Raw genomic sequence first — 113,143 nt, forward strand, 5'->3', positions numbered from 1 at the left:
GTAGGTCATCGTCAAGCTCTTATCCTAAAGCCCCGATAGCTAACGCTGTCGGGGCTTTTTCTTGTCTGCGATTAATTAAAAGCCCCGCCAGCTCGCGCTGATGGGGCTTTTTGTGTTGAGTGGTGTGGGAAAATCTGAGCCGAGCTTATTGGAAATGGCCCTCGGCGTTAGAAGTCGCCCCATTGGTATTGCAGCACTGCCAGCGCTGCCAGTGCGGCGGTTTCTGTGCGCAACACTCGTGGGCCTAGCGTCAAACCGTCAAAGCCGTGTTGCTGGCATTGGCGTATCTCTTCTTCGGTAAATCCACCCTCTGGGCCAACCAGTAACGCCAATGAGTTGGGTGCTGTTTGTTCACGGAGGGGCTTTTGATTGTGAGGGTGGAGCACCAGCTTAGATTCAGCTTGGGTTGCTTCTGTCCATTGGCTCAGAGTTTTCGGCGGGTGGATCGTTGGTACTCGACAGCGCCCTGATTGCTCGCATGCTGATTGAGCAACTTTTTGCCAATGCTCGCATTTCTTTTGCAGACGTTCCTGATTCAGTCGCACTTCACAGCGCTGGCTCCATAAGGGCGTAATTTCCGAAATGCCAAGTTCAGTGGCTTTTTGAATGGTGAAGTCCATGCGCTCACCTTTGGAGATTACTTGCCCTAGGTGCAAAGTGAGCGCTGGCTCTGGCTCTTGGCGTACAACACGAGTAATTTCCGCGGTTGCACTTTTTTTGCTGGTGGAGTGCAGCTGAGCTTCATATTCTTGGCCTTGGCCATCAAACAGCAGCAGAGGTGCACCTGGCCCCATACGCAATACCCGCACTAGGTGAGCCACAGCGGACTCGCTCAGTTCAATCATCTTTTGTTTGCCGATTGGCGAGGGGTGAAAAATACGTGGAGTAGCCATAGTGACTCTTGCTTGAACAACAGAACCCCTATGGTAACAAACTTTGAGACTGTGGCTGTGTCAATGCTCAGTGCTGATCTGTGATGACGTGAGATCACTCAGCGTCATCGCGATGCTCCTGATGGCGCGCCTTCAAGTTGCGATTTTGCAGCTGAAATAGATGTTGAATGATGATTTCCTGCTCCGCTTCAGTGAGCCCTTCAAAGTCGACTCGCACACGATATGGACGTTCGTCTTCATCGGACGATTCGATATCTACCACCCGGCCGCTGAGTTCGAGATTGGCATTGGATGGTTTGAGCTGCATGTTCAGCAATAAGTGATGATCCCGCTCCAGCGGTTCGGCAGTATTAAATGCCATACCACAGGCACTGAGGTTGATGCGTGTGCGGGCTTCACTTTGGCTGAGAGAGCGTTGCTTGTTGCTTTGGCCAGCACCCAGTGCCAGCAAGTTAAGTTTTTGATTTAGCAGATCTGCCAGCCGCGACACTTGTGGGCTGTGTGATTTGATCTGATAAATCAGGGTGCCAATTTCCTGTTCGATTTGCTGCAGCTCACTCTTTACCTGGTTGGTATGGTGCACCAGCTCAGATACTTCATCTCGGCTAAGTACTTGGAAATCTAGGATAACCTCGTCATCTAGGCGAAAATAGCGGCGTCTCTCTTCCATTGTTGACTGTCACTCCTTAGCGAGCTGAATTAAAAGATTTCACTGGGTTCGAGCTCAAAGTCCTCTGGCCGAGCGTTTACCGCATCTTCAACGCGCTCATCTTCTGGCTCTATTTCGGGGACATTGTCATCGTCGCCGGGTTTGCTGCGCAAAATAACAATCTCGACTCGACGGTTGCGTGCCCGAGATTCAGCATCCAGGTTTTCAACCAAGGGCTGCTTATCTGCATGGCCAACAATTTGAAAGCGTGAGGCGTCTAGTTCTGGAGCGATAAACAACTCTTCAGCAAAGGCGGCCGCGCGCGCCGTAGATAAGCTCCAGTTGGTTCTGAATGGGCCGCCGCTAATCGGGATGTCGTCGGTATGTCCCTCCACCGAAATGCGGCCTGGCACGGTAACCAGTACCTCGCGGATTTTGTCGATCACAGGTAAAAAGCGGTCCTCAATAAAGTCTGAGCCAGAACGAAACACTCCGCGTTGTTGTATGCGGATGATGATCTTCTTACCTGAGGTCTCAATTTCGACCTGGCCGCGGGCTATTTCACTTTCCAGCTCTTTTGCCATTTGCATGGCTTCTTGTTCGACTTCTTCGTTACTGATTTGCTCTTGCGGTACCACAATTTCACGCGTCATCTCGCCTTGATCACCCTGTCGCTCCTGCTGCTGAGTGATTTCATCTTGGCACAGAACCTCCAATGAGCTTTTGGTGATGTCGCTGGTTTTTTGCCGAATCTCATTGATCGGTGTCGGCTCGGGTATCGAAGGGCTGAAGTGGCGCGCGATCACGCTGGTCCCCTTGGGCGGGTCACTGGCGTTGATGATGGTTTGCACGCCAAACGCATTGCGCAGTTCGCCTGCCAGCCGCTTAAACTTCATCGCTTCCATTTCAGAGAAGGACAGCAGTAACACAAAGAAGCACATCAGCAGCGACATCAGGTCGGCAAAGGTCATGACCCAAGCAGCAACGCTCGGGCATTCCGGGCATTCCTCTTCTTCTTCGGCCATCAGTCATCTCCACCTGTACGTTTGCCTTCCTGAATGTACGCTTGCAGCATGGCTTCAATTACCCGCGGGTTTTGCCCTGCCTGAATGGCCAGCAATGCGTCGATGATCATCGATTTGAGCCGGTCTTCTTCGTCTTTACGCAGCTTGAGTTTATCTGCGACGGGCAGGGCAAACATATTGGCAAGCATGGCGCCATAAAGCGTGGTTAGCAGCGCTACTGCCATGGCTGGGCCAATGGCCTTGGGGTCGTCCATGTTCGCCAACATGGCCACCAGGCCAATCAATGTGCCGATCATGCCCATGGCAGGACCGACATCGCCCATTTGTTTGAAAATAGAAGCCCCCAAATCATGGCGGGCACTGGATAAGCGCACCTCTTTGACCAGCAGGGTTCTCACTACGTCCGGGTCATGGCCGTCGACCAGCAGTTGAATGCCCCGAGCGAGAAAGTCGTCACTGACTTCTTTGCCTTCGAGCGACAGCAAGCCGCCCTTACGCGCTAAGCCGGCGAGTTCGACGACCTCTTCAATGATCTGCTCTGGTTTACTGAGTTTGAACGCAAAAGCCTTGCCAGTGATCTTGATGGCACCAATGAACTGGCCCAGCTCGAACTTCATCATAACGGCAAAAAGTGTGCCGCCGAGCACGATCAAAACCGAAGGCACGTTAAAGAACATGCCGATATCGCCGCCCAGGAACATGGCCATGCCGACGATGGCAAAGGCTCCCACAATGCCAACCAGTGATGCGAGATCCACTAGCGCTCCTTTTGATTTGTGATAAATCTATGAGTTGGAGAGAGTTTAGCCAATCTTGGCGCTTGTATCTGTCTTTCCTGTATTTGCGCAGGAGTGAACAGCCTCATACTACCCTAGCCATTCGAACCTGAGTTGACCCGCCTCAGGCCGACGGTTATGTTGCCGCACCTGACAAAGCTGGCGTGCATCTTAGACGGAAAGCTCTCTTGCTGTCATAAAAGCCAGCGTTGTTCATCGGCCATGAGTAGAAAAATATGAGCGATTCAGCACAACAATTTGAATTTGAGACGGCATTGGAACAGCTAGAGCAGCTGGTGACGCAGATGGAAAGCGGTCAGCTGACGCTGGAGCAATCACTGCAGGCGTTTGAACAGGGCGTTGCCCTAACGCGCCAGTGCCAACATACCTTGTCGCAGGCGGAGCAACGAGTGCGACTATTGGTGGAGCAAAACGGTGTCAGCACAGAACAGCCTTTCCAGTTGGATGATGATGACCAATGACGTTGCAGGACACCTTGATCGAGGTACAACAGCGCTGCCAACAACAGTTGCAACAGGCTCTGACGCAACTTGATATTGGCGATCAGCGCTTAGCCGATGCCATGCACTACGGCCTTCTCAACGGCGGTAAGCGCTTGCGTCCGTTGCTGGTGTATGCCGGTGCGGAGGCTGCTGGTGCTCGCTGGGAAGACGTGGATGCCGCCGCCGTGGCGGTGGAAATGATGCACAGCTACAGCTTGGTGCACGACGACTTACCCGCGATGGATAACGACGATTTGCGCCGTGGCAAGCCCACCTGTCATATCGCTTTTGATGAAGCAGCGGCCATTCTTGCTGGTGATGCGCTGCAAGCGGCTGCCTTTGAGCACTTAGCTCAGGCCCCTGTGTCAGAGACCTTGAAACTGCGCTGGCTACAGTTGCTAGCGCGTGCGGCGGGTGCTGCCGGCATGGTAGCGGGCCAGGCCATTGATCTTGGCCATGTCGGTAAGCTGATGACTTTGGATGAGCTGCAGCGCATGCACGAGTTCAAAACCGGCGCTTTAATCACCGCAGCGTTGGAGATGGGTGCTGCAGCTGGCGATCTGTCTGAGGCGCAGGCCCAAGCGCTGCGTTTATGTGGTGATGCCATTGGCCTGGCGTTTCAAGTTCAGGATGACATTCTCGACATCGAAGGTGATACAGCAACCCTCGGCAAGCAGCAAGGCGCCGATATAGCGCGTGATAAACCCACTTATCCAGCGCTATTGGGCATTGATGGTGCGCGCCAGAAAGCGCGTGAACTGACGAACGTTGCTATTGCACAGTTGCGGCATTTACCCGGCCAGTGTCATACGCTGGAACAATTGGCGCATTACGTGATCAACCGCGATCACTGAACAGCGCTACTCAAGGTCGGGCGGAGCCGGTAGAATGTGCCACCTTTACGCCCTGACCGGCAGATTCACCGACCGGGATCACACCCCTGATGTTTACCGAAATACCTGCACAACGCCCACATACGCCGCTGTTAGACAGCATTGAGCAGCCCGCCGATATGAAATCGCTGTCGCTGCCACAGCTACAGCAGCTGAATGATGAGCTGCGCGAGTTTCTGCTTTATAGCGTTGGCCAGTCCGGCGGTCATTTTGGTGCTGGGCTGGGGGTCGTGGAACTGACCGTGGCCCTGCACTACGTCTTTAATACGCCGGACGATCGTCTGGTATGGGACGTCGGCCATCAAGCGTACCCACATAAAGTGCTGACGGGTCGCCGCGAGCAAATGACGGCCATTCGTACGGCTCAAGGGCCGGCGGCTTTTCCGGTGCGCGAAGAAAGCCCTTACGACACTTTTGGTGTTGGGCACTCCAGCACTTCTATTAGCGCCGCACTGGGTATGGCTTTGGCGTTTCGCCAGCAGCAATTGCCACGTCATGCGGTGGCCATCATTGGCGATGGTGCCATGACGGCTGGTATGGCGTTTGAGGCGCTGAATCATGCTGGCCATGAAAAAGCCGACATGCTGGTCATCCTCAACGACAACGACATGTCGATTTCGAACAATGTCGGTGCGCTTAATAAGTACTTCACCCGTATTTGGTCGAGTCGTACCTATTCCGCCATGCGTGAAGGCAGCAAAAAAGTACTGGAGAAAATCCCCGCAGCCTGGGAGTTCGCCCGCCGCACCGAAGAGCACATGAAAGGCATGGTGGCGCCTGGCACTTTGTTTGAGGAGCTGGGCTTTAACTACTACGGCCCCATTGACGGCCATGACTTAAACGAGCTGGTACTGCAGCTGCAGAACTTAAAAGACTTGCCGGGGCCGAGGTTCCTGCACGTGGTGACGCGCAAAGGCAAAGGCTTTGAGCCGGCCGAGCAAGATCCGATCAAATACCATGCCTTGAAGCCAGCATCCACAAGCGGTGGTGCTAAGCGCCCGACTTACTCCAATATTTTTGGCGATTGGTTGTGCGATCAAGCCGCGCAGGATGAGCAGTTGATGGGCATTACGCCGGCCATGCGTGAAGGCTCTGATCTGATTCGTTTCTCGCAGGAGTATCCTGATCGCTACTTCGATGTTGCCATTGCCGAGCAGCATGCGGTGACGGTGGCGGCGGGCATGGCGTGTGAAGGCAGCAAGCCAGTGGTGGCTATTTACTCGACCTTTTTGCAGCGTGCTTACGATCAGCTGATTCATGATGTCGCGCTACAGAACCTAGATGTGCTGTTTGCCATTGATCGTGCCGGCCTGGTCGGCGAAGACGGCCCCACACACCACGGTGCATTTGATCTGAGCTATTTGCGCTGCATTCCCAACATGGTGGTGATGACGCCATCGGATGAAAACGAATGTCGGCAGATGTTGCATACCGGCTACGTGTATCCAGGGCCTGCGGCAGTGCGCTACCCACGTGGCAGTGGCCCAGACGCTGAGCTGCAAACTGAGATGGCTCCCTTGCCCTTGGGCAAAGGCGTTGTTCGACGTCAGCGCCAAGCGGGTGCAGGTGGCGTTGCGGTATTGGCGTTTGGCGCGCCGCTGTCGTTAGCGTTGGAAGCCGCACGCGAGCATGACATCACAGTGGTGGATATGCGCTTCGTCAAGCCGTTGGATGAAGCTCTGGTACTGCAGATGGCGCAGCAACACGACCGGCTCGTAACGTTGGAAGAGAACGTCATTGCTGGTGGCGCTGGTAGTGCGGTATTGGAGTGTTTAGCCCGTCATGGCAATACGACGCCAGTGACCACCCTAGGCTTGCCTGATCGCTTTATTGAACACGCCAGCGTGGCGCAGCAAAAAGCGGATGCTGGCCTAACCTTGGAGCGCTTGCTGGCGGTGTTGTAAACCAGCATCAGTGGCCATGCCTGATCAGCTATGCTGACAGCAATGTTAATCATCGCTGGAGAAGGCAATGTCGTTGGATGCAAGCGCTGAAAAACAAGGCCATGTATTGATCGTTGATGATGAAGAGGCGGTATGTCAGTCGTTGAAGCGGCTGCTGCGTCGCCACTACGCGGTTAGCACCGCCGCGAGTGGCGCCGAGGCCATTGAGCTGTTGGATGCGGCCTCCTTCGACGTGATTCTCTCAGATATGCGCATGCCAGGCATGAGTGGTGCTGATCTGTTAGCGCACTGTCGCCAGCATTACCCCGATATGATTCGCATTTTGGTGACGGGCTATTCCGACTTGGAATCTGCCGTGCGCGCCATCAACGAAGGGCAAATTTATCGCTACGTTGCCAAGCCATGGGATAACGACGAGCTGCGCCAGCTGGTGGCGGAGGCGGTTGAAATTCGTACCTTGCGCAGTGCCAACCAGTCCCTCAATCAACATATTGTTCATCAAAATGACGAGCTGGCACGTCTGAACCAGCAACTGCAGAACAGCAATGAGCAGCTGGAGGCGAAGGTCGGTGAGCGCGAGCAGCAGCTGTTAGCCTCTAATCGCAAGCTGCGCGAGGATATGCGTTCGGTGCTCCATATGTTGGTGTCGCTGATTGAGCATCGCATTGGCGGCGAGCGCGGTACCAGTGCTAAGGCGGCGCACCTAGCGCGGGAGTTCGCTCGTGATGCTGACATGAGTCGACCGGAGCGGGAGGATCTCTACATTGCTGCCCTGCTGCGTGACATTGGCAAGGTACCCATGTCGGATCAGGTGATGAGTAAGTCGCTGACGCAGATGAGCATCAGTGAGCGTCAGGAGTATGCCCGTTTTCCTGAGTGGGGGCAGTCGATGTTGATGATGTATGAGCCTTTGGCGGGGGCTGCCAATATCATTCGCTCGCATATGGAGCTGTACAGCGGCAAAGGCTTTCCCGACAAGCTCACTGGCGCTGCGATTGCGCGCTCTGCCCGTGTGCTGCGCATTGTCGCCGATTATGTCGATTTGCAGCACACCCATAACTTTCTGGGTGAAACCCTGGAGCCGGCAGAAGCGCAGCAATACCTGTTAAAAATGGCTGGGCAGCGTTACGACCGTGAGTTAGTGGACATTTTTATGGAGGTGCTAGAGCGGGTCGATGGCCGCTTTGCGCCTAAGCAGGTGCGTTTACCGATTGCTGAAGCTCAGGCCGGCATGGTACTGAGTGGACCGCTGGTATCCCCTGCAGGTGTGGTGCTGTTATCTGAGGGCACCTGCCTAACTGAGCACCATATTCGCAAGCTACAGGAGCTGATGGTGCAGTTTGAGGGCCACGATATCGCCATTCATATTCATAATGATGATCCCGCGGCACCGTCGCACAAGGGGGAAAATCAGCCTTCGGGCTCGTCGTCCTGATGGCTGAGCATATGGCCAAGCTTGCTGGCTTTGGTCGCCAGGTAGGCATCGTTATGCGGGTTGCGGCCAACCTCTAGCGCCACGCGTTCGACCACATCCACCCCGGCGGATGACAGTGCTTTAACTTTGCGCGGATTGTTGGTCATCAGTCGAATGGCGTCGATCTGTAAGTGCGACAACATCGGCTGGCACATGCTGTAGTCGCGCATATCGGCGCCAAAGCCCAACTGCTCGTTGGCTTCTACGGTATCGGCGCCCTGATCTTGCAGGTTGTAAGCACGAATCTTGTTTAGCAGGCCGATGCCCCGTCCTTCTTGGCGCAAATATAAGATCACGCCGCGCCCAGCCGCCGACACTGCCTGCAAGGCGGCTTCTAGTTGATAGCCACAATCACAACGCATGCTGTACAGTGCATCGCCAGTCAGGCATTCAGAATGAGCGCGCGCCAATACCGGCTCGCCATTGCCAATATCGCCCATGGTCAGAGCGACGTGTTCTTTGCCGGTGGCGGTTTCTTCAAAGCCGTGCATGGTAAACACACCAAAGGGCGTGGGCAGTTTGGATGAAGCGACGTAGCGGATGTTCAAGGGCGTTTCCCTCAGGGGTCAAACAGGGCGCGTCATATTACCAGCGACGTCGTTGTAATCCTACGTCGAGATTGATTGTTCCGGCATTCAAATCAGACCGTTACCATAGAGGCATGTTCAATAACGGGTGGCAGCGATGATTTGGCTGATTCTTGTGTTGCTGATCTTGGCGCTGCTACTGGGCCCGAGCTGGTGGGTGCGGCGGGTGATGCAACGTCACAGTGGTGAGCGAGCCGATTTTCCGGGCAACGGTGGCGAAATGGCACAGCACCTTATTAACAAGCTGCAGCTAAACGGTGTGGGCCTAGAAGGCACTGAGCACGGCGATCATTACGACCCCAGTGCGCGCATGGTGAGGTTGTCGAAAGATAACTTAAGCGGCAAGTCGCTCACCGCAGTGGCCGTGGCGGCACATGAGGTGGGCCATGCCATGCAACACGCGCAAGGCGAGTCGCTGTTTCGATTGCGTACCTTGCTGGCCCATGTGGCTCTGTGGTCAGAGCGCATCATTCCGGTATTGCTGTTGGCGCTGCCGTTGTTGGCTTGGTGGCAGCCAGGGTTGTCACGCTGGAGTCTTATTTTGGCCATTGCGGCGATGTTGATTTCAACCTTGGTGCATTTGGTGACCCTGCCGGTGGAATGGGATGCCAGCTTTGGCAAAGCGCTGCCTTGGCTGCAACAGGGGGGCTATTTAAGTGAGCAAGATATGCAAGGGGCTAAGCAGATATTGCGTGCTGCAACACTGACGTACGTTGCTGGCTCGTTAATCAGTTTGCTGAACGTCTGGCGCTGGTGGCGCTATTTTAGATAGCGGCCGGTAAAGTCGGCCGCTGTATGGCTGTTTTAAGCGCTGCAGTTTTCTTACAGGTCGTAAAAGCCTTTGATGGTTTTACCGACAATTTTAGCGCCTTTGGTCGCTACATTGGTGGCCACGTCGTATTCGTAAACGTGTGCGCCGTCTGGCGTTTCAATGCTCAGGTAGACCTTGCCGTCGATGACTTCCAATGGCGATGTCCAGCGTTTTTGATGCATCGGCACACCTTCCACGTCGGTGACGGTTTGTTCTTCCAGGTCGATCAGTACCAGCTTCATGGTGTGGAAGTCTTTGCCAAACGCCGACCAAGAAACCTGATCGGCGGCTTCGTTAGCGGTCAGAATGCGTGCTAATACCTTGTTGCCACCGATAGACGAGAACCAGAAGATTCGTCCGCCGTCGGTTTTTTCACTGATATTGAGGAAGTAGTCGGCGTCGAACTCGGTTTCGCCGCTATTAATGCGCAAAATACCGGACGGCGTTTCTGAGTTGCTGCTGAAACCTGCCGCAATGGCGCCCACGCCACCATGAGACATGGTGTAAATGTCGCCGTTTTCCAGGCGAATCATATTGGTGGGGTTGCCGTTAACGCCAATGTGGCCAGTGCGCTCATCGCTGATAATTTTCAGTGGCTCGGCGTTGTCGGTCAGTGGGTAATCGTACACCGCGACAAAAGCGGTATCTTGCTCGTCAGTGCGATAGTTAGTGCCGCCGGCGCTGTCGTCCCATTTATGGAATGCAACAAACAATTTATCGCCTTCGACTGCCAGACCGGAAGCCGCGGCGACGGTGCCTTCACCGCGCACACCGGTGTCTTTATGGTGAATGGTGTAAGACGTTTTTGCGGTTGCCTGACCGGTTTGCGCATCCAGTGTATACAACACGCTGGGAACATGAGCGCCGCTGCGTGGCTGGTCTGTCGCTAGCAATGTCTCGCTGCCAATGTGACCAAAGACTTCCGGCGTTTCGTCAAACAAGAAGGTATTAATTTTTTCCAGATCGCCGCCATCGTTGGCTTGGTAAGCGTTCATTTCCTTATTGCCGTAACCGGAAATAAATAAGGTATCACCAACGGCGTAGTAGAAGTTCCAGCTGGTTTGCTCGTAGCCAGCGCCTTGTGCCGAAATGGCGTCGGTTTTGAGATCTTCTTGTTGAATTAAGTATTCGATCTGGTCAGCAGAGTTAGACGCCGATACTTTAAATGACATGGTAATTGGATCACCGCTGTTGTCGCTACTGCTGCTATCGCTGCCACAGCCTGTCATGGCGGCCAATACGGCCAAGGTTAATGCGCTTCTCTTAAACATGGTTCTTCCTCTTAGTTAGTAGGCAAAACGGACTTTGACGTAATAGGCTCGACCCGGCTTTTGGATTTTGAAGTTGTCATACAGTGCTTCGTCGGTGAGGTTGCTGACGGTGAGCGAGGCGCTCATGTCGATGTTCGACAGCACGTATTCCAGCTCCAGGTCGTAGGAGGTTTGTGATGGGATTTTGTCTTTTTGATCTTTATCGCCATCGCTTTCCCAGCGCAGGTAATATTCATTAACGAAGCGGCTGGTGGCATAAATAGAAATTTTGTCGAAATTATCGCGATGATGCGTCCAACCCAGGCGTGCGTTGGCAAAAAAGTAAGGTGTGTTGGGAATTCGATCACCGCGATGCAAATTCTCCGAGCCGTCGAAATCCTGCGGTGTTTGGTCGGTGATGTCCTGGTAGGTCATATTGACGTGGGCGCTGTAGCTGTCTTGGTAATCGACCGTGGTCGACAGCTCTAAGCCTTTGGCTAGGACTTCGCCTAAGTTTTCGTAGCGGCCGCGAATGACCTCGGACGGGTTGTAATAAATAAAGTGACTGGCGTCGCGATGAAAGGCGTTTATCTCTGCACCTAAATACCAGGCATTGAGCATGGCGCCATAGTTGGCGCTGAGGTTGGTGTTGGTGCTTTGCTCCGGTTCTAACTCAGGGTTTGGCAATACAAACTGACCGTTGCCGAGCATCTCGTTGGGCTCGGCGATGCGGTAGGCTTTTTCACGTGAAAATTTAACCGTGGTGCTGTCCCAGGGTTGATATTGCAACGCTAGGCCGAAGCCGTTGGCACTGCCGGTTTCTTTGCTGGTGACAAAGCGTTGGTTGAAACTTTCTGTGCGTACTGAACTGACTTCTCCTTCATAGACGTAGTGCTTCCAAAACACCGTGCTGCGCAAGCGCTCATCAAAAAATGTCTGGCTGCTATCTAGGGCGAATACGCTCTTGGTGAGCTGATTGGTACCGGCTAATAGGGTGGAGTCGGGTTGCAGTGAGTCATCGCCGGAGCGGTCGGTGCGATTAAACGACAAAGCACTGCCAAGGCTGAACTGATCGGTTAGGTGATAGCGGCCAGAAAAGTTGGCGCGCAGTAAATCGTCGCTGACGGTTAAGCGGCTGCGATTGCCCACTTCGCCCAGTTGCTCACTTCTTGGTGTGTAAGAGCCATCCCACTGATAACGGCGCGACGCGGTATCGACATAGGACTCGTCGACTTGGCCCTTGAGCAAATAGCTGGTGAGGGCAAAGTCATCGCCGCTGAATTTATACACCAGGGTCGACAACCAAGTGCGGTTGGTGCTGTGGTACTGGCCATACACCTGATTCACCGTGGTGGTGGGGTGCTGCAGCTCGTTGCGGTTCACTGCGCTGGTTAGGCCCAGTGATAATTCATCGGCCCAGGTACGATGGCCCAGCCCCAACTTGGCACTGAGCATGTGTGAGCGGTAGGCGTCATGAAAACGGCGCACGCTGCCGCTTTGTTGCACGTTGCCTAGCTCGTCGGTGACCGGTGCATTATCGATTTCGTAGTCATTATCCGAGTGGTTAAAAAAGCCACTGAGGCGTGCAAATGCACCGCTCTTGCTATGACTGTGTTGACTGTTAAAAGAGCTGCGCAAGGTATTAAAGGAGCCGTAGCTGGCGGCGCCGTTAAAGTAATCTTCATTGCCTGCCGGGGTAATAATATTTACCGCACCGCCCAGAGCGTCGGCACTGAGCGAAATGGGTACGACGCCTTTGTACACATCCAAGCGCTCGGCCACGTTAACGGGCAGATCGCCAATGCGCAGCGCGCTGCCGAACGCTTCCATCGGAATGCCATCGAGAAAATAGCGCACTTGGTTGCCCGACAAACCGTTAATCGACAGCTCTGAGTCCGATCCCAGTGCGCCGCGCTGGCGGACAATAATGCCGGGGCTGCTATTGAGAATTTGCTGCAAGTCTTTGCTGAAGTTAAAAAACTCCGCCGTATCGATGGCACTCAGGTTGAACCCGGTGTCTGCCACGTCGATGGAAGTTTCAGGGGCACTGCCTGAAGTGACGGTGACGGTTTCTAAATCAGCATGGCCGGGCTCTTTCGCCGTCACGTGGGTAGCAGCGCCGAGCACGGGCAAGCACAGGCAGGACAGCAGTTGATGTACAGACAGGCGAGAAGATGGCATTGAGCGACAGCCCCAATCAGTCAAATTAGGGCTGAGGAGTTTAATACAAAGACTTATGCAAATGATATAGATTATCGTTTATATTTTGAGCGAAAGAACGCCAAGCTTACGCTTGATCATGTTGCAGTCACAGCGAAGGCCGTTGTGCATTAAAGCCAAGCCTGGGGCACCTCTGATTTAGGCGTAATGAGTGAGGCAAGCGGGTGGCGATAGGGATAAAAAAAGCGCCGGCCACCCTCATAGCCAGCGCAGATCATCAGCACAACTGATACGGCATAGCCTACGTCAGTTGCGCGTGGCAAGCCTGTGACGGGATGTCGCAGCTCTGTGACCGAGCGTATATTTTAGGGCGAATGGAAAGCGCCACTGCAAAGCGTTGTTGGCAGCCGAGATCTTCATAAAGAGCACAGGGTGGTTATTTATTGAACCGCTATGAGCCTTCTGCTACTATCCGCAGCCCTTTATCTGCCGCTGGCTTGCCGGCGGCAGACTCCTTGCCTTACCGGATGGGCCGGAAGGCTATAAACCCATAAGGAGTTGACAATGCGTCACTACGAAATCGTTTTTCTGGTACACCCAGATCAAAGCGAACAAGTACCAGCCATGGTAGAGCGTTACACCAACAGCATCGAAGGTGCTGGCGGTAAAATCCACCGTTTCGAAGACTGGGGTCGTCGTCACCTGGCATACCCAATCAACGACATCCATAAAGCACACTACATTCTGATGAACGTTGAATGTTCACAAGAAGTGCTGGATGAGCTGACTACTAACTTCCGTTACAACGATGCGGTTCTGCGTAACATGGTTATTCGTCGCGATGAAGCTGTGACTGAGCTGTCACCAATCAAAGCGGCTGAAAGCCGTGAAGATCGTCGCCGCGAAGCTCGCAGCGAAGAGCGTGCAGCTGAGCCAAAAGCTGAAGAAGCCGCGGACGCTACTGAAGCGAACGCAGAAGAATCTACTGCTGACGAAAGCGCAGAGTAATAGGAGTTTTAGTCATGGCACGTTTTTTCCGTCGTCGTAAGTTCTGCCGTTTCACCGCTGAAGGTGTTTCTGAGATCGACTACAAAGATCTGGATACTCTGAAAGGCTACATCACTGAAACTGGCAAAATCGTACCAAGCCGTATCACTGGTACCCGTGCTAAGTATCAGCGTCAGCTGTCTACTGCGATCAAGCGCGCGCGCTACATCGCATTGCTGCCGTACACGGATCAGCACGACAAGTAAGTTCTAAGCTGCCTGCGCCGTTCACGGCGTCAGCCGCGTCAACGTAGGCAGCGAATTAGGATTTTAGTGATGAAAGCACTGGCTCAATGGGCCATGTCCGGTCGCACACAGGCAACTGTGGTGGCCGGAGTTGCGTTAGCCGTGCCGCTAGCCTTCTGGGTGGGTGCGGCCATCATTGCGTTGGTGATTCTGCGTCAGGGCCTGAGCGAAGGTAGCCAGGTATTGATGTGGGCTTCGCTACCAGCCATTACTTGGCTGGCCATGGGGGATCCAACCCCCTTGCTGACGGCACTGGGAACAGCGCTGTCGGCCTTGGTTTTGCGCAATGCCATACGCTTAGATTGGGCGATCAGTGCCACCGTGCTGTTTGGTATCGGTGTGTATGTGAGCCTGCCGTTGTTGATGTCAGAGGTAATGCCTCTGGTGGTCAGCAACAGCGAAGCCGCAGTGGCGGAGGCGTTAAAAAGTCAGCCTGAAGCGTTGGCCCAAGTCACGCCCTTCGTAGCCCCCTTGATCAGTGGTGGGCTGGCGGCACTGTTTGTACTGATCATTAACCTGTGTCTGTTATTGGGACGCTACTGGCAGAGTGCCTTATACAACCCAGCTGGGTTTGGCACTGAATTTAAGCAGTTGCGGTTGCCCGCGGCAGTGGCAGTACCAAGTGTGTTGGTGCTGTTGATGGCCGGGCAGTTACAGCCTCAGTTCGCCGGGCTGGTGCCGATTTTAACGGTGCCTTTGTTTCTGGCTGGGCTGGCGCTTATCCATGGCGCGGTCGCGAAAACCGCTGCCAGTCCGATTTGGTTGACGGTCACCTACCTCAGCCTGCTGTTCTTCGGGCCATACATGTACACATTACTAATTTTCGTAGCGTTGCTGGACAGTCTGATGGACATCCGTGCGCGACTAAAAGACACGGCGTCGGATGATTAACCGCGCCCTGTAATGAGGAATTGAAGATGCAAATTATTCTGCTGGAAAAAATCGCCAAGCTGGGCGAACTGGGTGAGCAAGTAACCGTTAAGCCAGGTTACGCGCGCAACTTCCTGTTCCCACAAGGTAAGGCCGTACCTGCCACCAAAACAAACGTTGCTGAGTTTGAAGCACGTCGCGCTGATCTTGAAAAAGCCGCTGCTGAAAAACTGGCAGCTGCTGAGTCACGCAAAGAGAAAATCGAAGAAATCGAATTGTCTGTTGCCGTTAAAGCGGGCGATGAAGGCAAGCTGTTCGGTTCTCTGGGCAACCGTGACATCGCTGAGCTGGCGTCAGAAGCAGGCGTTGAACTGGCGAAAGCCGAAGTTCGTATGCCACAAGGTCCTATTCGCAACGTTGGCGAATACGACATTGCTATCCACCTGCACGCAGAAGTGGAAGCGACTCTGAAGCTGCACGTTGTAGCTGAATAAGTCGTTCTGTCACGGCCATGAGTCGTGACAGATGATGCAGGAAAAGGCACTATTGGGCTGCCCCAATGGTGCTTTTTTTTGCCTTTCATTTTCCCATCACTTGGTGATCGACACGGTTATGAACGACGAGCACGAAAGCGCATCTCTGCGTACCCCACCGCATTCCGTTGAAGCTGAGCAATCTGTGTTAGGCGCATTGATGCTGGACGAACGCGCCTGGGAGGATGTGTCCGAAAGTCTCGACGACAACGATTTTTATCGCCATGACCATCGGCTGATATTCCGCGCCATTACCCATTTGGTGTCGCAAGAACAGCCACTTGATGTGGTCACGGTGGCCGAAGAGCTGGAAGAGCGCTCGCAGCTGGAAAAAGTTGGCGGTGCGGCTTACTTGAGTCAGCTGGTTGATATGACGCCAGCCATCGACAACTGCGCCGCTTACGCCACCATTGTGCGCGAGCGGGCGCAGCAACGGCGCTTGATCGAAGCCGCCAGCGACATGATGCAGCGTGCCTACGAGCCCGACGGTGCCGACTCGCTCACCTTGCTGTCGGATGCGGAAAAGGCGATTGCACAAATTGCCGAAGGCAACCGCAAAGACGGTGGCCCGCAAGTCGTGGGGCCAATCCTTAAGAACACCCTCGATCAGCTCGATGAAATGTTCAACCAGCCCGACGGCCTAACCGGCATCACCACGGGCTTTACCGACATCGATTCGCGCACCTCCGGGCTGCAAAAGGCGGATTTAGTCATTGTCGCCGCGCGTCCATCCATGGGTAAAACCACGTATTCGATGAACCTGGTGGAAAACGCCTTGTTGGCCACCAAGCGCCCATGCTTGGTGTTCAGTATGGAGATGCCGTCGGAATCCATCGTCATGCGGATGCTGTCGTCGCTGGGGCGCATCGACCAGTCCCGTATTCGTAGTGGCAAGCTGATCGAAGAGGATTGGCCCAAGCTGTCGGCGGCGGTCAATATGCTCAAAGATTTACCGCTTTACATCGATGACACACCGGCACTGACGCCGCAAGAGATGCGTGCCCGGGCGCGTAAGGTGTATCGCGAAAACAACAATGACTTGGGCATGATCATGGTCGACTACCTGCAGCTGATGCGGGTGTCAGGGCCATCTGAAGGCCGGACGCAAGAGATCTCAGAAATCTCGCGCACACTGAAAGCCATTGCGAAAGAATTTAACTGCCCGATGGTGGCGCTATCGCAGTTGAACCGATCGCTGGAACAACGGCCTAACAAGCGTCCAGTGATGTCTGACTTGCGTGAATCGGGCGCCATCGAGCAGGACGCCGATATCATTCAGTTCATTTACCGCGATGAAGTGTACAACGAAGATACGCCCGATAAAGGCGTGGCGGAAATCATCACAGGTAAGCACCGTAACGGCCCGATTGGCAGCGATCGACTGGCCTTTATTGGTAAATACACCCGCTTTGAAAATCTGGCGCACGGTTATGGCGGTGACGACGAATATTAATGCGTCGCCGCGGTGCCAGATCAGTCTACCAATAGGAATCGCATGAAGTTTACTCCCGAATTGTCCTTTGCCGGCGGCCGGGTGCGTCCGCTAGAGGCGAGCGACATCGCCGCCATCATTGAGCTGTATCAGCACCCCGAGTTGCCTGGCCAGCGGCCATTGGACCCGCAATCAGAGCAAGCGCAGCAGCAAATCGAACGCATGATCGAGTTGAGCGTGCAAATGGCGGCCACCCAGCGCGGCATGATGTGGGCGCTGGAAATCGACGGCCAGTTGCTGGGTCTGGTCAGTGCTTACGATTGGCAGCCTTCGGCATTGCGCACCATGTTGCGAGTGGATGGCTTACCGGCTTTGCAAGATGAACATCGCGCCGCCGCTTTGCAGGTCTGTATGGACTTCTTGGCCAGCAAGTATCACCTGCGCAACTTTGGCTATCAGTGGGTGGCTGGGCAGGCTGAGGCCATTAAAGCCATGCTGCAGCAGCTCGGTTTTGAGCATACCGCCACCTTGCGCGATGGCTGGCGCTGCAGCGATAATCGCTTTGCCGATGTTGAGCAGTTTCATCTGCTGCGCTCGGAGGCCAAGCCTGTGCCAGGGCGTTTGGGCGAGCAAGATAACCCGGGTCAAAACCTAGAAAAATCTTTCCACGCACCGGGGGAATCATCATGAATTGGAATTTTACCGCGGGCGATTTTCAGCTGCGCTTACCGGTCACGGATGAAGACGGCGATGCCGTCTATGAGCTGCTCAAAGACGCCAGCCGCCGCGCCCATTTGCCGGCCTTGCCCCTCGATGTGAGCGCTCAAGCACTGGATGATTTGCGCCGCTGGGCACTGCGTTTTCAATCGCGTGAAGCCGCCTGCTGGCTAATCGAACAGCAAGGCCAGCTGCGTGGCCGCATTGGCTTGCAGCACATCAACTGGATGACGCTGTCGGCGCAGTTGTGGTGGGAGCTGGATGACGACTTGGCGCTCGCCGATATGCAGCAAGTCGTGCCGGCAGTCGTGGCGTTTTGCCATCGTGAGCTGGGGCTGCACCGCATCGAAGTGCGCCTGCGCCGCGAGGCGACGAGGCATCTAGAGCTGGCCCAGGAACTGGGATTTGTTCATGAAGGCTATTTGCCAGCGCAGCTGGAGTTTGAAGGCGACAGTGTGGATTTGGAGCTGTTCAGTCAATTAGCGGCGCGCGTTTAGCGCTCTGGCTTCGTTCTGTCGCGTGCCAATGGAGCCACCATTACCGGCGAGGCACGCCTCGCCAGAGAACTTGGATGGCCCACTGCAAGCATGTGAACTCCTGACTACTAAGCCTCGTTTTCATCACGCACATTAACCAGGATGTCGCCGTCCCAGTCTTGCTCAACGCTGACCACCATGGGCCGGCAGCATACCTGGCAGTCTTCAATGTACTCTTGCTGCGGCTCGGATGGGTCGACCAAAATGGTCAACGGCTCGCCGCAATAGGGGCAGTGAATCCCATGCTCTTGTTGCTGGTGTAATTCAGGTGGTTGCTCCATCATGTGCTCCGCGATGTGGGGCGTGTTTCAATACGCGCCGTGGGGTTGATGTCTTAAATTGGATAACCCAATCTGGGCCTTCATTCTTATCGCATGGAGGCTCCAATGCGTGCTTTAGTTCCTTTTCTTTGTGCTTGCCTGGCTTGGTCGAACGCCCAGGCTCAACTAGGTTTATCGGTGCAAGTGCTTGATTGCGGCACCTTAGTCAGTCGCAATGTCTCCATGTTTAATAGCAACATAGAAACCGGCACGGAAAAAGTCTTGGCCAACAGCTGCTATCTGGTACGCCACCCAGAGGGCACACTGCTATGGGACACCGGCATGACTGATGAGCTGGCGAAGTTGCCCGATGGCAAAGAGATGTGGGATGGCGCCTTTCACGTGTCGATGACAAAAACCTTATTGGGCCAGCTGCAAGAGCAGGGCGTGAGCCCGGAGCAAATCGACTATTTAGCGCTGTCGCACCTGCACTCGGATCACACGGGCAACGCCAATGCCTTTGCTAAATCCACTTGGTTGGTGCAACGCAGTGAGCACAAGGTGTCGACGGGTAAAAAAGCGCGCCAATACGGTTTTAAGCAAGGCGATTACAACCGTCTGCGCAAGGTGAAAAAACTCAATGGCGATCACGATGTGTTTGGCGACGGCTCGGTGGTGATTGTGCGCACCCCTGGGCATACCCCGGGCCATCAATCGCTGCTGCTGAAGCTAGAACAGCATGGTCCTGTGGTGCTGAGTGGTGATTTGTACCATTTTCAGCGCAATCACGATGAGCGCGCAGTGCCATCTTTTAATGCCGATGCCGGTGATACCCGCGCTTCCTTCGATAAACTCGATGAGCTGATTAAAGAAACCGGAGCCGAGCTGTGGATTCAGCATGACAAGCCCCAGTTTGATCGCTTGATGGCGGGCGGCACCGGCGAGCAGCCCGGGCTGTACTTTTAGCTCTGGAGGTCTAGCTCTGGAGTCTAAAACTGCCACTCGCCTTTCAGCCAAGCGGTGCGGCCCGGTTCATTTACTCGAGTGGTGACGGTGTAGTCGGCAAGCTCAGCGCCGGCCTTGGATAAGTGCTCGCCATAGGCACGGTCAAACAGGTTATCGATGCCAGCGCTTAAGGTAACTGCCGCTAGCGGTTGCCAGCTGGCATTGACGGACAGCACGGCAAAGCCAGGCGTTTTGCCAATGTCCTGACCCACAATATTGCCTTGGCCAATGGCCACGCGATTTTGATCATCCACCAAGCGCAGTAACAGACCGCTGCTCCACTGACGAGCACGGTAGCTGAGTCCGAGGCGAGCTTCTAAAGGGGGTTGCTGCGCCAGTGGTCGGCTATCTGTGTCGTTAACGGCGTGCACCCAAGCCAGGGTGGCCAAGCCATGCCAACGATGGCTGAGCTGATACTGCCAATCACTTTCCAGGCCCCAGCTGCGGGCATCGATAGAGCGTGCGTTAGATGCAGACGCACTGACGTCAGGTAGTTGCTCAATCAGAATGTAATCTTGATGCCAGGCATAAAAAGCCGACACAGAGCCCTTAAGTTCCGCCTGTTGCCAATGGCCGCCTAAGTCAATTTGGGTGAGGTGCTCGCTGTTGACGTCAAAGGTACTGTCATGGTCGGGCTGCCCTGGGCTGCGGGTGCGCTCCCAAAAATCAGCGCTGCGTTGGCTATGGCCGATGCCGGCATAGCTGCTGAGCTGCTCATTCCAAACGCTCTGGTAACGCGCAAAACCACTCACCAGGGTTTGCTGCTGCTGATCGCCGCTGGTGCTTTTGTTGCGGCGCCGATCAAAGGCCTTGTGCTGATCAACACGGAGCCCAGCATAAAGCCCTTGCTCACCGGCTGGCTGGTATTCCAGCCACGCCCCGGCTTGCTCATGATCGATGCTGTGCTGGCGTGCGACTGTGTCTATGTCTGGGGTGTTCATCATGTGCATGGCTTTGCGCAGGCGATGGCTGTCATCCTGCCAGTTAAAGCCAAGGCTCCAGTGCTGCTGCCAATCAAACTCAAGGCGAGCACCGCGGGTCTGGCGGTCTGGGTTGCTGACCATCTTTTTGCCCGTATTCGCGCGCAGCGAAAAGTTATCCATCACATGGTCGATGTAATGGTTGTAGAGGCTCAATTGCCACTGTTGCAGAGGCCCTGATGTCGTTTGCTGTTGCCACAATAGCTGGTGATATTCGCGCTCAAAGGCGGCGCCATCCATACCGCGATCGGCGTAGCGCGCTTCGCCATCGCTGCGACTGGTGGTGAGCTGCAGCAGGCTGTGGGTGGAAGGGGTCCAACCCAGTGTCATATCGCCGCTCCAGCGCTGATAAGCCGAGTGCACCTCATTGCCGTTGCCATCTTGGTAGTTGTTGGCATCGCTGCGGCTGCCGTCCAAGCGTACGTAACCTAACGCCTGTGCACCGCTGAGGCTGACGATTTGGTCGCTGCGATCGGCACTGCCTTGCACGGCGCTGAGGTAACCGTGCAAGCCAGATTCAGGGCGCAGGTCGCGCTCAAAACGCACCACACCGGCGCTATGGCCGCTGCCATGGCGCACACTTTGCGGCCCTTTCATGACCACCACGTCATCGTAGGCGGCGGGGTAGATGTAAGCGGTGGGTGGATCCATGCGGCCGCCACAGCCGCCGAGCAGAGTATCGCCATCCACCAAGATGCCAAGACGCGAGCCGGCCATGCCACGCAATACTGGGTCGCCATCGGCACCCCCTTTGCGAATCACACTAAAGCCAGCAATGGTTTTTAACAGATCGGCACCGTCGTGCGCCGGGATGGGCTGGCGCGCGGCTTTGGGGTCCGTTGACACCTGCAACGCCGTCTCTGAGCTGGGGGCGGTAATCACCACCGGGCTAAGATCGGTGTGTGCCGTGGCCAGCAAAGGAGCAACAATGAGTGGAAAACCAAGCATGAGGGGAAAGCTAAGATAAGTGCCGCGCATAAATAGGATCCGCCAATAAAAACGGCGCCACTATAAAAAAACAGCGCCGAGCTGGCGTGTGACAGGGTGTCGCAGTAAGACGCAGAAGCTTGCGCTAAATCAAGGGTGCTTTACCTGACACGGTCTAATCCCCGACAATGATGGCCTGCTTAATAAGGTGAACAGTATGACCACGCGCATCGCCATCAATGGCTTTGGCCGTATTGGCCGCTGCATTCTTCGCGCCCTCTATGCCAACGGCTATCGCCAGAACCTTCAGGTGGTGGCCATCAACGAGCTGGCGGACATCGACTCCATCAGCTACATGCTGCGCTACGACAGCACCCATGGCCGCTTCCCGGGTACCGTCAGTGTGGCGGATGAACGCCACTTGATGGTCAATGGCGATCGCATTTGCATGCGCCACGAAGCCGACCCGCAGCAACTTGACTGGCAGGCGTTAGATATCGATCTGGTGTTGGAGTGCAGCGGCCAGATCAAATCCCGTGCCGAGGCCGAGGTGCACTTGCAGCGCGGTGCGCGCAAGGTGCTGATTTCTAACCCGGCCGATGCCGATGTGGATAACACCATTATTTATGGCCTTAACCATGACACCCTGACCGAGGAGCAGCGCATCGTTTCTAACGGTTCATGCTCAACCAACTGTTTATTGCCCATTTTGACGGTGTTAGATGAAATCTGGGGCATTGAAGCTGGGGTCACCACCACCATTCATTCGGCCATGAATGATCAACCCGTGATAGATGCTTATCACTCGGATTTGCGTCGTACCCGTGCCGCGGGGCAAAGCATTATTCCCGTCGATACCGGCCTGCCTAAGGGCATCGCGCGCTTACTGCCACATTTGGATGGCCGCATGGAAAGCCTGCATGTGCGGGTGCCGACCATTAATGTGTCGGCGTTGGATTTGAGTTTGCAGCTCAGGCAAGCGGTCACGGTGGAAGCGGTGAATGAGCAGCTAACGCGTGCTGCCGAGCAGCGTTTTCCTGGGGTGTTGGGCATTGCCAACGAAGCTCACGCCTCCATCGACTTTAATCAGGACCCACGCTCGGGGGTGGTGGATGCCACCCAAACTCGGGTCAGCGGCGAGCGTTTGCTGAAGTTGTTGGTGTGGTTTGATAACGAGTGGGGCTTTGCCAATCGCATGTTAGATACCGCCGAGTGCATGACGCGCTGACCGTCTTGCCTGCGTCATTCGCGGCCTCAGTACTGGGGCCGCTCTTGCCTTGCTGCTATACTCCCGCCCCGATTTTGACCATCTGCCAAGCGGCAATTGATGAGGTAGCTATGACTGTTTTGAAAATGACCGACCTCGACTTGAAGGGCAAGCGGGTTCTGATTCGTGAAGATCTGAATGTGCCGGTAAAAGACGGCAAGGTAACGTCCGATGTGCGCATTCGTGCCTCATTGCCGACCATTCAGCACGCGCTGGAGGCCGGTGCCAAAGTCATGGTGATGTCTCACTTGGGCCGCCCGACGGAAGGCGAATACGCCGATGAGTTTTCCATGCAGCCTGTGGCTGAGCATATAGGCGGTTTGCTGGGTCGCAGCGTTAATGTGATTAAAGATTTCTCTGCCGGCATCGACGTGGCCGACGGTGAGTTGGTACTGCTGGAAAACGTACGCTTTAACCCAGGCGAGAAAAAAGACACAGACGAGTTGGCCCAAGCGTATGCGGCTTTGTGTGACGTGTTTGTGATGGACGCCTTTGGCACAGCGCACCGTGCTCAAGCCTCGACGCACGGCGTGGCCAAGTTTGCCCCAGTTGCTTGCGCTGGCCCACTGCTGGCGGCGGAGTTGGATGCCTTGGGCAAAGCGCTGGATAAGCCGGCACGCCCTCTGGTGGCGATTGTTGGTGGCTCTAAGGTATCGACCAAATTGGAAGTGCTGGAAAGCCTGTCTGACATCTGCGATCAAATCATCGTCGGTGGCGGCATTGCTAATACCTTCTTGGCTGCGGCTGGCAAGCCAGTGGGCAAATCTTTGTACGAAGCGGATTTAATTCCGGCGGCAAAAAAACTGATGGAAAAAGTCTCCATTCCTGTGCCGACGGATGTGGTCTGTGGCAAAGAGTTTTCTGAAAGCGCTGAAGCGATGCTGAAGTCGGCTGATGACGTGGCCGAAGACGATATGATTTTTGATATCGGCCCGGATTCTGCCAAGGCACTGGCGGAGCAGTTAAAAGAAGCCAACACCATTATCTGGAACGGTCCGGTGGGCGTATTTGAATTTGACCAGTTTGGCGAAGGCACGAAAGCGCTGTCATTGGCCATTGCTGAGTCGGATGCTTTCTCCATTGCGGGCGGTGGCGATACCTTGGCGGCGGTGGATAAGTATGAAATTGCCGAGCAGGTGTCTTATATTTCAACCGGCGGCGGTGCTTTCTTGGAGTTTGTTGAAGGCAAAACTTTGCCCGCGGTAGCTGTATTGGAGCAGCGTGCTAAAGGCTAAATTTGCGTTACATTATGGTTGAAAAAAGCCGGCGATTTCGCCGGCTTTTTATTGGTTAGAAAGCGCTATTTGCGCCAGCATATCTTCGCCATCGTCATCCATACCGACTTCGATAAAACCAAAGCTGGCGTAAAAATGCTTCGCTACAGGGTTGTTGGGGTTATAGCAGATTTCGATGTAGGAAAGATTGGAATCTTGCTGGATTTCCTGCAAAGCCAATGTCATTGCCTGGCGGCCAATGCCCTGACGCTGATGTGCTTGATCCACCATAAAGCGATAGATGGAGACCTTGTTAGGCGATTCATAAACCCACATAAAAAAACCCACGGCTTCATCGTTTAGATAAATGCCCCGAGTAATGTGGCCATCATTGTAGGCCGCCTCCACCAATGACCACATATTGCAGGCCACAAAGGCTTCCTGCTCGGGAGCGACATCCAGGTCGCAAATCGCTTCATAGTTGTCGGCTGTAACTGGGCGTAAAGACAGTGTCATACGCATTTCCATTAAAAGGGAAAGGACTGTCTGAGGCCGAGACCGCAAAAATTCAAGCCTCAGGAATGCCCGAGGTAGGGATGCAGAAATGCCGCTACCTGATCCGCAGCACAGCCCACTTCAACGCTTATACCGGCATTTTTCAGAATCGTTATGCCGCGGCCGTTATTGCGCGGATCTGGGTCGAGTAGGGCAACCACGACTCGTTGGATGCCGCTGCGCGCCAGCATCTGCGCACAAGAAGGCGTGCGTCCGGCAAAAGAGCAAGGTTCTAGAGTGACATAGGCCGTCACTTCCGACAGCGAGCCTTGGTACTGCTTGATGGCCTGTACTTCGGCATGATTACCACCAATGGCCTGGGTATGGCCCTGTGCCACTGGCTTCCCATCTTTTACCAGTACACAGCCTACTGGAGGGTTGGGTAGGCAAGCAGGCAGTGCTTGCTGTGATAGCGCCAGTGCCTGCTGCATAAACACAGTGTCCATGATTTATTAATAGCCCGTCGATGGTTGACTGAGGGCCGTTTATTCGGCCCTGCTGGGTTAATTATCATTGTCATTGCGCTCAATGGGAAGGTCGGTCAAATACTGTACAAACTCAACCTCATAGCCATCAGGGTCGATAAAGTAGCGGTTTTTACGGTATTTACCATCACCGCCGGACGGCGTGGGTTCAAAGCCCGCTGCCATTAAGCGCGCCGCCAAGGCATCCAGATTGCTAGTCACGAAGGCCAAGTGAGATAAGCCAATGTCGTTGCTTTCGCGGTTTCTGTTGGCGCCGGTGCCGTTATCGTTAAAGGTTAAAAACTGATAGTCGTCGCCAAAGTGCACCCAGCGCCGCTCTGTGCCATACCAATTGCCACGCCCTTCGGTGCGAACGCGCCAGTGCGGAAATGCAGCACGGTAAAAGTTCAGGGTGCGATCGATGTCTTTTACGACGAGGTTGAGGTGTTCAAGTTGAATCATGATCTTGTCCTTTTTTATGTAGATTTAGCAGTCGCTGCGTCCTGACTGCTGACAAGATGGAATGCTAAAACCTCAACAAAGGTTGAGGTAAAGTCTGGATGCATAGTTTGTTTTTATGGCGTTGATAGCAAGCAGGCGCATCGCCGCGCTATACTGCTGAGCTTTCTGTCACCTTGTTATCTTGTGGAGCTTGGCCATGAACTGGGCGGTGCTGGCGGCGTTTATTCCCACCTTTGCGTTAATTTCTCTGACTCCTGGGATGTGCATGGCACTGTCGATGAGCTTGGGCATGACCATTGGTGTGCGTCGCACCATGTGGATGATGGCCGGTGAACTGGTGGGCGTTGCCCTGGTAACGATTTGCGCCGTGTTAGGCGTAGCCGCGCTGATGCTGAAAGCGCCGAGTGTCTTTATTGCCTTTCAGCTACTGGGCGGCGCTTATCTGTTGTGGCTGGGTTGGCAAATGTGGCAATCCAAAGGTTCATTGGCGATACCGGAGCAGCCCGAAGATCGTGACTACAGCCGCTGGGGCTTAATTAGCCAGGGCTTTTTAACGGCCGTCGCTAACCCCAAAGGCTGGGCATTTTTAGTGGTATTTATGCCATCATTTTTGGATTCTGAACGGCCGCTTGTGCCGCAACTCGCGGTATTAATGACGTTTCAGTTATTACTGGAGTGGGGATCGCTAATGCTTTATGCCGGCGGCGGCTCTGGGCTGCGGCGCTGGTTATCTCAGCGCCACTCGGTGCAGCGATTAAATCGAGTGGCCGGCACCTTAATGATGGGTGTGGGTGTGTGGCTGGCCAGTGGGGCGTTTTAATCGGCCGCTTCATCCGCCACAACCCGATCACCATGGCTCGGCGGTGTGGACGTGACCAGAAACACCACATCTTCCTGGCTTAGGTTTTTCATTTGGTGCGCTACTCCGGCGGGCACATGCACGCCCTGCTGCGGTGTTAAGGTTATGGCTTCACCATTCACCTCTAACGTTGCCTCTCCCTCTAACACAAAAAAGAATTGCTCGGCTTTTTGATGGTAGTGGCGTACTTCAGCTTTACCGGCGGGCAATCGTTCTTGAATCACGCTCAAGTTCGGGCTTTTTACCAGGTGCCAGCCATCACAGCCATCGCCCCAATGGTAGTGCTCGGCAGTTTTCCTACAAATCATCGACATAGATTATTCCACTTCTTGTAAGCGCCCGCCGCATTGTTGAAAGCATAGGTTAAAGTCTGTCTGACAGCGGCCGTACTGCGGCGCATGGTAGCATTGATTTCTAGCGCAGTGGGTTTGTGAGCAAGGCTCCCGGCGACACTCGGAGCGATTATCTGAGTATTTAAGGCAGGCGGAGTATTCTGCTTCCGACCTAGCCTGATAATCGCTGGCGACTGTGTTCAAGCACGCACGCAGGGCTGTGCAGAATTATTCAGAAGTGCCTTAATCGTGATCATGCACGAATCATAATGTGGAGCCGATCAGCCCAAGCACTTATTGTATCGACGGATATGATTAACGACCAGCTGGCTTGCGTATCACACGTGTATTGGCCAAACGGTCATGAAAGCCTTGGTGAGTTTTACTAAGAAAAATAGGAATGGCCAGTAGAATATTAAATGAAATGAGAAAGCAGAACAGCACTGAACGCTTCAGCAGTTGCCGTGTTGTGGCTGGTTCTAGAGTATCGGCATCGACAATGACCAGCTTAAACAAACGCTTGCCAATATTGATATTCAAGGCCCAATAAATAAAGAAGCTAATGGGCACCACGGCAAAAATAATCCACTCAATAGGGGGATGTTGCTCCAGCCAGCCATATTGCACCAGGTAGCGTTGAACCAATCCCACCGTTCCCATGATCAGGATAAGGTCGATAATAATGGCTGGAAGGCGCAGTGCTGCCACATCGTCTTTGTGCATGACTCTTCCCTGCTGTTGCTTGCTGTGAGCGTGAAGCATACAAGCCAACGTCCTTGTCGGCTAGATTACCAGAGTGCGATTAACCGATTAACCGATTAACCGTTCTTCACTGACGGCATCTTCATTCAACACCACGGTATGAGCGCGTTTGAAGAAGTTAAAGTCCGTGGCGGTCGCACTGGTGTAGGCGCCCATCATTTTGGCAATCACCAGATCGCCATTTTCCAGCTTGGGCAGCAGGATGTTTTCAGCAATCACATCAATGCTGTCACAGGTTGGGCCAGATAATACACTGGCATACTGCTCACCGTCTTGCTTCAAGGTGTGCAGTGGGTACTTGGCATCGTCAAATATCAAACCACTAAACGAACCATAAATACCGTCATCCAAGTAATACCAGATCTGGCCTTCACGCTCAGCGCTACCCATAATAGATGCGACACTGGTCATGGCAGGGGCAACAATAAAGCGCCCAGGCTCAGCCAATACCTTCACTGTGTCAGGCAGTTCGTTCAAAGCCGCATTAATGGGCTGACAAAACTGCTCGATGCTCATGACGTCGGTGTTGTAACGTACTGGAAAACCACCGCCAATATCCAGTGTACTCAGCGCTGGTAAGCCTGCTTCTACTACCTGTTGCATTAGGCTGGCACAAGCACCGATGGCATCCACATATTTTTGTGGATTGGTGGTTTGTGAACCAACATGGAACGACAAGCCCTTAATGTGAATGTTCCACTCTTTCGCCATGCTGATAATCGCCATGGCTTGCTCTGCATTGCAGCCAAATTTTTTCGATAAATCAGCAAAGGCTTCAGAGTTTCTGAAACTTAAGCGCACCAGCAGCTCAACGTCATCGCTGTAACGACGGAATTTTTCCAGCTCGTTCAGGTTATCGACCACAAATACTCGAGTGCCATAAGCCAGAGCGTCACGAATATCGCTGTCGCGTTTAATCGGGTGGGTGTGAATAGTACGCTCGGGCTCTACACCTTGTTGTTGTACCAGTTCGACTTCGCCTGTCGTCGCCAGGTCAAAGCAAGCACCTTCCGCCATCAAAGTACGCACCACAGCAGGATGCGGTAACGGCTTTAACGCAAAGTGCAGGGTTACGCTGGGCAGTGCTTGTTGCAAAGCACGGTACTGCTGGCGAATAGCGTCGCAGTCGAGCAGCAATAAAGGGGCACCAAACTGCGCAACAGACGACTCAATCAGTTGAACCTGATCCAGCGTTAAGGCATCGGAAGAATATGACTGAAAATCTAATACAGAATGAGCAATAGCCATCGCCTGTCTCCAACCAGTTGAAGCACTTTTCAGTTATTAATAAGAAAAGTGGAGTGTCAAAAAAAGCACGTAAGTGCAGTCAAAGTCACTCTTGGATAGTTGCTCTATCACCTTGCCACAATGGTTGTGATGTACTCGGATTGGCTATCAACAAGAAGTGAGCTGATAGTAGAACCGCAGTGGGTTAGGCGCAATAAAAAACTCAGGGGTGGATGATGATAAATTTTGATCGTCAGGATCAAGGGTGACTATGAATAATTCAATGCCCGCTCTGGCGCTTCTCATAGGGCCGGGCGGCAGGCGTCCATAACGTTGTTGGCGATGGTGAAAACTGCCATCGCCGCCTTGTTCCGATAGCCTGCTGCGCTCGTGCAGAGCTGTGCAACATTATGCAAAGGTGCTCTAAAAAAAGCCCGCCGCAGCGGGCTGAGATAAGGGGCTACTGGATGTTGGACAGCAGCTCTGGGTTAGTGACCAAGTTACGCACGCCGTGAGCGTGATCTTCGTTAAAGACGTTGTTGCCACACCAGCGGCCAACGGATTCGATGTTCACCTTCTTTACTTCAGGTCGCACACTCCAGCTGACCTGAAATGGCGAGCCTTTTTCGTTGTAGCCTGGGCCTGTGGTGGAGCCGGCATACTGCACTGGGATGCCGGTATCACTGGGAATGTTCAGCGCTTGGTGATAGCCATTGCGCTCGCCAATCGCAGTCAGTTCGGTGAAGTCGGCGGCACTGTCGTCGTTAACCAACACATATACTTGAGTTTCGACACGCAATTGCGGGTTTTTAATGGCATCGCTTAAACAGGCACCGAGTGTAGGTCCAGGGCGAACTTGCGCGGTGGAGTGAACATAATGCAACTCAATGGTGTCGCCTGGCACCAGGCCACCGTGAGTGCTTGGACAAACAGGCTGAGTCGTCGGTGCGAGTTCGGCAGCGCTTAGCTGGCCAGTATATTGGTAGCCTGTGCCAAAACCTTGGCCGTCTCCATCACCCGCATACCGAGTAAATTCACCGCCTTTGTGCTCAGCGTTTTTATGGAAATGAATATTGCATAGGTTCATCTGGGTAAAGGCAGGGGCTGGGCCGAACTGAATGGCATTATTGCCTGTGCCGTTATCGATATCACGCGGTGACTGCGGACCAAAGCCCTTACCTTGGGTGTTGGACGCCAACTGCTGGCGCTGTTGATCGGGCGTCTTGGTTTCGGTGGGCGTAGCACTCTGTTGATTGGCCATGCTGGCACAACCTGTAACCAACAGAGCGCTTGTTAACAGAGCGATGGAATTCCGTATCATGCAGTAACCTCGATGGCTGAATAAAAAATAAGTTATCCGGTATTTTTCTATCAGCTACCAGTCAAGCTGCGTAATGTTTTGCTATGAGATGATAAGGAATACTGACTTGGAAGTAAGAAAGACACTGCTGAACGAATGTTAATAGTGCCATTATCCACACAAGAAACAGTGTTAAGTTTTATATTTCGTCTATTTCTCGGAAGTATCATTTTTTACAGTAGGAAGTCACCCACAGTGGAACAACTCATTTGCCAGTACACAGAGAGTCACTATATGCTGGCGGTCCGGATAAGCTAGCGAGTTATTCGAGGTGCCCTAGCGTCGGCTTGAACAGCACTTATAACATGGCCATGAGCCGAGCTTAATCATGGTTTGGTCATTACCAGAAAACTGTGAAAAAGATGCTGGCTCACTGTAAAAACGCCGTTACAGTGAGCCAGGTAAAGCGGCCTTAGCCAGCAGCATCACCACGTAGTAGCGCGCACCTTTGCCAATCAGCACCAAAACAAAAAACAGCCAAAAATTCACCCGCATGATACCGGCTACCAGGGTTAAGGCATCGCCGCCAACGGGCAGCCAGGAAAACAGCAAGCTCCAAACACCATAGCGTTGAAAATAATATTGGCTTTTCTCTAGCCTTTCTTCAGACGCAGGAAACCAGCGTTTATGCTGAAAATGCAGTAAATACCGCCCTAACCACCAGTTCACGCAAGCCCCCAGAGTATTGCCCAAGGTGGCACTGGCCCATAGCAGCCCCTGATGATAACCACCCGTCATCAGAGCGACGAGCACGACTTCGGAATAAAACGGCAGCAAGGTGGCAGCTAAAAAGGCGCTGGCAAATAGCGAAAGATAACTCATAGTCGATACAATACGTTGTCCGTTTTTTTCACGGCATGGCTAAAGGCTGTGAATAGCCGTCTATGCGTGGCTGACCACAGTAAATATTCTGGGTGCCACTGAACGCCCACCTGAAACAGCGCGGAGCGGTTTTCAAACGCTTGAATAAAGCCATCGGCATCCCAGCCGACGGCCGATAGCGGCTCAGCGATGCGATCAATGGCCTGATTGTGCAGGCTGTTTACCTTAATTTGGTTTTGGCCATAAATATCAGCCAGTCGACAGTCGGCCTCAAAATCAACCCATTTAATCGGTAAAATGCTGTTGCGGTTGGGGGTGACGTTGCGCAGTGGGCGAATATCCTGATACAGGTTGCCACCTTGCACAATGTTGAGTAGCTGTGAGCCACGGCAAATCCCCAATACGGGAATGTTGGCCTGCAGCGCTTTGCGAGCGACATCCATTTCTAATTGATCGCGCTCTGGGTCGTAATCGGCACCGGCGTCGCCTGTCATTCCATAATGTTCGGGTTCAATGTCGTTACCGCCGCATAAAATCACACCACGTATATTGCCATCAATATTGGGCTTTTTTGCGGTAACGTAGCGAGCCTTTAAGCCGTGTAAGCGAACCAGCAATGAGGTCGCCCACCAGGCAGTTTTTAAGCGTTTGACCGGGCCTGTGATGGCAACGATGGGAGTTTCTTCTGACATAAAAAAATAGCCGTTTATTGCGTGTCCAAATCCACCAGCCAGTGCTGACATTGTACCGCCCAATCATCATCGATAAATCGTGTTAAGCGCTGTAGCTCTAAACGAAATACCCGGCACACTTTAGCGAGTTTTTCTTGATCCTGGGCTAGGTGCTCCACCTGCAGCCACTCTCGCCAAATACTATCGATGCTCCAGTTGGGGTTATCAATATCACAGTTAGGCAAGCGGTAGTGCAGGGTTGGTCGGGCTGTGACTCGTTGATCGTGAACGACTCGGCGTACCCTTTGCTCGTCCAGGTAGGTAAATAGTGGCAGCATATCCAAACTGCGATTGCGAGTGGGGTTGGCTTCTAAATAGTCATCAATTAATTCACTTAGCGCTGGCTGGTAATTTAAATTGATAACTTTTTCCACATAGGATTGTGGGAAATGGTTGATATAGGGCGTAACGCGCCGCACCAAATCAATATCTTCTTGCAAAGCGATCCAGTCGTAGAGGCAAAAATAAGCACGCATGTAGGCCAAAATGGTTGCGGCTTGTAAATCTGGCAGCTCCATATTTAAATGCACGCCAAAAGCAAAGCGCAGTGACTCGCGCGTGCCCTTGGCACCGCGCTGGCGTAGCTGATGCACCATATCGTCCAGTCGATGCAGCTGTGCAAACTCAAACGGTGCAGTGACAATTTCCCAAGGAACGAACTGCTCAGCGGCTAACGATAAAAGCTCCATTGAGAAATCGTCTAGCAGGCTATCTTCATCGTTTTTTTGTCCTGCTTCATAGGATTGTGCTAATTGCTTAAGTTGCTGTGCATCCAGCTCCAGTGCAAACGTACCCAGCTCACTGTCCGTTAGCTCATGTTCAAAGTGACTGTGTTTTACGACCGTACCTCCAAAACAGCCGTGCATAACATTGAGGATGTCTGCGGCAGGCAAGCCAGCAAACTCGATCTCCACACCAATACGCCTAGGGCGCTCGTCTTGCCCAACAGAGCAGGGCGGAAGTAGCGTGCTTTGTGATGAAGATGCCATGGTGGATGCCCCAGTGTCGCCGAAAACGGTTACCAGCATTGCATATCTGTCTGGCGAAACAAAATGAGTAGCCGCTACTGGTGCGTCACTGGTTGGGTGCAGCGGAAGAAATGGTGGGAGAAAACCAGCGCAAGTGGGTGGGTCATATTGGTAGCGCTTCTCGGCTCAGCCTCTACTATCGGCTTGTTGGTCATGGCAGTTTCTGGTGTAGAAATTGCTGTTGCTTGAGTACCTCTGAATAATACTGCCGCAGCCCTGCGGGGATCGCCAGAGAGCTTCAGCTCTGTGTCACCGATGTTGGCTGTGGCTGGCTGGAGTAAAAAACGGCTTCGTGACCTGAAGCCCTCTGGTGATTCCGAGCGGGCACCGAATTATTCAGAGGTGCCCTTGTTTTTCAGCGGAGAAATAGACATGGCCAACTTTCGTAAAAAGGCAATTCAATACACAGGCACCTTATTGTTTGGCAGTTTGGTAGAAAACATGGGGCGCAAGTATTATCAACAGAATATGCAAGACTGGCAAAAGAAGCGCGATTATCACACTCCATATGGGCAGCAGTATGCTAGTCATATGAATAAAACTATGGATAAGCCCTTTGAAGACAGCTATTTGCAGTCATTTGATGCGCGCAACTGGCAGCTACCGAAACCAGATATGGATATGATGAAAACAGCTCAATATGCTTGGCAAACGGATACCGCTCAAAAGAAGAGAGATGCTACCGCTGCTCTTAAACAAAGTGCCAAACATGCTGCTCAAGAGCTACTAGAAGATCCGCTAAAAAAAGCTCGTGAAACGGCGGCCAAGGTGCAAAAAGTCAAGGGGCAGTACGATGCATTTCAACAGGATGGTGATCAGTTGCAGCAGCATGCTCAGCAAATGACTGCGCAAAAAACTGCAGAAATGGCCCAAAGTTTGGGTCGCAACGCCATGCTCAAAGCGCCCGGTTATTTAATGCCAGGTTTTGTCGGTTTAGCTTACCGCAGCTTCTTTACCGCTAAGATGGTCGGTAACTTTGGCACTCAGTATAACGAGTTGAGCGAGACGCACCGCAAGGCACCAGGTACCTTTAAGCAGCAACGCGATGCGTGGTTAGAATCGACAAATAAAAGCAGCAAATAGGCAGGGTGTGCCCACATGAGTTGGGTATATAGACGAGAGCCAAGTGCCTGCTGCTGTCGAGACTCCCCGTGCGAGGGCGCGCCTAAGCCCTCGGCGCTACCATGGCTAGGTTAGAGATGGCTAAGGCAGAGGCTCTACGGCCTCCCTGCCCCTCCATTCGCCCATGGCCTATGCGTGTTTCGCTAAGGCGGAGAAATCGCTAGAATAGCGCCCATTCTTTCTATCGAACTAAGGTGAATCCCATGGCTTTGATCAGCATGCGTCAAATGCTGGACCACGCCGCCGAGCATGGTTACGGTGTCCCAGCGTTTAACGTTAACAATCTGGAGCAGATGCGTGCCATCATGGAAGCGGCGGACAAAACCGACTCGCCCGTGATCGTGCAGGCCTCTGCCGGTGCGCGCAAATATGCCGGCGCGCCTTTCCTGCGTCACCTGATTCTGGCCGCCATCGAAGAGTTTCCGCACATTCCTGTGTGCATGCACCAGGATCACGGCACCTCACCTGCGGTATGTCAGCGCTCTATTCAGCTGGGCTTTAGCTCAGTGATGATGGACGGCTCATTGGGTGAAGATGGCAAAACGCCAGCCAGCTACGAATACAATGTTGATGTCACCAAGCGCACCGTTGAAATGGCTCACGCCTGCGGTGTGTCTGTAGAGGGTGAACTGGGCTGTTTGGGCTCATTGGAAACCGGCCAAGCCGGTGAAGAGGACGGCATTGGCGCCGAAGGCACCCTGAGCCACGATCAAATGCTGACCGACCCAGAAGAAGCAGCAGACTTTGTTAAGCAAACCAATGTTGATGCCCTAGCCATTGCTTGCGGTACTTCGCACGGTGCTTATAAGTTTACCCGTCCACCAACGGGTGACATTTTGGCCATCGACCGCATTAAAGAAATCCACAAGCGCATTCCTAATACCCACCTGGTCATGCACGGTTCTTCTTCTGTACCGCAAGAGTGGTTGGCGATCATCAACGAGTTTGGCGGTGAGATTCCGGAAACCTACGGTGTGCCGGTTGAGCAAATCGTTGAAGGCATTAAATACGGCGTACGCAAGGTCAACATCGATACCGACCTGCGCTTGGCGTCCACCGGTGCCGTGCGTCGCTTCCTGGCAGAAAACAAAGCCGAGTTTGACCCGCGTAAATATCTGATCGCTTCTATGCAAGCCATGACAGATATTTGTATCGCGCGTTACGAAGCCTTTGGTACCGCAGGCAATGCCTCAAAAATCAAAGCGCAATCGCTGGATACCATGTACGAGCGCTACCTGACCGGAGAGCTGGACGCGAAAATCAACTGATTTAGCGTTTAAGTTAAGTGATTAAAGAAACCCGCAGCATGAAAGTGCAGCGGGTTTTTTATTGTGTTAAATGGTAGACCACGACAGTCGCCGGAGCGCCAACAACCTTCATCTCGCTAGGATTTTGCCGGACACAGCTATTGCTAACCTAAGTGGCTTATTTAGGTACGTAAAAACTGAGCGTTAGGTCGAGGGCTTGGCTAGGAAGTAGGGAGCTTGCAGGTACGCTTTTAGTTGGGGTCAGAGCTTAAGCTCTGACCCCTGTATTTGCGTTTTATTTCTCGCTACATTTAATGCCCTCTTGAGGTAATCCCTCACGCCGGTGGAAGACCGGACTCGCGCACGAGGCGCTTTTTAACGCAGCAGAAACAACGTAGATCGCTATCCGCCTGCTTTGCGCTGCGCAGACCGTTCTTCCTTCGTTGCCAATACTGTGGTCGCCGCATCGCAAAAAGCCTACGTCCTTGTAGGCCTTTTGTTGACGAGCCCCCTGCGGGCACAGCCATTAACCACTCAGTCGGCCTGCTAAGTTACGAGCAGCTTGGGTGCGAGAGCGAGAGTGTAACGACTTACCTACAGGGCTCAGATGAATATCCGGTTTGAGTGTGATGCCTTGAAACCGAGAGCGCGTTTATATGTTTCCGGTTGTTATTCGATCACTGTTGATTGAAACGAGATAGAATTGCTTGGATAGTTCCATCGGATTTCATTTCGTTCAGTGCTGCGTTGAATTTTTTGGTTATTTCAGCACCATCCGGGCGTTTTTTGGTAATGGCGCAAAATAGTTCAAATGACTTAAAAGGTGGGTTGATCAGTTCAAAATTATCTTTTAAACCAGCAAGTTCTGAGCTGTTATTTAGTTGGTAGTAAAATTGTTGACGACCCATAATGATGAGATCGACTCGATCAGCAGCAAGCTTTTTAAGGTTTTGAACATCATCAGTAGTCTCATCAACATCAAATCCCTTGGAGCGGAGTTCTTCTAGCTGAGCCGATCCCCTCATTGCGCCGATTTTATACCTTTTTAATCCTTCCAGTTGATTAAACTCAATTCCCCGCCCAATATTTTGAATGAACACTTCATCGTTAGTGTGAACAATATCACTATAGTAGAAGGTTTTCGCTCGATCTTCGCTGTAGTAAGCACCCAGAAGTCCATCATATTTACCTTTTCTTGCCTCTTCCAAAGCTCTCTTCCAAGGCAGGAAATCGACTACTAATTCATAACCTGCGCGTTTGTATGCTTCTCTCGCGATTGCTGTAAAAAAGCCGTTCTCGGGCAAGTCATCACCATAAAAAGGTTGCCAGTTGACTGTTGCAAGAGAGATCTTTTCGGCAAGTGCCCAGTTAGATGAAAGCACCATTGTCAGTACACATAAAAAGGTTTTAATAATGCTCATGCCAGTATTCCTCACATGGGAAGGTAAAAGAATTTAAACATTAGCCAGCACCAGAAAAATGAAAGTTAAAATAATATGATTAGACCTAACGAGAGATTGCCATAACTGCATTTTATGACAAAAGGTACAATTGTACGGTTATCTCTAATGCCTTTGCTGTAATGGCGAGACATTGAACGGTTGTTGTGAGTCGCAGGGCAACGTCTTGGCATCTTAAGCCTAAGGTGGTTGCTCATTTTGTTGTTGTCCATGCGATACGAGCACTGAGCAATAACCACTCATTTTGTATGGTATTGATCTGTATCAATAGTATGCCGCTACGATTTTTTAGACTGACCTGACGAACAATAACAACGAAAGAGGTCAGTGCATGGAGCAATTTGTCTGGACCGACGATCTGAACTTAGGGATCGATATCATTGATGCCCAGCATCGCCGCATCGTCGATTACATTGCCGAAATTGGCCAAGCCATTGAGCAGCAAGACGCCGCATTGGTGTTTGATGTGATGGAACGGTTGAAAGACTACACCCTTGATCACTTTTCGTTTGAAGAGCAACTGATGCAAAAGGCTGGCTATGTTCTGTGCGAGGCGCACCAGGCCAAGCACCGACGCTTTGAAGATAAGGTCGAGCGGCTGTCAGACTCCTTGCGCCAAGGCGATGATCCCTTTGGCGTGGCTCGGCGTATACGCAATACGCTGATGGCTTGGCTGATTCAGCACATCAAGCATGAAGATATTGACTACGTGCCGGTGGTAAAAAAGGTGCTGGCCAAGGAGCAAAGTTGGATCAGCGGAGCGCTGAATCGCATTTTTAATGGCGGCGTCACTCAAAGCTGAGCGAAGCCCGCTGCTATCAGGCCAAAAAAAACGGCGATGTCGAAACATCGCCGCACACAGGCAATAAAGAGTGGAGAGCTCAGAGTAATTCCCAAGCGTACGAGCCGGAATCAGGCAGGTGCCTGATTCTTGCGCACAACGGTCTGACGGGCTGCTTGCAATAGAGTTCCTAATGCGCAGCGCTGTTGACCAATTCTGACGTAATCCGCCTTCGAAGCGCCCACACTGCTCGCCTTGCCAAACTGGTCAATGCAGCGGTGGTATTTGTGTTTGGCCAATGCGGTGGGCTGGACCTGCCACTCCTTTTCTTTGAGTACCATCGTTTGGTTTGCTGTGACCTCTGCGGACGCTGATCATCACCAAAAAAGACAGCGCCGTTCGTAGATGTGTCGTCGCAGGCCAACTCCAGTCGCGACACTTGGCTGGCTATTGTCAGGAGTTTGTCAATGATGGTGGAATGCCCTCCCGCAGCGCATTACTACAACAATAACTGGGAAGGTAGGCATGAAAGCAACGCTCACCCTGGCTCTGGGCGGCTTGATGGCGATAAGCGCCAGTCAGTCGCAGGCATTTACTCAGCCAACACACAAACGCATTGTGCAAGACGCCATAGCCTATATGGAGCGTCATCCAGAAAGCACCGAATACGCCAAACTGGTAGCGGCCGCACAAGCGGCAGGCTACAGCATGGAGCAGTTTGCTGAAGAGGTTGGTCAAGCCGCCTACGATGTCGACGATTTTGCTGATACCTTCCTGTGCGGTGCCATTACCGGTGATTGTGTCGAAGCGCCGGTATGGGGTGCAGGCTCCTCCATTGTTAAATACACCTCTTATTGGCATTTTCAAAACCACACTCGTGGCGGTGACGCGCACGGCAACGATTTAGGCGGCTACAACTACGACCTGCTGACAGTATGGGGCGCCGTCGATAACATGGCGGCCACCTGGTTACGCGGTGATCACCTAGATGACGGTGAAGGCGGTATGACAGGTTGGTGTTTTTTCTGGTCATGCAACGAGGACTCAGAGTACAACAGCTACGGCATTACCGAAGCTAACTATCGCCAAGGCAGTCACTCGCACAAAGGCATGTACGAAGACTTTGAGAAAATGCCGTTCCAGCCCATCGATAACATGGGCCAGCATTGGTACAACGAGTTTTGGCAGCAGCCCACGGCTCAGACGTTAGGCTTTGTATTACACGCCACCGATTTGCTGCAGCCGCATCACACTTGGACTACATCCGATTTAAATCACTCGGGGTGGGAAAGCTGGGTGGAAGACCACTACGCCAGCTTGCGCCTGAATGACGATGCACTGGTGAGTGACGCCCTGAACAGCTTCACGCCGATTCCGGCCCATCAGCGCGATATTCGCCCGCTACTAACCGAAGGTGGCGCTATTTCTTACAGCCAGGGCGGCATGGTGCTGAGCTCCACTGCGGCGGCGGATCGTGAACAAGTGGCGAAAATCGTTATTCCGCATGCCATCGCCATGACGGTGCATGTGTTAAACCATGCGGCTAATCGCTTCTGATGCGGGCTCTGATCTCTTGGCTAGTGTGGGCTGGGCTGTGTATTAGCCCAGTTCAGGCCGCTATCGACTATCAACTGCAAAGTGATGAACTGATTGCGCAATTGCAAGTCGCCGATCAGCCACAGCTATCACTGAGCAAGACGCTGGTCGACGTATTTGTGCAGCATCAGCAGCAAGCCGCACAACGCCATGGTCAGCCGGTCACGGCTCGGCTGGTTGTGCAACAGTTGTTAGACGATGCCGTATTGGCCGCCCATGCGCAGCAGCGGTACGACGCCGAGCAGTTATGGCCAAAGCAACGTGTGGGTTTCGACTACCAAGTCGATCGCCAGCGCCAGCAAGCGGCCTTGTTACGTGGCTATTACGGCCAAGCCATTGAGCAAGCGATCAAAGCCTTGCCCGATGGCTCGTTAGCCTCTGTGGTGCAATGGCAGTCGGAGCTCGACTTGAAGCCTCTGACTTTGCAGCCTGGCCTGACCATTGACTTGACCCCAGATCAACGCCAGCAAGCTGGGCAGATGATCGTAGTGAGTACCGACTTTAACCAGGATGGCGAACCCGAGCAGCACATCACGGCCTTGGATATTTACCAACGCCAAAACGTGCAAGGTCGGTTAGCGTTGCAACAAGGCGATGTGGATTACCTGAAAGCCCAGGCGCGTCAGCGCGTTGGAGAGTTGTTTATTCAGCATTGGGTGCAGCAGCGTTGGAGCCATGCTGACTGGCAGGCGCTCGAACAGGTGTTAGTGAATCAGCAGCTGGCACAGCGACTACGCCAGCTGGTGGGCGTTTATGCCGATATTCACGATGACAACCCCGCCTTGCGGGCGGCAGCGGAGCAGGTGACAGACAAGCAACTGCAGCAGGCCTACGCGCGCCATCGGGACGATTTTAAAGTGGTGGAGCGGGCCAAGGTACAGCGCATCCAGCTGGCTGACCAGCACAGCGCAGATCGTGTTTATCAAGCGCTGCAGAAGGGCTTGAATTTTGAGCAAGCTGCAACCCGCTATTCACTCACTAACGACACCGAGCTGGGTTGGCTGCAGCGCAGCGATCAGCCGCGCAGCTGGATGCACAGCGTCGCTTTTACCCAGCCTGAAGGGCACATTTCTAAGCCGTTTCGTAGCCCGCAAAACACAGGCCCAGTGGTGTATGAAATTGTGCGCATCGTTGCGCGAGAGGACGGTTTTTTACCGCTGAGCGATGCCGGTGTGCGCTATGAGTTGGCGCGTGAAATTGCCGCGCAGCAGCTGTTACAGAATTATCAGCAGCTGCAGCAGCGCTTGCGCCAGCAGGCAACTATTTCACTTAACCAGCGCTTGGCAGGAGCGTCGTGAAGACTATCGCTGGGCTGCTGCTCGCGCTGGCCGCCGTTGGGTGGTGGTTGCCACCGGTGGCGGTCAAGCGCTTGCCGCAGACCGATGACAGTGTGGCCATCACCTTACCGGCAAAGCGTCAGCCGCTGCTCGCTGAGCAGCACACGGCTGAGCCTGCGCTGGCACCCTCTGGCGCGGCCCATGAAGCTAGCGAGGCAGAGGAGACGCTGGACCCAGCAGCCATTGAAAGCCTGCGTAACGGCCGCCTGCAGGGTGACGCGCGTGCTCCCAAACTGAGCCCCACCATAGTACGCACCGCCCCCACGGCAGCGGAGCTGCAACATCACGATGCGTATTTGGCCTACGAGCAGCGCCAAGATAAACAGCTCAAACGCGCCTATGTTGAAGCCGCTAAGGTAAAGGTCCGCGAGTTACAAAACTGGATCGAAAAAGGCCGGCAACACGGCATTAGCGATGAGCAAATCGCTCAAGCGCAACGCAAGCTCGAAGGCATTGAGGCCATGGCCGCAGAGCTCAAGCAGCAGCACCCTGACTTGCTCAATGACGAGTTTCGACCACAGCAAACGCCTTGGCTGTAAATCGCTGCTATTGCACAGAACGCCGCTCCCCTTGCGTCACATGAGCGACTGACATCCCTAACGCTATGCCGGTATAGTGCAAAAAAACGCTCAAGGAGGATGCCATGCTCGAGCTTGCCGATGATATCTGGGTGGTAGCGGGAGAAACCGTGCCGTTTTTCACGCTTCCATTTTCTACGCGCATGGTGGTGGTGCGCTTAGCCGATGGCGGCTTGTGGATTCATAGCCCGGTGCGTTTGCGGCCGGCCATGCAGCAGCAATTAGATGCGCTCGGTGAGGTACGTTACCTCATTGCCCCTAACGCACTGCATCACTTGTTTTTGGCCGACTGGCAGGAGGCCTACCCTCAGGCGCATAGTTATGGCACTCAAGGCGTCGCTAAAAAACGCCCAGACCTACACTTTGATGGCATCCTCGACGACGCCAACCAATGGCCCTGGCAGCCGTCGCTGCACACGGCTTTCATCACCGGCTCGGCGGTTATGCAAGAAGCGGTGTTTTTTCACCGCCCCAGCCATACTTTGATTGTGACGGACCTGATCGAGAATTTTGCCAAAGATGCGTTACCCATCGGCAAGCGCTGGCTGGCACAGCTGGCCGGGGTGGTGGCCCCCAATGGCAAAACACCGCTGGATTGGCGCTTAACCTTTTATGGTCATAAAAGCGAGATTCGCAGCCACATCGAGCAGTTGTTGAGCTGGCAGCCGCAACGCATAGTGATGGCGCACGGCGTTATCGTGCATGAGCAGGCCGAGGCATTTTTACGCCGATCGTTTGCCTGGACAGGCATTCGAACAGGCATTCAAACAACAACATCAGAGCTGGCCGACAGAACTGAGCCCGTGGAGTGAGCGGGGGGCAAATAACAGAAGGAAAGCGGCCTTGAGCACAAGGCCGCTAACGGGCATTAGGCGTCGCGCTGCGATGCCGCCGCGGTAAAGACCACATCGGTCGAGCTGTTCAGCGCCGTTTCGGCAGAATCCTGCACCACGCTGATAATAAAGCCCACCGACACCACCTGCATGGCAACGCTTTGGTCGATGCCAAACAAGTGACACGCCAGTGGAATCAGCAGTAAAGAACCGCCGGCAACGCCGGATGCGCCACAGGCTGAAACGGCTGCGACCACGCTCAGCAGCAGCGCTGTGCCCATGTCTACCTGAATGCCCAGCGTGTTGGCGGCCGCCAGCGTTAACACGGTCACGGTAATGGCCGCACCGGCCATATTGATGGTCGCGCCCAGCGGGATAGACACGGAATAGACGTTTTTATCCAATTGCATGTCTTTGCACAGCTGCATATTGACCGGAATGTTGGCCGCCGAGCTGCGGGTAAAAAAGGCGGTAACGCCGCTTTCGCGCAAGCAGCGTAGCACCAGTGGGTAAGGGTTAGAGCGCGTCATCAACCATACCAAGGCCGGGTTAATCACCAAGGCGACAAACAACATACTGCCAACAATGACCATCAGTAGCTGACTGTAGCCCGCCATGGCGGCAAAGCCTGTATGTGCCAAGGTGTTGGCCAACAAGCCAAAAATACCGATAGGCGCCAACTGAATGACCCAGCGAATCACTTGTGAGACGGCATCGGATAAGTCACCCAATGCTTGGCGTGTGCTGTCACTGGCGTGGTGCAAACTGATACCCAGCGCCGTAGCCCATACCAAAATGCCCACGTAGTTGGCCTCGGTGATGGCAGTAATTGGGTTAGCGACCATATTGGTCACTAAGGTACCCAGCACCTGCGCTAAGCCCTCTGGCGGGGTAACGCTGACCTCGCTGGACTCCAGCACCAGTTCGGTGGGAAAAGCAAAGCTGGCCACCACGGCGGTTAAGGCCGCGGCCAAAGTGCCGACTAAGTACAGGCCCAAGATCGGACGAATATTCGATTGGGTATCGCGCTGGCGGTTGGCAATGGCTGAGATCACCAAGAAAAATACCAGCACTGGCGCCGTCGCTTTTAAAGCGCTGACAAAAATGGTTCCTAAAATGCCCACTTGCTTAGCGGCTTCTGGGGCGATCAGGACCAAGGCAACGGCCAGTATGATGCCGATAACTATACGGCTCACCAGTGAGGTGGCGTCCATAAAGCGTTTAATTATAGATAGCATATTAAGCTTCCGGGAAATTCAAAAAGCCGCAATAAGCCGGTTTTGTATTTAACAGTCAAGGGAATGGGCGGAATTGTCGCAAACTGGGCGGGAAATCTGCGGTTATTTGATTGTTTTACGTAATAAGCGCTAGGGGGTTTTACCTGTTAAGAGACTTTTGAATAAATGCTGTAGGTCATGCAATGGCGACGTCAGAGGAGCTTGGTCAGCCGCCCATGCCGATGCTGGCCATCACTGCCTTAGGCGTTACGCCGCTGTGGCAGCTTGGCTGCCACAGCGAAAGGCGAGCAGCGCAGCATTACGCCGCTTCTGCGGTCGCGCGGATTGTTTGCACCATAGAGCGCAAGCCGTTGCCGCGGGTTGGGCTTAAGTGTTTGATCAAGTCGATATCAGCAAAAAAGCTTTCGATATCAAACGCCAGCACTTCGGCTGGGGTTTTATAGTTGTAGGCCGTCAGCACTACGGCCAGTAGGCCGCGTACGATGTGGGCATCGGAGTCGGCTTCAAACACCAGTTTGCCATCGTCGCTGTGGTGATCGATCCACACCTGGCTTTGGCAGCCGCGCAGCAAATAGTCGTCGTTCTTTTTGCTGTCATCCATGGCGGGCAGTTGCTTGCCTAGATCAATAATGTATTTATAACGCTCTTCCCAATCGTCGAAAAAGCCCAAGGTGTCGAGAATGTCTTCGGTGGTGATGTCTAGGCCAAATGCTGTGCTTGTCATAACGTTGCTCGTCACTGTTACAAAGTAGAAATAAATTGGCGAATGCGCTGAGCCGCTTCAACACACTCATCCACACTGGCGACCAAGGCCATGCGCACGCGGTTAGCCCCCGGATTCACGCCATCAATGGTACGCGATAAGTACGAGCCCGGTAGCACAGTGACGTGCTGCTCGGCGAATAAGCGTTGGGCGAAGGTTTCGTCGTCGATGGGGGTTTTGGCCCACAAATAAAAGCTCGCATCGCTCTGCTTAACGTCCATGACAGGTTGCAAGATTTCTAATACGGCGCGGAATTTTTGCGTGTATTGGCTGCGATTTTCCTGCACATGGTGCTCATCGCCCCAAGCGGCGATGCTGGCCAGTTGCGTCTGCAACGGCATGGCGCAACCATGGTAGGTGCGATACAGCAAAAATGCTTTGAGAATATCAGCGTCGCCGGCAATAAAGCCGGAGCGTAACCCCGGCAGATTTGAGCGTTTGGACAACGAGTGGAATACCACGCAGCGGCGATAATCGTCCCGGCCTAGGCGGGCACAGGCTTCTAACAGGCCGATGGGGGCAGCTTGGCCATCGATATAGATTTCTGAATAGCACTCATCGCTGGCCACAATAAAGTCGAATTTATCTGCCAGTTCAATTAACTGCTGCAACTGTTGCAGTGACAATACCGCGCCGGTTGGGTTGCCTGGAGAACACAAAAATAGCAGCTGGCAGTCACGCCAGACGTCCTCAGCCACACTGGAAAAATCAGGAATAAAGCCGTGCTCTTCTAAACAGGGCAAAAAATGTGGCTGCGCACCGGCTAAATACGCCGCGCCTTCATAGATTTGATAAAACGGATTCGGGCTGACCACTAAAGGCCGCGCTTGGCTACGATCCACGACTGTTTGGGTAAAGGCAAAAATGGCCTCACGCGTGCCATTAACGGGCAGCACTTGCTCCGTGGTTAACGCATTTAAATCAAAGCGCTGGGTGGCCCAGTCTGCCATTGCTTGATTTAACTCGGGCATGCCCTTAGTGGTGGGGTAGTTTTCAATGCGACCAATATTGTTGACCAGCGCCTGTTGCACCAGATCCGGAGCTGGGTGCTTGGGTTCGCCAATGGACAGTGCGATGTGCTCCAGCTCAGGGTTGGGCGTAACCGCCGCTTTGAGCTGATTGAGCTTTTCGAACGGATAAGGTTGCAGCAACTTCAGATCTGGATTCACTTGGTCACCCCAGTGTTGTAAGCGATGTGGCATTGTAACAGCCTCTGCAGTAGGGCTGCAGCCATGTAGTATGGGATTGCGACTAAGGGTTGACCTCAACTTAGGCTGAGAAGTTAGCGTTTGCGCGTTTTGATCAGAGCTGGCGCAATGGTCTCGGCGCGTCCGCAAAGGATTATCACCGGCGTTTAGGGCTGCATGTTGCTGGCCTTGTTCACCGATTAATTGCACAATGAACTTTAATTGATAGATCTAAAACTAAAATTGACTAGCTCTGGGCCGCAGCAAGTCTCTTTAGCAAGAAATCGGTTTGCTGCTCTAGCCAACTGCAGCCAAGGCGGCGATACAGGGCCAGGGTTCAGAATAGCTGCTCTACTTGCGCAGTAATATCCATGAGATAACCAAGGGTTTTATGTAATGAAAACGCATACGCTACCAATTAATGGAGCCGATATTTTTTATCAAACCGAGGGGGATTCCAATGCACCCTGCTTACTATTGCTGCACGGCGGTTTGGGAAGCCGGCATGATTTCGATGGGGTTCGGCAGCTGCTGTTGCACCACTTCTATGTGGTGCAAATGGATTTCCGTGGCCATGGTTGCTCAACACTGGGCAGCGGCACTATTAGCTATGCGCAGCATCAGCGGGATGTGGTTGCATTATTAGATCACCTAGGAATTAAGCGCTGCTCACTGCTGGGCTTCAGTGACGGCGGCATTGTTGGGTATTGGCTTGCCTCCCAACACCCGCAACGGGTTCAGCAATTGGTGACCGTCGGCGCACAATGGCGGCTGGCGGATGATGATCCGGCACGCAATATTCTAGCCAGTGTGACCGAAAACCTTTGGCGTCAAAACTTTGCTGCAGAGGTCGACATTTACGAGCAAGAAAACCCCGAGCCAGACTTTTCTCGCCTTATTCAACAAGTTCGGGCCATGTGGCTGGAGGCTGCTGGTTATCCTGAACAGCATGTGCGGCGCATTCGCTGTCCTGTATTACTGATGCGTGGTGATGACGACTTTTTATTATCATTAGCAGAAATGTTGGCGCTGCAACAGCAATTAGCCGATGCCAAAATAGCCAATATTCCCATGGCATCACACGCCTTGCTGCAAGAACAACCGGCGGTGGCGGCAGAGCTAATTCGTCAGTTTATAGAAAATAATCAAGCAGATTAACTGCCTGTCTATAGCAGCATTCAGTGATTTTTGTTAAATTCTAAATGCTGCTATAAGGATGTCAGTTTGATAATAAAGCCTGAGCTAGATGTCGATTACGACATGCATATACAAATACAGAATCTTCGCAATCAATGCTTTCCTGATCACGCCGTTCCTCGATCTTACTTTAAACAGTTACCTCGCTATCGGGTGTTGCTATATCGCGAGCACAGGCTTATCGCGACCATGGGGCTGAACTATCGTGTCATGGCGGTAGCAGAAAATGTGCTGAAAATACTCGGTATTATTGACTTATGCGTTGCTGAAGACTGTCGTGCTCAAGGGATTGCTGGGCAAATTCTGGCGCATGTATCTGCTTATGCTGCTGAGCGTGATGTGGACTTTTTATTACTGATGGCCGACCGCCCGGAATACTATGAGAAAAATGGTTTTAAACGAATTGAGTGCGTTGGTGAGTGGCTGAAAATACATGAGCATCAACACTACGGCATCGCACAGGAATTATTAGACGATTTGATGATCAAGCCCATATCTGGAGAGCCTTGGCCAGAAGGAGAGTTAGATTGGCTAGGGTACATGTACTGAGATTTCTATGTTAAATGATATTAAAAATAGCCTGAATGAAGCCCACAACGCCCTCGTTGCATTGCTCGCTAATGAGCAAGCGTTGCAGTCTATTCAGGCTGCAGCGGATCAGTTGATTGCGAGTTTGACTGAAGGTGGGCGGATTTTTTCTTGCGGCAACGGTGGCTCCATGTGTGATGCCATGCACTTTGCAGAAGAGCTCACTGGTCGCTACCGCGACGATAGGCCTGCCTGCGCTGCTACCGCTATTTCAGATGCCAGTCATATGAGTTGTGTCGCCAATGACTATGGCTATGAGTACGTCTTTTCCCGCTATTTGCAGGCCCATGGCCGCCGTGGCGACGTGTTGCTGGCCATCAGTACCAGCGGTAAAAGCCCTTCCATTATTAATGCTGCCGAAGTCGCACAACAGTTGGGCATGACGGTGATCGCCCTGAGCGGCCGATTGCATGAGCCATTACAGCAGCTCAGCGATGTGTATATTTGCACCCCGGCGGGTCAGTATGCCGACCGAGTGCAAGAACTGCATATTAAAGTGCTGCATATCTTTATTGAGCTGATCGAGCGGCATTTTCATCCGGAAAATTATCAGCATCAGGAAACCTAATACGTTAGCCATCACACCCAGGAGAGTGAATGAGCGCCACCGAGTTAACCCGCTACTACGCCCAGCGGGCGCAAGAGTACGATCGCATCTACGACAAGCCAGAACGCCAACAGGATTTGCGGGTATTGGAGCAGCAAACCACCCAGTTTGGTGCTGGCCAAAAACTATTAGAAATTGCTTGTGGTACGGGTTACTGGACTCAGTTTCTCAGCCAGCAAGCAAAGAGCGTAACGGCCATTGATTACAACCAGGAAGTGTTAGATATTGCCTGCCAACGAGATTACGCGAATCGCTCGGTTTATTTTGTTCGCGACGATGCCTACACCCTAAACCAGCTGGATGAGCAGTTCGAAGCAGCGTTTGTTGGCTTTTGGTGGTCCCATGTGCCATTGCAGCGTATTGCAGAGTTTTTGCACGCTTTGCATGCCAAGCTCAAACCGGGAGCGACGGTTTGGATAATGGATAACCGCTACGTCGAAGGCAGCAGTACGCCCATTAGCCATAGTGATGATGCTGGCAATACCTATCAAACAAGGCCGTTAGATGATGGCAGTCAGCACGAAATATTAAAGATTTTTCCATCCTCTGCTGATCTTGAGCAACAGCTGTCTGGTGTCGCCAGTTCGGTAAAGGTAACGGAGCTAACCTACTTTTGGCTGGCAGAATATCAGATCAATCAATGATGACTGTATCGCTTTTACTAGTCTCGCTTTTACTATGAGGAATTTATGATTCGTTTAGCAAGTGACTCTGATTGCAGCAACCTGGCTATCTTGGCGACTTTAGTGTGGATAAACACTTACGCCAAAGAGGGCATTAAGCAAGCGTACTCAGAGTTCGTATTGACTCAATTTACACCTGACTATTTTCGATCTTTGCTGGCGAATGATCGCTACCGCCTGTGGGTATGTGAAGAGGACGACATTCTGCAAGGATTTGCACTGATCAACTTAGATTCAGCCATTCCGACGGCGTGCTTAAGCTCTGATTATGCACACTTGTCTGCAAAGGACTGCGGCTTTGAAGTAGAGAAGCTTTATGTCGACAGCCGCCATCAAGGCAAGGGCATAGGTAAGCGTCTGTTGCAGGCAATTGAACAATCACTAAAGCAGCCATATTGGCTGGATACCTGGGTAGAAAATGACGCCAATGGCTTTTATCAGTACTTGGGTTTGGCATCCGTTGGTATTCGGTCTTTTGACTTTTCAGGTCATCGAATTGATAACAATCTTTATGTACGCTTTGCGGACTAGGGAAACCCTGTCCAACACTGTATGGCCGAATGAGTAGAGAAAGGATGAGCGATTGAATACGGTTTCGATTAAACCCATAACGGAATATGATGCTGACGTTGTGGCAGAGATATTATCGTGTCCTGAGCAGACCCGTTTTCTGCCGAACGAAAGGTCGTACAGTAAAGAGCAGCAGCAAACGTACTTAAGAAACCGTCTCCATCATTGGCAGCAACACGGGTTTGGCAGCTACATCATTGAGTTAAACAGCTCACCCACCTTAAAACTTGGATTTGTTGGCGCAGAATATTCGCCTGACCCAAGTTTTATTGATATACGCTTTGCTCTCGCCAAACAGCATGCGGGCAAGGGCTATATGCTGCAGGCTTGCCAGCTGCTGCTAAGGGAGTTCTTTTCACAGCCTAAGCAAGACATGCTGTACGGCGCCGCCATGAAAGAAAATATGGCATCGCTGGCGGTATTAAAGAAAATCGGCATGCAGCCAGACTCGGGTTTAGATTTTTACCAATGTGATGGCCTGCGGTATTTTTCTCTTTCTCGGCAGCAGTACCATGACTCAGTTGGTTGAACGCGAAAAATCTATCGCTCAGGCGTTGCACTGGCTAACCCAACAGCTAGGGGATACGCCGTATTCCATTTGTGGTGGCTTGGCGGCGATTGCTTACGGCAGTCAGCGGGATTTGAATGACATTGATTTGTTTGTATCTGAGGCAGACTTTGCTCCGCTGGTGAATCAACTGCAGCCATACGTGAGCAAGCCTGCGCAGCGCTATCAGGGCGAGGGCTGGGACTTGGAGTATGTGCAGCTTATTTATGCTGGCATCAAGATTGAGGTGGGTAATCCCAAGGATGCCTTTATATTGAATGCAAGCACTCATAAATGGCAGCCCCTTAATGTGGTTTTCTCTGCATTGAGTAAGGTCTACCTCTATGGGAATGAATTGTCTGTGATGAATAAGCAAGATTTGATTGACTATAAGAATGTATTGCAGCGTGAAGTCGATATCGATGATGTGCGTGCGATCAAGGCAGCAGAGGGAAAGCAATGCCAAACGACTTAGGGTTTAGTTTTAAGAAGCAAGGCGATGACTACTTTATCTATCGTAACGGCAAAAAAGTCACGGTACTGCGGGGAGATCGCGCGAAAGAGTTTCAGCAGGTTGTTGATGTTGGCGACTTTCACGCACAGCAGCAACTGATGGCAAGGTTAACGGGTAACTACAAGCGCGGTAACGAGCGTACCGCCAAGCAGCATCAGCGTAACCACCGAGGGTAGCCAGATTTGAGCCACTCGGCTCCAAGAGGTCTATCGAAGTGATACGTACATGATGTGCTGTGGCCCGGCCTGACCGCCATAATACAACTCTCCACTGTCCATAAAGCCACCTTTTAGATAGCACTGATGGGCGCTGGTATTGCGGCAATTCACCGTTAGCCAAATGCAGGCCATGCTGGGGTAGTGTTGTTGTAGGTAGCTGGGCAACAAGCGTACCGCTTGCCTACCATATCCACGGCCTTGCAGGCTTTGGTCAATTAAGAACGAGCGTAAGCCGGCGTCGTTAATACCAGCAAACGCCATATGCTGGCTGTACCCATGATCGATATTAAACACACCAATGACTTGCTCATCTGCTTCGATGACATGCAGGTGCCAGTCTGGCGGTGGATTGCTCAGTAATTCTTGCGTCGTACCGACATACTGGCATTGCTCTTCGCCGACACCCAGTTGCAGGACTGGGTGTCGATCGGCGTGCTGCAAGGGCCTAATTTTTAGCATATGGGTCTTCGCCTCCGCTGTTGGACATTAGCAATAAATTGTCACTTGTAAGTGATTTTATCATGGCAACTTTTTGACGCTGTCATGTCATGCTAATTATTTCAATATTTTAATCATCGCTCAGCGTTTTCCACGATTTGCACAAGGGTGACGCGTTTATACCTGTGGCGATTTCACCATTCTTGTCCATAGTTGGCTGACAACAAAAACAAGCCATACGGCAAGGACTGATCATGAACATAAACCGCATAATGCATTACTGTTTTGGGCTCGGTGTCGGCTTGCTGCTGACTCAACAGGCCGGTGCATTTTCCCAACCGCCGCCTGCAGAAGTGCCCGTTGAGCAGCGACAAGATGCCGAACAAGCCGTGCATGAACTGGCGCAAGGGTGCTACGCCATACAGTCGCCAGCCAATGGCAAGTTTATCAATCGCTATCACAAAGGCGGTGCTATAGATGATGGCTTAGGTTGGCAGGTCAAGGCGACCAGCTTAGAGCAGGCGGCCAGCTTCTACTTTAAGCCAACCTCCTTCTTTCACTTTATGCTAACGGATAAAGACGGGCGCTATTTAGCCACTCACTTGCCCAATGAGATTTCTGCCGGGCGCTATGCCGGTGAGTTCGCAGAATTTAAGGTGACGGCACACCCGCAAACGGATGGCGGCTTCTTCTACAGCTTTTATGGCCCCAAACTGGCTAAGGTGATTCGTCACAATTATGGCAGTACCGGCCATTATCGAGAGGGGGGTGTGTATGTCATTGATCTGTTGAATCCAAACAATAGTGGCAGTGAAAGTCAGTTTCGACTGGTGCAAAAAAGCGATTGCACGCCTTTTCCCGAAGCACAAGTCAACGTCAGCGGCGACTTGAATGCCTTAAAGGGCGATGTTGAGCTGCCGGTGCGAGGCAGCATCGACCTGCATACGCACATTACATCGTATGAATTTATGGGCGGTAAGTTTTTACACGGCGAGCCGTTTCACCGCTGGGGCATTGAAACTGCGTTACGAGACAGCAAAGAAATTCATGGCCCCAATGGCTCTTTGGATATTATCGGTAACTTGATGGGTTATGACGATGTGAACCATCGCTATGATACGCGCGGCTGGCCCGATTTTCCTTTTTGGCCTAATCGGCAGCAAGTATCTCACATGCAGTATTACTACAAGTGGATTGAACGCGCTCATCGCGGTGGTGTGCGCATGATGGTGACGCACTTGGTTGAAAATGAAGTGCTGTGCAATGTGCAAAAAACCGTGAATCCAGCGAGCTGGATCAACCCCAACAACTGCAACACCATGGCCAGTATTCACTTGCAGATCCGCCGCTTAAAAGAAATGCAGGATTACATCGACGCCCAACAGGGTGGCCCAGGTAAGGGGTTTTTCCGCCTGGTTACTTCACCGCAGCAAGCAAGAGAGGTGATCGCCGATGGCAAAATGGCCATTTTGATGGGCATAGAAGCGTCAGAATTGTTTAACTGTGGCCTCAAGGACAGCTGTAGCAAAGAAAGCATTGAGCGCCAATTGATGGAAGTGTATGACGCGGGCGTGCGTGTGATGTACCCAGTTCATCGATTTGATAATCAACTAGGGGCGGCGCGGCAAGAAGATGGCTTTATTAACGTGGGCCAGTGGCTGTCGAGCGGTCGTTTCTTTGCAACCGAAGAATGCGATGACGAAACTCGCGGGCAGCGCTTTACCAGTGGCTTTCCGCTGTTGAGCGATGTGCCTGTCATTGGTGATATTTTAAAAGGCATTGGTCTTAGTCCGGAATATGACGAAAGCCGGCTACATTGCAACCGCCACGGTTTAACCTCGTTGGGTGAATACTTGGTGGAGCGCATGATGGATTTGGGCATGATCATTGAGCTCGACCACACCTCCACACGTACAGGTCGTGCGATTATGGATTTGCTTGAGGCGCGCCAATACCACGGTGTGGTCAGCGGTCATAGCCATTTAAATCGCAAGCCCGATGGCTCTGCTCATGAGCTGCATCATCGCATTGCACGTGCCGGTGGCATGTTGGCACCTTATAACAGTGCCTCCAGTAATTTGGAGTGGAGCATTGGTGAATTTATCGACTTAAAATCATCCACCGGCCACTGGGTAGGGGTGCCTTTTTCTACCGACATGGGCGGCATTGGCTCCCAAGCTTGGCCGCGTGATGACGTGGATAGCAACCCACTGCAATATCCGTTTATAACAGAGTTTGGTCAAACCATTGAGCGCCAGCAAACGGGTAACCGGGTATTTGATCTTAATCAGGACGGTTTGGCGCACTTTGGTTTGGTCGCCGATCATATCCAGGACATTCGAGAAAATACCAGCACTCGTATTTATGAAGCGGTGATGAATTCGGCCGAGGCTTACCTGCAAATGTGGGAAAACGCCATCGCCAACGGCTCGCCCAAGTATGCTGGTGCTGCCGGAACGTATGTTTCCATTGTCGATCGCAATTCAGGGCGCTGCATGGACATTCCCGGCAACGACGACAACCTCAATAATGGCGTGAGTGTGCAGCTCTGGGATTGCCAGCTGACCTCACAGGATCAAAAGTGGCGTTACGATCGAGAGGCCGGCATGTTTCGCAATAAAGCCAACCCAGAAAAGTGCCTCGATAACCGTGGCCAAGCCCATGATAATGGCGAGATCGTTATTTGGGATTGTATCGATTCGGATAATTTACGCTGGGATTATCAGGGCAATAAACTCGCCAGCCGTCACAACTCGAACATCGTTGCCGATGCCTATGGCACAGCTAACGGCGCAAACGTCGGCCAGTGGACGTACCACGGTGGCAGCAATCAACAGTGGGAGTTGCGCGTCACTGAGCCGCGCAATGCTTGGGTGCAATACCGTAGCGAAGCCACTGGCCAATGCATTACCGCGCAAGGCGATCACGTCGATGCCGTGGTCAGTATGGCGGCTTGTGATGGCAGCGATGCGCAGCAGTGGCGCTTCGACAGTGGTACCGGGCTTATGATTAATGGCCAGGCTGGCGAGCTGTGCCTGAGCATTCCCAATGGCATGATTTACGATCATACGCCGCTGCAACTTGAGCACTGCAACGCCAATGCAGATCATCAACGCTTTAGCTACGCCGGTAATATGTTGCGTGCTCAACTCGATGCCAATCAGGTTCTGGATGTGGCGGGCGGCGGCAGTCAACTGATTATGTTTAGCGCCCATGGCAAGGCCAATCAGCGTTGGCATGGCACCTTGCATTGATGCAGTTGGGTGGAGCTTTGGCTCCACCTTGTCGTTTTTACTGCTGCAATAAAAATCGACGCGCATCCTTGGCGCTTTGCTGTGGCAGTTCTTCCATCGGCAGGTGGCCGCAATCGCTGTAGCGCAGCACCTCGGCTTGCGGCAGAGCGAGTTGAAACTTCGCCACGTGCGATGGCGGTATCCACTCATCTTGCTCGCCCCACATGACGCAGACGGGCGCTGATACCTGTTGGAGTTGCTTGTGATTAAAGCCGCCGCGATTGCGCACAAAAGCCAGTACATTGGCCGCTGCACTGCGATTGCCGCTGCGCATTAATAATTCAAAATAGCGCTCGGCCACGACGTGTTGTAAGCGCTCAGGCTGGGCATAGGTGCTGCGCACAATGGCGCGCACCATCATACGTGGCAGCGCAAGGTGCGAGCTGACCCAGCCCATCAGCGGCAGGCCCATAAAAATAAGAATCGGGGGTGGCACAAAGAAAAAACCAGCGCTATCCAGCAAAATGATCTTATCGACACGCTGTGGAAAGCGCGCGGCAAACTCCCATGCCATCCAGCCTCCCAGTGAGTTGCCCGCCACATGACAGCGTTCAATGTTGAGTGCATCGAGAAACTGGCCAATAAAGTCACTGTATAGGTGCTCGCGCATGCCCTGCGGGTGGGGGCCGGTGAGACCAAAGTTAGGGCAGTCAATACTAATAACGCGAAAGTCTGGTTTCAGCTCATCGCTCCAGCCTTCCCACGTGTGGCAAGAGGAGAAAATACCGTGCAAGCACAGCAACACCGGGCCGCTGCCAACATCACGGTAATGCACCTGCATGCCGTCGATATCCACGTAGCGTGATTCAGGGTATTCATGGCGCTCACGCAGTTGCTGTAGCGGAATAGACCCCGGTTCTTGCCAAAAATCCATCCATTGTGTCCACAGGCTTGACCACATACTCCCTCCGTTTTGCTCATTACTGGCTGCCATGAGTGACCATAGCATGGCAGCGGCGACTGCAAAGGTAGGATTCCGCCAACCTCGGAACCGTCTAGTGCCTGCAGAGCTGTGCAGAATTATCCCAACTTCGTGATAAGCTTTGATCAACCATTTAGAAGGAACCTACGCCCATGGAATCATTGTTGAATCTGATTTTCTCTATCGAGCTGGTGGCTCTGATATTTGTCTTGGTGTTGCTCAAATCCAGCATCAAGTTTGTGCCGCAAAACCGTGCATGGCTGGTGGAGCGTTTTGGTAAGTATCAATCCACCAAAGAAGCGGGCATTAACTTTATTGTGCCCTTTATCGACCGCATTGCCGCCGACCGTAGCCTGAAAGAGCAAGCGGTGGATGTGCCCAGCCAGTCAGCCATTACCAAAGACAACATTACCCTCTCTGTAGACGGCGTGTTGTATTTTCGTGTATTGGACCCCTACAAGGCCACTTACGGTGTCGATGATTATGTTTTCGCCGTTACCCAGCTAGCACAAACCACCATGCGCTCTGAGCTGGGTAAAATGGAGCTGGATAAAACCTTCGAAGAGCGCAACCAGCTGAACGCCAGCATTGTTGCCTCGATCAACGAAGCGGCAGAACCCTGGGGCATTCAGGTATTGCGCTATGAAATTAAAGACATCGTGCCGCCCAAATCGGTGATGGACGCAATGGAAGCACAAATGAAAGCCGAGCGAGTCAAGCGCGCCCAAATTCTGGAATCCGAAGGTGATCGCCAAGCAGCCATCAACGTGGCTGAGGGTAAAAAACAGGCTCAGGTATTAGCCGCTGAAGCCGACCGTGCTGAGCAAATTTTACAAGCAGAGGGTGAGGCCAAAGCGATTATCGCTGTCGCCGAGGCGCAAGCCGACGCCCTGCGCAAAGTCGGTGAAGCCGCCGACACGGAAAAAGGCCAAAAAGCCATTCAGCTCGACTTGGCGACCAAAGCAATCGAAGCCAAAGCGGCCATTGCCCGAGAATCCTCTGTGGTCTTGTTGCCAGAGCAAAGCAACGATGCCAGTCAACTGGTCGCAACGGCCATGAGCATTGTCAATAGAATTAATCATCAGCAGCGGCCTCAAGGAACATCGCCTAACGGAGATAATGCATGATTAACTGGCTATTGCAGCACTTACCGGAAGGCCTAATGGTCCTAGGGCTAGCAGCCTTGATTACTGAAGTAGTGATGTTAGGTTTTGCCACCTTTATATTGCTGTTTTTCGGTTTGTCGTTGCTCATAACCGGTTTTTTAATGCAGTTGGGCGTGCTGCCGGCCGATTGGGTCACCGCGCTGTGGAGTAACGTCTTGCTCACCTCACTGCTGGGGGTGGCGTTATGGAAACCGCTACGGCGGCTACAGAATAAAACGGATACTAAGCCGGTTCGCAACGACTTTGCCGAGCAAAGTTTTATTCTGGAACAAGACGTAGACCAGCGTGGACTGACTACACATAAGTACTCCGGTGTGAAATGGAAATTAAAAAGCCAGCAGCCCATCGCAGCCGGAACCTTGGTAAAAGTGGTGCGCACAGAAGTGGGGGTGCTTTGGGTTGAAGTTTGCGAGAACTGAATAGTCTTTGAATTATCATGCGCCTTTCCATCGCCTTGCTGCGCCTTTTCATCGCCTTGCTGTGATGGGGACCTTAATGTGGATCGGCGCTCCCATCTTTTATTGCTGAGCTTGTCATGCAATTAGATTTTCGGGTTTTCGAACCCCAATCACTGGTCGACTTTTTGGCCCCGAGGCTACCGCGCGACAGCGAGCCGCTGACCACACTCTTGACTCAAGGTCGAGTTCACATAAACCAACACCGAGCACAGTGCATAAGAACCAGTGTCTACCCCAGTGATACCGTATGGCTGGATCTGCCTGATCATTGGGAGGCCGAAGTCGACTGTAACTGGCGCATAGTTTGGCAAAATCACGAATTTCTCGTGGTGGATAAACCGCCAGGTTTGCCCGTAAGCCGAACCACGCGCAATCTATTTTATACCCTGGTTTCTCTAGTGCGCCGACAAAGCCCGTGGCACGAGGCGCATTTAATGCACCGGCTGGATGCCGAAACCAGCGGTTTAATACTGCTGGCAAAAAACAGTCACGTCGATAAAAAATGGAAAAAGAAAGCCAGCCGCTTAATGGCAGAAAAAGAATACCTAGCCTGGGTATTTGGCCAGCCCAGCTGGCAGTATTATGACTTAGAGTGCACCATCAGCGAGCGCAGTGACAGTGCCATTCGCAATCGCATGTATGTGTGCGAATCAGACACCCTCGCATACACCAAGCCACAGCTAAGCCGAACTGAATTTACTCTGGTTAAAACACAGGGTGAATACAGTTTAATGCGCTGTCGGCTACACAGCGGACGCAAACATCAAATTCGCTGTCATTTGGCGCACCTTGGCCACCCGATAGTGGGTGACAAAATTTACGCATTTGACGGCGAGTATTATCTAAAGCGTCTACAACAGCCATTAACAGCAAAAGACTATCAAATATTGGGCGCTGAATTTCAACAGCTGCAAGCCGTGCGTTTAATGCTGCAGATGTATGGCAAGAGCTTTGAGGTCGAGCTGCCTGTTGAGGCGTGACAGAAATGCGCCATGCATCAGTTGATATTGAGGAATACTGATGCTTCAATCCGCAGCCATCTTTTTAAGAGGACGAAAAGGATGACCAAAGTTCTGCATCGCTCAAAAGCCCTGTTCATTGTCATGGCTTTATTCCTGGCCAGTAGCCTGATCAATGCCGCTGGAGATCCAGCACTGGCTGGGTTATATGAATTTCCGCAAGCTGAATCCAGCTGGGGCGCCAAGCTGAATCCCAATAATGATTTCCCTGATGATGGCTATATGGGTTATTTCTTTAATACGAATAGCCCAGAGATCTTAGTGCATAAGGAGCTATCCAGCTCGTTGGGGATTAACTACGCTTGGAGTGATTTCCATAATATCAAGTCTGAAGACTTTGGAGCCTATTGGGCTGGCAGCATAGTGATGCCAGAGGCAGGTGAAAGGGTCGTTTCTGCCAGTCTTAGCTGGGCCAAAATACGCATCATCATTGATGATCATTTGATTTACGAAGGTGACAGCGATACTGAAATAAAGCTACAGCTGGATAAAGGCCGCCATACGATAGAGGTTGAGTACATTAATAACTGGCATACCACAGATGTGATGGTGCGTGTGCAGGAGCCAGTACAACTGCTGACTCGCAGCCAAGTAAAAGCAGAACTAGAGCGTACCAGCGAGCCTCATCAGCTTTATTATGTTGGTGCCTATGAAAGCGATGCGCAAGATGGTGTTGTACAGCTTAACCTACGCCCAGCCAAGCAACCGATGGTGCTCTTCTTGGGTTCTTACAACCCAATCCAGTGGCACATCAATAATCCCCACAATAATGCTATTAAAGCGATTGTGTATTCGTCCTATAAGCCTGGCGCAGTGGTGACGGGAGACATAGATACTAATACCCGCCTAATGGCACTCGACGATGGCTTTCGCGCTCATGAATTGGTTAAAAAGTGTTCGTGTAGTGGTAGCCACTTTCACTGCAGTGGTAAAGACTTCGGTCGTACACTTAAACAGTTAGAGAACATAGGCGGTGGAAAGCTAGTGGGCTTTTCAGGTGACTACAGCCCTATAGCTTTGCCTGTGCCGCAGACCTTAATGAATGATGCTACGCGAAACATGATGGCTGCCAATCGCCGGGAAGTGAATGAGCAGCGTAAACGCTGTAGTAAGAATATAAATCCCGACTTTGATAGTATGTTTGACTAACACTTAACCCGGAGCTGAGCTCCGGTAAAAGGCAGATTATGGAAGCTATCAATACCAAGCTGATCAACTATTATCCTCATTTAAAGCAGCTTAAGCTGACCAAGCCCAATACCCTTAGCCATTTGATAGTTTTCGCTATATTGATGCTTCTCACGGCTGTTCTAGCTGGCTTGGTGGTTTACTGGAATGGTTACTTATTCAGTGGGCTAGGGGTTTCGATATTCATTTTGGTGCTGTCTTTTCGTTACCTAATGTCGGCATTTCGTGTCAAACATACTTTTTTTGATTTTGGTTTAGGTAAGCTGGTTATTACCGATTTAATAGGACGTAGATCTGTCTATAAGCTAAAGAAGAGACAGGTATCGGCGAAAATGCTTGAAAGAACTATCCATGATCGTTGTTTTGTTTATGTCGTCTTGGATATGGATGGTGATAGTTTCGTTATTCTAGAGACCGTTAAAGGAGGGGAGGATGGCTTCGAAAGAGTCGTCGAGCTAATTAATAGCTCAGCGGGAGAAAACGAAAAGCCAACACCGGCTGAAGCACTTGAGAGGGATTACGATCTTGTGTAGATAATGCTGCGTATGGGTTTGCATGAATAGCCGCTGACATTCTATCTAAGCACCCGTATCATAGCGGCTTTTTGTGTGAGCAGTATCCTATGAGTCTGAGTCAGCGCTTTAATCATATTATTGATGCCGTTTGCGATGGCAATAAGGCGCAGTTTGCCCGCTTAACGGGTAAGTCTCCCAGTCATGTTTATAAGATTTGCCGTGGCCAGTCGCGTCCTTCTATGCAGTATTTGCAAACAATCTACGAGCAATTGAATGTTGATATAACTTGGTTGCTTACCGGCGATCAGGCGGATCGCATACAGAAACTGGCTCCAGCGGACAGTGCCAATGACTTGGTGTATGCGCCGGTGCTGGATGTGCAGGCCAGTGCGGGCTTTGGCGCCAGCGGTTTTAGTGAAGAGCTGGAGCAGCAGTTTGTGCTCGATCGCCAATGGCTGAACCAAACATTGCGTGTTTCAAGCGATCGACTGTTTTTTATTTATGTCAGTGGCGACTCTATGTTACCAACGCTGGAAGATGGCGACATGATTTTGGTGGACCCGGCTCAGCAGCAATTCCAAAATAACGGCATTTATGCACTGAGCCATGCCGATGGTTTGATGACCAAGCGGCTGCAGCGCCAAGGTTCAGCGATTCAGGTGATAAGCGATAACGCCAGTTACCCCAGCTGGACGCTGAATACCGAAGATGAACAGGTGCAAATCGTGGGTCGAGTTGTCTGGTGCAGTCGGCGGGTAAGGTGATTGGGGCACCTCTGAATAATTTTGCACAGCTCTGCGTGAGTGCAGCAGGCGTTCAGAACAAGGCGGAGATGGCAGGAAATGGCCAGTCCTTTACCACATCGCCAACGACGTTATGCAAGCCTGCCTTCCGCGCCCTGCGGGCATGGCCAGAGAACTCCAGCTCTGTGTCGCCGATTTTTGCTTTAGCTGGCTAGAGCGGCAAACCGCCTTCGTGATCTGAAGCCCTTGGCGATCCAGAGCAGACACCGAATTATTCAGAGTTGCCTTAGATTATTGTAACCCGTGGTCTAGGCCGCTGGTTTTGTCAGTCATGTTTATACCTGCATAACGGGCTAAAAGGTGAAACCGATGGCCATAGAACGAGCCATCGGCCTTTAATTTATAAAGCGCTCACGCCTTACGCACTTTAATTCGTCGTCCTTTGATACGGTTTTCTTGTAACTGCTTTAACGCTGTTTTGGCATGTTCACGCTCAATGGCAACATAAGCGGTCCAATCGAGTACGTCGATTTTGCCGACTGCAGAGCCAGGCACACTGCCGTCTTTGGTGAGGGCGCCAAGAATATCGCCAGGGCGCAGTTTGTCTTTGCGGCCGGCGGCAAGGTTTAAGGTGACGTAAGGAGGGAGGTCAATGTCCAGTGCTGCGGTGCTCAGTTGTTCCAACACTTCGTCGTCCGGTGCATGGCCGGTGTGCTGGCGAATGCGATCGAGCAAGTGCTGTTCATTATTGCTGACAATATTAAATGCTTGGCCTTGTTTACCGGCGCGTCCGGTGCGGCCAATGCGGTGCACATACACTTCTGGATCGCGCGGCAGGTCGAAATTAATCACGGTATCTAGGTCGTCCACATCGAGGCCACGCGCGGCGACATCGGTGGCAACCAAAAAGTTCACGCTGTGGTGTTTAAAGCGGGTCAATAAACGGTCGCGGTCTTTTTGCTCCAAATCGCCGTGCAAAGCCACGGCGCTGGTGCGTAGCTCCTGTAAATACTGCGCCACTTCCATGGTGGTTTGACGGGTATTGCAAAAAATCACGGCCTGGCGCACCGGATGGTGGGCCAAAGTACGTTGCAGTGCTTCTAGACGTTGGTGCTTATCGCAGCGAATGTTGAGCTGACTAATGGTGGCCACGCTGTGCTGGCTGGTGATGCGCACTATGGTGGGCTGCTGCTGAAAATCGCGGCTTAACAGCTCGATGTTATCTGGGTAAGTGGCGGAGAACAGCAGGGTTTGGCGCTGCTCTGGTGTGTGGGCGGCAATAAAATGCATGTCCTCACTAAAGCCCATATCTAACATGCGATCGGCCTCGTCCAGCACTAGGGTTTTTAACTGCTCAATCGCCAAGGTGCCTTTGCGCAAATGGTCACACACCCGGCCAGGGGTACCGACAATAATATGAGCACCGTGCGACAGTGAGCCGATTTGCGGCCCGATGGCTTGGCCGCCACACAAAAGCACCACTTTAATGTTGGCCATGTAGCGTGCCAGCTTACGGATTTCATCGGCTACTTGGGTGGCGAGCTCTCGGGTTGGGCATAGCACCAGACCCTGGGCACCAAAAAAGCGCGGATTCAATTGCGCCAAAATGCCCAAGGCGAAGGTGGCGGTTTTGCCACTGCCGGTTTTGGCCTGTGCTAATACATCTTGGCCGGCTAACACCGCTGGCAGCGCCTGTTGCTGTATGGCGGTCATGTGCTGGTAACCCAGTTGTTGCAGGTTGTCGAGTTGCTCAACGGGCAGCGGTAGAGTGGCGAAGGAATCCGACATGGGGTGGCTCAAATCAAGAAAAGAAGCGCCATTATACGCGCATCGGTCAAGGGGGCTAACGGGGAGTGATGCCTACACTTTGGTGTGTAGGCATCCAAGGCCATCAGGCGCTGTTCGCAGGCAATGTCGAGCCAGGACATTAGGCCGGCGAGGAGTCTGCGCTAAAGCCTTCATGGCGCTGAGGTTGGCGTTCGCTGTTGGCTTGCATACGAGCCAGCAAGGCCGCGGCAAATGCCAGCATGGCGGCCATGGCCAAAAGGCCTATGTGCACTCCTACCGTCAGCAGCGGCGCATGCCACAGCCAGCGGCCATTGATGATGCCATCGCCCAGCAAGGTCAACAGCAGCAATGCACTGGCACCATTGAGGTGTAGGCTGAGTTGGCGGCGCAGTGTTAGCGGACTAAAAGCCAATGCCAGCGCCAGCACCCATACCAACCAGAAGGTGCCTTCTTCTAACGCGGCTTGCTGTGCCATGCCTTGCAGCCAGGTACTGGCACATATTAGTGCTGCACAGGCGCTGACCAGACCGGCACATATACCTAGAGTGAAGCGTGCCAGTGGGTGAGGTTTGGCGCGCGCAGCTTTATGAGGGGCGTCGAGTTTGGCCAGCCAAATCATATTGCCCGTCACTATCATCAAGCTTAAGGCTAGAGTCGACAGGGCATAAAAGGCTTTCAGCATAATGTCGCCAAACATCACAAAATGCAGCGGTGTCACGGCGGCAAAAATGCGCTGGAAAGGGCCGCGCTCAGCAGCATCAGACTGATGCACCAGTTCGCCGTTGGTGAGTTGCAGGGTGACGTTTTGCAAGTTGCTGAGCTTTTCGACATGGTTGCCAGAGAACTTCACCAAGCCATTAGCATCGCCATCGGCAGTGACATGAATAAAGTGCACATCCAGTTCCGGCTGAATGCTTAGCGCCTGCTGTTGCAGTGCATCTAGGCTTAGGCGGGAAGCAGCAGTGCCACTGACTTCGGCTTGTGGCCCCACCACGGCGGCCACGGCTTTATCGACATCGCCGTCGAACTTGGCCACGGCTAATAGCGGCGATACCAAGCCTAATAACCCTAAAATCGTGCCACTAAAGGCCAAAATAAATGCGAAGGGCAAGGTCCATAAGCCGAGCAGTTTGTGGTGGTCGGTGAGCAGTAAGCGCCAGCTGCGTTTGGGGCGCAACATAACAAACTCTTTGCGCCATTTAACGTGAATTAAAATACCGGCGATGATGGACAACAGCATGGCCATGCCGGCCAAGCCGACCACATAGCGCCCCACTGGGCTGGGTAGATGCAAGTCTGTGTGTAGGTGCTCTAGAACGTGGGCCATGTCTGAGTGGCCAATCTCCAGCGGCTGCTGGGTGCTGGCGTCGTAATAGCGAATATCAGGTTCTTGGCCTTCTTCAAAGTGCACCAGCTGCACAAAACCACGCTCTAGTTCCGGCACAATAAAATAATCGGCATAGTCAAAGCCGTTGGCTTTGGCATCAGCCACCACGCTGTCGAGTTGGGTGCTATCCACACTGTGAAGCTGGCTAAGAGTGGGCGATTGCCACACTTCTAACTCGTGGGCAAACATCGCTGGCAGGCCAGAAAACGTGACGACAAACAATAAAATGCCGCACCAGATGCCAATCCAGCTATGAGTGTTGTACAGGGTTTTATGGGTTGCTTGCTGCATTTTCAGCCTCCAACAAAATGCACGGCGTTAATGAGAGTCAGCGAAGCCATAAGCAGTAACATGCGCCGCCAAGCTTGTAGACCGCCCTTTGCCAACAAGGCCCAATAGAAAAAGCCAGCCCAAAACACAAAAAAGAACACGCCGCCGGCAAAAATTTGCTCGACCGCATCGCCAAACGGCCACCACAGGGTGATGCACAAGGTCAGCAAAACGGTGGCGATCAGTGCCCCCAGTAGCGCTGCCAAGACCCGGCTGAGGGTGGAATTTAAGCGTGGCCAGTTGCCTTGGCCGTCAGACCAAACCGACATAGGCGCCCCCTGCAGCACTGATTAACGTGATGGCGATGACACTGCGCGGCCACCAGATGCGCAGCTGTACAAATATGGCGGCGCATGCCACCAAGCTGAACAGCCAATAAAAGCTGCCTTGCTCCCAGCCAAAGGGGTGACCCATCCAGGCCAGGCTAAACAGCAGAAAAATCAAACCAGCCAGTTTGCGCGAACGCGCAATGCGCTGACTGCGATGCTCACTGACGCCGTACATCAAATGCAAAGCTGGCCAGATCATAAAGACTCCCAAGGGCATAGTGCGCTACCTGTCCAATGGTTGTGGAAATATGTGCCTTGAGAGTGCACCGAGCTAAAGTGGGCGTGTAACACTCCTTGTTCTGAGTAGGTGTTTTGGAGACACCCTAAAAGCTGTGCAGTCATTAAGGCTCATACGCCAACCTCGAGGTCGGCACAAAGTGCAAGGATGGTAAAGAAAAAGAGTTTTAATGCAAACGATTTGTATCTGTATTTTCTTTGTTTTAGCGCTCCAGTGGCATGGCATGGTTTGCCAAACCCTCGTCCAGGCGGCGTACCATAATGGCCTGTTGCGGTGTAACGCGAGCCCTTGACTACAGACGCAGCATGGCAGACTGGCTGAGTGAGGATGGCGTTGCCCGGCTTCTGCTATGGCGGCGCTGCGAGCTGGGTGAAAGGGCACAAACTGCGCTGGATGTCTGCGCTCAGCCTGACGCAACATCGTTACATGCGGAAATAACGCCAACTGCTCCTGGTCCGGCAGGGGGCAACACAAGAACCCATTGATAGGTACGGCAGAGCGGTTGGCGAGCTATCGCTTGGCACACCAGCACTCAATTTCATCTGTGTCTTGTTCAAACTCAGCGGCGTGCTCAACTTCGGCCGGAACGTGATACCAGTCTCCGACAGTAAAGTGCTGACGACGGCCCTGCACGGTTAGGGTCAGCTCGCCACGAATGATTGCGCCGTCGTTGTCGGTCGCGTGCGATGTGACTACCCACTGGGTAGGAGGCGAGCAACACCTCAGCTTGCTCAGCGCTTAGCCGGTAAGCATCAAAAGCGGGCAATGAGCGAAATATCCCTGTCATGGTGTCTTTCCTGTACCAATGCCTGAGCTCACTTTAGTGGGGGGGACGGCATGTTTCGTAACAGTCTTAGCTCGTTGAGCCAGCACAGTGAGTGGCTTTTCATTAAAACCGAAAAGCTACTGCGATAATTACCGGTTTTGCTTATTTCGGGTGGGAATATACTTATTCCTAATTGCAATTAGAGCCTGATTTATGACCCTGCTTTTACTCCTTGCGATCGCTGGTCTAGCACAAACATTGGGCCAGTGGCTGCCGCTAGAAGCTTGGGGTATCAGCAGTCTGACGTTGGCGCTGCTGTTGGCCCTGTGCGTGCCTGCACGTCCATCGATGCGTTTACAGCGTTGGCAGCCACGGTGGCTGAAAACCGGCATTGTGTTGTTTGCCGCACAGTGGGCGGCGCCACCCTCATGGGGGCTGTTGCTGCAATTATTGCTGTGGGTCACTCTGGTTTTATTGTCGACCCTGATACTGGGGGGCTGGCTGGCAGCTCGATTAAGAGTGCCAAGGCCGCAAACGGCATTATTGAGTATTGGTTTTGCTGTGTGTGGTGGCAGTGCGATTGCTGCCGCTGCACCGATCACAAGTCGGCATCCGCATTATGGCGCTGCCGATATCGCACGAGCCTTAGTGCTGGTGGCATTGCTGGGCATGGTCAACTTGCTTATTTACCCTTGGCTGATGCAGTGGTTAGGGCAGCCTGTGGCTGCCTTGGTGGCTGGCTTGCCTGCACCAGAGCTGGCACAGGTGGTGATTGCGGGCAGTGCCATGCCCGCCGAAGCGGCGGCGACTGCGCTCACGGTAAAGCTGCTCAGAATAGGGCTGTTGGGGCTGGGGCTGGCGCTGCTCAAATACTATTTGCAAAGCTCGGCGCTAGCAGCGCCGCAGTGCGTTTCATCACTGTCGTTGGCGGACAAGGCTCGGCGGTGGCTGTGCCGCTATGGTTTTCTTCCGGCTTTTATCCTTTTAGCTGTACTGCATTGGCAGCCTTGGTGGCCTTCTTTCTTGAATGATGTTTTAACGTCGTTGGGGCATGTCTTGATGCTGCTGGCGGTCACGGCGCTGGGGCTGCAGTTGCGTTTGGCCGATGCCGCTCAATTACCTGTCAAGGTCATCTTATTAGCCATGAGCATTTGGGCCGTAAACCTCTCCCTAGCCGTGGTGGTGGGTTTGTGGCTGTCGCACTAAAGGATTGCTCGGCGCTGCCAGCTCAGTGTCCTGTACGCGCCATGACGGAAGCTTGAGCTCGCCCATGATGCAGTATCAGCGAGTCTGAGTTAGTGGTAATGGCGCAGACCCGCTATGGTTAAAGGTTTTGCTGGCTCTGTTCATAAGGCTTGTACTTTACGGTGCGCTCTTATTCTGAGTGCCCTATTATTGAGCGGTTTGGTTGATTAGTAACCAGGTGTTACGGTCGAACTTGTATGAGAAGGGTGTTTTTGCTGATAGAACAAATACTTACGGTTCGAAAAGCAACAGCTACGAGCGGTTACACATGCACCATTGTGTTACCTATCGAATCGCTTCTGCTCTAGTGTGGTGCAATTATTTAAATTATCAAAAGAAATTGGTATGCAATACGCATGTATCCTATTGGGCCATTGGTATTTATACGAAAGCAGTCTATCGCGGCCTAGGCCTTATAATTTCCGTACCTTTTATTATTTTGATGCTTATTTCCCGCCGACATCATGGAACTCAATGGCTGATTTTCTGTCAGCGTGAGCAAATTGGCCCATCTCCTGCAAAGACAAGTCTGGAGTCCTAGAGTTTCAGATCCCTCAGGAGAATTAGAATGAAAAAAACATTGCTTTCGAGTGCGGTGGCCGGTGTGTTCGGCACTACTGCTCTGATGGCCTTGCCGATCAGCGCGATTGCCAACGAGCAAGCTGCACAAGAAACCATTGAGGAAGTGTTGGTTACCGGTTCCAGCATTCAACGCAAAGACTTGGAAGGTTCATTGCCGGTTCAGCAGTTTGATGCTGCACAGTTGGAGGCCACAGGCGCACTGGATGCCGCTGAGCTGATGACTAAGCTGCCAGCGATGCAGAACTTCGTTTCACCTGGCGAGAGTGTGGGCGGCTCAGGTGGTGGCTTGGCAACGGCTAACATTCACGGCCTTGGCTCATCGTACACCTTGGTATTGATTAATGGCCGCCGTGTGGCACCTTCGACGTCGGATGGCACGGTTGACATCAGTCACATTCCAACCGCCATGATTGAACGGGTGGAGATCCTGACCGATGGCGCCAGTGCGCTTTATGGCTCTGATGCCATTGCTGGCGTGGTGAACTTCATTCTCAAAAAAGGTGTTGATAAAACCACAGTTTCTGCACGCGTTGATCGCCCTACCAATGGCGGTGGCGAAAGCCAGCGCTTCGATCTGACCACAGGTTTTGGCAACTTGTTTGAAGATGGCTACGAGGTGGTTCTGGGTGCTAGTCGTGTTGAAAAAGATCAGCTCGCGGCAGTGGATCGTGATTTCTCAAAAACAGGTTTTATTACCTTTCAACCACGCGGCCACGACCGCAAAGCTTTCTTCTTTAATGGTTCATCTAATGCGATTCCAGGTAATGCTTATCTCATTACGCCAGAGGGTAAAACTGAGCGTGTTTTAAACCCTTATCGTGAGTCCAATGGTGCCTGTGCTGAAAATAACACACCGTCTGGCTCTAGCTGTCAGTTTGACTACACATCGACTTTAGAGGCGATGCCAGAGAAGAAAACAGACTCTGTTTTTGCTGGGTTGAACTTCCAGATCACCGATGGCATTACAGCCTTTACGGACGTTACTTGGTCGAACCGAGAAATGACGTCTCGTATTGCACCTTATCCAACCGGAGCGGTGCCCATTGCCCTAGACTCTGCGGCGTATAACGATTCACTCAAGCCGGTGCTCACGGATGAGGAAATCGCGAAAATTGAGGCCGGCGAGCTGGCGCCATTTGGTGCTTGGCGCTCACTGCCTGCAGGTAACCGTACCACTGAGTGGAAGTCTGAATCGCTGAACTTTACCCTTGGAGCAGAGGGCTACATTGGTAGTGTCGACTTCAACACTGCGTTTGTTTATTCAAAAGTTGAGCAGGAAGAGTATTACCCAACGGGTTGGCTGCTGGCCGATGAGTTTACTGAAGCGGTTGCTCGCGGTGACTTCAATATTTTTGTACCGCCTTCAGAGTTCTCTGAAGCGGATCAAGAAGCCTTAAGCAAGACGATTTATAAAGGCACTTGGGGCGAAACCGACACTGAAATGATGGGCTTTAACGCCAACGTGGCGATGCCATTGTTTACCATGGGCGGTGGTGATGCTCAGATCGCGGCGGGTGTTGATTACTACAGCAATAGCTATGAAGACATGCCATCGCAGGACAATAAGGACGCAGTCATTCTGTTCCTGTCTTCAGAGAGTGAGTTTGACCTGGAGCGTGATCAATACGGTGCCTTTACCGAGTTGTTGTTGCCAGTCGTTGATGGTGCTGAAGTTACTTTGTCAGCGCGTTATGACGTAATTGGCGGCGTTAAGAGCGAAGGTAAAAAAATCAGTGATGAGCTAACCGATCTGACTTATAAGCTCAGCGGTAAGTATGACCTGACTGATAGCTTTACCGTTCGTGCGGCCTATGGCACTGGCTTTAAAGCACCAGGCTTATTATCAATTGGCATTCCGGTGCGCGAGTTTGGTGTAACGTCAGGCAACTTTGACTGCCCATTTGAAGACTCTGATCCTCGTACGGCTTGGTGTATTCAGCAATCGGCTGGCCCTGCTCAGGCACACGTATTCCAAGGTGGTAATACCGATCTGGAGCCAGAAAAATCGACTCAGTGGACAGCTGGTTTTGTCTTCCGTACCGACACGGACACCAGTGCTACGATTGACTACTGGAATGTGAAAATTGAAGATCAGATCGACACGCTGACTGAAAATCAAATTTTCGACAACCCAGAAAAATACAGCGGCAACTTCACCACCAAGAAGAACTTGGCCACTGGCTTTGATGAGCTCGCGATTCTGCAGGAGTTCGTGAACATTGCTGAATCACAAAGTGCGGGTATCGATTACCGCATTGAGCAAGGCCTCTACCCTGACTTTGGTTCTGTGACTCTGGCGCTGAGCGGTACGCACATGATCAAGTCTTGGAGCTCTTCTTATGGTTCAAACCTGGATGAGTTTGGCTCTGATGATCAGGTCACCTTTAGCAACAAGCTGAAGCTTGAAACGTCTGTGATGGTTGGCCAGTTTAATCATCATGTGACGCTGAACTACCAAGGCGGCTACCGTGATCAAACTCAAGAAGTTGAGTATGTGAACAATGATGGTACGTTGAGCGGTGAGTTCTTCGACTACACAGGTCGTGTGCCAGCCCATCAAACCATCGATTATCAGGGTCAATTCCTAGCAATGGAAGATGCGCTGAAGCTGACCTTCGGTATCAACAACATTACGGATAAAGAACCACCACTGTCACTGCGCACCAGCGGTGCTGGTCACCAGGTTGGTTTCGATCCACGTTACTTTGATGTTGCTGGCCGCACTTGGTATGCCGGTGTTGCTTATAGCTTCTAACATCATTAGTTAGCGATCGCTACGAAAAAGCCACCTGCATTGCAGGTGGCTTTTTTATTACGGCAGTTAAAAAACTGGCTTGTTTAAAAGGACGCGAGCTATGTGATTTTATAGCAAAAGCTGTCGCCGCAATGGTGCATCTTTGCCCAGAATTTCTTGACGCAATCTTTGCGCCCTAGGCGTGGTGCTCGTCGATATAGCCATTACAATGCTCGTCGATCCCTCTCGTACTTGTAGTGCGAATGACCTCACAACGACATCTTCCTGCCCCTGAGTGTGTATCGGTTTATATACCAAGGATCACTTATGTCTGTTTTTTCTCACACCGTTCTTTCTTTTTGGCAACAGCGTTTTTTGCCCGGCAATATGCTGCATTCAAGCTCGCAGCAATCCGTGGTGGTGAATGAGCACTCGGCCTACCCTTTGATGCAGCTGGTGCGCAGTGATGAGCAACACTGGCTGTGCATGACACCTAAGGTGGCCGATTTATTACAGCTGGATCAAAGTTGGCCCTTACCTTTAGAAAAGTTGCAGCAGGCGTTGGCACAGCATGGGTTGGAGTTTTACGGTGAAGATAATCTGTATTATTTTTCTGCTAGCCAACGAGCCGCCATTTTAAGCCGGGACGCGGCTCCTCATGTGCGTCGTTTAACGGCTGAAGATGCTGAGCTATTTAAAGCATTTGAAGCGTCGGCCACCGAGCAAGATCTAGACGATGCTTATGTCGAGCTAGATCACTGGCGCGTTTTTGGTGCCTTGGTCGAAGGTAAGCTCGTGGCCGCTGCGAGTATGTACCCTTGGGACAATTCAAAAATTGCCGATATGGGGGTTCTAACGCTACCCGAATATCGTGGTCAGGGTCATGGCAAAGCCGTGGTACAAGCGTTGGCAAAACACGCCTATGAGTTGGGTTACGAGCCCCAATATCGCCATCAGTCGCATAATTTATCGTCGAAAGGCCTGGCACTGGGGTGTGGTTTTGAATTTTTCGGTCAGCGTGATGTGGTGTTATTGCCAGAATAAATGCAGCGCCCATGTGCTCGTTATTGAATCGATTTTCTGAGCCGTTACTCAGCCTGGTTGAGTAATCGGTTCTGTCGCTTGTGGCGCGCTATTTCCGCTTCTATATCCACCGTGGCATGGTACTCCTTTAATGTCTCTAGCCAGGGGGTTGCGTAGTTAGCGTAGCCATCGGTATTTTTACCAAAAACGTGATATGCGGGCGTTTCTCGGGGTATGGTTAGAATACTTTTAAACTGTGTTTTGGTCAGTTCTGAGCCGTCGGTTAGGTGTTGGTCGATGATGTCTCTGATCAGGCCTGCTTGCAAAAATAGGTAGTCTAGGCGCCTCGAGCTCACCATTCTCAGAGATTGGGCGTGGCTGTTGGTTGCTGTAACACGATTGGCGGGTAGGCTATTTATATGCTGGTCAATCATACCGCCAAAGGTATCGCCGCGAACGATGGCAAGGCGAAAGGGGCGTAGGTCAGCCAGTGAACTGATGTTCTGTAACGCACTATTGTTGGCGGCTGCGTAGGCGTGTACTTCCCGTTTGTTGATAAACGCTGGTATTTCTAGGTAGTCAAATACTTGCTCACGCTCTGGCGTTTTATTGGCTCCGAGTATCATGGTGACCTTGCCGGTAGCGACCTCAAGTTGGCAGCGCTTCCAGTTGGCAATAATACTGGCGTTCACTTCTATGTCTGGGTTGTTTTGCTTGAATAGCTTCAACTGATCGATAAGGATGCCCGCATAGTCACTCTCTTCACCACCTTCTACGCCGCCTTCTACGGGGTAGATCCACGGCGCCCAGTCGTAATAGGCACACCAGGTGAGCGTAGAGGCCGAGCTGATCGAGGCCAAGGGTAGCCATAGCGCAAACGCTAGTAGGAACTTGTTCATGGTGTGGGTCTAAGTAGCCAGTCCGTGTTTATCTTAGTGTGGATTAGGCGTATCAGAACTCAAGTGGCTGTTATGGCCTTTAAGGGTGCTGCCTATTGCTGTGCAGCACCTATAGCTGTTTAAAGGCCTTAAAGCTGGCCACGCTATCGGCGCGCTTGCGTGCCGTTACCCGGGTTTTAGGAAAGCTGGCTTTGTCGGCAAACTGACTACGCAACTGTTGATGGACGTGTTGATCTTCGGTATTGACATAGTTGCCCGGAAATAAATTACCCGATTGATACTGCTCATCTTTATAGCGTTTCATCACCAGTGGGCTGCTATTGTTTTGTCCGGTTTGTGCCACCTTTTGCCTGGCTCTTTCGGTGACTTCACACATTGCACAGGGCGGTTTGGTTCCGGCAACGACCATGTCCAGGTGGCTAGGCTCTGGCAGTGTAGAAAATACAGTAAACCCTCGGGCCATTTTAGTTCTTTCAACTTCTTGGTCATGCTTGCCAATAACATCTTCGATAATACGTTGTTCAGCATGTTTGCCTTGGGTGTTGCTGGCCATGCTGATACTGCCTTGGTCGCGCAAACTGGAGCGCAGGTTGCGTAGCATAGCCGAGTGGCTTTGCTGGCGGCTTTTCAGGCCGTTCATATAGTTGCTGGCTGACATGTTTGTATTGGCGTTTTCTTGCACGTAGCGATCTTCAATTTCCTGGCGGGTGGTGTGCGAAAAAGCATTAAAGACGCCATCATCTGCGACAAACTGATGCAGTTGCGACAAGTGTCGTGATTGCTGACTGTTAATGCGCATTTGCTCGCGAATTTTGGTGCGTTCGGTGTCTGAGCCAGCAAACAGCAACTGGTGAGTCAACCCCTCGTTTTGATCTTCGAAATTTTGCACGACGCTTTTTACTTTATTCGCGTCCGACAGCAGTGCTTGAAGGTGTCCTGGAATATGGCTGTCATCTTCGGCATTGGTTCCGATCATTAAGCGGCCACCTATCACGGTGGACTGCGCTTCAGGGGTTCGTGCCTGTTGTGCGCGTTGCTTAGTGGTCGTGGATTTCTCAGAAAACAGGTCGTTGGCAATCAGTGCTGCAGTGCTGGTCCAGCGCAGCACTTGAGCTACCCGGGCGCGGCCTGAAAACTCTGTTTGTTGATCCAGCAAGTGAGATTGCTGATTGCTGGCTTTTTCATTAAAGGTTTTAGGGCTGTGCTGCCCGTGCTTGTTTTCCACGCCGATGTGCTTATCGCTGTTCGACGTCGAGAGTGATTTTGGTAATTGACGCGTTGTCGATCGGGCACGGTTGGTTTGCATGGCTATCTCGCTCGCTGCGTTTTGTATTCGCTGAGCAAGACCTGTTCCAGCTATATGGGCCAAATTGGCTGTTTAGGTCTCTGTAACTGAGGTGATTTAGACCCAGTTGGGTCTTTTTTCCTCGCAACGTTGATATGGGGATGAAGGGATGCTTTGATTGACGCCATGTTGTCATGGAGTTAGTCTTCGCGCGCCAATTGGAATAGTGATGCTCTCATTTGTCTCATCTGATTGGTTATTATATAGCGGCATCACTCAGTGAGTCGCCTTGATCAAATATTGCACAGGTATGTGGACAATGAATAATCGCTTTTCTTCTTCGCTTTTGCTGACATCGGCCATCATTGCACTGTCTGGCTGTGGCGGTTCATCCGGCGGTGGTTCCTCCTCGGGTAATTCTCTTGACAGCGGTAAGGCGTTGTTTGAGCAGTTCAAGAAAATTGAAGAAGCATCAAAGAAATCAGAGTTTGAAACCCAAGCGGAGTATGAAGAAAGAGTTTCTAAGTTTTTTAATAACCTTCCGGACTTTACTCTGGTTGATCGAGTCAGTAAGGACAGTTATTACCTATTTACAGGCTTGCATGCAATCGGTTATGACGCAGAAATGCAGGAGTTGCGAATAACTCAGCCGGATGATGACTTTTCGCATGACTTAGAAGGGGTTACATATACAACCACTACGATTATTGGTGACGTTGAACTGGATGTTGCTAGCGTTGAACTTGAACTGGAAGGGCTAGACTCATTAGGCAAAACCTATGCTACCCGCGAAAACATATGGCTTTTCGGTGATGAATATCGAGACTATGATTTCTATGCAGCAATTCCAATGGCTCCTGATGTAGCTGAACGTATGATGGATGCTTACCAGTATGAATATGTGATTCGTTTTAGCCAGGATTACATAGATGATAATGGCATGTATTGTCAGAACTATGTTGAGAACTGCGAGGCTCGATTAAAGGCCAATGTAACCAGTGTAGTACTAAAGAACACCGAAACTGGTGAGGTGTATTAATCTAATATCAAACCCCGATAAATGAGTGATTTATCGGGGTTTTCGAAACATCGATCTATGGATTCAGACCCAACTCCTCGACACTAATCTCGCGCATTTTAAACTTCTGGATTTTTCCGGTCACCGTCATCGGAAATTCATCGGTAAAGCGAAAATAGCGCGGGATTTTATAGTGGGCGATTTGATCTTGGCAGAATTCACGTAACTCTGCCTTTGAAACATCTTCGCCCGGCTTTAAAATCACCCAAGCCACTAGCTCTTCACCGTATTTTTTATCCGGTACGCCCGTCACTTGCACGTCGGCTACGGCCGGGTGGGTGTACAAAAACTCTTCGATTTCACGTGGGTAGATATTTTCACCGCCTCGAATGACCATATCTTTGCTGCGCCCGACAATGCTGATGTAGCCGTCGTCATCCATGCAGGCCAAATCGCCGGTATGCATCCAGCCGTCGCTGTCGATGGCTTGCTGTGTGGCCTCGTCGTTGTTCCAGTAACCCAGCATCACGCTATAGCCTTTGGTACACAGTTCGCCAATTTGACCTCTGGTCACTAGGTCACCGCTTGGGTCAACGATTTTGCTTTCCAAGTGAGGGTGAGTGCGGCCAACGGTACTGACGCGCTTTTCCACAGGGTCGTCAGCCTGTGTTTGTGTACTGACCGGGCTGGTTTCTGTCATGCCGTAAGCAATTTGCACCTGCTGCATGTGCATTTTTTCCATTACCTGCTTCATAACTTCTACCGGACAGCTGGCACCTGCCATAATCCCAGTACGCAGTGAGCTGAGATTAAAATCACTAAAACTTGGCTCTGCTAATGTGGCAATAAACATGGTAGGCACACCGTACAGTGCGGTGGCTTTTTCTTCCTGCACCGTTTGTAGCACTGCGCGTGGATCAAATGCATCACTAGGATAGATCATCGCGGCGCCGTGGCTGATACAGCCAAGGTTGCCCATAACCATGCCGAAGCAGTGGTACAAAGGCACCGGTATTACCAGTTTATCTTGCTCACTAAAGCCTAAGTTTTCTGTCACCATAAAGCCATTGTTTAAAATATTGTGGTGACTGAGCGTCGCGCCTTTAGGAAAGCCGGTGGTACCACTGGTGTATTGAATATTGATGGCTTGCTGGCAGTTTAGGCTGGCCTGGCGTTTGGCCAGAATCGTTGGTGATACCTCGTCGGCTAGCTCTTGCAATTGCTTCCAGCTCATAAAACCAGGGTGGTCAGGTTCATCGCTTAGACTAACAAGAATACGCAGGTGAGGAAGCTTTGACTGACATGGGTTGTCATCATTATCAGCTACGAGTTGCTGCAGCATGGCGCTGTAGTTGGAGCCTTTAAAACGATCTGCAGCAATCACCAACGAGCATTGTGATTGTTGCAGTGCATACTCGACTTCATGCAAGCGATAGGCTGGGTTGAGTGTAACCAGAATGGCGCCGACTTTTGCGGTAGCCAGCTGGGTAATGCACCATTCAGCATTGTTGGGTGACCAGATGCCGATTCGGTCACCGACCTCTACGCCCAGCGCCAGTAACGCTCGGGCGCAGTTATTCACACGCTGCTGTAACTGGCGATAGCTCCAGCGAATATGTTGCTGACGGCTTACCAAGGCCAAGTTGTCGGGCCAGCGTTGCACGCTTTGGTCAAAACACTCGCCGATGGTCAGTTCCAGCAGAGGGAGTGTTTGTGGGCCACGACAGTAGCTAGCTTGTGGATCATAGCTAGGGGTCATAGTGATCTCCTTGTAGTGAAATTCCATAGGGAGCCTGTGAACAGCCCTGCAGGCATGCAGCCGGCGCTCAGAATAAGGCGCAGCGGCAGATCAGCCCCTTGCTACATTGTCAACGACGTTCGAAGAGGCTGCCGCTGCGTCCGGCGCGAGCGCCAGAAAGCTCTAGCCCCAAGCTCCGCGAAAACGCTTGCGTTCACAACACTACTAATGGATAAGTCAATAGGGGACAGGTCGATGGCTGTTACTTTCGCAGCAAGCACCGAGGGCAGGTGCAAGCATGACCAGCCATTCGTAGCGCCAGGTCATGCTTATGACCGAGATAGATTGCATTAACGCGGTCTGAGTTATAGTGTCGGCTCATGATTCATAGCTGTTCGAGAGAGTTCCCGTGACCTGGCAACCCGATAGTTGGCGCTCACTGCCAATCCAACAACAACCACACTACGATGATCCCGACGCGTTAGCACAGGTAGAGCAGCAGCTCAGTGCTTACCCTCCGTTGGTGTTTGCACAGGAAACCCGCGAGCTGTATCGCCAGTTGGGTGAAGTCGCGCAGGGGCGTGGCTTTTTGCTGCAAGGTGGCGACTGTGCTGAATCCTTTAGCGAGTTCAGCGCCAATAAGATTCGTGACACCTTTAAAGTCATTTTGCAAATGGCCATCGTCATGACCTACGCCGGCCATTGTCCGGTGACTAAGGTCGCGCGTATGGCGGGTCAATATGCCAAGCCACGCTCCAGCGATACCGAAACCATCGATGGCGTGACTCTGCCGAGTTATCGCGGCGATATTGTTAATCAGTACGACTTTACCGCAGCAGCGCGTCGTCCTGATCCACAACGCATGTTGGATGCTTACCATCGCTCGGCAGCGACCATGAACTTGCTGCGCGCTTTTGCTCAAGGCGGCTTGGCCGATCTGCATCAGGTGCATGGTTGGAATATGGCGTTTGTGGAAAATAATCCACTGAAAAATGAATACCAGGCCCTGGCAGATCGCATTCAGGATACCCTGGCCTTTATGAATGTGGTGGGAATTAACTCTAATACCCATCCGACCCTACACGAAACTCAGCTATTTACTTCCCACGAGGCCTTGCTGCTGAATTATGAGCAGGCGTTGACCCGAGTCGATACCCTCACCGACAAATACTACAACTGCTCGGCCCATATGCTGTGGATTGGTGAGCGCACCCGTCAGCTGGACCATGCCCATATCGAATTTTTCCGTGGCATTCATAACCCGGTGGGCGTTAAGGTCGGCCCAAGCATGCAGCCTGATGAGTTGATTCGCTTAATCGACGCGCTGAATCCGAACAATGACCCTGGCCGTTTAACCCTGATTACTCGTATGGGTGTGAATAAGCTGGGTGAAGCCTTGCCATCTTTGGTGCAGGCTGTACAGCGTGAAGGTCGCCATGTGGTGTGGTCATCAGATCCGATGCACGGCAATACGCGTAAAGCCTCCAGTGGCTATAAAACCCGTAATTTCGATGATGTCATTGGCGAAATTCGTGAGTTCTTCGATGTGCATCGCGCCGAAGGCAGTCATGCTGGTGGTATTCATCTAGAAATGACGGGCCAGCACGTTACCGAATGCACGGGTGGTGCTTACCAGATCAGCGAAGACGATCTGGCCCAGTGCTATCGCACTCAGTGCGATCCGCGCCTCAATGCCGATCAGGTATTGGAAATGGCGTTCTTGGTGGCCGATCACTTAAAGCCTTAGCGCTTCTCCTCTATGTACAGGCGCCAACTTCGAGGCGCCTGTATTCATCTTCTATACCCATATGCTTGCCTCGGCGGCTCCAAACAGGAGTAACGCTGGGGTTTGCCAAAGTTTCGCAGTCATCCGTTTTTCTTTAAGGACAGCCATGAAAACCATTGCTTTGCGTGCGGCCGAAGAACTGGCTCGCCTGCATCAGCCCGATTTTATTATTTTATATGGCTCCATTGCTCGGGGTGATGCCACTGCCAGCAGTGATATTGATATCGCTTGTTTTTGCCCAACACCTGATGTGAAAAAAGATCATCGCTTGTTTGACGGTGTGCCCTTGGACGCCTGGTTGTATGCCAGCCACGAGGCCGACGCCAGCCGCGAGGATTTTTTACGTTTTGTTGGCGGTGAATTACTACTGGATCGGCAAGGGCAGGGCAAGGTTTTTTTACAGCAGTTGCAGCAGCGCTTCGAGCAAGGCCCCGAGCCTTTGAGCGTCGATGAACGCCAGCATATCGTTGCTTGGAGCCACAAAATGCTGCAGCGCTCGTGTCAGCAGGATATTGAGTCTTTGTACCGGCGCCACTGGCTGCTAACGGACTTGTTAGAGTTTTATTTTAAATTGCGCCAGCGCTGGTTTTTAGGCTCTAAGGCGGGCTTTTATTATTTGCAGCAGCACGATGCTGAGGTATACGAGTTGTATCAGCAGGCCTTGCAACAGGGCGACGATGCGGTGCTACAACAGTTGGTACAGGCCATCGTGGGAGAAAGCTAGGCAAGGGCTAGGAAAGGCCTAGAGAAGGCGAGCGAAGCTAGGAGAAAGGCAGGAGAAAGGCAGGAGAAGCCCCTCAACACACTGATCCACGCACATTTTGATCCTTGGCTGGTGTGGACCACAGCCCTGTAGCAAAATACGCACTCTGTCAGCATCTATTCCGTGGAGAAGTTATGTTTACCGGCATCGTGCAGTCCGTCGCCACCCTGGAAGACGTTCAAGACCACCAAGGCATTCGCACTTTTGTGATTCACTTTGAGCCCGGCTTTTGTGATGAACTAGAAATTGGCGCCAGCGTAGCGGTGGATGGCGTTTGTCTAACGGTGACGGAATTGCTGTCTGAGGTGCGGGTAAAATTTGATGTCATGCTGCAAAGCTTGAACATTACCACCTTAAGCCAATATCAGGCGGGCGATCGCGTTAATGTCGAGCGTGCGGCTAAAGACGGTGCTGAAATTGGCGGCCATCCGTTGTCGGGTCATGTCGATTTTAACACCGAGGTGCTGGACGTGCGCCAGGTAGAAGACAATTATTGCATTCGCTTTGCGTTGCCGGATGCCTGGAAGCGCTACATTTTTCCCAAAGGCTATATCGCCTTAAATGGTGCCAGCCTGACCTTGGCGGAAGTGGATAAACAGCAAGGTTGGTTTGAAGTCTGGTTGATTCCCGAAACCCGTCGCATGACGACCTTTGAAGATAAACAAGCTGGCAGCTTAATCAACGTAGAAATCGAGCGTGGCACCCAGGTGGTGGTGGATACCGTGCGCGATACCCTGCAAGAAAGCCTAGGTGAGCTAATGCCGCTGTTTGAAAAATTATTGCAACAGCAAGGCATCGATGTTGATTCACTCGGGCAGAGTGCCAAGGCCCTAGTGAAAAATAACAAGGAAGATTAATGCAGCCTGCAGCTGAGTCATCTGAACAACGCGCTGTACTATTTGATTTGGACGAAACCCTACTCGATCGCACAGCGTCGCTTAAGCGGTTTGCCCTTTGGCAGGCCACTGGCATGTTGCGCAACCAGATCAACCATGCCCAGCAGTTTTGTGATCGCTTTGTAGAGTTGGATGACAACGGCCGGGTTTGGAAAGATCGCGTTTATCAACAGTTGATCGACGAGTTTGCGATTCAAGGCTGGTCGATGCAGGAACTGCTGAGTAGCTACGAGTTGTGTTTTTCAGGCTTCTGCCAAGCAAAGCCGGGTGTCAGTACAGCGATCAAAACACTGCATCAACAGGGTTATCGCTTGGGCCTGATTTCTAACGGTAAAACACCGTTTCAAGAGCGTAACTTTCAGGCCCTAGGGCTGTGTGAGTATTTTGATGTGGTCATTGTCTCTGAAGCGGTGGAACTGCGAAAACCCGATGCGGCTATTTTTCAACTCGCTTGTGAGCGCTTAGATGTGCCTGTATCGCAGGCTATTTTTGTCGGCGATAATCCCATTGCCGATATTCAAGGGGCTCAACAAGTGGGTATGAAAACTGTCTATATACCGGGGTTTTTTGGCGAGCATTGCGCCGAGGCCGATGGCGTATGCTCGCACTTTGAGCAGCTGCCTGCACTTGTAAACGGGTTGTTTGAGTGTTTACCGCCCACTTTAACTGACAAATGACCAATCCAATTGAGTAGCAAGAAACATGACTCAGCGAATTATTACCGTGGTCGCAGCCAATCCGGCATGGCCACAAATGTTTAAGCAAGAAGCACAACGAATAACCGGCGCCCTAACGGCAAGTAACCTGTATGCCGTGCAGCACATCGGCAGTACCTCAGTGCCAGGGCTGGCGGCTAAGCCCATTATCGACATACAGCTGCAAGTGCACGACCTTAAAAAACTCGACGACGAGTCCGGCGCCATGCAGGGCCTTGGCTATGAAGTGAAAGGCGAGTTCGGCATACCGGGCCGGCGGTATTTTCGAAAAAGTAGCCAGCATCAGCGCACGCACCATGTACACGCATTCGAAGTGGACTCAAGCGCTGCCATCCGTCATTTAGCGTTTCGCGATTACCTAAAAGCTCATCCGTCTGTTGCGGAGGAATACGCCAAGTTAAAGCTGCAGGCGGCACAGCTGTGCAACAATGACATGGACTTCTATTGCGATTACAAAAATGAGTTTGTCCAACACCACGAAGCGTTAGCGCTTAATTGGTATCAAAGCGCTGTTAGCAGTAAGGTTAAGACTGAGCTCAAATGATTTGAGCACACCGCGCGGTGTCGACTTGTAAGGCGTTCATAGCGCACTTGCTGCGCCTCACCTATCTTCTTTGAACACTACAGGCATCGCTTAATACATTCCCATAGCGTAAAGCTATCAAGAGCATTATTCGTATAAGATCCCGCCTTGCTACTAAAGGTTAGCGTCTACACTAGTACTCACTTGCAAAGGGGGATGTGTATGTTACGCCAACTGACTTTGACTCAAAGGTTGATGTTCGGCTTTGGAGCGTTAATTGCTCTGATGCTCATGGTGACCTTGCTGAGTATTCAGCGTGTCAGTGTGATGGACACCGTACTGAATGAGGTTAACGATGAGCTTAGCCCTAAACAACGGGCGGCGATCAACTTTCGCGGCAGTGTGCACGACCGGGCCATCGCCCTGCGTGACCTAGTTCTAAATGAAAATGACGGTCAGCTAGGGCCGATACAGGCCGATATCCGCCGCTTAGAAGCGTTTTACGATGATGCCCGCGCCACGTTGGAGCGCCTGCATCAACAGCAAGCACCGGCAACGCAAGAGCAGCAACTGTTGCAAGCCATTCAACAAGCAGAAAAAGCCGCCATGGTGGCGACTGAAAAAGTAACCCAAGCGCGCATGCAAGGTAACTTGCCACGTAGCCGCGAGCTGATTTTATCTGAGGTCGGCCCAGCTTATAGCCAGTGGCTGAAAGTCATTAACAATTATATTGATGCGCAAGAAACCATGATTCGCTCTGGGGTTAAGGAGGTGCGCGGCATTGCCGATGGTTTTAGCATGACCATGATTGCTGCTCTGTTGTTAGCGGTGGTTGTCGGCGTAGTGATGGCCTGGGTCATTATTCGCAGTGTGCGCAACACTCTGGGGGCAGAGCCTGGCCAAGTAGCACGGGCCATTCGCGCTATGGCAGAGGGTGATTTAACCATTAATAACTATGCCGTGTTGGCGGGCAGTGTTATGGGCTCAGCACGACAGTTAACTCAGCAGTTAAATGAAGTTCTGGCTGAGGTGCAAACAGCCTCAGATGATGTGGCGTCAACTTCATCGAGCATGCAGCAGCAGGCTGGTAACAATGCCGAGTTAATCAATCGCCAGAGCAATGATACCGAGCAAATGGCGACGGCCATTACCGAAATGTCGCAGTCGGTGAGTGAGGTCGCCAGTCACGCTAAAGCGGCGGCCGACGCTGCACAAAAAGCTGATAACGAAGTTGACCGTGGCAACGATGTGGTCGAGCGCAATGCCAATATGATGTCACAGTTGGCACAACGGCTGGAGCAGGCCACTGAGGTGGCACAGCGGTTATCGGAGCGCAGTGGCAATATTGAAGGCATTATCGAAACCATTAACGCCATTGCCGAGCAAACCAACCTGCTGGCCCTGAACGCAGCTATCGAAGCGGCCCGAGCTGGGGAGCATGGCCGCGGTTTCGCCGTAGTCGCCGATGAAGTGCGCAACCTAGCGCAGCGCACACAAACCTCGACCGGTGAAATCAGCGAAATGATAGGCACTTTACAAGCCGATGCCGAAGAAACCGTTAAAGCCATGCGAGATAGCCAGCAACAAGCAAACGAAACAGCAGAGCAAACCCAAGAGGCACGCACCGCACTGCAGCAAATTCGCTCCGAAGTCGGTGAAATCTCGCATATGAACAGCCGCATCGCCGATGCCGTCAGCGAGCAAACGAAAGTGGCGGAAGAAATTAACTTTAATATCGGTCACATCAGTGAAGCCATGGCAGACATTGCTCGCTCAGCTCAGCAGACCGACGAGCAAAGTCAGCGTCTTAATGAGCTGGCGGCCGGGTTAAAATCACGGGTGGGATTTTTCCGACTTTCTTCTTGATCACGTCTTTTGCGTATATAAAGGCCCAGCTTGGGCCTTTTTATTTGCCTGTAATAACCCCTTGTTGTGGCATACTGCTCGTTTTGGGTAAACAGGAGCCGTGCTATGGCAGAAATACAGCAAATTCTTGATTTTGTCGTGGCGATTGAACAGCTCAAAGATGTGCAGCGCAAAACTAAGCCCGTTGGGCTGGAGCGCTATGAAAACTCCGCCGAGCACAGCTGGCACGCCTGTTTAACCGCGCTTTTATTTAAAGACTATGCCAATGAAAACGTCGATATTGAGCGGGTGATGAAGATGCTGTTAATTCATGATCTGGGCGAAATCGATGCAGGCGACACCATTATCTACGCCAGTGAAACCGTCGAAAATAAACAGCTAGAGCAGCAAGGGGTTGAGCGCTTATTGGCCTTGCTACCGGAGTCGATGCGCCAGCCACTGTTAGACTTGTGGATAGAATTTGAAACCGGTGACACAGCCGATGCCGTTTATGCTAGGGCCATTGATCGTGTACCGCCGCTACTTCACAACCTGCACGGTGATGGCCACAGTTGGAAGCAACATGGTATTAGCTTAGAGCAGGTATTGGCGGTTAATACTCGCATTGGCAAAGGCAGCGATGCGCTTTGGCAAGTGATACGACCCAAGCTAGAGCAAGCGGCTAACGATGGCCTGATGAAAAAAGAGAGATGATGAATAACCTTACACCCGAGCAACACGAATTTGTTACTCGCTACCTAACTTCACTGCCTGAAGCGGAGCAAGCAGTACAAATATTCGCTGAGCACTTTTGCGCCGATGAATATAACGCCAATGAATGCGCTCGGCTGATCAATATTGGCCAAAAGACAGCCACCTGCAGTTTAAAAGCGGCGTATGAGATCGAACATGAGCCGTTACCGGCTGTGGGGCGCTTAACTCTGGTACTGAACTGGAGCCAGCAGCCGGTGTGTATTATTCGCACCAGTAAGGTCACTATTTGCCCTTTTAATCAAGTGGAGCCAGAGTTTGCGGCAGCAGAAGGCGAGGGCGATGGCAGCTATGAATGGTGGCGCGATGCGCATATGAAGTTCTTTAGCCAGTATGCCGAGGAAGTGGGCACCGAGTTTAATGAAGACTCTGAGCTGGTATTAGAGCATTTTGACAAGGTCTATCCATGACAGTGGTTGTTCGAACGGCAGAGCAGCATGATGCTCAGGCTCTGATTGATTTGTTCCAAAAACTGGATCAAGAAACACAGTTTATGCTGTTTGAGCCGGGCGAGCGGCCCACCTCTGTAGAGGATCAAACCCTGGCCTTGCAGCGTTTTAATCAAAGTCATAATCAACGCATGTTTGTTGCGGAACATGACTCTGAATTGCTGGGCTTTGTGGCTTGCATCGGCAACCCGTGGCAGCGTAATTGCCATGTCGCTAACTGTGTGATTGGTGTGAGTCAGGCCTGGGCGGGTCAGGGCATTGGCACACAATTGATGATGCATATGCAAGCCTGGGCGGAAAAGCAAGGCTTGCAGCGTTTGGAGCTGACCGTGATGGAGCACAACCTGGCTGCCATCGCTTTGTATCAGCGCATGGGCTTTGAAAAAGAAGGCCTAAAGCGTGGTAGCATAAAAATAAAGGGCAACACCATTAATGAATGGCTGATGGCAAAGCTCTTATTGCCATCACAGATCAGCATCAAGGAATAGAATGTTTAGCAAGATAGTCGATGACGAAATCACCTTAGCACTGGTTCAACCCAGCTTTGCCAAAGAATACTGGGTGATTGTTGAGCAGCAGCGAGAGTATTTATCACAGTGGCTGGCTTGGCCGCAGTTGGCAGACGGTGAAGCCTTTTTTCTGACGTTTATTAAAAGCTCACTGCATGATTATGCCGATGGCAAATCGTTAACCTGCGCCATTCTGTATTTAGGGCAAGTGGTCGGCAACATCAGCTTTAACAGCATCAACCATGGCCTTAAAAAAGTCGAAATTGGCTATTGGCTGCGTCAAGACTACCAGGGCAAAGGCATCGTGACTCGAGCCGTGGCCAGCTTAATCGAGATAGCATTTAACGAGTTGGCCATGCAGCAGGTACAAATCTCTGCGGCCGAAGAAAATCTGCCAAGCCGTGCGGTGTGTGAGCGCTTAGGGTTTGCTCTGGAAGGCATTATCAGCCGGGCAGAAAACCTTAACGGCCGAGTGGTCGATCATGCTGTTTATGGCTTAAGCCGTAAGCGCTGGCTGGAGGAGCAGCAATGAAGGTTCGCCCCTTGCAAGAGGGGGATGCCGATGCCTTGTATCGCATCTATTTAGAACCGGATGTGTTGGCCAATAATGCCTATTTGCCGTCTATGTCACGCTCTGAGTTTGATAATCTGTTAAGGCAGATGGCACACAACTTTGTGGCCTGCGATGACGATGGCAATGTAATGGGGCATTTATGCATCCGCAATGCCGCCAAGCCCAGAATAAAACACATCGCCTCGTTTGGCTTGGCAGTATCAAGCAGTTATCGACGACGCGGTGTGGCTCGGCTATTAATGCAGCATCTACTGGATTTTTGTTTTAATTGGCTAAATATTCTTCGTGTCGAGCTGTCGGTACATGCGAATAATGACGGCGCCATCGCATTATACCAATCTTTCGGCTTTGAACTTGAAGGGCGGCAGCGCCAAGCCGTTTATGTCAACGGCTCATACTTAGATACACTGTCCATGGCGCTGCTGCGTAGTGACGTTTAAAGAATCAGGCTGCCGGGTGATATTGGTGCCAGTGGCGGGCAATATCGGCGCGCCGACACACCCAAACCTGATCGTATTGTTGGATATAATCCAAAAAGCGAATCAGCGCCGCCGCGCGCCCTGGCCGACCGACTAAGCGGCAGTGCAGGCCAATACTGAGCATTTTGGGGCTGTGTTCGCCTTCGGCATAGAGCACATCAAAACTGTCTTTTAAATACTGAAAAAACTGCTCGCCGCTATTAAACCCCTGGTTGGTGGCAAAGCGCATGTCGTTGGCATCTAGTGTGTAGGGCACCACCAAATGCGGTTTGCCATTTTCTGTCACCCAATAAGGCAGCTCATCGGCGTAGCTGTCGGCGTCGTATAAAAACTCGCCTTCTTCGCATATTAGGCGGCGGGTATTGGGGCTCATGCGACCTGTGTACCAACCCTCTGGGTAGCGCCCGGTAAGGCGTTTATGAATGTCCAGTGCTTGGCGAATGTGCTCGCGCTCAACGTCTTCTGGCACGTACTGATAGTCGATCCAACGCAGGCCATGGGAGGCAATTTCCCAATCGGCTTGCAGCATGGCATCGACCACCTCGGGGTTGCGCTCTAAAGCCATGGCCACACCAAACACCGTCACCGGCAAGCCACGCTCAGTAAACAGCCGGTGCAGCCGCCAAAAGCCAGCACGAGCGCCATACTCGTAAATAGACTCCATGTTCATGTGGCGCACCCCTGCCAGTGCCTGGGCGCCGACGATTTCGGATAAAAACGCCTCAGAAGCGGCATCACCGTGCAAAACACAGTTTTCACCGCCTTCTTCATAGTTGATAACAAACTGCACCGCGATGCGCGCCTGGTTGGGCCAAGCAGCATGCGGCGGCGTTTGGCCATAGCCAAGCAGATCGCGGGGGTAAGTCATGATGTAATCCTGTCTAATTGGTCAGTTTATTGTGGTGTGTTCGACGGCGGCTGTACAGTGATTGTGCCCGCTTTGTCCATTTGCGTCAGCCTGACGAACTGGCTCACTTGGCACTTGAAGACCAGAGCATACTCGATTGAACTGAAGACGCTGACGCATAACTGTCATCAATTTTTAATGCATAACATGCAGGTTACTGAGCCTAGCAACCAGTCATTTTCACTCATAAAAAAAGAGGTCTTTATGTCTCGCTTCTCACTACGAAAATCCCTGTTGAATACAGCCGTCTTTGCCGCCATGTGCGGCTTGGCGGTGTCAGCCTGTGCGATGACCAACCCCAAGGATGTGGGTGATGCAAATGGCGACGATATTGACGTTATTAACGATGGCGTAATCGCTTGTACCGACTATGCCGCAGTGCAGCAAGCACCTGAGTTTAACTTTCCGCAACAGCAGGATTTCACGCATTTTGGCAATCGCCTACTGGCCTTAGATAAACCCTTTCATATGGGCCATGACAAAATCGTCAGTGCCGGCCAAGCCACCTCGCTGGTGGGTAAGTTCGACTACGGCGCAGTATTTCATAAAGACCTAGAAGGTGAGCCCGTACAGGCATTTTTGACTGGCACCGGTAAAGACGATTGGCAGTACCTAGGTCAGTTCACCACCAATGATGATGGCAAAATTTTTGTACCGGTAGATGGCCAGCAAGAAGGCCAATATGTGGTACGCATGGTGGTGCTGGGCGATTTAAGTTACACCGACGTGTATTTAACCGCCGTTGAGCCGGGCCGCAAAGCCGTGGTATTTGATATTGATGAAACCCTGACCAAGAGCGACCTGGAGCAAATTCTGGATTACACCGGCATCGAAGCGGCAGATCCGCGTCCGGCGGCAGGCCAGCTGGTGCAGGAATACATCGATCGCGGTTATCATCCGGTATTCGTCACCGCCCGCACTTATTGGTACGCCAAAGGCACTCGTCGTTGGCTGCGTGACACATTAAATCTGCCAGACTTTACCCTGCGCACTACCTTTGCCAATCAGCAAGGCTTGTTTGAAACCGCGCAGTACAAAACCGAAGTCATGCAGGCCATGCAAGATGCCGGTGTTGAGTTTGTGCGTGCTTATGGCAATGCCGATACCGATGCCGAAGCCTTTGCCAATGTTGGTATTCCACTGTCAGAGACTTACATGATTGGTAAAAATGCCGGCATTAATGGTACGCAAGCCATCACTGCTGAAGGCTATCAACAGCATATTGCCGATGTGGTATTAAACACGCCGCACAGTGGTTGTCAGTAATATTAGCGATCACACGATAACGGGCGCTTAAGCGCCCGTTTTTTTAGGTACCGCAAAATGTTTTTAAAACCTTCTCGCCCTCGGCCGGTGGTTGCTGGTAGGCAAGGCGCTCTGGCTGTTCATCAAACGGCTGAGTAACAATCTCGAGTAGCTTATGAAACGGGCGTAAATCGCCGTCTTCTTCTGCGGCTTTAATGACCTCAGCGACTCTGTGGTTGCGTGGAATATAGGCCGGGTTAGTGGCCAGCATTTGCTGTTGTTGCTGCTCAGGTAACAGTGCGTCTTCCGCTTGGCGCTGTTGCCAGCGCACATGCCAGTCGTTAAATAGTTCCGGGCGATTAAACAACTCAGCTACGTTGCGATAAGCATCGCTGTTTTCATCCTCGCCACAAAGCCAAGATAAACGGCGGAAAAACAAGGTGTAATCCACCTCGCCTTGCTCCAGTAGAGCTAATAGGTCATCTACTAAGGCGCTGTCACCATCATGCTCTGTGCTCAACCCCAGCTTGCGACGCATGCCATTCAGCCAAGTGTTCTGATGGAACTGCGAATATTGCTCCAGGCATTCAGTCGCCAGCTCTACCGCCGTTTGCTCATCGTCGCTGATTAATGGCAATAATGTTTCGGCTAGGCGCGCCAGGTTCCACTGGCCAATGGCGGGCTGATTGTGAAAGGCGTAGCGACCGCCACGATCAATGGAGCTAAACACCTGGTCTTTGCGGTAGGTGTCCATAAAAGCGCAGGGGCCATAGTCGATGGTTTCGCCGCTCACCGTCATATTATCGGTATTCATCACACCGTGAATAAAACCCAACTGCATCCAGTGAGCAATCAGCTCTGCTTGGGCTGTGCATACGCTGCTTAATAATTCTAAGTAAGGCTGCTCGCTGTTTGCTGCTGGCGAGCAAAGAACCTGAGGAAAGTGTCGCTCAATGACATGATCGGCCAAGGTCTTTAACGCATCGAGATCGCGGCGCAAAGCAAAATATTGAAAGGTACCCACACGAATATGGCTGGCGGCAACGCGAGTAAACACCGCACCAGGCTCTAGCCGCTCGCGCACCACCGTTTCACCGCTGGCGACCGCCGCCAGGGCGCGCGTGGTGGGCACACCGAGAGCGTGCATGGCCTCGCACAATAAATACTCGCGCAATACCGGCCCTATGGGTGAGCGGCCATCACCACCACGCGAAAACGGTGTGCGACCGCTGCCTTTTAATTGCATATCAAAGCGCAGCCCCTGGTCATTCACCACCTCGCCTAACAGCAGCGCGCGGCCATCGCCCAATTGCGGGTTTAACTGACCAAACTGATGGCCGCAATAGGCCATGGCGATAGGCTCAGCGCCTTCGGGCAGGCGATTGCCCGCAAACCACTGTGCCAGCTCCTCATCGCTGGCTTGGCGGGTGTCAATGCCCAGCTGCTCGGCTAAAGCACTGTTAAACGCGATTAACTGTGGCTCAGCCACCGGCGTTGGCTGAGTGGCGGCATAAAAGTGCTCGGGCAAGCGGGCGTAGCTATTGCGAAAGGGAATCTGCATGGCCTAAACCTGAGTAAAACAGTCAGGATAAAGGTGGGGGAGGGGGCTGTCTAGGTGTGGGTAAGTATTGCGCTGAGCCACAGCTTTCTTATTGCTGCGATGGCAGCAGACTCCCTATTTTCGTTATTGTGATCGCTGAAAAATCCTATGTCCTCCTTGAGGGATCTTATCCCTCACGCCGGACGGGCGAGCTCCCTGCTTTGCGCTGCGCAGGCCGTGAATCCTGAGTTGCCAATGCTGTGGTCGCCGCAACGCCAACAGCCTGCATCCCGGCAGGATGTTGGCTGGTGCTGCCGTCCGGGCAGCCCCTGCGGGCACAGCCATAGCCAACTCAGGCGGCCTGCTAAGGCGCGGAAAACCAGGGCGCAAGAGCGAGTTCAGAGCTGAGGTTGGATGTCTTGGTTATGCTCCGTGCCGCTTACAAATAGTAAGTGAGCATTTGAGTCGGGCTCGCGTATGAGCGATTTTCAACGCTAAATCCTATGTCCTCCTTGAGGGATCTTATCCCTCACGCCGGACGGGCGAACTCCCTGCTTTGCGCTGCGCAGGCCGTGAATCCTGAGTTGCCAATGCTGTGGTCGCCGCAACGCCAACAGCCTGCATCCCGGCAGGATGTTGGCTGGTGCTGCCGTCCAGGCAGCCCCTGCGGGCACAGCCATTGCCAACTCAGGCGGCCTGCTAAGGCGCGGAAAACCTGGGCGAGAAACCGAGAGCTGAGCGGCTAGCCTTAGGAAATGGAGTGGGTGTCCGGCTTGTTACTGCCTGCTAAGGCGCAGAAAACCTGGGCGAGAAACCGAGAGTTGAGCGGCTTGCCTTAGGAAATGGAATAGGTGTCCGGCTTGTTACTTGAGACTCAATGTAAAGAGACACTGTTTATATAACCAGTATATTTTTTAGAGTAACAAAAAGCTGGCACGTTTTTCCGGTCCGCTTGCCTGTGTTCCCATAGGGTGGTAGCTTAAATACTTGATAAATCAGTGAGTTAGCCGTTGAGCACCAGAACTTTGAGGCGTGGATAGTAGGCAAGCACGTTTTTCCAGGAGGGAATGTGAAAGAAAGGAAGATATCCAGCTGAAAATCAATAGGTTGGCAGAGACAGCTCGAATGGTTCTAGCTGGAAAAACAGGCACGCACACTATTAAACTGTTATGCGTCTGAAAAATAGACTACATCACTAAAGGAGTTGAATATGGTCTTTGGCCAACTTTCAAGAAATAGAAAGGGCGTAAATGGAAGTGTTTTTCTTGGCTCTCCTGAAGCTGAGGCTGAAGCCTTACCTAATTCTCGTATGCCACTGTCTAAGGTATATGAAGACCATTGCGACCTTATTGGAGCATTGGCAAATGAGAAGTTTATTGTAGTTGGCAGAAAAGGGGCCGGAAAAAGTGCTTTTGCAGAGCATATATGTTCTATAGCAGAAGATCAGGCTAATTTATTTGCAAGGTTTATTCGTCAAGGAGAATCCAATTTAGAGCAAATAGTGCAGCTAGGCATAGAAAATGGCCATGAGATAGAAAAAGAAAACCTATATAAGTGGCTTATATTGACGAATGTTTTAAAGATGTTTTCTGACAACCAAGCTGCACAAAACGCTAAGGAATATGACCTCCTTAAACACTTTATATCTAAGAACTCAGGATATATCGATATAAGAGAGTCGGAGGTCAAAGAACTTATTAGAAAGCAAGGCTTTGATATAAATATTAATTATTTGAAGCGTTTTTTTACCAGCAAGATGAATAAGAGCTTAGAGATAAGACAGGAAAAAGCTCCGTTTTACAAGCTAATACCGCACCTAAAAGAGGTCTTGTTAAAAGTTCTTAAAAGTCATTCTGAGCGAGAGAATAACAATAGCTACGTTCTTTTTTTTGATGACTTAGATATCGTTTTCGATGCAAACAATGAAAGTACCGTTAATTCACTAATTTCTCTACTCCGTGTATCAAAAGAAATTAATAACGAGTTTTTCGCCAAGAACAATCTTGATTCAAAAGTAGTTATCCTTTTAAGGGATGATATTAGTAAAAATGTTGCATCTGCTACCTCTGACACTGCAAAAATATTTTCTTCTTACTCGGTTCCTATAAATTGGTATCAAGATGAATATCACGGTGGAGATGATGAGCTCCAATTGAATATTCGAAAGTTCATTAATAAACGGATAGGTTTCGCCTTTAGTGATGAGGTAATTGATGTAAATTCTATGGACCCTTGGCTTTCATTGGTGGAAGATCCTTTTGGAGGAGCTCAGGATTCTACAAAATCTAGCTTTAAATATATTCTAGATCATACGTTCTTTCGTCCACGAGACCTGTTGCTATTTTTTAAGCCGTTATCTCAGCATAAATATAAGTTCCCTCTGTCCAAAGTTGACGTTAATCATCTGATAGGACGATATTGCGAAGAAGTGGTAAATGAGATTAAAAATGAATTTTCGTGCTTTTATTCATCCGAGCAAATAGCAACAATATTTAATGCCTTTGGCGAAATTAGTTCGGAACTTAAAAACCCTAAGTTACGATCTATAACCTACCAAGACGCAATATCTATTATTAACCGCAATTGCTCTGGCGTGTCAGCTAGTGAATTGATTGAAGACATGTTCTATAGGTCTTTGATTGGAGGTATGGGTGATAATGGATACGTTTATTTTAAGCATAGAGAACCAGCTACTGATGTCTATGAGTTTAACAAGACACAGGGTGTGATTATTCACAGTGCTCTGAAGGTTTATTGCTCAAACAAGGGTTATGCATAACAAGGCAATGAACATGGACTTGGGTAAAGCGTCATCTTTTTTGTGCCAAAAAAGCCGCCTCTTATACCCAAGCCAGTTATCGCGGCGTTACATTCTTAAAATACACAAACGAGAAATACACAAACGAGACACCCACCCCTGCTCCCCCTGCTCTAAGCGCGTTCTTGCGATCAGGTTTCCCGCGCCTTAGCAGGCCGCCGGAGTTGGCAATGGCTGTGCCCGCAGGGGCTGCCCGGACGGCAGCACCAACAAAAGGCCTACAAGGACGTAGGCTTTTTGTGTTGCGGCGACCACAGCATTGGCAACGAAGGATTAACGGCCTGCGCAGCGCAAAGCAGGGAGCTCGCCCGCCCGGCGTGAGGGATAACCTCAAAGAGGGCATAGGGGGTGGCGTTTGAAAGCTATTTGCACCGCTCTTATTTAACGCTCCCCCAAAAGGCCAATAACTCCTACCCCCCAAACGGCGCCACGCCAATTAACCAAACATGCCCCACCATGGCAAAGGCCGCCCAGGCCACTAGACCAAGCACCACAGCGATGGCATCGCGAGCTATACCAACAGCCGGGTATTGTTTGCCAGCGGCGCGGTCACGCTTGTGCAATACAATAAAACCAAACACCGCCCAGGCCAAAAAGCCGCCAAATAGCAGCACATCGTGCAGGCCACCATTGGCCAATAAATGCGCCAGTGCCCATACCTTGGTCGCCAGTAACATAGGATGGCCAATACGGGCTTTGATATGTGTGCCAGGCACATAGGTGGCCAGCAACAAAATAAAGGCGGGTAGGGTAATCAGTGCGGCGAGGTGGCGTGTCCAGGTGGGTGCTAACCACAGCCAGGTGGGCTCCATCCGTGCCATGGCATAGCCTTTTACCAATAAAACAAAGCCGATAATCGAGGCCAGCGCATAAACGCCTTTCCAGGCCAGTGGCCCATATTGTTGGATTTTTTGCTCACGCCAGTGCGGCGCCAATAAATTAGTCGAATGCACGCCTAAAAAAATGATCAGGCCGGCGACCAATAACATCATAATTTTTCTCTCTTATCGTTATCACGGTGCTGTCACTGTAGCGCTTTACTGGCCGCGCTAACACGACCCATGTGAGCCGCCGATGGTCAGCGGCGGCGACGCTGTTGCTCTTGGTGCTGTAGATACTGCAATAGTGGAATCCAGTAGTCATCATCGACCCAGTCCGCCGCTTGGTGTAAGGGCACCCAGCGCCGTTGGCGTTGCTGCTGTTGTTGTTGCGGCCAGGGTTCGTGCTCGATGCTGACCTCCAGGCTAAAAACCTGAATATGGCAATTGCCGCCCCATTTATGAATATCAATATCGCTGACTGGGGTCGGCGGGCGACTGCTTTCAACCCCGGCTTGCTGCAAGGCCAAGGCGGCGGCGCTGTCGTCCGCAAATTGGCCCGCTGGCCCCTGGCATAGGGTCCATTTTTTATCGCCTCGGCTGCGAACTAACAAAACTTCGCTGCCTAAGGGTTGGCGGCGCAAAGGAACCACGGCGACTTGTGAATACCAATAGGCGGGTTTGGGTCGCCACTCTAGCCCTTGGCCGCTACGAAAAGGGAACTCGCGCGGCAATTCACGCGCACGCACCAGCTGCTTGAGCTGCGTTTGTTGTAATTCGGGCAGTTGCTGGTGTGGCAATAATTTAAACCAGGCCAGACTGGCGGTGGGCATCAACTTGTTGTCTGCAGGATAGGGCGGCGCTGTATCGCACAGCTGTTCGATCAGCTGCTCCAATCCAGGGTTGTGGCCCACCAGTAACGGCCGCTGCGGCACGGCCGTCGGCGTGTCTGCCAGGCGTTCAGCCAGCACCTCTAATAGGGTGGCTGGGGTGGCCATATACAAGCGTTGATCTAAGCTAATGCGCCCTGGGCTAATGCCCATGGCCTTGGCGCACCAGTGGGCGGTTTGCTGCGCGCGGGCGGCGTGAGAGGCAATGATGCTGGTGGGAATGCACTCGTGCTGCCACAGCCAGGCGCCAATGCGCTCGGCGTCGCGGCGGCCACGTTTTTTTAGCGGCCGGCTGATATCTGGGCAGTGCTCAGGCCAGGCGGACTTGCCATGGCGTAGCAATAAAAACTCGTGACTCATGCTGTCTCCCTGTCATTGGCCACGGCCGATGGTACGTGAGCCAGCACAGGTTAGCACTCAGTGGATGGCGGGTCAGCTATTCGGGTCGTCGTGGAAGGCGCCAACATAAGCGGAGGGTGCGGCGCTTATGTTGGCTAAGCGCTCGAGTAAATAAGGCTCTGCCAAGTACACATCGTGTAGAGCGTCAATGGGTACCCACACCACAGATTGCTGGTGACGATCCGGCTCTGGGCCATTTTTCGGGGTGTAGTTGCCTTTGAGTTCGCATTGAAACACGTGATCGATAATGTGTCGGTAAACATCTTTGCAGCCGCTGCGTTTACGGTAATAGTCTGCCACCCACAACATGGGGCCAATGTTAACTTTGGCTGACAGTTCTTCTTTGCATTCTCGGACTACCGCCTGTTCGAGAGACTCGTCGGCCTCTTGCTCGCCGCCGGGCAGGCCAAAGTATACGCCTTTTTCTGGGCTGTATTTTTGCACCATCAGCAGTTGATCGCCTTGCTGAATAAACGCGCGTACCGTTGTACGCAGCTGGGGTTGCAGTTGAATCGGAACCCGGGAGTCAGATAACAACATGGTCCTCACGCTCCTTATGACAGTTTTGTGACAAAGGATCAGGATATTGATCCTGAAGATCGCTCTCAAATCGGCGCGGACCGATGAGCATTAATATCAGGCAGTCTTATCAATTTATCAGTGTTGGGGCGACTTGCCATTCAAACTTGGTGAATGTCTGTCAAGAAAGGTCGGGTAGGAAATGTCGCGATGCGACACTCTCTGATGGCTGCGGTGCCGGTAAGATTCAATGCCGGAAACAATAATTCTTACATACGTTAGGGACGGTACAGATATGAAGGCCGATTGGTTGGAGCCTGCCTATCAGTTGACACAAGGGCAGAGTTTGGAGGAGCGACGTCAGCAGGTCAGCAATGCGCTGGCAAATGTCGGCTTTGATCAGTGTCTGTTTGTGCCTCTCCCTGGGTGTTTGCAATCTGCGGAATTAGATATAGAGCGATACTGGTTCTCAACTTTTGATAGCGACTGGTTAGATTATTATGCCCGCCAAAACCTAGTAGCCAATGATGCGCCGTTGAAGCATTGCCTAAGCGGTCAAGACACACCCTACTTATGGCCAAGCCGAGGTGTTTCATCTGGGTTATCTCGGTCTGAACGGAATGTATATCAAGAAGCTCGCAGTGCTGGGTTGATCAGTGGTGTCACACTTCCTTGTCGCAACTCGTTGGGAGAGGTGGGCGTTGTGAGTGTGCGCTTTGCAGGAACGGAAAGCGACTTTCTTCCACTGTGGCAGGCTCATCAAAAAGATATCCTTCACTTGCTATATGCGGTTAACGATGCGCTATTCGAGTCATCACGACAGTGCTTAAGTCCTGCCATATATTATCCAATCACTCGCCGAGAGCGCGAGGTGCTGCAGTGGCTGGCTGCTGGGCTGACATACGATGAAGTGGCAAAGCAACTCATGATTGGTATCAGCACGGTACGTAAACACGTGGCTTCTGGCTTGCAGAAGTTGCAAGCGCGCAATACCACGCATGCCGCAGTATTGGCAGCACGTTGGGGATGGCTGTAACACTGGGTTAGAAAATGGGTTGATCAACCCATGGGCGCATCATGCTGCTATGGATAACCTGCCCTCAAAAAAAGGAGAGGTTATGCGCATAATCTTAGTTTTAATGCTGGCAGCGATATTAGCAGGCTGCGGTGGTAGCGGTGGCTCGGGGTCTTCGGAGCAAAGCTCTACACAAGCCCTGCAGCAAGGCATTTGGTTTCCCTGCGAGTTGGGTATGAATGATGGCTGCTCAATACTTGATGATGATGGCTTGCAATTTATGCAAGACGGTACAGTGAAATCTATTGAATTAGCTGATTATCATTGTCCGATTACGGATTATGGTAATTGTTTTCACCAACAACAAGATTTAATTGATATTAATGCTCGAATTAGTGGTCAATTTCAGTTTAATGGCTCGGATTTAACCTTTGGGTTTCAGCTGAACGGTGATTCTTGTCAGACGCACTACCGCTTGCGGACGCTAGATGATCAAGTTGATAGCTTTACCGTAGTAACAGACCAGTGTCTTGGTTTTACTGCTGGTGAGACTTACTACATGCGACGCTACACGGGTGATGTCACACTTGATGGTGTGCCTTATATAAGCAGTAGTCGAGACACGGTAGCCGGTGATGACTCTGGCTCAGATGGTAATTCAGGGGACGAACCTGGAAATATACCTGATTCCGATAACACCGAATTAAATAGTATTTTAGTCGGTGGCGTTTGGGCTACCTGTGAGCAAGGACTTCAGGACAACTGCCGACTATTGGACACCGATGGTATCAGTTTTCTGGAAGCTGGTTTGGTCCACGGATTCGAAATGGAAGATCGATGCCCCGTTAATAATTTCGGTGGATGCTTTGATCGCACCCAGAGTGGCGTTGGCTCTCAATTTATCGCAGCAGGGTTCTATCAAGTATCCGGGAATGAAGTATCGATTTTCGTACCCTCGATTGCCTGCGAAGCAAAATATCGCTATCAGATTATTGATTCCAATACTATGGAATATCTTGTACTGGCTGATAGCTGTTTTGGAGAGGCTGTTGGTACTACCGCTTACACACACCGTTATTGGTAAAGGAAAGCAATATGAAAAAATTTCTCGGTATTTTTTATTTTTTTATTGCTCAGGTAGCGCAAGCGAATGATGCCCCTACTCTACTCATCCAGGGAGGTTTGGGACTTTCACACATGGGAGGACTGCCGGAGCATTATACGACAGAGCGTGTGGGGGCTGTTTTACCTCTTGAGCTTAAGTTTGAATTAACGCCCCACGTGTATGCGGGAGTAAATTATTTGCTGGACTCTCATGGTTACACGGATGCCGGAGACGGAGAAATCGATCGCAAGATTGATTCACGAGTACGCTTCGTAGATTTAACGATCAAAGGTGATGCGATTGGTCGTGTATCTCCTTATGGGTTTGTTGGCCTAGGGCGTGCAAGAATGATTGAATATGGAGGCGAATACGGTGGCGCGGCCGTCGACATTGTGGACGATGTGGAGTTGCTGGGTGCAGGTTTGTTTTTCGGTATGGATGGTGCTGGTTCCTATCATGCATTGGAACTAAGCAGTGTTTTTTACGATCGTTCTGAGCTGGTGAGTACTCATCTGGTTTATAAATATGGCTGGCGATTTGACTGAGTTTTTTGACCAGTTTTTTGATTAAGATTTTTGAGTCACGGTGCTCTTAGCCACAGTTTTGCTGCGGCTAAGAGCTTCTGCTCGTGAACATGCCAAGCCATAGGATGTCTCAGGTGAGCCCTTCAGGCATCTTAATACCCCGTCATTTCCAAATAGCCGACGCCCACGGCTTGTTTATTGTCGAACACCTGTACCGGCCCTTCCCAGTAGGGGAATAAAGTATCCAGCCAGGCATTGGCGGAGCGGGCTTTAATTTGCCACTGACGTTTTAACGTTGGCAATGACAGTTGCCAGCCGGTGGGAATGCGTTTTTCGCCTTGGGCGGTATCAATAACGTCAAACCCCGTGGGCGTTAGTTGAATATCATCGCTATTTAATGGCGTGACCTTGTGCTCGGGCGTGATCCAGCTGCCGGAATAATAATGTTGCTCCGTATCGCTGTGGCGTAGACGAAAGGCCATCAGTTTATGGCCGTCGGCCAGTTGCAGTGAAAACCAATCCCAACCGCTTTGATTTTCTGCCAACGGCTGTGAGCTCCATTCGCGATCGAGCCAACCCTGGCCCGTTAATGCGACGCTATCGCCAGTACGGGGCTGCCACTGGCCAACAATATTGATGCTGGGCTGGCTGTAATAATAACTGGCCTGACCTTGCTCGGATTTTTGGCTAAAGCCTTGCTCGCCGTGCAATACCCAAGGCTTATTGCTGCTGAGTTGCAGTGTGAGCGGCTGGCCCTGAATACTAAGCGTTAATTGGCCCGGCAGTGGTGACGGGCCATCCCCCAGCCACTGCCAGTCGTCCAACCAGGCGTCAAATACAGGTTGTGATTGCACACCGGCCTGACCAATGCCGCCGCGGGCAAAGCGTTCTTCGTACAGGTGTTTATCGCCTTGGCTAATAGCGGCGTGCGCCATCCAGCTTTGGCCACTGGCCCAAGGCGAGGCATGTTCTAGGCCCTGTTGCTGAGCAAACAGCGCCTGGCGAAAAAGAGTAAAGTGCACACCATAATGTTGGCCGTTGGCACCCTCGAGGTTGGCGGTTAAGTACCACCATTCGATGCGAAAATCCGGGTGGGGGCCGTGATCCTGCGGAAAGTCTAATGTATAGCCCGGCACTACCGGCGCAAACTGGGCGGCACCGTCGCCATCGCGCAATACCTGATAAACGTCATTTGCCTGTTGGCCATAGCCAGGCCCAGCCCACAGCAATAACGCCAGCACTGGCACTGAGCAAAACCACTGCTTCATTCGTCGGCCCCCAATTGCTTTAACGCATAAGGTAGACGCTGGCGCACTTGCAAGGCGGCGATGGCAAAGGCGATAGCGGTTACACCCAAACACAACAGCGCCAATAGCAGCGCAGGTCGGCCTTGCCATTGCAGCGGCATGGTCCAACCAAACGACAACACGTTGATGTCATGAATCAATAACCAGGCCAGCGCGCTGCCCAGGGGAATGGACAATACCCAGGTGAGCATTAAGCACAGTGCCAATGGCACCGCCGTGAGTTGCAGCCACTCGCGCCAACTTACTCCCATAGCACGCCAGTGGGCATAGTGCGGTAAACGCTGCTGATGAATCGCAAGCAAGGCGGCCAATAAGGCGATACCGGCAACGGCAAAGGTCAGGGTATTGATGGCAGCCGTCATGGCAAAGGTGCGATCAAAAATCCGCAGCGAAAGCTGCAATATGGCGCGGCGATCGATCCAATCACCCGGCTGGGCACCGGCCTCAACTAACGCCTGTTCGACCTCTGTCATATTGGCGTCTTCATCTAGCCACAGTGCCAGCCCTTGAGGCTGTGCATTCGGCCACAGCTGTGCCACGCGCTGATAAGGCAGATAAAACTGAAAATAGGGGTTGCCATAATCGTAGTAAAAACCGGCAAGGGTAAAGCGCTGTTGCTCACCATTGCCAAGCGGCAAATAAATAACATCGCCGAGCTGTTTACCGGCTAGGTGTTGCACTTGCTCATTGGCCAAAATGCCGTCGTCAGGCCAAGCTGCGCCGCCTTGTGGATAACTCTGGCTGGCCATGGGCAGCTGTTGCACATCGGGCGCGCTGGGGTCGAGGCCGCGAATCAGAGTCGGGCGGCCTTGCCAGCGCAGACGCAAACCATTGCGCTCATGGCTATCCAGCAGCCAAGCGTATTGGCTGAGCTGGTGGGCATCGAGCTGCTCGCTTTGCACGTAGACATCGGCAGCAATGCGTTGCTGCAGCCAGTTATCCAACGCTTGGCGAAACGAGCCGACCAGATTATCGACGCCAAAGTTGGCGGTGAGTGCCAGTAGCATGGCCATCAGCGCCGGGCGCAGCGGCCCTAGTTGAACTTGCCCTTCTGCCCAACACCATTGCGCCAGCCCAGGCTTGGCGTTTTGGCTAAGCCAATGCAGACACTGGCTTGCCAGCCAGGGCAGCAGCCAGGCGCCAGCAAACAACAGTGCCGCCAACAAGGCAAAGCCATGAGCGAGTGAATTAAGCCAGGGGTAAGACAGCAGCGCTATTGCCAGCAAAACTGCGGCGCTGATGGCTAGGCGGCGTTGACTGCGCTGTTCTTGCTGCAACACGTCTACGCCTTGGCGCTGCGCCAGCACGCCCTGGCGGCTGCGCTGCCATAGCGGCCATACCAAGGCCATCAATAGCCCAACACTGGTGAGCAGCCAGGCCTGCAGCAATACCTGAGGCTGTAGCAATAAGCGCTGATCCAACACGGCGCCATAAAGATGTTGCAGGGTTGCCGCGACGGCGGGCAGTAATAACTGGCTTAGGCCAAAGCCCGCAGCCAGCCCCAGTGCGGTGCCGATTAAGCTCAGGGTAAAACCCTCCAGCACAATGGCGCTGGTGAGTGTGCGGGCGCTCACTCCCAGTTCACGCAGTGTGGTCAATGTGCTGGCGCGGCTGTGCAGGGCAAAGCGCACGGCGTTAAACACAATAAACAGGCCAACGGCAAAGGCCAGCAAGCTCATGGCGTTGAGGTGAATGTGCAAGCTGGCGGTCAGCTCGGTTAAATCTAACGGTTGCTGATTGCTGCGACGTTTGAGCTGGGGGGCGTATTGATTAAGCCATTGATCCAGCCGCTTAAGTTCGGCGGGGTCAATGGCCCCGACGGCCAAATAGCTGAGATGGGTTTCGCCCAAGGTGATGGCCGCTGCACCTATGTCCATAAACAGGCGTTGGCCTTGGCGTGGCTGGCTATCAGTCACGGCCGGTGGCAGCTGGCGGCCATCGCGCAGGGTTAATCGTTGCCCGGCCTGTAATGGCAGCGAGTTGGCCAGGCTGGCGGGCACCCACACGGCGTAAGGCGGCTGGCTCAGTTGTGACCAGGCGCGCATATCGACGCGGCTATTGCTCTGCTCTTGGGTTGGGCTTGTGCGGCTGGCGCTCATGGCCATTAAATCCGTGGCAATCAGCGTCAGTGGCTGGTTGTCTAGCGTGCTCAAGCGCAGCTCTAGCACTGGGTAGACTTGGCGAAACCCGGCGCGGCGCAGGGCGACATAATCGCTTAACGCCACCCTGCCATTGGGGGCTTGAATCCAATGGCTGGCCTGAGCGTCGAGTAGCTGGTCGGCCTCGGCATAGCTGGCGCGGGCATGGGCATTAATGATGTGCACTGCCGACCACAGGGCCACGCCGGTAATCAGGCCGAGCAGTAAAAACAGCGTTTGGCTGGGGTGGCGGCGATAATGGCTAAGCAGTGTTAGCCAGCTCCATAACAACGATCTCATAGCAGCGATCTCACAACAGCAACCTCATAAAAACGGCTTCACGCTGACAGCTCCGCTTCTAATCGGCCATGCTGCAGACGCCAGCTGTGATCGCAATAGGCGGCCATGGCCGGGCTGTGGGTGACCATCAGCAAACTGCTGCCGTTATCGCGCACCAACTGACTGAGCAGCTGCATCACTTGCTGGCTGGTGTTTTCATCCAGATTGCCGGTGGGTTCATCGGCCAATACCAAAGCAGGGCGGTGCAGCAGGCTGCGGGCGATGGCCACGCGCTGTTGTTGGCCCCCGGACAGCTGCTGCGGCAAGCGTTTGAGTAGCGGCCCTAAGCCAAGTGTTGCAATGAGGTGCTGGCGAAAGTCATCGTCAAGGTTGCCTGTTAAACGCGCTTGCAGTGACAGGTTGTCGAACACAGAGAGGGTCGGGACCAGATGGTATTGCTGAAAAATCAGGCTGAGTTGAGTGCGGCGCAATTGATTAAATTGCTCATCACTGAACTGATGCAGTGGCTGTTGTTGCAGCCAAATTTCACCACCGTCGGCGCGATCTAAACCAGCAATTAAGTGCAATAGCGTGCTTTTACCGCTGCCGCTTTCGCCCAGCAGCGCCGCCGACTGGCCAGCTTCCAGCTGCAGCGATGCTTGCTGCAACACACTGACCTTGCCGTCGGGCTGATCAAAACTTTTATTCAGTTGGTTAATGTGCAGCATAAACACCGGCTTCCAGCGACTGTGCTGTCATTGTCACCTGTTCGCCCAGGCATTGCCACACTGTAAGAATCTAGAAGCTGTGGCGACTCAACAGCAACTACCCATTTGACTGGAGATTACTGCATTGAAAAAGTTAATCACGCTGCTGCTTAGCCACGGCCTAGTGGCGGTATTCGCCTTTGCTGCGGGTATTTATACCCTGCCGATTTTGATTGCCGAGGCGCCTCCGAGCGCAGAGCTTTGGCAGCAACGTGAGCAGCAGGTGGTGTATCGCACGGCATTTGATCATCAGCGTCAAGACAGCGATTGGCTGCATCGCGGCCAGGGTGAGGTGCTGGTTGGGCGTGATTTTGTTTCGTTTCAGGGCTCGCTGTCGCCAGGGCCAGATTATCGCTTATATTTCTCGCCCGAGTTTGTCGAAACCGAGGCCGACTTTTTACGCTTAAAAGAGCGCATGCTGAACGTTGGTGATGTGCGCAGCTTCAACGGTTTTGATGTGCGCTTTAATGCCATCGACTTGCAGCGTTACAACAGCGTGATTGTTTGGTGTGAATCGATGAATCAGTTTATTACCTCAGCTCAGTATCGCTTTTAGCCAAGAGCGAGCAAAATAGCTCACGCTATCTTTAGGGTGTTGAACCCTATAAGCTTGCTGGGCAATTGTCTGTGCTTAGTTCGCTGTTATTGGTATCGGGTGACAGCACAGGAGCAAAGTAGCTTTTTACTATGAAAGACCAACATATTTTCTGGCGCGATGAGCGCTTGCCTCACGTCGAGTTACGTTTGGTTAAAGAGGGGCGCAACGTTTGTTATGCACCGCATAGCCATAGGCAATGGTCGATGGGCGCCATTATTAATGGCCACAGCAGCTTTGATTACCGTGATCAGCAGTTCGATATACACAGCGGCGATTTGGTATTGATGAACCCTCAATGGGTGCACGTTTGCAACCCCATCAGCGATGCTTGGGGCTACTGGATGTTGTATGTCGATACTCCTTGGTTGGTGCAGCTACGCGCGGAACTAGGCCAGCTGTCAGGTGAGCAGTGGCAGGATATCGACACGGCGGTGATTGCCGGCCCTTCGCTGTGGTTTGAGCGCTACCAGCAAATGGCCAATATTTTAATCGACGAGCAAGGCGAGCTACTGGACAAAGCCTCGGCCTTGTTGGAGTTTTTGTCCGACTTATTTTTGTATTTGGCGCAGAAGCCCGAACCTCAGGTTGAAACCCATGCGCCTGCGCCGCAAGCCTTGAATCAAGTTGCGCAGCAACTGCAACACGCGCAGGAGAGCGCTCCCACATTAGCCCAGTTGGCCCAGCTTGCTGGTTGCAGTGAAGGCCATTTGGTCCGGGCTTTTAAACGTCAGTTTGGTCTGGCGCCGCACGCTTATTGGTTGGACCAGCGCATCCAGCAGAGCAAAGTATTGTTACGCCAAGGCTTGAGCATTGCGGAGGTGGCGCTAGCATCAGGCTTTACAGATCAGGCGCATTTTCAGCGTGTATTTAAAAAGCTCACAGCCGCAACGCCAGGGCAATTTATGCGCCGGCGCTGATGCCTTATCACCCTTGCGTTTTAGGGCTGGGCGAGTGTGTGCCGAATGGGGGGGGGGGGCAAACGGCAGCTGCCCTAAACCAATAAAGCGCCGCAACTGGCCGCTAATAACAGGCCGAGGCTACGGTTAACCCAGCGCAGCTTGTTGGGCTGTTGAATATGGCGGTGCAAAAAACTTCCCGCTGCCAGCCAGCAGCCAATAGAAAGCCAGCAAATCGGGGCGTAGATGGCGGCAAAGATCCACACCAGGGTTGCGTCCCCGTTGGCGGTGTAAGCGCTAATGCCTGCCGCCGATGCCAACCAAGCTTTCGGGTTCAGCCATTGCATTAAGGCGCCGGTAAAAAAGCCGGGTTGATGTGTTTTTTCTTCTAAATCCAGATTGCCATTGCTAATAAACAGCTGAAATGCCAAATACAACAAAAATGCGATGCCGGCCCAGCGCAGAACGGTGTTGAGCAAAGAGAATTGTTGCAGCAAGGTGTGCAAGCCAAAGCCGATGGCAATAAATAAGGCAGTAAAACCCAAAGCCGCGCCAGTGACGAACCATAACCCTGTGCGCAGCTGACGCCTTATGCCATTGCTTAAGCTCACTAAGTTAACCGGGCCTGGCGAAATTGAGGCGGCTAGGGCAAAACTGGCCATAGATAGCCATAGTGTGGTTGTCATCGAAGTTCTCCTGTCAAATACGCTCCAGAGTGTGTCTATTTGGCAGACGTGTGTATTGAACAAAACTGACCTTTTTCTGGCGCAAGTGGCCGCAACGCTGTGTGCTCACCGAGCATGATATACTCGCTCAATTATTGATTTACTCAGCAGTGAGGCCTAGCTCGTGAATACTAAGCGCATCGCTATTCTTTATACTGGCGGCACCATAGGAATGCAGCCCAGTGACAACGGCTTAATACCGGCTGCAGGCTATCTGACTTCGCGCTTACAGCAAGAACCAAGACTGCAGTCTGGCCAAGTGCCGGCCTACGACTTGGTGGAGTATGAGCCGCTGTTGGATTCTTCTGATATGGAACCCCACCATTGGCAGCAAATAGCCGAAGATATCGCTCAGCGCTACAGCGATTACGATGGCTTTTTAGTCCTGCATGGCACGGACACTCTGGCTTACACAGCCTCGGCGCTGTCGTTTTTATTACCCGGCATCGATAAACCCGTCATTGTTACTGGCTCACAGCTGCCGTTGGCGGAGCCACATAGCGATGGTCATGACCATATCGTCGAAGGTTTGATGTTGGCGGCCAAGCCTGCTTGTGCCGGCGTTAATGTGTTGTTTCATCATAAATTGTTGCCTGGTAATCGGGTGACCAAAAGCTCGTCTGTGGCGCTAGGGGCATTTACTGCGCCTAACGCAGCGCCCGTGTGGGTGATGGATGCCAGCTCTGGGCCTTCGCCTCTCGACGTCAAAACCCAGCCGGGGCTGGCACCGCAAGTGCCGCCACTAAAGCCCTGCCGCATTGGCGTGTTAACCCTCACCCCGGGCATGCCCAAAGCGATGCTGGTGCACTTTTTCAATCAGCCTTTAGATGCAGTGATTTTGCGCAGCTACGGCGCTGGCAATGCGCCTCAGCAAGCGGATTTTATGCGTTTAATTGAGCAGGCCTGTGAGCAAGGCACGGTGGTGGTGAACTTAAGCCAATGTGACCACGGTGGTGTGGCCATGGGCACCTACGCTGGCGGCAGTGCCCTGGCACGTGCGGGAGTTATTTCGGGCGGCGATATGACGCTAGAGGCGTGCTACAGCAAACTCGTGGTGCTGCTCAGCCATTACGACAGCGTCGATATTATTCGCGAGCGCATGCAGCTTAACTTGGCTGGAGAGCTGACCCAACGCGATTAAGGGAGAACGACGGCATGATGTCGGCACTGGCAAAGAAAATCGACTGGTACCAGCAGCCCGAGCGGCGACGATGGAAGCAGCTTTGGCATGCTGTGGAGCTAGCTCTGATTGGGCTGTGTGCCGCCGCCGTTGTGGTGACGGTTGCTGTTTATGCCAGTGGCCCGGGCCAATTAGTGTTGTGCGCTTTTTCTGCGGCGATCGCCATATCAGCCTGGGCTTTGGCCATCAATGTGGGGCGTGGCAATGATTTGCTGCGTTGGCAAATTTTAGCCATGACTCTGGGGTTGGGTGCTGGCATGGGGTGTGCGGCGCTGGCTGGCATTAACCTGCTATTTGGTTAAACGCAACCATCACCGCTTGTTGCTACGTTAAGGGGCTGTTGATGACACTTGGCTGCTCTTTGCTATGTCCTTGTCCAGCGCAATAAACCAGTCGTTAATGGACGTCACTTTCGAATGGCGAGCGGAGGCAAATTCACCGCCTTCGGCCACGTAACGCACGCTGTGCTGCTGATCCATAATGGCAATAGACGGAATGCCTTTGCCTACTGGGTCACCAAAGCGTTCAGTAAATGCCATGTTTTTATCCCAACGGCCAATATCCACATGCATGACTACATAGCGCTGTTGAATGGTGCTGGCTAATGGCTCTTCAGCGAGTTTTTTATTAAAACTGCGGCAATCTGGGCACCAGTCTGAGCCAAAAATAACCAGTATTTGCTTTTGTTGCTGTTGCGCCAGCTGGGTGGCTTGTTGCAGCTGTTTTTCTGGATCTGCGTCTGGCTCATATTGATAACCTTGAGCCATTGCACCCAGGGTGGTTAGCCACAGGCATAAACTCAGCAGTGTTTTCATCGTAGCGTATCCTTACTTAACAGATTCGTTGTTGGTCGTTGTTTGATGCAGTGCTCAGCGGCCATGCAGAAAGTCACAGGCTCGTCGGCCTTTGGGCCAATAGATATATCACAAAAGGCATGACTTACCCTGTGCTACTTAACCGAAGCGGGGCCCATATATGGCTTGGGCCTGCCTCCACATTCGGTACATAAACCAGCAGTGCTGCAGGTATCATGCTTTTTTTACAAATTGTGCAGTGACCATTATTTCGCCGGCGCCATCGACCTTGCAATCCAGTTGGTGGTCTTTGCCATCGACGATGCGGCGAATCAGCGCTTTGGTGCCGATTTTAAGCACCATAGAGCTGCCTTTTACTTTTAGATCCTTGATCAAAGTGACTTTATCGCCCTCAGCCAGCTGGGTACCGTTGGCATCCCGCACTAGAATGCTGTCTTCTTCTGAGACGGCATTCGGGTTCCATTCATAGGCACATTCTGGGCAAATCAATAAATCTTGATCTGGATAGACAAATTCAGATTCACATTTAGGGCAGGGAGGAAACGACATAAAAACTCTCGAGGCAATCAAAAAAATAGGGCTGTCTCACCGTCCTGTTTGCGGTGCAGCGTGCGAGTAACGGGCGCTCAGACCATGGCGCTTGTGACAAAAAATGACCAGTGTTGGTCAATCAACGACATTATGAAAACCTGCTGCACGTGCTCTACGCGCTCTGTGACGAGCCGAACGGTTTAGAGGCTAGTGAAGTATCATAGTGTGTAATACATCTGAAACGTACCCGTGCGGGTGTAAAAACCGATGCAATGTCGCTGAGTGATGTATGCGATAGTTGAACACTGTGTGCGTGCAGGCTCCCCAAAGCCTGCGCAAAGTGAGGATAACAGCGTTCTATGTTTGTGCTTTGCTTGGGAGGCTTTTACTGTGCTTGTGCGTGACCGAGTCTCATGGTCCACCAGTCTCTGGCTAAGGAGGTAAATGTGCCGGTTTTATTGCAACTCAGCAAAGTCTTGCAGGCGCTGGCTTTACTGATCACGGCCTTGGTCGGTGCTCAAGTGATGATGATGGGAACATGGTTAGCGTTAGGCTTGGCGGTGTTACTGACTTGGTCAATATTTTGGCCAATGTTACATAGGGCAGCGGTTTGGGCAGGACGAGCCGCGGGTGTGCTGGCGCTGATATTACTTGCTCTCTTGCTGGCGGCTGGGGACGTAAGGGAGGGCCACCATTTGAGTAGTGACTACCAAATTATTGCCACGGGGCTGTTTTTTATCGCGGGTTTGTCCATATTGTTGTGGTTGTTTGCCCCAGTAAATAGAGCGGGCCAATAAGGTTCCAGCTACTGGCTTAACGGCGATACTTGTCGAACCTCGGTTCTTTGGTCAACAGAGGTTCAGTTAGCCCGCGACATCAGTATAATCGCCGCTTTTTCGCCGACAGAATCTGCCGTGGAGGCGCAATGGCTGATACACACACTCCCGTACGCTGGCAATCACGCCGCGCATTTATTCTTGCTGTCACTGGTGCGGCTGTCGGGCTCGGGAATATTTGGCGCTTTCCTTATATTACTGGCGAAAACGGCGGCAGTGCATTTTTGCTGCAATACGTCGCCTTTATTGTGCTGCTTGGGCTGCCGGTCATGATGGCGGAAATCATGATTGGCCGTACCGGACGAGCGGGACCATTGGCTGCTTTAACCCAGCTGGCGCGTGACAATGGTCGCAGCCGTCAGTGGAGCAAACTGGCGGTATTTGGTGGTTTAACCCTGTTTTTAATTCTGTCTTTTTATGCCGTGGTGTCCGGCTGGTCGTTGGCGTATTTAGGCAAGTCGATCAATGGCGATTTTGTCGGTTTGGCGGCGGCGGACGTCGGTGCCCAGTTCAATGGTTTTTTACAAGATTTACCCCTAATGCTGGGCTGTCATTTGGCGTTTTTGCTGATGACCATGCTGGTGGTGGCGCGCGGCGTTAGCGCTGGCTTAGAAAAGCTGAATAACTTATTGATGCCGTTATTGTATTTGTTACTGCTATTGCTGGCGGGCTTTGCCGCCACCACACCAGGCTTTGGCGAGGCGCTGCATTGGCTGTTCTGGCCTAACCCTGAAGCACTCAGTTGGCAAGCCACGTTAGACGCCATGGGACATGCGTTTTTTACCCTGGCGGTGGGGGCATGTGCATTAATGGCCTATGGCGCCTATATGCCAGAAGAGCAAAGCCTGCCGCGCGCAGCGGTAGCCGTGGCGGTGCTCGACGTGGTGGTGGCCTTGTTGGCCGGCATTGCGATTTTTGCCGTGGTGTTCAGTCATGGCATGGAGCCTGCCGGCGGGCCTGGGCTGATGTTTGTGACCTTACCGGTGGCGTTTGCAGAGGTACCGGGTGGCTCTCTGTGGTTGTCGGCGTTTTTTGTTTTGCTGGTGCTCGCGACCTGGACCAGCTCAATTAACCTAGCCGAGCCTTTGGTGGCGATGTTGGTCGATAAACAGTGGCCGCGCCCTTTGGCGGCGGCTGTGGTCGGTGGCTGTGTATGGATGCTGGGCGTGCTGGCGGCGTTGTCGTTTAGCTTGCTGTCTGACTGGCACCCATTGGGCTTTATCGCTGTATTCGACGGTAAAACCCTGTTTGACTTGCTCACCAGTATTCCGCCGGATTTATTTTTACCTTTGGGTGGATTGTTTATCGCCTGGTTTGCCGCACGTGGTTTAACCACGGAACAAATTGAAACGGCGCTTGGCAGCGCCTTCATGGCGCGGTTGTGGCGGGTGGTGGTGATGTGGGTGTCTATCCCGATGTTGCTGGCGGTGTTATTGATTACCCTGTACCGCTGGTAGCCAGAGCTGACATCTGTGCGCTGTTACCTTGCACACGGCGTGTGAATATGGACAATTCCCGCCCCGCAAAGCCCATCTCATGATGGGCTTTTTTTATCCCGGTTTGTCACCGGCTCACAGGAGACTTCATGCAAAACATTAAAACTGAGTCGGTGCGAACGCCCCTGGCTCATGGCCCACCGCAAGGCTGGCTGGCTCATATCGACTGGCCCGTTCTGGTGTTCAGTGGTGGCTCTCTGGTGCTTTTCACCCTGCTCTCGTTATTCAATCAACAAGCCGTATCTGACTGGGTCTCATCCAGTTTTTCCATTGCCACCCAATGGTTTGGGGTGTATTGGCAAATCTTATTATTACTCACGTTTTTTATTGGTCTGGTGTTGGCGTTTGGCCGTACCGGCGATGTGGTGCTGGGCGGCACCGATCAACCTGAAATGTCGACCTTTCGCTGGACCAGCATCATCATGTGCACCTTGCTGGCCGGTGGCGGTGTGTTTTGGGCGGCGGCGGAGCCGATGGCGCATTTTACCTCGCAGCCACCGCTGTTTGCGGCAGAAGAGCCGGGCAGTTTAAGCGCGGCGCATCACGCGCTGGCGCAAAGCTTTATGCATTGGGGCTTTCTCGCTTGGGCCATTCTCGGCAGTTTGACCGGCATTGTGTTTATGTATTTGCACTATGAAAAAGGTCTGCCACTGAAGCCCCGCACCTTGCTGTACCCTGTGTTCGGTGACAAAGCCTTGCACGGCCCGCTGGCCAGTTTAGTCGACGCTGCCTGTGTGTTGGCGGTGGTGGCCGGTACCGTTGGGCCGATTGGCTTTTTGGGCTTACAAGTGAGCTTCGGCTTGGAAAAGCTGTTCGGCATTCCCGATACCTTTGCCACTCAGCTGGCGGTGTTGTTGGGGCTGATTGTACTCTACACCTTATCGTCGGTCTCGGGTGTGACCAAAGGCATTCAATTGCTGAGCCGCTTTAATGTGGTGCTGGCCGTGGTGCTGATGGCCATTATCGTGGTGTTTGGGCCGACGGCGTTTATCTCCGATGCCTTTTTGGCTGCGTTTGGTATTTATCTCGATCAGTTTATTCCCATGGCCACCTTCCGTGCTGATCCAGGCTGGCTGGACTGGTGGACGGTGTTCTTTTGGGGCTGGTTTTTGGGGTATGGCCCTTTGATGGCGATGTTTGTCGCCCGTATTTCTCGCGGTCGTACCATTCGCCAAATGGTGGTGTTGATTTCACTGTTAGCGCCGGTGATTACCTGTGTGTGGTTTACCATCATCGGCGGTTCTGGCTTGGCGTTTGAGTTGCAGCAGCCCGGGGTGATTTCGGAGCCCTTTACTGGCTTTAACTTGCCCGCTGCGTTGTTGGCCATTACCGAGCAATTGCCGGCAGGGTTTTGGATGTCGCTGGCGTTTTTGGTGCTGACCACGGTATTTGTTGCCACCACAGGGGATTCCATGACCTATGCCGTGTCGATGGTAATGACGGGGCATGATCACCCACATAGTGGCGTGCGCGTATTTTGGGGCGTGATGATGGGGATCATGGCCGCGGTGCTGATTTCCCTCGGCTCAGGGTCTATCTCGGCGTTGCAGTCCTTTATCGTGGTTACCGCCGTGCCGGTATCGCTGGTATTGCTGCCGAGTCTTTGGACGGCACCACGCATTGCCCGACAAATGCTGCAACAACAGCAGGGTCAATAGTTACAGCGCGTCTTTGAGTGCCTGCAAACGCCGCTGCTGCTCTTCTGGCGGCAGCGGTACCACGCTTTCTTGTGGCAGCGCAGTCGGTATCTCCAGCTCCAAGTCTTCGCCTTGCTCCAAGCGCTTGAGCAGCAGCTCATAATTGCGTTGAAACACGGGGAAGGCTTTGTGCTCTGGGGTATTGGCGAGAAAATACCAGTCGCTGGCACGGCCAGCGTAATACACCGCCGCATGGCTCCAGTTAAAACTCTGCTTTGGGGACGGCGCCCGGCAAGCCTCGATGTACGCCGCGTGGGCATCCGGCAGCCCCAGCACATCGGCGCGATCACAGCGGCGCACCACCTCGTGCACGGTGGGCAAATAGGTGCTGTCTTTTACCGCTTTTTCTGCCGCGCGCATGATGACGTCACCGGAATATTCTACCAATAGCCGCGCCCATAAGCGCTTGGCCATGATCAGGGTGTCGTAATCGGGAAACGCCTTTAAAAACTGGTTGTGGTAATTGAAGCGAAACAACTCAAATATTTGGTTGATGGCCTCTTTTTGTTCCACGCTGGGCGGTGTGGGTGCATCACCAGCTGGTGTCTTTGAGTCGTTGGACGCTGGCTTCAGCTGTTGCGTAATGCGGTTGAGCAGTTGCTTGCTGTTGTCCATGGGAGGCTCCTTGAGGTTGCTGCGCTAGGCGCTGCGCCCACTTCTGTTTAACGTATTGCAAAAAACGGCTGTTCCAGCTGTTGTGCGCCTGGCCCGAGTCGCGCCAGTAGAGCACAAACTCGCCCACCAAGGCTTGGGCAAACTGACGGTCGATGTGCCCCATCGCCAGAATATCAAAGCAGTCTTCAGCTGGCTGCCAGTTTTCTGGAATGGGCGTGGGCAAGCTTGAGTGCTCAACGGAGGCACTGTAGCGCGCCCATTGTTGGCGCACGTGCTGGATAAACTTGCTGTTCCAGGTTTTAAAGGCATCGCCGCGCTCAGACCAATAGAGCACAAACTCAGGCACTGCGTCGCTGATAAACTGCGGATCGACGCCGGCACGCTGTAAAATCTGGCAGGCATCTTGGCTGGGCTGCCAGTCAGCGGCAATGGGGCTGGCTTCTTCTTGTTGCGGTCGAAAGCTGGTGCGCTCCATATGGCGCCGCTCACGCTGGGCATCGTTCTGGGTAAACACCCATTGCTGCTTTACATGGCGGAAAAAGCGCGTGTTCCAGTCGTTGCGGTTGGCACCTTGCTCCTGCCCTTGCAGCATAAATACGTCGCGCTGGTTCATGGCGAAGCTGCGGGGAATGCCATGTTGCTCCAGACGTTGCAGCGCATCCTCACTGGGGTGCCACTGCCTAGACAACGGCGCGTGTGACTGCGTCGCTGCTTGTGCTGGGGTTGCTGCGGCGAATTGCTGTGGGCTGGGCTCGTGCACAGAGTGCTGCTGCACGGCGGCTCTGTTATGTGCGGGCCGCGGTGCTGCATGCTGAGCAAAGCTAAAGGCCAAGGTGGCGGCTTCGGCAAAGCCAGGCCCTTGCAGTTGCAGCAAGCCTTTCTCCAGCAGGCTGGCTAACACGCGGCGCACACTGACGTCATCCCAAAACGGCAACTGTTGGCGCAGGGCATCGGTGGTGAGCTGATACACCGGCCCCATTTGCACACTGGCGGCATCATTGAACACGGTCAGCAACACGGCTTCTTCCAGGCCGATGGTCGCCGCCAATGTTGACGACAGGGCAATGGTTTTATCCGTGAATAGCGGGTGGCAGGGCATGCATTCGCATCCGGCAGGTAAGTTGATACATAATGCCGGCATTGTACTGTGTTTGAACTGCCACTTAACAGCGGCTGTCGGCTAAGCGACGGCCGTTTTTTGTTTTTGTGAGGGACGTGAAGGTATGACACGCGCAACCCGGGCCGTTATTAATTGGGCCAACCTGAGACACAACTACCAGCTGGCGCGCCAGCACAGCGCTGGCAAAGCGCTGGCGGTGGTCAAAGCCGACGGCTATGGCCATGGCTTAGAAAACTGCGCCCGTGCGCTGGGCGACGCCGATGGCTTTGCCGTCGCCTGTGTGGATGAAGCGGTGCGCCTGCGAGAGGCGGGCATTAAGCGCTCCATCTTGGTGCTGCAAGGGGCCTACAACCGCGAAGAATGGCTGATTGCCTCGCAGCTGGGTTTGCAGCTGGTGGTCCATCATGAGCAGCAACTGCAGCATGCCGAGGCTGAAAACCTGCCCAACTTGGTGCCTGTGTGGCTGAAAATCAATACCGGTATGAACCGCGTTGGCGTGTTTCCTGAGCAGGCCAAAGCCTGTGTCGAGCGCATTCAACAGCATTCACAACTGCAGCTGGTCAGCGTCATGACCCACTTTGCCAATGCCGATACTGGCCAGCCTGAAGACGTGGCCGCGCCCATGGCGTTGCTGCAGCAGGTGGCCGATGAGCTGCCAGGTATTCAGCTCAGTGCCTGTAACAGTGCCGCCATTCTGGGTGATAACGGTCTTGCTGATGACATCAGCCGCCCCGGCATCATGCTCTACGGCAGCTCGCCCATGCTGCAGCAAAGCGCGGCTGAGCTGGGCCTGAAAAGCGTGATGAATTTGCAGTCAGAGGTCATCTCCATTCATGCCGTTAAACAAGGCGATGCCGTCGGTTATGGCGGCGATTGGGTGGCGCAGCGCGACACCACCTTGGCGGTGGTCGCCATTGGCTATGGCGATGGCTATCCACGGCACGCACCTTCGGGTACCCCGGTGATGGTGGCTGGGGTAGAGTGCCCGCTGGCGGGGCGGGTATCGATGGACATGATTACTGTTGATATTACCGATCACCCCCAGTGTGAGCAGCTGCAGGTGGGCGCGGAAGTACAATTGTGGGGTGATCAGCTAGACGTCGATCGCATTGCCAGCGCCGCGGGCACCATTGCCTACGAGCTGTTTTGTCAGTTAACGCCGCGGGTTAAGCGCGTGGCCTGCGAGTAAGGAGCACCCTCATGGACGAGAAAACTTTGGCCCAATATTTGGCCGACAAACCCGAAGCCGAACTGGATTATCCGTTTGGCCCGGAGGCTCAGGTTTATAAAGTGGCGGGTAAAATGTTCGCCCTGTTGTACAGCCACCAAGGCACAGTGCGGGTAAACCTCAAGTGTAATCCGGAGCAAGCTCAGCAGTTGCGCGACGTGTTTGCAGGCATCCTGCCGGGCTATCATATGAACAAGCGCCACTGGAATACCATCTTGCTGGGTCAGGATGTGCCGGATGGCGAAGTGCGGCGGTTGGTGGATCACTCCTACGGCTTGGTATTAGCCGGCTTGCCCAAGGCCAAGCGCCGTCATTTTGAAACCTGTTATCCAGCTGATCAGCTGTACTGTGATTGAGACATAGCGTTTTGGTGGTATGACTCGTGCCATCGAGCGCTCTGGCCCAGAATGACAGCACACACATTAATTACAGGTGCAAACAGCCATGATTAAAGCCTATGCAGCACAGCAAGCCGGTGGTGAGTTAACGCCCTTTGAATACGACCCAGGCCCTTTGGGTGATCACGACGTTGAAATTGACGTGGAGTATTGCGGCATTTGCCACAGTGACCTGAGCATGCTCGACAACGAATGGGGCATGAGTCAGTACCCACTGGTGCCTGGTCACGAAGTGGCGGGTAAAATTGCCGCCGTCGGACGTCATGTTAAACAGTTTACGGTCGGTGATCGTGTCGGCTTAGGTTGGCACGCCGGTTACTGTGGTGACTGCAATACCTGTCTCGACGGTGATCACAACCTGTGCAGTCACGCCGAGCAAACCATTGTCGGTCGCCACGGCGGCTTTGCCGACAAAGTCCGCGCTCAGGCCACCAGCGTGGTGAAACTGCCTGAAGGTTTGGACGCTGAAGTCGCTGGACCGCTGTTTTGCGGTGGCATTACCGTTTATAACCCGATGAAGCAGTTTGATCTCAAGCCAACCGCGCGGGTGGGTGTGATCGGCATTGGCGGTTTGGGCCATATGGCGCTGCAGTTTTTGAATGCCTGGGGCTGTGAAGTGACGGCGTTTACCTCCTCGGATAGCAAGCGCGAAGAAGCCTTGTCGCTGGGCGCCCATCACACTTTGAACTCGCGTGA

General features: G+C 52.4%; 114 protein-coding genes (1 of these 114 cut by a window edge). 68 read left to right on the top strand and 46 right to left on the bottom strand.

Annotated elements, in window-relative coordinates:
• Nucleotides 1-167: 167 nt before the first annotated feature.
• The 4 genes from IE090_RS10110 to pomA all read right to left on the bottom strand — a co-directional run bounded on the left by IE090_RS10110 (nucleotide 168) and on the right by pomA (nucleotide 3,325).
• Nucleotides 168-893, bottom strand: a complete 726-nt coding sequence (locus IE090_RS10110) for a 16S rRNA (uracil(1498)-N(3))-methyltransferase (protein ID WP_189388266.1) — start codon at nucleotides 891-893, stop codon at nucleotides 168-170.
• A 94-nt stretch (nucleotides 894-987) separates the two neighbouring features.
• The gene (locus IE090_RS10115) at nucleotides 988-1,563 is read right to left on the bottom strand and encodes a PilZ domain-containing protein (RefSeq protein ID WP_189388267.1); all 576 of its coding nucleotides are present in this window, start codon (nucleotides 1,561-1,563) and stop codon (nucleotides 988-990) included.
• 29 nt (nucleotides 1,564-1,592) lie between these two features.
• The gene (locus tag IE090_RS10120; RefSeq protein WP_229815682.1) at nucleotides 1,593-2,567 is read right to left on the bottom strand and encodes a flagellar motor protein MotB; all 975 of its coding nucleotides are present in this window, start codon (nucleotides 2,565-2,567) and stop codon (nucleotides 1,593-1,595) included.
• Entirely contained in the window at nucleotides 2,567-3,325 is a 759-nt protein-coding gene (gene pomA / locus IE090_RS10125; RefSeq protein ID WP_189388268.1) for a flagellar motor protein PomA, read from the bottom strand. The genes IE090_RS10120 and pomA overlap by 1 nt, the downstream gene beginning before the upstream one ends.
• A 254-nt stretch (nucleotides 3,326-3,579) precedes the next feature.
• Here pomA and IE090_RS10130 point away from each other — a divergent pair, with 254 nt between their 5' ends.
• The 4 genes from IE090_RS10130 (at nucleotide 3,580) to nosR (ending at nucleotide 8,078) form a co-directional block, all read left to right on the top strand.
• Nucleotides 3,580-3,825: an exodeoxyribonuclease VII small subunit gene (locus IE090_RS10130; RefSeq protein WP_189388269.1), complete on the top strand. Its 246-nt coding sequence runs from the start codon at nucleotides 3,580-3,582 to the stop codon at nucleotides 3,823-3,825.
• Nucleotides 3,822-4,700: a polyprenyl synthetase family protein gene (locus tag IE090_RS10135; protein WP_189388270.1), complete on the top strand. Its 879-nt coding sequence runs from the start codon at nucleotides 3,822-3,824 to the stop codon at nucleotides 4,698-4,700. Before IE090_RS10130 ends, IE090_RS10135 begins: the two co-directional genes overlap by 4 nt.
• Before the next feature lie 89 nt (nucleotides 4,701-4,789).
• The gene (gene dxs / locus IE090_RS10140; protein ID WP_189388271.1) at nucleotides 4,790-6,643 is read left to right on the top strand and encodes a 1-deoxy-D-xylulose-5-phosphate synthase; all 1,854 of its coding nucleotides are present in this window, start codon (nucleotides 4,790-4,792) and stop codon (nucleotides 6,641-6,643) included.
• A 67-nt stretch (nucleotides 6,644-6,710) separates the two neighbouring features.
• Entirely contained in the window at nucleotides 6,711-8,078 is a 1,368-nt protein-coding gene (gene nosR, locus IE090_RS10145) for a response regulator c-di-GMP phosphodiesterase, NosR family (protein WP_189388272.1), read from the top strand.
• On the opposite strand, the gene ribA is transcribed toward nosR, so the two are convergent.
• A complete protein-coding gene (ribA, locus tag IE090_RS10150; protein WP_189388273.1) occupies nucleotides 8,054-8,665 on the bottom strand; it encodes a GTP cyclohydrolase II in 612 nt (203 codons plus the stop codon). The genes nosR and ribA overlap by 25 nt on opposite strands.
• A gap of 136 nt (nucleotides 8,666-8,801) precedes the next feature.
• On the opposite strand from ribA, the gene IE090_RS10155 reads away from it, so the two are divergent.
• Nucleotides 8,802-9,476 (top strand): zinc metallopeptidase, encoded by a 675-nt coding sequence (locus IE090_RS10155; protein ID WP_189388274.1) that lies wholly within the window; start codon nucleotides 8,802-8,804, stop codon nucleotides 9,474-9,476.
• 50 nt (nucleotides 9,477-9,526) lie between these two features.
• Here IE090_RS10155 and IE090_RS10160 read toward each other — a convergent pair whose 3' ends face one another.
• Nucleotides 9,527-10,786 (bottom strand): DUF4374 domain-containing protein, encoded by a 1,260-nt coding sequence (locus tag IE090_RS10160; RefSeq protein ID WP_189388275.1) that lies wholly within the window; start codon nucleotides 10,784-10,786, stop codon nucleotides 9,527-9,529.
• Nucleotides 10,787-10,801: 15 nt separating this feature from the next.
• Nucleotides 10,802-12,946, bottom strand: a complete 2,145-nt coding sequence (locus tag IE090_RS10165) for a TonB-dependent receptor plug domain-containing protein (protein WP_189388276.1) — start codon at nucleotides 12,944-12,946, stop codon at nucleotides 10,802-10,804.
• A gap of 543 nt (nucleotides 12,947-13,489) precedes the next feature.
• Here IE090_RS10165 and rpsF point away from each other — a divergent pair.
• The 7 genes from rpsF (at nucleotide 13,490) to IE090_RS10200 (ending at nucleotide 18,266) form a co-directional block, all read left to right on the top strand.
• The gene (rpsF, locus tag IE090_RS10170) at nucleotides 13,490-13,933 is read left to right on the top strand and encodes a 30S ribosomal protein S6 (RefSeq protein ID WP_189388277.1); all 444 of its coding nucleotides are present in this window, start codon (nucleotides 13,490-13,492) and stop codon (nucleotides 13,931-13,933) included.
• A 14-nt stretch (nucleotides 13,934-13,947) separates the two neighbouring features.
• Entirely contained in the window at nucleotides 13,948-14,178 is a 231-nt protein-coding gene (rpsR, locus tag IE090_RS10175) for a 30S ribosomal protein S18 (protein WP_189388278.1), read from the top strand.
• Nucleotides 14,179-14,247: 69 nt separating this feature from the next.
• Nucleotides 14,248-15,108, top strand: a complete 861-nt coding sequence (locus tag IE090_RS10180) for a hypothetical protein (RefSeq protein WP_189388279.1) — start codon at nucleotides 14,248-14,250, stop codon at nucleotides 15,106-15,108.
• Between the two features lie 26 nt (nucleotides 15,109-15,134).
• Complete coding sequence (rplI, locus tag IE090_RS10185) at nucleotides 15,135-15,581, top strand: 50S ribosomal protein L9 (RefSeq protein ID WP_189388280.1); 447 nt, start codon at nucleotides 15,135-15,137, stop codon at nucleotides 15,579-15,581.
• A gap of 118 nt (nucleotides 15,582-15,699) precedes the next feature.
• Complete coding sequence (dnaB, locus tag IE090_RS10190) at nucleotides 15,700-17,073, top strand: replicative DNA helicase (protein ID WP_189388453.1); 1,374 nt, start codon at nucleotides 15,700-15,702, stop codon at nucleotides 17,071-17,073.
• A 42-nt stretch (nucleotides 17,074-17,115) separates the two neighbouring features.
• On the top strand, nucleotides 17,116-17,742 hold the full coding sequence (locus IE090_RS10195; RefSeq protein ID WP_189388281.1) for a GNAT family N-acetyltransferase: 627 nt from the start codon (nucleotides 17,116-17,118) through the stop codon (nucleotides 17,740-17,742).
• Complete coding sequence (locus IE090_RS10200) at nucleotides 17,739-18,266, top strand: GNAT family N-acetyltransferase (RefSeq protein ID WP_189388282.1); 528 nt, start codon at nucleotides 17,739-17,741, stop codon at nucleotides 18,264-18,266. Before IE090_RS10195 ends, IE090_RS10200 begins: the two co-directional genes overlap by 4 nt.
• Nucleotides 18,267-18,373: 107 nt before the next feature.
• Here IE090_RS10200 and IE090_RS10205 read toward each other — a convergent pair whose 3' ends face one another.
• Nucleotides 18,374-18,586 (bottom strand): CPXCG motif-containing cysteine-rich protein, encoded by a 213-nt coding sequence (locus tag IE090_RS10205; RefSeq protein WP_189388454.1) that lies wholly within the window; start codon nucleotides 18,584-18,586, stop codon nucleotides 18,374-18,376.
• A gap of 105 nt (nucleotides 18,587-18,691) precedes the next feature.
• Here IE090_RS10205 and IE090_RS10210 point away from each other — a divergent pair, with 105 nt between their 5' ends.
• Nucleotides 18,692-19,531 carry an N-acyl homoserine lactonase family protein gene (locus tag IE090_RS10210; protein ID WP_189388283.1) on the top strand — a complete coding sequence of 280 codons (840 nt, stop codon included), beginning with the start codon at nucleotides 18,692-18,694 and terminating at the stop codon, nucleotides 19,529-19,531.
• Nucleotides 19,532-19,554: 23 nt separating this feature from the next.
• Here the strand turns inward: IE090_RS10210 and IE090_RS10215 are convergent, their stop codons facing one another.
• The gene (locus IE090_RS10215) at nucleotides 19,555-21,528 is read right to left on the bottom strand and encodes a TonB-dependent copper receptor (protein ID WP_189388284.1); all 1,974 of its coding nucleotides are present in this window, start codon (nucleotides 21,526-21,528) and stop codon (nucleotides 19,555-19,557) included.
• Nucleotides 21,529-21,694: 166 nt separating this feature from the next.
• Between IE090_RS10215 and IE090_RS10220 the strand changes: the two genes are divergently transcribed.
• Entirely contained in the window at nucleotides 21,695-22,705 is a 1,011-nt protein-coding gene (locus tag IE090_RS10220; RefSeq protein ID WP_189388285.1) for a type I glyceraldehyde-3-phosphate dehydrogenase, read from the top strand.
• A gap of 110 nt (nucleotides 22,706-22,815) precedes the next feature.
• Nucleotides 22,816-23,979 (top strand): phosphoglycerate kinase, encoded by a 1,164-nt coding sequence (locus IE090_RS10225; protein WP_189388286.1) that lies wholly within the window; start codon nucleotides 22,816-22,818, stop codon nucleotides 23,977-23,979.
• A 48-nt stretch (nucleotides 23,980-24,027) separates the two neighbouring features.
• Here IE090_RS10225 and IE090_RS10230 read toward each other — a convergent pair whose 3' ends face one another.
• Genes IE090_RS10230 through IE090_RS10240 form a run of 3 tightly spaced genes read right to left on the bottom strand, consistent with a single transcriptional unit; the run spans nucleotide 24,028 to nucleotide 25,439 of the window.
• Complete coding sequence (locus IE090_RS10230; protein ID WP_189388287.1) at nucleotides 24,028-24,474, bottom strand: GNAT family N-acetyltransferase; 447 nt, start codon at nucleotides 24,472-24,474, stop codon at nucleotides 24,028-24,030.
• 59 nt (nucleotides 24,475-24,533) lie between these two features.
• Complete coding sequence (locus IE090_RS10235; protein ID WP_189388288.1) at nucleotides 24,534-24,959, bottom strand: bifunctional diaminohydroxyphosphoribosylaminopyrimidine deaminase/5-amino-6-(5-phosphoribosylamino)uracil reductase RibD; 426 nt, start codon at nucleotides 24,957-24,959, stop codon at nucleotides 24,534-24,536.
• Nucleotides 24,960-25,016: 57 nt separating this feature from the next.
• Nucleotides 25,017-25,439 carry a VOC family protein gene (locus IE090_RS10240; protein ID WP_189388289.1) on the bottom strand — a complete coding sequence of 141 codons (423 nt, stop codon included), beginning with the start codon at nucleotides 25,437-25,439 and terminating at the stop codon, nucleotides 25,017-25,019.
• A 196-nt stretch (nucleotides 25,440-25,635) separates the two neighbouring features.
• On the opposite strand from IE090_RS10240, the gene IE090_RS10245 reads away from it, so the two are divergent.
• Nucleotides 25,636-26,259 (top strand): LysE family translocator, encoded by a 624-nt coding sequence (locus IE090_RS10245; protein ID WP_189388290.1) that lies wholly within the window; start codon nucleotides 25,636-25,638, stop codon nucleotides 26,257-26,259.
• On the opposite strand, the gene IE090_RS10250 is transcribed toward IE090_RS10245, so the two are convergent.
• The 7 genes from IE090_RS10250 to IE090_RS10280 form a co-directional block, all read right to left on the bottom strand.
• Entirely contained in the window at nucleotides 26,256-26,612 is a 357-nt protein-coding gene (locus tag IE090_RS10250; protein WP_189388291.1) for a cupin domain-containing protein, read from the bottom strand. The genes IE090_RS10245 and IE090_RS10250 overlap by 4 nt on opposite strands.
• Nucleotides 26,613-26,945: 333 nt before the next feature.
• The gene (locus IE090_RS10255; RefSeq protein ID WP_189388292.1) at nucleotides 26,946-27,392 is read right to left on the bottom strand and encodes an RDD family protein; all 447 of its coding nucleotides are present in this window, start codon (nucleotides 27,390-27,392) and stop codon (nucleotides 26,946-26,948) included.
• 48 nt (nucleotides 27,393-27,440) lie between these two features.
• Nucleotides 27,441-28,640 carry a type III PLP-dependent enzyme gene (locus IE090_RS10260; protein ID WP_189388293.1) on the bottom strand — a complete coding sequence of 400 codons (1,200 nt, stop codon included), beginning with the start codon at nucleotides 28,638-28,640 and terminating at the stop codon, nucleotides 27,441-27,443.
• A gap of 439 nt (nucleotides 28,641-29,079) precedes the next feature.
• Entirely contained in the window at nucleotides 29,080-29,880 is an 801-nt protein-coding gene (locus tag IE090_RS10265) for a delta-class carbonic anhydrase (protein WP_229815685.1), read from the bottom strand.
• Nucleotides 29,881-30,366: 486 nt separating this feature from the next.
• Nucleotides 30,367-30,801, bottom strand: a complete 435-nt coding sequence (locus IE090_RS10270) for a YqaA family protein (RefSeq protein WP_189388295.1) — start codon at nucleotides 30,799-30,801, stop codon at nucleotides 30,367-30,369.
• Complete coding sequence (locus IE090_RS10275) at nucleotides 30,798-31,493, bottom strand: gamma-glutamyl-gamma-aminobutyrate hydrolase family protein (RefSeq protein ID WP_189388296.1); 696 nt, start codon at nucleotides 31,491-31,493, stop codon at nucleotides 30,798-30,800. Before IE090_RS10275 ends, IE090_RS10270 begins: the two co-directional genes overlap by 4 nt.
• Before the next feature lie 14 nt (nucleotides 31,494-31,507).
• Nucleotides 31,508-32,521: an amidoligase family protein gene (locus IE090_RS10280; protein ID WP_189388297.1), complete on the bottom strand. Its 1,014-nt coding sequence runs from the start codon at nucleotides 32,519-32,521 to the stop codon at nucleotides 31,508-31,510.
• Nucleotides 32,522-33,028: 507 nt separating this feature from the next.
• On the opposite strand from IE090_RS10280, the gene IE090_RS10285 reads away from it, so the two are divergent.
• Both IE090_RS10285 and fba read left to right on the top strand, forming a co-directional pair.
• The gene (locus IE090_RS10285; protein ID WP_189388298.1) at nucleotides 33,029-33,643 is read left to right on the top strand and encodes a hypothetical protein; all 615 of its coding nucleotides are present in this window, start codon (nucleotides 33,029-33,031) and stop codon (nucleotides 33,641-33,643) included.
• A 242-nt stretch (nucleotides 33,644-33,885) separates the two neighbouring features.
• Entirely contained in the window at nucleotides 33,886-34,950 is a 1,065-nt protein-coding gene (gene fba, locus IE090_RS10290; protein WP_189388299.1) for a class II fructose-bisphosphate aldolase, read from the top strand.
• Between the two features lie 656 nt (nucleotides 34,951-35,606).
• Here fba and IE090_RS10295 read toward each other — a convergent pair.
• Nucleotides 35,607-36,350, bottom strand: coding sequence for a substrate-binding periplasmic protein (locus tag IE090_RS10295; RefSeq protein WP_189388300.1), 744 nt, complete (start codon nucleotides 36,348-36,350; stop codon nucleotides 35,607-35,609).
• A 370-nt stretch (nucleotides 36,351-36,720) separates the two neighbouring features.
• Here IE090_RS10295 and IE090_RS10300 point away from each other — a divergent pair, with 370 nt between their 5' ends.
• The 5 genes from IE090_RS10300 (at nucleotide 36,721) to IE090_RS10320 (ending at nucleotide 41,493) form a co-directional block, all read left to right on the top strand.
• Nucleotides 36,721-37,191 (top strand): bacteriohemerythrin, encoded by a 471-nt coding sequence (locus tag IE090_RS10300; protein WP_189388301.1) that lies wholly within the window; start codon nucleotides 36,721-36,723, stop codon nucleotides 37,189-37,191.
• Between the two features lie 504 nt (nucleotides 37,192-37,695).
• The gene (locus IE090_RS10305) at nucleotides 37,696-38,727 is read left to right on the top strand and encodes a phospholipase C/P1 nuclease family protein (RefSeq protein WP_189388302.1); all 1,032 of its coding nucleotides are present in this window, start codon (nucleotides 37,696-37,698) and stop codon (nucleotides 38,725-38,727) included.
• Nucleotides 38,727-40,064: a peptidylprolyl isomerase gene (locus IE090_RS10310; protein WP_189388303.1), complete on the top strand. Its 1,338-nt coding sequence runs from the start codon at nucleotides 38,727-38,729 to the stop codon at nucleotides 40,062-40,064. Before IE090_RS10305 ends, IE090_RS10310 begins: the two co-directional genes overlap by 1 nt.
• On the top strand, nucleotides 40,061-40,642 hold the full coding sequence (locus IE090_RS10315) for a hypothetical protein (RefSeq protein ID WP_189388304.1): 582 nt from the start codon (nucleotides 40,061-40,063) through the stop codon (nucleotides 40,640-40,642). The genes IE090_RS10310 and IE090_RS10315 overlap by 4 nt, the downstream gene beginning before the upstream one ends.
• Before the next feature lie 104 nt (nucleotides 40,643-40,746).
• A complete protein-coding gene (locus IE090_RS10320) occupies nucleotides 40,747-41,493 on the top strand; it encodes a DUF4336 domain-containing protein (RefSeq protein ID WP_189388305.1) in 747 nt (248 codons plus the stop codon).
• A gap of 56 nt (nucleotides 41,494-41,549) precedes the next feature.
• Here the strand turns inward: IE090_RS10320 and sstT are convergent, their stop codons facing one another.
• The 3 genes from sstT to dapC all read right to left on the bottom strand — a co-directional run bounded on the left by sstT (nucleotide 41,550) and on the right by dapC (nucleotide 44,684).
• Nucleotides 41,550-42,752 carry a serine/threonine transporter SstT gene (sstT, locus tag IE090_RS10325; protein ID WP_189388306.1) on the bottom strand — a complete coding sequence of 401 codons (1,203 nt, stop codon included), beginning with the start codon at nucleotides 42,750-42,752 and terminating at the stop codon, nucleotides 41,550-41,552.
• Nucleotides 42,753-43,050: 298 nt separating this feature from the next.
• Entirely contained in the window at nucleotides 43,051-43,476 is a 426-nt protein-coding gene (locus tag IE090_RS10330; RefSeq protein WP_189388307.1) for a SufE family protein, read from the bottom strand.
• A 17-nt stretch (nucleotides 43,477-43,493) separates the two neighbouring features.
• Complete coding sequence (gene dapC / locus IE090_RS10335; protein ID WP_189388455.1) at nucleotides 43,494-44,684, bottom strand: succinyldiaminopimelate transaminase; 1,191 nt, start codon at nucleotides 44,682-44,684, stop codon at nucleotides 43,494-43,496.
• 414 nt (nucleotides 44,685-45,098) lie between these two features.
• Here dapC and IE090_RS10340 point away from each other — a divergent pair, with 414 nt between their 5' ends.
• From IE090_RS10340 to IE090_RS10375, 8 genes are all read left to right on the top strand, one after another.
• Nucleotides 45,099-45,860, top strand: coding sequence for an alpha/beta fold hydrolase (locus IE090_RS10340; protein WP_189388308.1), 762 nt, complete (start codon nucleotides 45,099-45,101; stop codon nucleotides 45,858-45,860).
• A 66-nt stretch (nucleotides 45,861-45,926) separates the two neighbouring features.
• The gene (locus IE090_RS10345; protein ID WP_189388309.1) at nucleotides 45,927-46,448 is read left to right on the top strand and encodes a GNAT family N-acetyltransferase; all 522 of its coding nucleotides are present in this window, start codon (nucleotides 45,927-45,929) and stop codon (nucleotides 46,446-46,448) included.
• 7 nt (nucleotides 46,449-46,455) lie between these two features.
• A complete protein-coding gene (locus IE090_RS10350) occupies nucleotides 46,456-47,055 on the top strand; it encodes an SIS domain-containing protein (RefSeq protein ID WP_189388310.1) in 600 nt (199 codons plus the stop codon).
• Nucleotides 47,056-47,084: 29 nt separating this feature from the next.
• Nucleotides 47,085-47,738, top strand: coding sequence for a class I SAM-dependent methyltransferase (locus IE090_RS10355; protein ID WP_189388311.1), 654 nt, complete (start codon nucleotides 47,085-47,087; stop codon nucleotides 47,736-47,738).
• A 45-nt stretch (nucleotides 47,739-47,783) separates the two neighbouring features.
• Nucleotides 47,784-48,308, top strand: a complete 525-nt coding sequence (locus IE090_RS10360; RefSeq protein WP_189388312.1) for a GNAT family N-acetyltransferase — start codon at nucleotides 47,784-47,786, stop codon at nucleotides 48,306-48,308.
• Nucleotides 48,309-48,360: 52 nt separating this feature from the next.
• Complete coding sequence (locus IE090_RS10365; protein ID WP_229815687.1) at nucleotides 48,361-48,876, top strand: GNAT family N-acetyltransferase; 516 nt, start codon at nucleotides 48,361-48,363, stop codon at nucleotides 48,874-48,876.
• Entirely contained in the window at nucleotides 48,860-49,369 is a 510-nt protein-coding gene (locus IE090_RS10370; RefSeq protein WP_229815695.1) for a hypothetical protein, read from the top strand. The genes IE090_RS10365 and IE090_RS10370 overlap by 17 nt, the downstream gene beginning before the upstream one ends.
• Nucleotides 49,354-49,584 (top strand): hypothetical protein, encoded by a 231-nt coding sequence (locus IE090_RS10375; protein ID WP_189388314.1) that lies wholly within the window; start codon nucleotides 49,354-49,356, stop codon nucleotides 49,582-49,584. The genes IE090_RS10370 and IE090_RS10375 overlap by 16 nt, the downstream gene beginning before the upstream one ends.
• Nucleotides 49,585-49,614: 30 nt before the next feature.
• Here IE090_RS10375 and IE090_RS10380 read toward each other — a convergent pair whose 3' ends face one another.
• Nucleotides 49,615-50,085 carry a GNAT family N-acetyltransferase gene (locus tag IE090_RS10380; RefSeq protein WP_189388315.1) on the bottom strand — a complete coding sequence of 157 codons (471 nt, stop codon included), beginning with the start codon at nucleotides 50,083-50,085 and terminating at the stop codon, nucleotides 49,615-49,617.
• Between the two features lie 233 nt (nucleotides 50,086-50,318).
• Here IE090_RS10380 and IE090_RS10385 point away from each other — a divergent pair, with 233 nt between their 5' ends.
• A complete protein-coding gene (locus tag IE090_RS10385; RefSeq protein WP_189388316.1) occupies nucleotides 50,319-53,318 on the top strand; it encodes a ricin-type beta-trefoil lectin domain protein in 3,000 nt (999 codons plus the stop codon).
• A gap of 37 nt (nucleotides 53,319-53,355) precedes the next feature.
• On the opposite strand, the gene IE090_RS10390 is transcribed toward IE090_RS10385, so the two are convergent.
• Nucleotides 53,356-54,258, bottom strand: a complete 903-nt coding sequence (locus tag IE090_RS10390; protein ID WP_229815696.1) for an alpha/beta fold hydrolase — start codon at nucleotides 54,256-54,258, stop codon at nucleotides 53,356-53,358.
• Nucleotides 54,259-54,431: 173 nt separating this feature from the next.
• On the opposite strand from IE090_RS10390, the gene IE090_RS10395 reads away from it, so the two are divergent.
• The 6 genes from IE090_RS10395 to IE090_RS10420 all read left to right on the top strand — a co-directional run bounded on the left by IE090_RS10395 (nucleotide 54,432) and on the right by IE090_RS10420 (nucleotide 59,389).
• Nucleotides 54,432-55,406 (top strand): SPFH domain-containing protein, encoded by a 975-nt coding sequence (locus tag IE090_RS10395; RefSeq protein WP_189388318.1) that lies wholly within the window; start codon nucleotides 54,432-54,434, stop codon nucleotides 55,404-55,406.
• Nucleotides 55,403-55,864: an NfeD family protein gene (locus IE090_RS10400; protein ID WP_229815697.1), complete on the top strand. Its 462-nt coding sequence runs from the start codon at nucleotides 55,403-55,405 to the stop codon at nucleotides 55,862-55,864. Before IE090_RS10395 ends, IE090_RS10400 begins: the two co-directional genes overlap by 4 nt.
• 116 nt (nucleotides 55,865-55,980) lie before the next feature.
• Nucleotides 55,981-56,883: an RluA family pseudouridine synthase gene (locus IE090_RS10405; protein ID WP_189388319.1), complete on the top strand. Its 903-nt coding sequence runs from the start codon at nucleotides 55,981-55,983 to the stop codon at nucleotides 56,881-56,883.
• Nucleotides 56,884-56,964: 81 nt separating this feature from the next.
• A complete protein-coding gene (locus IE090_RS10410; protein ID WP_189388320.1) occupies nucleotides 56,965-58,071 on the top strand; it encodes a hypothetical protein in 1,107 nt (368 codons plus the stop codon).
• Nucleotides 58,072-58,109: 38 nt separating this feature from the next.
• Nucleotides 58,110-58,643, top strand: coding sequence for a hypothetical protein (locus IE090_RS10415; RefSeq protein WP_189388321.1), 534 nt, complete (start codon nucleotides 58,110-58,112; stop codon nucleotides 58,641-58,643).
• 89 nt (nucleotides 58,644-58,732) lie between these two features.
• Nucleotides 58,733-59,389 (top strand): XRE family transcriptional regulator, encoded by a 657-nt coding sequence (locus IE090_RS10420; RefSeq protein WP_189388322.1) that lies wholly within the window; start codon nucleotides 58,733-58,735, stop codon nucleotides 59,387-59,389.
• Nucleotides 59,390-59,779: 390 nt separating this feature from the next.
• Here the strand turns inward: IE090_RS10420 and dbpA are convergent, their stop codons facing one another.
• From dbpA to IE090_RS18060, 5 genes are all read right to left on the bottom strand, one after another.
• A complete protein-coding gene (gene dbpA / locus IE090_RS10425; RefSeq protein WP_189388323.1) occupies nucleotides 59,780-61,156 on the bottom strand; it encodes an ATP-dependent RNA helicase DbpA in 1,377 nt (458 codons plus the stop codon).
• A 139-nt stretch (nucleotides 61,157-61,295) separates the two neighbouring features.
• Complete coding sequence (locus IE090_RS10430; protein ID WP_189388324.1) at nucleotides 61,296-62,834, bottom strand: PepSY-associated TM helix domain-containing protein; 1,539 nt, start codon at nucleotides 62,832-62,834, stop codon at nucleotides 61,296-61,298.
• A gap of 2 nt (nucleotides 62,835-62,836) precedes the next feature.
• Entirely contained in the window at nucleotides 62,837-63,142 is a 306-nt protein-coding gene (locus IE090_RS10435) for a hypothetical protein (RefSeq protein ID WP_189388325.1), read from the bottom strand.
• Nucleotides 63,126-63,401: a DUF3325 family protein gene (locus IE090_RS10440; RefSeq protein WP_189388326.1), complete on the bottom strand. Its 276-nt coding sequence runs from the start codon at nucleotides 63,399-63,401 to the stop codon at nucleotides 63,126-63,128. Before IE090_RS10440 ends, IE090_RS10435 begins: the two co-directional genes overlap by 17 nt.
• Nucleotides 63,402-63,950: 549 nt before the next feature.
• Nucleotides 63,951-64,175 carry a cupin domain-containing protein gene (locus tag IE090_RS18060; RefSeq protein ID WP_373296417.1) on the bottom strand — a complete coding sequence of 75 codons (225 nt, stop codon included), beginning with the start codon at nucleotides 64,173-64,175 and terminating at the stop codon, nucleotides 63,951-63,953.
• A 244-nt stretch (nucleotides 64,176-64,419) separates the two neighbouring features.
• Between IE090_RS18060 and IE090_RS10450 the strand changes: the two genes are divergently transcribed.
• The 3 genes from IE090_RS10450 to IE090_RS10460 all read left to right on the top strand — a co-directional run bounded on the left by IE090_RS10450 (nucleotide 64,420) and on the right by IE090_RS10460 (nucleotide 69,811).
• Complete coding sequence (locus tag IE090_RS10450) at nucleotides 64,420-65,412, top strand: putative sulfate exporter family transporter (protein WP_189388327.1); 993 nt, start codon at nucleotides 64,420-64,422, stop codon at nucleotides 65,410-65,412.
• Nucleotides 65,413-66,019: 607 nt separating this feature from the next.
• Nucleotides 66,020-68,788 carry a TonB-dependent receptor plug domain-containing protein gene (locus tag IE090_RS10455; protein ID WP_189388328.1) on the top strand — a complete coding sequence of 923 codons (2,769 nt, stop codon included), beginning with the start codon at nucleotides 66,020-66,022 and terminating at the stop codon, nucleotides 68,786-68,788.
• 306 nt (nucleotides 68,789-69,094) lie between these two features.
• Nucleotides 69,095-69,811 carry a GNAT family N-acetyltransferase gene (locus tag IE090_RS10460; protein ID WP_189388329.1) on the top strand — a complete coding sequence of 239 codons (717 nt, stop codon included), beginning with the start codon at nucleotides 69,095-69,097 and terminating at the stop codon, nucleotides 69,809-69,811.
• 44 nt (nucleotides 69,812-69,855) lie between these two features.
• Here the strand turns inward: IE090_RS10460 and IE090_RS10465 are convergent, their stop codons facing one another.
• Together IE090_RS10465 and IE090_RS10470 are read right to left on the bottom strand one after the other, a co-directional pair.
• Nucleotides 69,856-70,689, bottom strand: a complete 834-nt coding sequence (locus IE090_RS10465) for a substrate-binding periplasmic protein (protein WP_189388330.1) — start codon at nucleotides 70,687-70,689, stop codon at nucleotides 69,856-69,858.
• A 109-nt stretch (nucleotides 70,690-70,798) separates the two neighbouring features.
• Complete coding sequence (locus IE090_RS10470; RefSeq protein ID WP_189388331.1) at nucleotides 70,799-71,995, bottom strand: hypothetical protein; 1,197 nt, start codon at nucleotides 71,993-71,995, stop codon at nucleotides 70,799-70,801.
• Between the two features lie 298 nt (nucleotides 71,996-72,293).
• On the opposite strand from IE090_RS10470, the gene IE090_RS10475 reads away from it, so the two are divergent.
• Nucleotides 72,294-73,013 (top strand): hypothetical protein, encoded by a 720-nt coding sequence (locus IE090_RS10475; RefSeq protein ID WP_189388332.1) that lies wholly within the window; start codon nucleotides 72,294-72,296, stop codon nucleotides 73,011-73,013.
• Between the two features lie 55 nt (nucleotides 73,014-73,068).
• Here IE090_RS10475 and IE090_RS10480 read toward each other — a convergent pair whose 3' ends face one another.
• The gene (locus IE090_RS10480) at nucleotides 73,069-74,751 is read right to left on the bottom strand and encodes an AMP-binding protein (RefSeq protein ID WP_189388333.1); all 1,683 of its coding nucleotides are present in this window, start codon (nucleotides 74,749-74,751) and stop codon (nucleotides 73,069-73,071) included.
• A 388-nt stretch (nucleotides 74,752-75,139) separates the two neighbouring features.
• Between IE090_RS10480 and IE090_RS10485 the strand changes: the two genes are divergently transcribed.
• From IE090_RS10485 to IE090_RS10535, 11 genes are all read left to right on the top strand, one after another.
• The gene (locus IE090_RS10485; protein WP_189388334.1) at nucleotides 75,140-76,477 is read left to right on the top strand and encodes a class II 3-deoxy-7-phosphoheptulonate synthase; all 1,338 of its coding nucleotides are present in this window, start codon (nucleotides 75,140-75,142) and stop codon (nucleotides 76,475-76,477) included.
• 145 nt (nucleotides 76,478-76,622) lie between these two features.
• Nucleotides 76,623-77,240 (top strand): nucleotidyltransferase domain-containing protein, encoded by a 618-nt coding sequence (locus IE090_RS10490; protein ID WP_189388335.1) that lies wholly within the window; start codon nucleotides 76,623-76,625, stop codon nucleotides 77,238-77,240.
• 173 nt (nucleotides 77,241-77,413) lie between these two features.
• Complete coding sequence (locus IE090_RS10495) at nucleotides 77,414-78,136, top strand: riboflavin synthase subunit alpha (RefSeq protein ID WP_189388336.1); 723 nt, start codon at nucleotides 77,414-77,416, stop codon at nucleotides 78,134-78,136.
• Entirely contained in the window at nucleotides 78,136-78,852 is a 717-nt protein-coding gene (locus IE090_RS10500) for an HAD family hydrolase (protein ID WP_189388337.1), read from the top strand. Before IE090_RS10495 ends, IE090_RS10500 begins: the two co-directional genes overlap by 1 nt.
• A 25-nt stretch (nucleotides 78,853-78,877) precedes the next feature.
• Nucleotides 78,878-79,435: a GrpB family protein gene (locus IE090_RS10505; RefSeq protein WP_189388338.1), complete on the top strand. Its 558-nt coding sequence runs from the start codon at nucleotides 78,878-78,880 to the stop codon at nucleotides 79,433-79,435.
• A 201-nt stretch (nucleotides 79,436-79,636) separates the two neighbouring features.
• A complete protein-coding gene (locus tag IE090_RS10510; RefSeq protein WP_189388339.1) occupies nucleotides 79,637-81,280 on the top strand; it encodes a methyl-accepting chemotaxis protein in 1,644 nt (547 codons plus the stop codon).
• Between the two features lie 105 nt (nucleotides 81,281-81,385).
• Nucleotides 81,386-81,973, top strand: a complete 588-nt coding sequence (locus IE090_RS10515; protein ID WP_189388340.1) for an HD domain-containing protein — start codon at nucleotides 81,386-81,388, stop codon at nucleotides 81,971-81,973.
• Nucleotides 81,973-82,440 carry an ASCH domain-containing protein gene (locus IE090_RS10520; RefSeq protein WP_189388341.1) on the top strand — a complete coding sequence of 156 codons (468 nt, stop codon included), beginning with the start codon at nucleotides 81,973-81,975 and terminating at the stop codon, nucleotides 82,438-82,440. The genes IE090_RS10515 and IE090_RS10520 overlap by 1 nt, the downstream gene beginning before the upstream one ends.
• Nucleotides 82,437-82,967, top strand: a complete 531-nt coding sequence (locus tag IE090_RS10525; protein ID WP_189388342.1) for a GNAT family N-acetyltransferase — start codon at nucleotides 82,437-82,439, stop codon at nucleotides 82,965-82,967. Before IE090_RS10520 ends, IE090_RS10525 begins: the two co-directional genes overlap by 4 nt.
• Nucleotide 82,968: 1 nt before the next feature.
• Entirely contained in the window at nucleotides 82,969-83,520 is a 552-nt protein-coding gene (locus IE090_RS10530; protein ID WP_189388343.1) for a GNAT family N-acetyltransferase, read from the top strand.
• Complete coding sequence (locus IE090_RS10535) at nucleotides 83,517-84,002, top strand: GNAT family N-acetyltransferase (RefSeq protein WP_189388344.1); 486 nt, start codon at nucleotides 83,517-83,519, stop codon at nucleotides 84,000-84,002. The genes IE090_RS10530 and IE090_RS10535 overlap by 4 nt, the downstream gene beginning before the upstream one ends.
• A gap of 4 nt (nucleotides 84,003-84,006) precedes the next feature.
• On the opposite strand, the gene puuE is transcribed toward IE090_RS10535, so the two are convergent.
• A complete protein-coding gene (puuE, locus tag IE090_RS10540) occupies nucleotides 84,007-84,909 on the bottom strand; it encodes an allantoinase PuuE (protein ID WP_189388345.1) in 903 nt (300 codons plus the stop codon).
• Between the two features lie 243 nt (nucleotides 84,910-85,152).
• Here puuE and IE090_RS10545 point away from each other — a divergent pair, with 243 nt between their 5' ends.
• Nucleotides 85,153-86,214 (top strand): lipin/Ned1/Smp2 family protein, encoded by a 1,062-nt coding sequence (locus IE090_RS10545; RefSeq protein WP_189388346.1) that lies wholly within the window; start codon nucleotides 85,153-85,155, stop codon nucleotides 86,212-86,214.
• Between the two features lie 43 nt (nucleotides 86,215-86,257).
• Here IE090_RS10545 and IE090_RS10550 read toward each other — a convergent pair whose 3' ends face one another.
• Nucleotides 86,258-87,754 (bottom strand): protein adenylyltransferase SelO, encoded by a 1,497-nt coding sequence (locus tag IE090_RS10550; protein ID WP_189388347.1) that lies wholly within the window; start codon nucleotides 87,752-87,754, stop codon nucleotides 86,258-86,260.
• A 1,189-nt stretch (nucleotides 87,755-88,943) separates the two neighbouring features.
• On the opposite strand from IE090_RS10550, the gene IE090_RS10555 reads away from it, so the two are divergent.
• The gene (locus IE090_RS10555) at nucleotides 88,944-90,512 is read left to right on the top strand and encodes a P-loop ATPase, Sll1717 family (RefSeq protein WP_189388348.1); all 1,569 of its coding nucleotides are present in this window, start codon (nucleotides 88,944-88,946) and stop codon (nucleotides 90,510-90,512) included.
• 449 nt (nucleotides 90,513-90,961) lie between these two features.
• On the opposite strand, the gene IE090_RS10560 is transcribed toward IE090_RS10555, so the two are convergent.
• The 3 genes from IE090_RS10560 to IE090_RS10570 all read right to left on the bottom strand — a co-directional run bounded on the left by IE090_RS10560 (nucleotide 90,962) and on the right by IE090_RS10570 (nucleotide 93,198).
• Nucleotides 90,962-91,543: an NnrU family protein gene (locus IE090_RS10560; protein ID WP_189388349.1), complete on the bottom strand. Its 582-nt coding sequence runs from the start codon at nucleotides 91,541-91,543 to the stop codon at nucleotides 90,962-90,964.
• Nucleotides 91,544-91,629: 86 nt separating this feature from the next.
• On the bottom strand, nucleotides 91,630-92,619 hold the full coding sequence (locus IE090_RS10565) for a histidine phosphatase family protein (protein WP_189388350.1): 990 nt from the start codon (nucleotides 92,617-92,619) through the stop codon (nucleotides 91,630-91,632).
• Between the two features lie 72 nt (nucleotides 92,620-92,691).
• Nucleotides 92,692-93,198, bottom strand: a complete 507-nt coding sequence (locus IE090_RS10570; RefSeq protein WP_189388351.1) for an NUDIX domain-containing protein — start codon at nucleotides 93,196-93,198, stop codon at nucleotides 92,692-92,694.
• Nucleotides 93,199-93,472: 274 nt separating this feature from the next.
• On the opposite strand from IE090_RS10570, the gene IE090_RS10575 reads away from it, so the two are divergent.
• From IE090_RS10575 to IE090_RS10585, 3 genes are all read left to right on the top strand, one after another.
• Nucleotides 93,473-94,213, top strand: a complete 741-nt coding sequence (locus IE090_RS10575) for a LuxR family transcriptional regulator (protein ID WP_189388352.1) — start codon at nucleotides 93,473-93,475, stop codon at nucleotides 94,211-94,213.
• An 82-nt stretch (nucleotides 94,214-94,295) separates the two neighbouring features.
• Nucleotides 94,296-95,276 (top strand): hypothetical protein, encoded by a 981-nt coding sequence (locus tag IE090_RS10580; protein ID WP_189388353.1) that lies wholly within the window; start codon nucleotides 94,296-94,298, stop codon nucleotides 95,274-95,276.
• Nucleotides 95,277-95,287: 11 nt separating this feature from the next.
• Nucleotides 95,288-95,842 (top strand): hypothetical protein, encoded by a 555-nt coding sequence (locus tag IE090_RS10585; RefSeq protein ID WP_189388354.1) that lies wholly within the window; start codon nucleotides 95,288-95,290, stop codon nucleotides 95,840-95,842.
• Between the two features lie 131 nt (nucleotides 95,843-95,973).
• Here IE090_RS10585 and IE090_RS10590 read toward each other — a convergent pair whose 3' ends face one another.
• Genes IE090_RS10590 through IE090_RS10600 form a run of 3 tightly spaced genes read right to left on the bottom strand, consistent with a single transcriptional unit; the run spans nucleotide 95,974 to nucleotide 100,273 of the window.
• Nucleotides 95,974-97,089 (bottom strand): lipocalin-like domain-containing protein, encoded by a 1,116-nt coding sequence (locus tag IE090_RS10590; RefSeq protein WP_189388355.1) that lies wholly within the window; start codon nucleotides 97,087-97,089, stop codon nucleotides 95,974-95,976.
• A complete protein-coding gene (locus IE090_RS10595; protein WP_189388356.1) occupies nucleotides 97,086-99,566 on the bottom strand; it encodes an ABC transporter permease in 2,481 nt (826 codons plus the stop codon). The genes IE090_RS10590 and IE090_RS10595 overlap by 4 nt, the downstream gene beginning before the upstream one ends.
• Before the next feature lie 38 nt (nucleotides 99,567-99,604).
• Nucleotides 99,605-100,273: an ABC transporter ATP-binding protein gene (locus IE090_RS10600; RefSeq protein ID WP_189388357.1), complete on the bottom strand. Its 669-nt coding sequence runs from the start codon at nucleotides 100,271-100,273 to the stop codon at nucleotides 99,605-99,607.
• A gap of 124 nt (nucleotides 100,274-100,397) precedes the next feature.
• Here IE090_RS10600 and IE090_RS10605 point away from each other — a divergent pair, with 124 nt between their 5' ends.
• Nucleotides 100,398-100,868, top strand: coding sequence for a DM13 domain-containing protein (locus tag IE090_RS10605; protein WP_189388358.1), 471 nt, complete (start codon nucleotides 100,398-100,400; stop codon nucleotides 100,866-100,868).
• 131 nt (nucleotides 100,869-100,999) lie between these two features.
• Nucleotides 101,000-101,827 carry a helix-turn-helix transcriptional regulator gene (locus IE090_RS10610; RefSeq protein ID WP_189388359.1) on the top strand — a complete coding sequence of 276 codons (828 nt, stop codon included), beginning with the start codon at nucleotides 101,000-101,002 and terminating at the stop codon, nucleotides 101,825-101,827.
• Between the two features lie 74 nt (nucleotides 101,828-101,901).
• Here the strand turns inward: IE090_RS10610 and IE090_RS10615 are convergent, their stop codons facing one another.
• A complete protein-coding gene (locus tag IE090_RS10615; protein ID WP_189388360.1) occupies nucleotides 101,902-102,492 on the bottom strand; it encodes a LysE family translocator in 591 nt (196 codons plus the stop codon).
• A 163-nt stretch (nucleotides 102,493-102,655) separates the two neighbouring features.
• Between IE090_RS10615 and IE090_RS10620 the strand changes: the two genes are divergently transcribed.
• Nucleotides 102,656-103,672, top strand: coding sequence for a type I asparaginase (locus IE090_RS10620; protein ID WP_189388361.1), 1,017 nt, complete (start codon nucleotides 102,656-102,658; stop codon nucleotides 103,670-103,672).
• Between the two features lie 14 nt (nucleotides 103,673-103,686).
• The gene (locus IE090_RS10625; protein WP_189388362.1) at nucleotides 103,687-104,013 is read left to right on the top strand and encodes a hypothetical protein; all 327 of its coding nucleotides are present in this window, start codon (nucleotides 103,687-103,689) and stop codon (nucleotides 104,011-104,013) included.
• A 27-nt stretch (nucleotides 104,014-104,040) separates the two neighbouring features.
• Here the strand turns inward: IE090_RS10625 and IE090_RS10630 are convergent, their stop codons facing one another.
• Nucleotides 104,041-104,526: a thioredoxin family protein gene (locus tag IE090_RS10630; protein WP_189388363.1), complete on the bottom strand. Its 486-nt coding sequence runs from the start codon at nucleotides 104,524-104,526 to the stop codon at nucleotides 104,041-104,043.
• A 213-nt stretch (nucleotides 104,527-104,739) separates the two neighbouring features.
• A complete protein-coding gene (locus IE090_RS10635) occupies nucleotides 104,740-105,075 on the bottom strand; it encodes a zinc ribbon domain-containing protein YjdM (RefSeq protein WP_189388364.1) in 336 nt (111 codons plus the stop codon).
• A gap of 428 nt (nucleotides 105,076-105,503) precedes the next feature.
• On the opposite strand from IE090_RS10635, the gene IE090_RS10640 reads away from it, so the two are divergent.
• From IE090_RS10640 to IE090_RS10650, 3 genes are all read left to right on the top strand, one after another.
• Nucleotides 105,504-105,854, top strand: coding sequence for a hypothetical protein (locus tag IE090_RS10640; RefSeq protein WP_189388365.1), 351 nt, complete (start codon nucleotides 105,504-105,506; stop codon nucleotides 105,852-105,854).
• Nucleotides 105,855-105,982: 128 nt separating this feature from the next.
• Entirely contained in the window at nucleotides 105,983-107,350 is a 1,368-nt protein-coding gene (locus IE090_RS10645; RefSeq protein ID WP_189388366.1) for a sodium-dependent transporter, read from the top strand.
• A 128-nt stretch (nucleotides 107,351-107,478) separates the two neighbouring features.
• The gene (locus IE090_RS10650; protein WP_189388367.1) at nucleotides 107,479-109,047 is read left to right on the top strand and encodes a BCCT family transporter; all 1,569 of its coding nucleotides are present in this window, start codon (nucleotides 107,479-107,481) and stop codon (nucleotides 109,045-109,047) included.
• Here the strand turns inward: IE090_RS10650 and IE090_RS10655 are convergent, their stop codons facing one another.
• Together IE090_RS10655 and IE090_RS10660 are read right to left on the bottom strand one after the other, a co-directional pair.
• Nucleotides 109,048-109,701, bottom strand: coding sequence for a replication protein P (locus IE090_RS10655; protein ID WP_189388368.1), 654 nt, complete (start codon nucleotides 109,699-109,701; stop codon nucleotides 109,048-109,050).
• Nucleotides 109,619-110,800, bottom strand: coding sequence for a DnaT-like ssDNA-binding domain-containing protein (locus tag IE090_RS10660; RefSeq protein ID WP_189388369.1), 1,182 nt, complete (start codon nucleotides 110,798-110,800; stop codon nucleotides 109,619-109,621). Before IE090_RS10660 ends, IE090_RS10655 begins: the two co-directional genes overlap by 83 nt.
• A gap of 124 nt (nucleotides 110,801-110,924) precedes the next feature.
• Between IE090_RS10660 and alr the strand changes: the two genes are divergently transcribed.
• The 3 genes from alr to ahr form a co-directional block, all read left to right on the top strand.
• Nucleotides 110,925-112,010 (top strand): alanine racemase, encoded by a 1,086-nt coding sequence (alr, locus tag IE090_RS10665; RefSeq protein ID WP_189388370.1) that lies wholly within the window; start codon nucleotides 110,925-110,927, stop codon nucleotides 112,008-112,010.
• Between the two features lie 11 nt (nucleotides 112,011-112,021).
• Nucleotides 112,022-112,405: an MmcQ/YjbR family DNA-binding protein gene (locus IE090_RS10670; RefSeq protein WP_189388371.1), complete on the top strand. Its 384-nt coding sequence runs from the start codon at nucleotides 112,022-112,024 to the stop codon at nucleotides 112,403-112,405.
• An 88-nt stretch (nucleotides 112,406-112,493) separates the two neighbouring features.
• Nucleotides 112,494-113,143: the 5' portion of an NADPH-dependent aldehyde reductase Ahr gene (ahr, locus tag IE090_RS10675; RefSeq protein WP_189388372.1), read on the top strand. It continues 352 nt past the right edge of the window; the window shows 650 of its 1,002 coding nt (coding positions 1-650); it begins with the start codon at nucleotides 112,494-112,496; its stop codon lies beyond the right edge, outside the window.

Source organism: Bacterioplanes sanyensis (genome assembly GCF_014652515.1).
Lineage (GTDB): Bacteria > Pseudomonadota > Gammaproteobacteria > Pseudomonadales > Oceanobacteraceae > Bacterioplanes > Bacterioplanes sanyensis.

Coding starts and splice junctions, on each gene's coding strand:
- IE090_RS10110 (WP_189388266.1), bottom strand. CDS start 893: ATGGCTACTCCACGTATTTTTCACCCCTCGCCAATCGGCAAACAAAAG.
- IE090_RS10115 (WP_189388267.1), bottom strand. CDS start 1,563: ATGGAAGAGAGACGCCGCTATTTTCGCCTAGATGACGAGGTTATCCTA.
- IE090_RS10120 (WP_229815682.1), bottom strand. CDS start 2,567: ATGGCCGAAGAAGAAGAGGAATGCCCGGAATGCCCGAGCGTTGCTGCT.
- IE090_RS10130 (WP_189388269.1), top strand. CDS start 3,580: ATGAGCGATTCAGCACAACAATTTGAATTTGAGACGGCATTGGAACAG.
- IE090_RS10135 (WP_189388270.1), top strand. CDS start 3,822: ATGACGTTGCAGGACACCTTGATCGAGGTACAACAGCGCTGCCAACAA.
- dxs (WP_189388271.1), top strand. CDS start 4,790: ATGTTTACCGAAATACCTGCACAACGCCCACATACGCCGCTGTTAGAC.
- nosR (WP_189388272.1), top strand. CDS start 6,711: ATGTCGTTGGATGCAAGCGCTGAAAAACAAGGCCATGTATTGATCGTT.
- IE090_RS10155 (WP_189388274.1), top strand. CDS start 8,802: ATGATTTGGCTGATTCTTGTGTTGCTGATCTTGGCGCTGCTACTGGGC.
- IE090_RS10160 (WP_189388275.1), bottom strand. CDS start 10,786: ATGTTTAAGAGAAGCGCATTAACCTTGGCCGTATTGGCCGCCATGACA.
- IE090_RS10165 (WP_189388276.1), bottom strand. CDS start 12,946: ATGCCATCTTCTCGCCTGTCTGTACATCAACTGCTGTCCTGCCTGTGC.
- rpsF (WP_189388277.1), top strand. CDS start 13,490: ATGCGTCACTACGAAATCGTTTTTCTGGTACACCCAGATCAAAGCGAA.
- rpsR (WP_189388278.1), top strand. CDS start 13,948: ATGGCACGTTTTTTCCGTCGTCGTAAGTTCTGCCGTTTCACCGCTGAA.
- IE090_RS10180 (WP_189388279.1), top strand. CDS start 14,248: ATGAAAGCACTGGCTCAATGGGCCATGTCCGGTCGCACACAGGCAACT.
- rplI (WP_189388280.1), top strand. CDS start 15,135: ATGCAAATTATTCTGCTGGAAAAAATCGCCAAGCTGGGCGAACTGGGT.
- dnaB (WP_189388453.1), top strand. CDS start 15,700: ATGAACGACGAGCACGAAAGCGCATCTCTGCGTACCCCACCGCATTCC.
- IE090_RS10195 (WP_189388281.1), top strand. CDS start 17,116: ATGAAGTTTACTCCCGAATTGTCCTTTGCCGGCGGCCGGGTGCGTCCG.
- IE090_RS10200 (WP_189388282.1), top strand. CDS start 17,739: ATGAATTGGAATTTTACCGCGGGCGATTTTCAGCTGCGCTTACCGGTC.
- IE090_RS10205 (WP_189388454.1), bottom strand. CDS start 18,586: ATGGAGCAACCACCTGAATTACACCAGCAACAAGAGCATGGGATTCAC.
- IE090_RS10210 (WP_189388283.1), top strand. CDS start 18,692: ATGCGTGCTTTAGTTCCTTTTCTTTGTGCTTGCCTGGCTTGGTCGAAC.
- IE090_RS10215 (WP_189388284.1), bottom strand. CDS start 21,528: ATGCGCGGCACTTATCTTAGCTTTCCCCTCATGCTTGGTTTTCCACTC.
- IE090_RS10220 (WP_189388285.1), top strand. CDS start 21,695: ATGACCACGCGCATCGCCATCAATGGCTTTGGCCGTATTGGCCGCTGC.
- IE090_RS10225 (WP_189388286.1), top strand. CDS start 22,816: ATGACTGTTTTGAAAATGACCGACCTCGACTTGAAGGGCAAGCGGGTT.
- IE090_RS10230 (WP_189388287.1), bottom strand. CDS start 24,474: ATGACACTGTCTTTACGCCCAGTTACAGCCGACAACTATGAAGCGATT.
- IE090_RS10235 (WP_189388288.1), bottom strand. CDS start 24,959: ATGGACACTGTGTTTATGCAGCAGGCACTGGCGCTATCACAGCAAGCA.
- IE090_RS10240 (WP_189388289.1), bottom strand. CDS start 25,439: ATGATTCAACTTGAACACCTCAACCTCGTCGTAAAAGACATCGATCGC.
- IE090_RS10245 (WP_189388290.1), top strand. CDS start 25,636: ATGAACTGGGCGGTGCTGGCGGCGTTTATTCCCACCTTTGCGTTAATT.
- IE090_RS10250 (WP_189388291.1), bottom strand. CDS start 26,612: ATGTCGATGATTTGTAGGAAAACTGCCGAGCACTACCATTGGGGCGAT.
- IE090_RS10255 (WP_189388292.1), bottom strand. CDS start 27,392: ATGCTTCACGCTCACAGCAAGCAACAGCAGGGAAGAGTCATGCACAAA.
- IE090_RS10260 (WP_189388293.1), bottom strand. CDS start 28,640: ATGGCTATTGCTCATTCTGTATTAGATTTTCAGTCATATTCTTCCGAT.
- IE090_RS10265 (WP_229815685.1), bottom strand. CDS start 29,880: ATGGCCAATCAACAGAGTGCTACGCCCACCGAAACCAAGACGCCCGAT.
- IE090_RS10270 (WP_189388295.1), bottom strand. CDS start 30,801: ATGAGTTATCTTTCGCTATTTGCCAGCGCCTTTTTAGCTGCCACCTTG.
- IE090_RS10275 (WP_189388296.1), bottom strand. CDS start 31,493: ATGTCAGAAGAAACTCCCATCGTTGCCATCACAGGCCCGGTCAAACGC.
- IE090_RS10280 (WP_189388297.1), bottom strand. CDS start 32,521: ATGGCATCTTCATCACAAAGCACGCTACTTCCGCCCTGCTCTGTTGGG.
- IE090_RS10285 (WP_189388298.1), top strand. CDS start 33,029: ATGCAAGACTGGCAAAAGAAGCGCGATTATCACACTCCATATGGGCAG.
- fba (WP_189388299.1), top strand. CDS start 33,886: ATGGCTTTGATCAGCATGCGTCAAATGCTGGACCACGCCGCCGAGCAT.
- IE090_RS10295 (WP_189388300.1), bottom strand. CDS start 36,350: ATGAGCATTATTAAAACCTTTTTATGTGTACTGACAATGGTGCTTTCA.
- IE090_RS10300 (WP_189388301.1), top strand. CDS start 36,721: ATGGAGCAATTTGTCTGGACCGACGATCTGAACTTAGGGATCGATATC.
- IE090_RS10305 (WP_189388302.1), top strand. CDS start 37,696: ATGAAAGCAACGCTCACCCTGGCTCTGGGCGGCTTGATGGCGATAAGC.
- IE090_RS10310 (WP_189388303.1), top strand. CDS start 38,727: ATGCGGGCTCTGATCTCTTGGCTAGTGTGGGCTGGGCTGTGTATTAGC.
- IE090_RS10320 (WP_189388305.1), top strand. CDS start 40,747: ATGCTCGAGCTTGCCGATGATATCTGGGTGGTAGCGGGAGAAACCGTG.
- sstT (WP_189388306.1), bottom strand. CDS start 42,752: ATGCTATCTATAATTAAACGCTTTATGGACGCCACCTCACTGGTGAGC.
- IE090_RS10330 (WP_189388307.1), bottom strand. CDS start 43,476: ATGACAAGCACAGCATTTGGCCTAGACATCACCACCGAAGACATTCTC.
- IE090_RS10340 (WP_189388308.1), top strand. CDS start 45,099: ATGAAAACGCATACGCTACCAATTAATGGAGCCGATATTTTTTATCAA.
- IE090_RS10350 (WP_189388310.1), top strand. CDS start 46,456: ATGTTAAATGATATTAAAAATAGCCTGAATGAAGCCCACAACGCCCTC.
- IE090_RS10355 (WP_189388311.1), top strand. CDS start 47,085: ATGAGCGCCACCGAGTTAACCCGCTACTACGCCCAGCGGGCGCAAGAG.
- IE090_RS10360 (WP_189388312.1), top strand. CDS start 47,784: ATGATTCGTTTAGCAAGTGACTCTGATTGCAGCAACCTGGCTATCTTG.
- IE090_RS10370 (WP_229815695.1), top strand. CDS start 48,860: ATGACTCAGTTGGTTGAACGCGAAAAATCTATCGCTCAGGCGTTGCAC.
- IE090_RS10375 (WP_189388314.1), top strand. CDS start 49,354: ATGCCAAACGACTTAGGGTTTAGTTTTAAGAAGCAAGGCGATGACTAC.
- IE090_RS10380 (WP_189388315.1), bottom strand. CDS start 50,085: ATGCTAAAAATTAGGCCCTTGCAGCACGCCGATCGACACCCAGTCCTG.
- IE090_RS10385 (WP_189388316.1), top strand. CDS start 50,319: ATGAACATAAACCGCATAATGCATTACTGTTTTGGGCTCGGTGTCGGC.
- IE090_RS10390 (WP_229815696.1), bottom strand. CDS start 54,258: ATGTGGTCAAGCCTGTGGACACAATGGATGGATTTTTGGCAAGAACCG.
- IE090_RS10395 (WP_189388318.1), top strand. CDS start 54,432: ATGGAATCATTGTTGAATCTGATTTTCTCTATCGAGCTGGTGGCTCTG.
- IE090_RS10400 (WP_229815697.1), top strand. CDS start 55,403: ATGATTAACTGGCTATTGCAGCACTTACCGGAAGGCCTAATGGTCCTA.
- IE090_RS10405 (WP_189388319.1), top strand. CDS start 55,981: ATGCAATTAGATTTTCGGGTTTTCGAACCCCAATCACTGGTCGACTTT.
- IE090_RS10410 (WP_189388320.1), top strand. CDS start 56,965: ATGACCAAAGTTCTGCATCGCTCAAAAGCCCTGTTCATTGTCATGGCT.
- IE090_RS10415 (WP_189388321.1), top strand. CDS start 58,110: ATGGAAGCTATCAATACCAAGCTGATCAACTATTATCCTCATTTAAAG.
- IE090_RS10420 (WP_189388322.1), top strand. CDS start 58,733: ATGAGTCTGAGTCAGCGCTTTAATCATATTATTGATGCCGTTTGCGAT.
- dbpA (WP_189388323.1), bottom strand. CDS start 61,156: ATGTCGGATTCCTTCGCCACTCTACCGCTGCCCGTTGAGCAACTCGAC.
- IE090_RS10430 (WP_189388324.1), bottom strand. CDS start 62,834: ATGCAGCAAGCAACCCATAAAACCCTGTACAACACTCATAGCTGGATT.
- IE090_RS10435 (WP_189388325.1), bottom strand. CDS start 63,142: ATGTCGGTTTGGTCTGACGGCCAAGGCAACTGGCCACGCTTAAATTCC.
- IE090_RS10440 (WP_189388326.1), bottom strand. CDS start 63,401: ATGATCTGGCCAGCTTTGCATTTGATGTACGGCGTCAGTGAGCATCGC.
- IE090_RS10450 (WP_189388327.1), top strand. CDS start 64,420: ATGACCCTGCTTTTACTCCTTGCGATCGCTGGTCTAGCACAAACATTG.
- IE090_RS10455 (WP_189388328.1), top strand. CDS start 66,020: ATGAAAAAAACATTGCTTTCGAGTGCGGTGGCCGGTGTGTTCGGCACT.
- IE090_RS10460 (WP_189388329.1), top strand. CDS start 69,095: ATGTCTGTTTTTTCTCACACCGTTCTTTCTTTTTGGCAACAGCGTTTT.
- IE090_RS10465 (WP_189388330.1), bottom strand. CDS start 70,689: ATGAACAAGTTCCTACTAGCGTTTGCGCTATGGCTACCCTTGGCCTCG.
- IE090_RS10470 (WP_189388331.1), bottom strand. CDS start 71,995: ATGCAAACCAACCGTGCCCGATCGACAACGCGTCAATTACCAAAATCA.
- IE090_RS10475 (WP_189388332.1), top strand. CDS start 72,294: ATGAATAATCGCTTTTCTTCTTCGCTTTTGCTGACATCGGCCATCATT.
- IE090_RS10480 (WP_189388333.1), bottom strand. CDS start 74,751: ATGACCCCTAGCTATGATCCACAAGCTAGCTACTGTCGTGGCCCACAA.
- IE090_RS10490 (WP_189388335.1), top strand. CDS start 76,623: ATGAAAACCATTGCTTTGCGTGCGGCCGAAGAACTGGCTCGCCTGCAT.
- IE090_RS10495 (WP_189388336.1), top strand. CDS start 77,414: ATGTTTACCGGCATCGTGCAGTCCGTCGCCACCCTGGAAGACGTTCAA.
- IE090_RS10500 (WP_189388337.1), top strand. CDS start 78,136: ATGCAGCCTGCAGCTGAGTCATCTGAACAACGCGCTGTACTATTTGAT.
- IE090_RS10505 (WP_189388338.1), top strand. CDS start 78,878: ATGACTCAGCGAATTATTACCGTGGTCGCAGCCAATCCGGCATGGCCA.
- IE090_RS10510 (WP_189388339.1), top strand. CDS start 79,637: ATGTTACGCCAACTGACTTTGACTCAAAGGTTGATGTTCGGCTTTGGA.
- IE090_RS10515 (WP_189388340.1), top strand. CDS start 81,386: ATGGCAGAAATACAGCAAATTCTTGATTTTGTCGTGGCGATTGAACAG.
- IE090_RS10520 (WP_189388341.1), top strand. CDS start 81,973: ATGAATAACCTTACACCCGAGCAACACGAATTTGTTACTCGCTACCTA.
- IE090_RS10525 (WP_189388342.1), top strand. CDS start 82,437: ATGACAGTGGTTGTTCGAACGGCAGAGCAGCATGATGCTCAGGCTCTG.
- IE090_RS10530 (WP_189388343.1), top strand. CDS start 82,969: ATGTTTAGCAAGATAGTCGATGACGAAATCACCTTAGCACTGGTTCAA.
- IE090_RS10535 (WP_189388344.1), top strand. CDS start 83,517: ATGAAGGTTCGCCCCTTGCAAGAGGGGGATGCCGATGCCTTGTATCGC.
- puuE (WP_189388345.1), bottom strand. CDS start 84,909: ATGACTTACCCCCGCGATCTGCTTGGCTATGGCCAAACGCCGCCGCAT.
- IE090_RS10545 (WP_189388346.1), top strand. CDS start 85,153: ATGTCTCGCTTCTCACTACGAAAATCCCTGTTGAATACAGCCGTCTTT.
- IE090_RS10550 (WP_189388347.1), bottom strand. CDS start 87,754: ATGCAGATTCCCTTTCGCAATAGCTACGCCCGCTTGCCCGAGCACTTT.
- IE090_RS10555 (WP_189388348.1), top strand. CDS start 88,944: ATGGTCTTTGGCCAACTTTCAAGAAATAGAAAGGGCGTAAATGGAAGT.
- IE090_RS10560 (WP_189388349.1), bottom strand. CDS start 91,543: ATGATGTTATTGGTCGCCGGCCTGATCATTTTTTTAGGCGTGCATTCG.
- IE090_RS10565 (WP_189388350.1), bottom strand. CDS start 92,619: ATGAGTCACGAGTTTTTATTGCTACGCCATGGCAAGTCCGCCTGGCCT.
- IE090_RS10570 (WP_189388351.1), bottom strand. CDS start 93,198: ATGTTGTTATCTGACTCCCGGGTTCCGATTCAACTGCAACCCCAGCTG.
- IE090_RS10575 (WP_189388352.1), top strand. CDS start 93,473: ATGAAGGCCGATTGGTTGGAGCCTGCCTATCAGTTGACACAAGGGCAG.
- IE090_RS10580 (WP_189388353.1), top strand. CDS start 94,296: ATGCGCATAATCTTAGTTTTAATGCTGGCAGCGATATTAGCAGGCTGC.
- IE090_RS10585 (WP_189388354.1), top strand. CDS start 95,288: ATGAAAAAATTTCTCGGTATTTTTTATTTTTTTATTGCTCAGGTAGCG.
- IE090_RS10590 (WP_189388355.1), bottom strand. CDS start 97,089: ATGAAGCAGTGGTTTTGCTCAGTGCCAGTGCTGGCGTTATTGCTGTGG.
- IE090_RS10595 (WP_189388356.1), bottom strand. CDS start 99,566: ATGAGATCGTTGTTATGGAGCTGGCTAACACTGCTTAGCCATTATCGC.
- IE090_RS10600 (WP_189388357.1), bottom strand. CDS start 100,273: ATGCTGCACATTAACCAACTGAATAAAAGTTTTGATCAGCCCGACGGC.
- IE090_RS10610 (WP_189388359.1), top strand. CDS start 101,000: ATGAAAGACCAACATATTTTCTGGCGCGATGAGCGCTTGCCTCACGTC.
- IE090_RS10615 (WP_189388360.1), bottom strand. CDS start 102,492: ATGACAACCACACTATGGCTATCTATGGCCAGTTTTGCCCTAGCCGCC.
- IE090_RS10625 (WP_189388362.1), top strand. CDS start 103,687: ATGATGTCGGCACTGGCAAAGAAAATCGACTGGTACCAGCAGCCCGAG.
- IE090_RS10630 (WP_189388363.1), bottom strand. CDS start 104,526: ATGAAAACACTGCTGAGTTTATGCCTGTGGCTAACCACCCTGGGTGCA.
- IE090_RS10635 (WP_189388364.1), bottom strand. CDS start 105,075: ATGTCGTTTCCTCCCTGCCCTAAATGTGAATCTGAATTTGTCTATCCA.
- IE090_RS10645 (WP_189388366.1), top strand. CDS start 105,983: ATGGCTGATACACACACTCCCGTACGCTGGCAATCACGCCGCGCATTT.
- IE090_RS10650 (WP_189388367.1), top strand. CDS start 107,479: ATGCAAAACATTAAAACTGAGTCGGTGCGAACGCCCCTGGCTCATGGC.
- IE090_RS10655 (WP_189388368.1), bottom strand. CDS start 109,701: ATGGACAACAGCAAGCAACTGCTCAACCGCATTACGCAACAGCTGAAG.
- IE090_RS10660 (WP_189388369.1), bottom strand. CDS start 110,800: ATGCCCTGCCACCCGCTATTCACGGATAAAACCATTGCCCTGTCGTCA.
- alr (WP_189388370.1), top strand. CDS start 110,925: ATGACACGCGCAACCCGGGCCGTTATTAATTGGGCCAACCTGAGACAC.
- IE090_RS10670 (WP_189388371.1), top strand. CDS start 112,022: ATGGACGAGAAAACTTTGGCCCAATATTTGGCCGACAAACCCGAAGCC.